The 115343-nt window shown below is 30.2% G+C and carries 96 protein-coding genes and 3 pseudogenes (1 of these 99 running past the window's edge); 51 read left to right on the top strand and 48 right to left on the bottom strand.

Going from position 1 to position 115343, the window contains the following annotated elements:
* On the bottom strand, nt 1-428 hold the start of the coding sequence (nadC, locus tag EC396_RS11810; RefSeq protein ID WP_129366894.1) for a carboxylating nicotinate-nucleotide diphosphorylase. The gene continues 436 nt to the left of window position 1, outside the view; only the first 428 of its 864 coding nucleotides appear in the window; the start codon lies at nt 426-428; its stop codon lies beyond the left edge, outside the window.
* A 78-nt stretch (nt 429-506) separates the two neighbouring features.
* Here nadC and rlmH point away from each other — a divergent pair, with 78 nt between their 5' ends.
* From rlmH to EC396_RS11785, 5 genes are read left to right on the top strand one after another with little or no spacing between them, the layout of a single operon-like run.
* A complete protein-coding gene (rlmH, locus tag EC396_RS11805; protein WP_129366893.1) occupies nt 507-980 on the top strand; it encodes a 23S rRNA (pseudouridine(1915)-N(3))-methyltransferase RlmH in 474 nt (157 codons plus the stop codon).
* A gap of 1 nt (nt 981) precedes the next feature.
* The gene (locus EC396_RS11800) at nt 982-1560 is read left to right on the top strand and encodes a non-canonical purine NTP diphosphatase (protein ID WP_129366897.1); all 579 of its coding nucleotides are present in this window, start codon (nt 982-984) and stop codon (nt 1558-1560) included.
* On the top strand, nt 1554-2588 hold the full coding sequence (locus EC396_RS11795) for an iron ABC transporter permease (RefSeq protein ID WP_129366892.1): 1035 nt from the start codon (nt 1554-1556) through the stop codon (nt 2586-2588). The genes EC396_RS11800 and EC396_RS11795 overlap by 7 nt, the downstream gene beginning before the upstream one ends.
* Nucleotides 2588-3382 carry an ABC transporter ATP-binding protein gene (locus EC396_RS11790; RefSeq protein ID WP_129366891.1) on the top strand — a complete coding sequence of 265 codons (795 nt, stop codon included), beginning with the start codon at nt 2588-2590 and terminating at the stop codon, nt 3380-3382. Before EC396_RS11795 ends, EC396_RS11790 begins: the two co-directional genes overlap by 1 nt.
* A gap of 38 nt (nt 3383-3420) precedes the next feature.
* Nucleotides 3421-4455, top strand: a complete 1035-nt coding sequence (locus tag EC396_RS11785; protein ID WP_129366890.1) for a M28 family metallopeptidase — start codon at nt 3421-3423, stop codon at nt 4453-4455.
* 14 nt (nt 4456-4469) lie between these two features.
* Here EC396_RS11785 and holA read toward each other — a convergent pair whose 3' ends face one another.
* On the bottom strand, nt 4470-5471 hold the full coding sequence (holA, locus tag EC396_RS11780; RefSeq protein ID WP_129366889.1) for a DNA polymerase III subunit delta: 1002 nt from the start codon (nt 5469-5471) through the stop codon (nt 4470-4472).
* Nucleotides 5472-5500: 29 nt separating this feature from the next.
* Between holA and EC396_RS11775 the strand changes: the two genes are divergently transcribed.
* Both EC396_RS11775 and EC396_RS11770 read left to right on the top strand, forming a co-directional pair.
* A complete protein-coding gene (locus EC396_RS11775) occupies nt 5501-5950 on the top strand; it encodes a type I restriction enzyme HsdR N-terminal domain-containing protein (protein ID WP_129366888.1) in 450 nt (149 codons plus the stop codon).
* 46 nt (nt 5951-5996) lie between these two features.
* Nucleotides 5997-6995 carry a glycosyltransferase family 2 protein gene (locus EC396_RS11770; protein ID WP_129366887.1) on the top strand — a complete coding sequence of 333 codons (999 nt, stop codon included), beginning with the start codon at nt 5997-5999 and terminating at the stop codon, nt 6993-6995.
* On the opposite strand, the gene EC396_RS11765 is transcribed toward EC396_RS11770, so the two are convergent.
* From EC396_RS11765 to nusB, 8 genes are all read right to left on the bottom strand, one after another.
* Nucleotides 6990-7610, bottom strand: coding sequence for an L-threonylcarbamoyladenylate synthase (locus EC396_RS11765; protein WP_129366886.1), 621 nt, complete (start codon nt 7608-7610; stop codon nt 6990-6992). The genes EC396_RS11770 and EC396_RS11765 overlap by 6 nt on opposite strands.
* Before the next feature lie 74 nt (nt 7611-7684).
* A complete protein-coding gene (locus EC396_RS11760) occupies nt 7685-8386 on the bottom strand; it encodes a response regulator transcription factor (RefSeq protein WP_129366885.1) in 702 nt (233 codons plus the stop codon).
* Nucleotides 8387-8396: 10 nt separating this feature from the next.
* The gene (locus EC396_RS11755) at nt 8397-9968 is read right to left on the bottom strand and encodes a sensor histidine kinase KdpD (RefSeq protein ID WP_129366884.1); all 1572 of its coding nucleotides are present in this window, start codon (nt 9966-9968) and stop codon (nt 8397-8399) included.
* A 98-nt stretch (nt 9969-10066) separates the two neighbouring features.
* Nucleotides 10067-10651, bottom strand: coding sequence for a dephospho-CoA kinase (gene coaE, locus EC396_RS11750; protein ID WP_129366883.1), 585 nt, complete (start codon nt 10649-10651; stop codon nt 10067-10069).
* A 6-nt stretch (nt 10652-10657) separates the two neighbouring features.
* The gene (locus EC396_RS11745; protein WP_129366882.1) at nt 10658-11626 is read right to left on the bottom strand and encodes a CdaR family protein; all 969 of its coding nucleotides are present in this window, start codon (nt 11624-11626) and stop codon (nt 10658-10660) included.
* A gap of 76 nt (nt 11627-11702) precedes the next feature.
* Nucleotides 11703-12020 carry a preprotein translocase subunit YajC gene (gene yajC / locus EC396_RS11740; protein WP_129366881.1) on the bottom strand — a complete coding sequence of 106 codons (318 nt, stop codon included), beginning with the start codon at nt 12018-12020 and terminating at the stop codon, nt 11703-11705.
* A 25-nt stretch (nt 12021-12045) separates the two neighbouring features.
* Nucleotides 12046-12363, bottom strand: coding sequence for a DUF1573 domain-containing protein (locus EC396_RS11735; protein WP_164975258.1), 318 nt, complete (start codon nt 12361-12363; stop codon nt 12046-12048).
* Between the two features lie 162 nt (nt 12364-12525).
* Nucleotides 12526-13464, bottom strand: a complete 939-nt coding sequence (gene nusB, locus EC396_RS11730) for a transcription antitermination factor NusB (protein WP_129366879.1) — start codon at nt 13462-13464, stop codon at nt 12526-12528.
* A 162-nt stretch (nt 13465-13626) separates the two neighbouring features.
* On the opposite strand from nusB, the gene EC396_RS11725 reads away from it, so the two are divergent.
* The 3 genes from EC396_RS11725 to EC396_RS11715 all read left to right on the top strand — a co-directional run bounded on the left by EC396_RS11725 (nt 13627) and on the right by EC396_RS11715 (nt 16781).
* Nucleotides 13627-15381, top strand: a complete 1755-nt coding sequence (locus EC396_RS11725; RefSeq protein ID WP_129366878.1) for an ABC transporter ATP-binding protein — start codon at nt 13627-13629, stop codon at nt 15379-15381.
* Nucleotides 15382-15461: 80 nt separating this feature from the next.
* Nucleotides 15462-15836: a PUR family DNA/RNA-binding protein gene (locus EC396_RS11720; RefSeq protein WP_129366877.1), complete on the top strand. Its 375-nt coding sequence runs from the start codon at nt 15462-15464 to the stop codon at nt 15834-15836.
* A gap of 114 nt (nt 15837-15950) precedes the next feature.
* Complete coding sequence (locus EC396_RS11715) at nt 15951-16781, top strand: DUF6263 family protein (protein ID WP_129366876.1); 831 nt, start codon at nt 15951-15953, stop codon at nt 16779-16781.
* Between the two features lie 280 nt (nt 16782-17061).
* On the opposite strand, the gene sucC is transcribed toward EC396_RS11715, so the two are convergent.
* Entirely contained in the window at nt 17062-18255 is a 1194-nt protein-coding gene (sucC, locus tag EC396_RS11710; RefSeq protein WP_129366875.1) for an ADP-forming succinate--CoA ligase subunit beta, read from the bottom strand.
* Between the two features lie 417 nt (nt 18256-18672).
* Between sucC and EC396_RS11705 the strand changes: the two are divergent.
* The 11 genes and pseudogenes from EC396_RS11705 (at nt 18673) to EC396_RS11650 (ending at nt 29716) form a co-directional block, all read left to right on the top strand.
* Nucleotides 18673-21086: pseudogene (locus tag EC396_RS11705) on the top strand (DUF5916 domain-containing protein).
* 41 nt (nt 21087-21127) lie between these two features.
* Nucleotides 21128-21790, top strand: coding sequence for an ABC transporter ATP-binding protein (locus EC396_RS11695; protein WP_129366872.1), 663 nt, complete (start codon nt 21128-21130; stop codon nt 21788-21790).
* 9 nt (nt 21791-21799) lie between these two features.
* Nucleotides 21800-22534, top strand: coding sequence for a 5'-methylthioadenosine/adenosylhomocysteine nucleosidase (locus EC396_RS11690; protein ID WP_129366871.1), 735 nt, complete (start codon nt 21800-21802; stop codon nt 22532-22534).
* 41 nt (nt 22535-22575) lie between these two features.
* Nucleotides 22576-24531 (top strand): BatA domain-containing protein, encoded by a 1956-nt coding sequence (locus EC396_RS11685; RefSeq protein WP_129366870.1) that lies wholly within the window; start codon nt 22576-22578, stop codon nt 24529-24531.
* Nucleotides 24528-25781: a dihydroorotase family protein gene (locus EC396_RS11680; protein ID WP_129366869.1), complete on the top strand. Its 1254-nt coding sequence runs from the start codon at nt 24528-24530 to the stop codon at nt 25779-25781. The genes EC396_RS11685 and EC396_RS11680 overlap by 4 nt, the downstream gene beginning before the upstream one ends.
* A gap of 25 nt (nt 25782-25806) precedes the next feature.
* Nucleotides 25807-26133, top strand: a complete 327-nt coding sequence (locus tag EC396_RS11675) for a DUF4870 domain-containing protein (RefSeq protein WP_129366868.1) — start codon at nt 25807-25809, stop codon at nt 26131-26133.
* Between the two features lie 7 nt (nt 26134-26140).
* Nucleotides 26141-26794 (top strand): alpha/beta hydrolase, encoded by a 654-nt coding sequence (locus EC396_RS11670; protein ID WP_129366867.1) that lies wholly within the window; start codon nt 26141-26143, stop codon nt 26792-26794.
* Nucleotides 26795-26824: 30 nt separating this feature from the next.
* A complete protein-coding gene (ppgK, locus tag EC396_RS11665; protein WP_129366866.1) occupies nt 26825-27568 on the top strand; it encodes a polyphosphate--glucose phosphotransferase in 744 nt (247 codons plus the stop codon).
* Between the two features lie 50 nt (nt 27569-27618).
* On the top strand, nt 27619-28242 hold the full coding sequence (locus tag EC396_RS11660; protein ID WP_129366865.1) for a trimeric intracellular cation channel family protein: 624 nt from the start codon (nt 27619-27621) through the stop codon (nt 28240-28242).
* Nucleotides 28229-28864: a CoA pyrophosphatase gene (locus EC396_RS11655; protein WP_370276484.1), complete on the top strand. Its 636-nt coding sequence runs from the start codon at nt 28229-28231 to the stop codon at nt 28862-28864. Before EC396_RS11660 ends, EC396_RS11655 begins: the two co-directional genes overlap by 14 nt.
* A gap of 45 nt (nt 28865-28909) precedes the next feature.
* Complete coding sequence (locus tag EC396_RS11650; protein WP_129366864.1) at nt 28910-29716, top strand: 1-acyl-sn-glycerol-3-phosphate acyltransferase; 807 nt, start codon at nt 28910-28912, stop codon at nt 29714-29716.
* Nucleotides 29717-29815: 99 nt separating this feature from the next.
* Here EC396_RS11650 and carB read toward each other — a convergent pair whose 3' ends face one another.
* Together carB and rpmH are read right to left on the bottom strand one after the other, a co-directional pair.
* Nucleotides 29816-32668, bottom strand: coding sequence for a carbamoyl-phosphate synthase large subunit (gene carB, locus EC396_RS11645; RefSeq protein ID WP_129366863.1), 2853 nt, complete (start codon nt 32666-32668; stop codon nt 29816-29818).
* Nucleotides 32669-32810: 142 nt separating this feature from the next.
* Nucleotides 32811-32972: a 50S ribosomal protein L34 gene (rpmH, locus tag EC396_RS11640; RefSeq protein WP_090221690.1), complete on the bottom strand. Its 162-nt coding sequence runs from the start codon at nt 32970-32972 to the stop codon at nt 32811-32813.
* Between the two features lie 335 nt (nt 32973-33307).
* On the opposite strand from rpmH, the gene EC396_RS11635 reads away from it, so the two are divergent.
* The 3 genes from EC396_RS11635 (at nt 33308) to EC396_RS11625 (ending at nt 37450) form a co-directional block, all read left to right on the top strand.
* Nucleotides 33308-34921: a CTP synthase gene (locus EC396_RS11635; protein WP_129366862.1), complete on the top strand. Its 1614-nt coding sequence runs from the start codon at nt 33308-33310 to the stop codon at nt 34919-34921.
* 109 nt (nt 34922-35030) lie between these two features.
* Nucleotides 35031-36926, top strand: a complete 1896-nt coding sequence (yidC, locus tag EC396_RS11630) for a membrane protein insertase YidC (RefSeq protein ID WP_129366861.1) — start codon at nt 35031-35033, stop codon at nt 36924-36926.
* Nucleotides 36927-37006: 80 nt separating this feature from the next.
* Nucleotides 37007-37450: a hypothetical protein gene (locus EC396_RS11625; RefSeq protein ID WP_129366860.1), complete on the top strand. Its 444-nt coding sequence runs from the start codon at nt 37007-37009 to the stop codon at nt 37448-37450.
* A gap of 65 nt (nt 37451-37515) precedes the next feature.
* Here the strand turns inward: EC396_RS11625 and EC396_RS11620 are convergent, their stop codons facing one another.
* Nucleotides 37516-38466 carry a phosphoribosylaminoimidazolesuccinocarboxamide synthase gene (locus EC396_RS11620; RefSeq protein WP_129366859.1) on the bottom strand — a complete coding sequence of 317 codons (951 nt, stop codon included), beginning with the start codon at nt 38464-38466 and terminating at the stop codon, nt 37516-37518.
* A gap of 154 nt (nt 38467-38620) precedes the next feature.
* Entirely contained in the window at nt 38621-39574 is a 954-nt protein-coding gene (locus EC396_RS11615) for a PhoH family protein (protein WP_129366858.1), read from the bottom strand.
* Between the two features lie 178 nt (nt 39575-39752).
* On the opposite strand from EC396_RS11615, the gene EC396_RS11610 reads away from it, so the two are divergent.
* From EC396_RS11610 to EC396_RS11595, 4 genes are all read left to right on the top strand, one after another.
* Nucleotides 39753-40583: an S-adenosyl-l-methionine hydroxide adenosyltransferase family protein gene (locus EC396_RS11610; RefSeq protein ID WP_129366857.1), complete on the top strand. Its 831-nt coding sequence runs from the start codon at nt 39753-39755 to the stop codon at nt 40581-40583.
* Nucleotides 40584-40699: 116 nt separating this feature from the next.
* Entirely contained in the window at nt 40700-43051 is a 2352-nt protein-coding gene (gldG, locus tag EC396_RS11605; RefSeq protein WP_129366856.1) for a gliding motility-associated ABC transporter substrate-binding protein GldG, read from the top strand.
* A gap of 102 nt (nt 43052-43153) precedes the next feature.
* On the top strand, nt 43154-43996 hold the full coding sequence (locus EC396_RS11600; protein ID WP_129366855.1) for a DUF2911 domain-containing protein: 843 nt from the start codon (nt 43154-43156) through the stop codon (nt 43994-43996).
* Nucleotides 43996-44490 (top strand): DUF2911 domain-containing protein, encoded by a 495-nt coding sequence (locus EC396_RS11595; protein ID WP_164975256.1) that lies wholly within the window; start codon nt 43996-43998, stop codon nt 44488-44490. The genes EC396_RS11600 and EC396_RS11595 overlap by 1 nt, the downstream gene beginning before the upstream one ends.
* 79 nt (nt 44491-44569) lie before the next feature.
* Here EC396_RS11595 and EC396_RS11590 read toward each other — a convergent pair whose 3' ends face one another.
* Nucleotides 44570-46249 carry a sodium:solute symporter gene (locus EC396_RS11590; RefSeq protein WP_129366853.1) on the bottom strand — a complete coding sequence of 560 codons (1680 nt, stop codon included), beginning with the start codon at nt 46247-46249 and terminating at the stop codon, nt 44570-44572.
* A gap of 107 nt (nt 46250-46356) precedes the next feature.
* Nucleotides 46357-48873 carry a PIG-L family deacetylase gene (locus EC396_RS11585; RefSeq protein WP_129366852.1) on the bottom strand — a complete coding sequence of 839 codons (2517 nt, stop codon included), beginning with the start codon at nt 48871-48873 and terminating at the stop codon, nt 46357-46359.
* A 228-nt stretch (nt 48874-49101) separates the two neighbouring features.
* On the opposite strand from EC396_RS11585, the gene dnaN reads away from it, so the two are divergent.
* The 5 genes from dnaN (at nt 49102) to EC396_RS11565 (ending at nt 53262) form a co-directional block, all read left to right on the top strand.
* On the top strand, nt 49102-50220 hold the full coding sequence (gene dnaN, locus EC396_RS11580; protein WP_129366851.1) for a DNA polymerase III subunit beta: 1119 nt from the start codon (nt 49102-49104) through the stop codon (nt 50218-50220).
* A gap of 74 nt (nt 50221-50294) precedes the next feature.
* The gene (locus EC396_RS11575; RefSeq protein WP_129366850.1) at nt 50295-50891 is read left to right on the top strand and encodes an ACP phosphodiesterase; all 597 of its coding nucleotides are present in this window, start codon (nt 50295-50297) and stop codon (nt 50889-50891) included.
* Between the two features lie 18 nt (nt 50892-50909).
* Entirely contained in the window at nt 50910-52085 is a 1176-nt protein-coding gene (locus EC396_RS11570; RefSeq protein ID WP_129366849.1) for a class I SAM-dependent methyltransferase, read from the top strand.
* Nucleotides 52086-52506: 421 nt separating this feature from the next.
* Nucleotides 52507-52641: a hypothetical protein gene (locus EC396_RS18215; RefSeq protein ID WP_255421342.1), complete on the top strand. Its 135-nt coding sequence runs from the start codon at nt 52507-52509 to the stop codon at nt 52639-52641.
* A 138-nt stretch (nt 52642-52779) separates the two neighbouring features.
* Nucleotides 52780-53262: a hypothetical protein gene (locus tag EC396_RS11565; RefSeq protein WP_129366848.1), complete on the top strand. Its 483-nt coding sequence runs from the start codon at nt 52780-52782 to the stop codon at nt 53260-53262.
* 9 nt (nt 53263-53271) lie between these two features.
* Here the strand turns inward: EC396_RS11565 and EC396_RS11560 are convergent, their stop codons facing one another.
* Nucleotides 53272-53919, bottom strand: coding sequence for a rhomboid family intramembrane serine protease (locus EC396_RS11560; RefSeq protein ID WP_129366847.1), 648 nt, complete (start codon nt 53917-53919; stop codon nt 53272-53274).
* A 113-nt stretch (nt 53920-54032) separates the two neighbouring features.
* On the opposite strand from EC396_RS11560, the gene EC396_RS11555 reads away from it, so the two are divergent.
* Nucleotides 54033-54914 carry a lysophospholipid acyltransferase family protein gene (locus tag EC396_RS11555; RefSeq protein ID WP_129366846.1) on the top strand — a complete coding sequence of 294 codons (882 nt, stop codon included), beginning with the start codon at nt 54033-54035 and terminating at the stop codon, nt 54912-54914.
* A 59-nt stretch (nt 54915-54973) separates the two neighbouring features.
* On the opposite strand, the gene EC396_RS11550 is transcribed toward EC396_RS11555, so the two are convergent.
* Both EC396_RS11550 and gyrA read right to left on the bottom strand, forming a co-directional pair.
* Nucleotides 54974-56248, bottom strand: coding sequence for a tetratricopeptide repeat protein (locus tag EC396_RS11550; RefSeq protein WP_129366845.1), 1275 nt, complete (start codon nt 56246-56248; stop codon nt 54974-54976).
* Nucleotides 56249-56262: 14 nt separating this feature from the next.
* The gene (gene gyrA / locus EC396_RS11545; RefSeq protein WP_129366844.1) at nt 56263-58788 is read right to left on the bottom strand and encodes a DNA gyrase subunit A; all 2526 of its coding nucleotides are present in this window, start codon (nt 58786-58788) and stop codon (nt 56263-56265) included.
* A 256-nt stretch (nt 58789-59044) separates the two neighbouring features.
* On the opposite strand from gyrA, the gene EC396_RS11540 reads away from it, so the two are divergent.
* Nucleotides 59045-61585 (top strand): ATP-dependent Clp protease ATP-binding subunit, encoded by a 2541-nt coding sequence (locus EC396_RS11540; RefSeq protein WP_129366843.1) that lies wholly within the window; start codon nt 59045-59047, stop codon nt 61583-61585.
* A gap of 49 nt (nt 61586-61634) precedes the next feature.
* Nucleotides 61635-62186 (top strand): thioredoxin family protein, encoded by a 552-nt coding sequence (locus EC396_RS11535; protein WP_129366842.1) that lies wholly within the window; start codon nt 61635-61637, stop codon nt 62184-62186.
* A gap of 1 nt (nt 62187) precedes the next feature.
* Here EC396_RS11535 and EC396_RS11530 read toward each other — a convergent pair whose 3' ends face one another.
* The 10 genes from EC396_RS11530 to EC396_RS11485 all read right to left on the bottom strand — a co-directional run bounded on the left by EC396_RS11530 (nt 62188) and on the right by EC396_RS11485 (nt 71115).
* The gene (locus EC396_RS11530) at nt 62188-63141 is read right to left on the bottom strand and encodes a glycosyltransferase family 2 protein (RefSeq protein WP_129366841.1); all 954 of its coding nucleotides are present in this window, start codon (nt 63139-63141) and stop codon (nt 62188-62190) included.
* 88 nt (nt 63142-63229) lie between these two features.
* Entirely contained in the window at nt 63230-64045 is an 816-nt protein-coding gene (locus EC396_RS11525) for an enoyl-ACP reductase (RefSeq protein ID WP_129366840.1), read from the bottom strand.
* A 41-nt stretch (nt 64046-64086) separates the two neighbouring features.
* A complete protein-coding gene (gene recN, locus EC396_RS11520) occupies nt 64087-65739 on the bottom strand; it encodes a DNA repair protein RecN (RefSeq protein WP_129366839.1) in 1653 nt (550 codons plus the stop codon).
* A 22-nt stretch (nt 65740-65761) separates the two neighbouring features.
* Complete coding sequence (locus EC396_RS11515) at nt 65762-66649, bottom strand: DUF4835 family protein (RefSeq protein ID WP_129366838.1); 888 nt, start codon at nt 66647-66649, stop codon at nt 65762-65764.
* Nucleotides 66642-67856, bottom strand: coding sequence for a bifunctional phosphopantothenoylcysteine decarboxylase/phosphopantothenate--cysteine ligase CoaBC (coaBC, locus tag EC396_RS11510; protein WP_129366837.1), 1215 nt, complete (start codon nt 67854-67856; stop codon nt 66642-66644). The genes EC396_RS11515 and coaBC overlap by 8 nt, the downstream gene beginning before the upstream one ends.
* Complete coding sequence (locus tag EC396_RS11505) at nt 67857-68183, bottom strand: DNA-directed RNA polymerase subunit omega (protein WP_129366836.1); 327 nt, start codon at nt 68181-68183, stop codon at nt 67857-67859.
* Nucleotides 68173-69000 (bottom strand): outer membrane protein assembly factor BamD, encoded by an 828-nt coding sequence (locus EC396_RS11500; protein WP_129366835.1) that lies wholly within the window; start codon nt 68998-69000, stop codon nt 68173-68175. Before EC396_RS11500 ends, EC396_RS11505 begins: the two co-directional genes overlap by 11 nt.
* Before the next feature lie 116 nt (nt 69001-69116).
* Complete coding sequence (locus EC396_RS11495) at nt 69117-69635, bottom strand: ferritin (RefSeq protein WP_129366834.1); 519 nt, start codon at nt 69633-69635, stop codon at nt 69117-69119.
* 31 nt (nt 69636-69666) lie between these two features.
* Complete coding sequence (gene dapA / locus EC396_RS11490) at nt 69667-70542, bottom strand: 4-hydroxy-tetrahydrodipicolinate synthase (protein WP_129366833.1); 876 nt, start codon at nt 70540-70542, stop codon at nt 69667-69669.
* 51 nt (nt 70543-70593) lie between these two features.
* A complete protein-coding gene (locus EC396_RS11485; protein WP_129366832.1) occupies nt 70594-71115 on the bottom strand; it encodes a hypothetical protein in 522 nt (173 codons plus the stop codon).
* A gap of 54 nt (nt 71116-71169) precedes the next feature.
* Here EC396_RS11485 and EC396_RS11480 point away from each other — a divergent pair, with 54 nt between their 5' ends.
* From EC396_RS11480 to EC396_RS11470, 3 genes are read left to right on the top strand one after another with little or no spacing between them, the layout of a single operon-like run.
* Nucleotides 71170-71922: a 5'-nucleotidase C-terminal domain-containing protein gene (locus tag EC396_RS11480; protein ID WP_129366831.1), complete on the top strand. Its 753-nt coding sequence runs from the start codon at nt 71170-71172 to the stop codon at nt 71920-71922.
* Nucleotides 71923-71926: 4 nt separating this feature from the next.
* Entirely contained in the window at nt 71927-72841 is a 915-nt protein-coding gene (locus EC396_RS11475) for a bifunctional UDP-sugar hydrolase/5'-nucleotidase (protein ID WP_129366830.1), read from the top strand.
* Nucleotides 72842-72853: 12 nt separating this feature from the next.
* Entirely contained in the window at nt 72854-73894 is a 1041-nt protein-coding gene (locus tag EC396_RS11470; RefSeq protein ID WP_129366829.1) for a GMP reductase, read from the top strand.
* A 60-nt stretch (nt 73895-73954) separates the two neighbouring features.
* On the opposite strand, the gene EC396_RS11465 is transcribed toward EC396_RS11470, so the two are convergent.
* On the bottom strand, nt 73955-75844 hold the full coding sequence (locus tag EC396_RS11465) for a cytochrome c3 family protein (protein WP_129366828.1): 1890 nt from the start codon (nt 75842-75844) through the stop codon (nt 73955-73957).
* 243 nt (nt 75845-76087) lie between these two features.
* Between EC396_RS11465 and EC396_RS11460 the strand changes: the two genes are divergently transcribed.
* Nucleotides 76088-77926 (top strand): molybdopterin-dependent oxidoreductase, encoded by a 1839-nt coding sequence (locus tag EC396_RS11460; protein ID WP_205757947.1) that lies wholly within the window; start codon nt 76088-76090, stop codon nt 77924-77926.
* Between the two features lie 225 nt (nt 77927-78151).
* On the opposite strand, the pseudogene EC396_RS18105 reads toward EC396_RS11460, so the two are convergent.
* The 3 genes and pseudogenes from EC396_RS18105 to EC396_RS11435 all read right to left on the bottom strand — a co-directional run.
* Nucleotides 78152-79754: pseudogene (locus EC396_RS18105) on the bottom strand (AMP-binding protein); the annotation flags it as partial.
* Nucleotides 79694-80671, bottom strand: a complete 978-nt coding sequence (locus tag EC396_RS11445; RefSeq protein ID WP_164975255.1) for a hypothetical protein — start codon at nt 80669-80671, stop codon at nt 79694-79696. The gene EC396_RS11445 and the pseudogene EC396_RS18105, both read right to left, overlap by 61 nt.
* A 198-nt stretch (nt 80672-80869) precedes the next feature.
* Nucleotides 80870-81202: pseudogene (locus tag EC396_RS11435) on the bottom strand (cation acetate symporter); the annotation flags it as partial.
* A gap of 152 nt (nt 81203-81354) precedes the next feature.
* On the opposite strand from EC396_RS11435, the gene gltB reads away from it, so the two are divergent.
* From gltB to EC396_RS11395, 8 genes are all read left to right on the top strand, one after another.
* Nucleotides 81355-85860: a glutamate synthase large subunit gene (gene gltB, locus EC396_RS11430; RefSeq protein WP_129366824.1), complete on the top strand. Its 4506-nt coding sequence runs from the start codon at nt 81355-81357 to the stop codon at nt 85858-85860.
* A gap of 2 nt (nt 85861-85862) precedes the next feature.
* Nucleotides 85863-87329, top strand: a complete 1467-nt coding sequence (locus EC396_RS11425; RefSeq protein ID WP_129366823.1) for a glutamate synthase subunit beta — start codon at nt 85863-85865, stop codon at nt 87327-87329.
* A gap of 248 nt (nt 87330-87577) precedes the next feature.
* The gene (locus EC396_RS11420) at nt 87578-88699 is read left to right on the top strand and encodes a glycoside hydrolase family 26 protein (protein ID WP_129366822.1); all 1122 of its coding nucleotides are present in this window, start codon (nt 87578-87580) and stop codon (nt 88697-88699) included.
* A gap of 3 nt (nt 88700-88702) precedes the next feature.
* Nucleotides 88703-90541 (top strand): sodium:solute symporter family protein, encoded by a 1839-nt coding sequence (locus tag EC396_RS11415; protein WP_129366821.1) that lies wholly within the window; start codon nt 88703-88705, stop codon nt 90539-90541.
* A gap of 16 nt (nt 90542-90557) precedes the next feature.
* A complete protein-coding gene (locus tag EC396_RS11410) occupies nt 90558-91727 on the top strand; it encodes a glycosidase (protein ID WP_129366820.1) in 1170 nt (389 codons plus the stop codon).
* Nucleotides 91727-92920: an AGE family epimerase/isomerase gene (locus tag EC396_RS11405; protein ID WP_129366819.1), complete on the top strand. Its 1194-nt coding sequence runs from the start codon at nt 91727-91729 to the stop codon at nt 92918-92920. Before EC396_RS11410 ends, EC396_RS11405 begins: the two co-directional genes overlap by 1 nt.
* A gap of 20 nt (nt 92921-92940) precedes the next feature.
* Nucleotides 92941-94257: a beta-mannanase gene (locus tag EC396_RS11400; protein WP_129366818.1), complete on the top strand. Its 1317-nt coding sequence runs from the start codon at nt 92941-92943 to the stop codon at nt 94255-94257.
* Nucleotides 94258-94289: 32 nt separating this feature from the next.
* Nucleotides 94290-94973 carry an SDR family NAD(P)-dependent oxidoreductase gene (locus EC396_RS11395; RefSeq protein WP_129366817.1) on the top strand — a complete coding sequence of 228 codons (684 nt, stop codon included), beginning with the start codon at nt 94290-94292 and terminating at the stop codon, nt 94971-94973.
* A 36-nt stretch (nt 94974-95009) separates the two neighbouring features.
* Here the strand turns inward: EC396_RS11395 and EC396_RS11390 are convergent, their stop codons facing one another.
* From EC396_RS11390 to EC396_RS11380, 3 genes are all read right to left on the bottom strand, one after another.
* Nucleotides 95010-95738, bottom strand: coding sequence for an esterase family protein (locus EC396_RS11390; protein ID WP_129366816.1), 729 nt, complete (start codon nt 95736-95738; stop codon nt 95010-95012).
* Nucleotides 95739-95743: 5 nt separating this feature from the next.
* The gene (locus tag EC396_RS11385) at nt 95744-96391 is read right to left on the bottom strand and encodes a GDSL-type esterase/lipase family protein (RefSeq protein WP_129366815.1); all 648 of its coding nucleotides are present in this window, start codon (nt 96389-96391) and stop codon (nt 95744-95746) included.
* 145 nt (nt 96392-96536) lie between these two features.
* Nucleotides 96537-96950 carry a hypothetical protein gene (locus tag EC396_RS11380; RefSeq protein ID WP_129366814.1) on the bottom strand — a complete coding sequence of 138 codons (414 nt, stop codon included), beginning with the start codon at nt 96948-96950 and terminating at the stop codon, nt 96537-96539.
* Nucleotides 96951-97311: 361 nt separating this feature from the next.
* Between EC396_RS11380 and EC396_RS11375 the strand changes: the two genes are divergently transcribed.
* On the top strand, nt 97312-97623 hold the full coding sequence (locus EC396_RS11375) for an MTH1187 family thiamine-binding protein (protein ID WP_129366813.1): 312 nt from the start codon (nt 97312-97314) through the stop codon (nt 97621-97623).
* A gap of 162 nt (nt 97624-97785) precedes the next feature.
* The gene (locus EC396_RS11370; protein ID WP_129366812.1) at nt 97786-98178 is read left to right on the top strand and encodes a hypothetical protein; all 393 of its coding nucleotides are present in this window, start codon (nt 97786-97788) and stop codon (nt 98176-98178) included.
* Nucleotides 98179-98428: 250 nt separating this feature from the next.
* Here the strand turns inward: EC396_RS11370 and EC396_RS11365 are convergent, their stop codons facing one another.
* The 11 genes from EC396_RS11365 to EC396_RS11310 form a co-directional block, all read right to left on the bottom strand.
* On the bottom strand, nt 98429-99016 hold the full coding sequence (locus EC396_RS11365; protein WP_129366811.1) for a hypothetical protein: 588 nt from the start codon (nt 99014-99016) through the stop codon (nt 98429-98431).
* Nucleotides 99009-99752 (bottom strand): hypothetical protein, encoded by a 744-nt coding sequence (locus EC396_RS11360; RefSeq protein WP_129366810.1) that lies wholly within the window; start codon nt 99750-99752, stop codon nt 99009-99011. The genes EC396_RS11365 and EC396_RS11360 overlap by 8 nt, the downstream gene beginning before the upstream one ends.
* 146 nt (nt 99753-99898) lie before the next feature.
* Nucleotides 99899-101620, bottom strand: a complete 1722-nt coding sequence (locus tag EC396_RS11355) for a DUF2326 domain-containing protein (protein WP_129366809.1) — start codon at nt 101618-101620, stop codon at nt 99899-99901.
* Nucleotides 101611-101835, bottom strand: coding sequence for an ABC-three component system middle component 6 (locus tag EC396_RS11350; protein WP_129366808.1), 225 nt, complete (start codon nt 101833-101835; stop codon nt 101611-101613). Before EC396_RS11350 ends, EC396_RS11355 begins: the two co-directional genes overlap by 10 nt.
* Nucleotides 101822-102790, bottom strand: coding sequence for an ABC-three component system protein (locus tag EC396_RS11345; RefSeq protein ID WP_129366807.1), 969 nt, complete (start codon nt 102788-102790; stop codon nt 101822-101824). Before EC396_RS11345 ends, EC396_RS11350 begins: the two co-directional genes overlap by 14 nt.
* Before the next feature lie 225 nt (nt 102791-103015).
* On the bottom strand, nt 103016-104068 hold the full coding sequence (locus tag EC396_RS11340; RefSeq protein ID WP_129366806.1) for a type I restriction endonuclease: 1053 nt from the start codon (nt 104066-104068) through the stop codon (nt 103016-103018).
* A 2923-nt stretch (nt 104069-106991) separates the two neighbouring features.
* The gene (locus EC396_RS11335) at nt 106992-109529 is read right to left on the bottom strand and encodes a PAS domain S-box protein (protein WP_129366805.1); all 2538 of its coding nucleotides are present in this window, start codon (nt 109527-109529) and stop codon (nt 106992-106994) included.
* Between the two features lie 648 nt (nt 109530-110177).
* On the bottom strand, nt 110178-110699 hold the full coding sequence (locus EC396_RS11330; RefSeq protein ID WP_240665694.1) for a ubiquitin-like protein: 522 nt from the start codon (nt 110697-110699) through the stop codon (nt 110178-110180).
* Nucleotides 110700-111309: 610 nt separating this feature from the next.
* Nucleotides 111310-111909 carry a tetratricopeptide repeat protein gene (locus tag EC396_RS11320; RefSeq protein WP_129366804.1) on the bottom strand — a complete coding sequence of 200 codons (600 nt, stop codon included), beginning with the start codon at nt 111907-111909 and terminating at the stop codon, nt 111310-111312.
* A gap of 5 nt (nt 111910-111914) precedes the next feature.
* On the bottom strand, nt 111915-112409 hold the full coding sequence (locus tag EC396_RS11315; RefSeq protein WP_129366803.1) for a hypothetical protein: 495 nt from the start codon (nt 112407-112409) through the stop codon (nt 111915-111917).
* A 444-nt stretch (nt 112410-112853) separates the two neighbouring features.
* On the bottom strand, nt 112854-114398 hold the full coding sequence (locus EC396_RS11310) for a hypothetical protein (RefSeq protein WP_129366802.1): 1545 nt from the start codon (nt 114396-114398) through the stop codon (nt 112854-112856).
* Between the two features lie 597 nt (nt 114399-114995).
* Here EC396_RS11310 and EC396_RS11305 point away from each other — a divergent pair.
* The coding region (locus EC396_RS11305) for a transposase family protein (RefSeq protein ID WP_205757945.1) at nt 114996-115343 on the top strand (348 nt) is incomplete at its 3' end.

Below are 115343 nucleotides of genomic sequence, written 5' to 3'. Positions count from 1 at the left end.
CTAATTCCCGGAGTGGTTTTTCGCGTATCCAACACTTTTGTTTTTGTACCTGCTAATAGCGCTACAAATTGGTTTGTTTTGGTTGCAATGGCGCTCATACGTTGCATCATATTTAGCACCAAACGTTCGGCTTTTAAAATAGACTGAGAACTTCCTTCAACATAAAAAACAACATCGCCATATTTTACATTTTCGCCATCATTGATAAGTGTTTCAACCTTTAAATTTTTGTCAACATAATTAAAAATGCGTTTTGCCATTGCTACCCCAGCAATAATTCCATCTTCCTTTACCAGTAATTTTGCTTTTCCTTTTGCTAAAACCGGAATACAAGCCAATGAACTGTGATCTCCATCACCAACATCTTCTCTAATAGCGTTTGAAATTATTATATCTAACTCTTTTTCAAATTGTTCTTTACTAATCATATTTTATGCAAATTGTCACACAAAAATAACTTTTTTATTTTCAAAAGTTTCATCTTTATTTCTTTTTATATTTGCTGAATGAAAATTAAATTATTGGCCATTGGTAAAACCGATGATAAAAATTTACAGACGCTTATTGAAAACTATCAAAATAGATTGAAGCATTATATCAATTTTGAATTGGAGTTAATTCCTGATATAAAAAATGTGAAAAATTTAAGCGAAGTACAACAAAAAGAAAAAGAAGGCGAACTTATTTTATCTAAATTAGCGCCCACTGATCAACTTATTTTGTTGGATGAAAAAGGAAAAGAATTTCGCTCCATTCAATTTTCTGAATTTCTTCAAAAAAAAATGAATGCAGGTATAAAACAACTGGTATTGGTTATTGGCGGACCTTATGGTTTTTCTGAAACTGTTTATCAAAAAGCCCAAGGAAAAATCTCCTTGTCTAAAATGACTTTTTCGCACCAAATGATTCGTTTATTTATGGTTGAACAATTGTACCGCGCCTTTACTATTTTAAAAAACGAACCTTACCATCATGAGTAAAATAAAACTGGTTTTTGCAACCAACAATCAACACAAATTAAAAGAAGTACAAGCCATGTTAACCAATTTTGAAATTGTTAGTTTGGCAGCTATCAATTGCTTTGACGACATTCCTGAAACGGCCAATACTTTAGAAGGCAATGCCATTTTAAAAGCCGATTATATTACTAAAAAATTTGGATTGAATTGCTTTGCAGACGACACCGGACTTGAAGTTGAAGCTTTAAACAACAAACCTGGCGTGTACTCTGCGCGTTATGCTGGCGAAAGTAACAATGCCAACGCCAATATGGATAAGTTGTTAAACGAACTTCAAGATAAAAAAAACAGAAAAGCACAATTTAGAACTGCCATTGCACTTAATATTGATGGCAAACAATTTATTTTTGAAGGCATTTGTAAAGGACAAATACTAACAGCAAAACAAGGCGACAGTGGTTTTGGTTATGATCCTATTTTTATGCCAAACGGATTTAACAATTCTTTTGCTGAAATGTCTATGACACAAAAAGGTGCTATTAGTCACAGAGGAAAAGCCATTGAAAAACTAGTTACATTTTTAAACGAACAATCTTGGTAAATCATCTAAAATCATATAAAAATACATTTATCATTCTGTTGGTTGTTTTACTTATTTTTTGTTTGATAAATATAAGTTTGGGCTCTGTTTACATTCCGTTTAAACAAATATTGCTAACGCTAACAAGTGGTGAAGTAGAAAAAGACTCTTGGAGAACCATTGTTTTAAATTATCGTTTACCAAAAGCCATTACTGCCATACTTGTTGGTTCAGGCTTGTCAATTAGCGGTTTGTTAATGCAAACATTGTTTAGAAATCCGCTTGCAGGACCTTTTGTATTAGGAATCAGTTCTGGAGCAAGTTTGGGTGTTGCTATTTTAATTTTGGGCGCTTCGTTTTTTGGCGCAAGCATTACAAGTTATGCATTTACCAATTTTGGCTTGGCAATTGCTGCAAGTTCTGGTGCATTTTTAGTACTTGCTGCAGTAATGTTGGCAGCTATAAAAGTAAGAAACACCATGTCTATTCTTATTATTGGTTTGATGTTTGGAAGTTTAACTTCAGCAGTTATAAGTGTATTGGCCTATTTTAGTAGTGCTGCAGAATTACAACAATATATGTTTTGGAGTTTTGGAAGCTTAGGAAATTTAAGTTGGCAAGAAATAATTGCTTTATTTACCATTTATATAATTGGAGTTTCTATGGTTGTTTTTATTATCAAACCATTAAACAGTTTGCTTTTAGGTGAAAATTACGCCAAAAGTATGGGTGTAAACGTAAAACAAACCAGAAACATTACACTTATTGCAACTAGTTTATTAACAGGTGTAATTACAGCTTTTTCGGGTCCTATTGCTTTTATTGGATTGGCGGTTCCGCATTTAACAAAATTACTTTTTAACACTTCAAACCATAAAACATTGTTACCTGCAGTTGCCATTAGCGGCGCTATTGTAATGCTTATTTGCGACAGTATTGCACAAATGCCAACCAGCGAATATACGCTGCCTATAAACGCCATAACTTCGCTATTTGGAGCACCTATTATTATTTGGTTATTGGTTAGAAAAAGAAAAATTTATTATTAATGGATGCAACAACTAAATACATTATAAAAACGACTGATTTAAGTATTGGTTACGCTTCAAAAAAGCATATTAGTACCATTGCATCAAATTTAAACATTTGTTTAGAACCTGGTAATTTAGTTTGTTTACTTGGAAAAAATGGTATTGGAAAATCTACTTTATTAAGAACTTTAACTAAAGTTCAGCCTGAACTTGGCGGCACTGTTTTAATTAACAATGCCAAATTAGAGACCTTAACAAATGCCGATTTATCAAAAACATTGAGCCTGGTGCTTACTGAAAGATTACCAGACTCTAGCTTAACTGTTTATGAATTGGTTGCTTTAGGTAGACAGCCTTTTACCAATTGGATTGGTTATTTAACAACCAACGATTTAGAAATAATTCAGTCGGCTTTTGAACAAACAAATACACAACATTTAATGAATCGCAAGTGTTATGAATTAAGTGATGGTCAATTACAAAAAGTATTGGTAGCGCGTGCACTTGCCCAAGATACGCCAATTATTATTTTAGATGAACCTACTGCTCATTTGGATTTACACCATACCATAAACACTTTTTCGTTACTTAAAAATCTGGCTAAAAACTTTGGAAAAACAATTATTGTGTCAACTCACGAAGCTAATTTAGCGATGCAATTGGCTGATGAATTGTGGTTAATGACACCTTCGAAGTTTATTTCAGGAAAAACAGCTACTTTAATTGAAGACAATAGTTTAGACCAACTTTTTGACTCTGAACTCATTAGCTTTAACAAAACTTTAAAGCAGTTTACAGTTAATCACTCTTAATTTTTTTAATATATTTGATTAACTCAAAAAACCTCACAATGAAAAATATCTTGTTTATCATCCTGTTTTTGCCATTTATTTATTGTGGAAAAACTGCTAATTTTTCAGAAATAACATTGCCTTTTATTCAAAATCCTGCGCTAATAACAGGCGATCTTGCTTTTGAATACTCAAAAATAATTACACCTAAAGATTTAAAAACACATTTGTATGTAATGGCTTCAGATGAATTTGAAGGTAGAAACACAGGTGAACCTGGTCAAAAATTGGCTGCTGAATATTTAAAGGATTTTTATAAATCTCACAACATTGCTTCACCTTTAGGAGGCGATGATTATTTTCAGGAAATTCCTACTGAAGAATTAAGACCAAATTTAAAACCTTCTGAAAATGTGCTTGCTTTTATTGAAGGTTCTGAAAAACCTGAGGAAATTATTGTAATCTCTGCCCATTTTGACCACCTTGGAAAAACGGAAGAAGATATTTTTAACGGCGCAGATGACGATGGCTCAGGAACTGTTGCCATTATGAAAATTGCTGAAGCATTTCAAAATGCTGTCTTAGAAGGAAATGGCCCAAAACGATCTATCTTATTTTTACATGTTACTGGTGAAGAAAGAGGTTTGTTAGGTTCAAAATATTATGTAAATCATCCTGTTTTTCCTTTAAAAAATACCGTAGCCGATTTAAATATTGATATGATTGGAAGGGTTGATGAAGCACATACTGATACTCCAGAATTTGTTTATTTGATTGGTTCAGACAAATTAAGTTCCGAATTGCATGAGATTTCTGAAGCTATTAATAACCAATTTACAAAGCTGGTTTTAGATTATACTTATAATGATGATAACGATCCTAATCGTTTTTATTACAGGTCTGATCACTACAATTTTGCAAAAAATAACATTCCTATTATATTTTATTTTAATGGTACTCATGAAGATTATCACAAAGCGTCAGACACTCCAGATAAAATAAATTATGAAGTTTTGGCAAAAAGAACGCAGCTGGTATTTTTTACTGCTTGGGAATTGGCAAACAGAGACAAACGAATTGTAGTTGATAAATAGTTTGAAGTTGGGATTTAATGAATAATTTTAAATAGCAACTCTTTTAAAATATCTTTTGCTGGTAAATTTGCGCCAACTCCTTTACTTTTTACATCGGCATCACGCAACAATCCAATAACTTGCGATACTTTTCGCATGGGATAATTTTTGGCTGCCACAGTATAATCTGAAACAAAAAACGGATTTACACCCAATGCTTTTGCAACACTGGCTTTAGACTTGTCGTTTAAACTATGATAAATAAGCAATTGCGTAAAAAAACTGTTTAGCAAAGAGATCGTCATAATTAACGGATTGGCTTTTTGATTTTGAGCAAAATAATTGATAATTTGATTTACTCTTAACACGTCTCTCTCCCCTACCGCTTTACGCAATTCAAAATTATTGTAATCTTTACTTATTCCAATATTTTCTTCAATATCTTTAGCAGTAATTTTAGTTCCTTTGGGTAAAACAACAATTAATTTATCCAGTTCGTTGCTAATTTTACTTAAATCTGTTCCTAAAAATTCGACCAACATCAACGTTGCTTTGGTATCAATGTCATATTTTTTTCCTGAAAGTACCCTACGAATCCAATCAGCTACCTGATTTTCGTATAATTTATTACTTTCAAACACCAAACCACTTTTTTGAATGGCTTTATACAAGGCTTTACGCTTGTCTATTTTTTTATATTTATAGCACAAAACCAACACTGTAGAAGGTTGTGGGTTTTGCGCATAAGACAATAAATTTTCAATAGTTCCAGATAAATCCTGAGCTTCTTTAACTACAATCACCTGTTTTTCAGCCATCATAGGAAAACGTTTTGCATTGTCTATAATATCGCTTATTTCTATATCTCTTCCATACATTACCATTTGATTAAAACCTCGTTCCTCTTCCGTAAGTATATTGTTTTCAATATATTCTGAAATTTTATCAATATAATAAGGCTCTTCGCCCATCAACAAATAAATAGGTTTTACAATTCCATTTCCAATATCAGAAACTATTTTAGCAACGTCACTCATGTATAAAAAAAAATTAGCACTTTTGCGGTATGCAGCCCTTAAACTTACCTACATATAAATTAAGAATCAAAAGTAACGAAAATAAGCTTGTTATTTTTGATATCATTCGAAAAAAATATGTTGTTCTTACACCTGAAGAATGGGTTAGACAACATTTAATTCATTATTTAATTGAAGAAAAAAAATACCCAATTTCTTTAATTGCTGTTGAAAAAAAAGTGACAATCAACAAGTTAACAAAACGCACAGACATTTTGGTTTTTGACAATACCGGATTGCCAAATATTATTGTTGAATGCAAAGCCCCGTCAGTAAAAATAACACAAGCTACTTTTGATCAAATTGCAAGATATAATTTAAAATTAACTTCAGAATTTTTGATTGTTTCTAACGGATTAGAACATTTTTTCTGTAAAATGGACACTGAAAACGAATGTTATATTTTCTTAGAAAACATTCCGAATTACGGTGATAAATAAAAAATAATTTATCATTTTCTATAATTTTTGAAGTAAGTTTGCACCTGTGAAAATAGCACTTGTTATATTAAATTGGAACGGCAAACAATTATTGGAAAAATTTCTTCCTTCAATTGTTAATTTTAGCACACAGGAAAATGTAACAATTTATGTTGCAGACAATGCTTCAACTGATCATTCGGTTGAATTTATCAAACAAAATTTCCCATCGGTTTTAATCATTCAAAATAAAAAAAACGGAGGCTTTGCCAAAGGTTATAACGATGCTTTAAAACATGTTGAAGCGGATATTTTTGGACTTATAAATTCAGACATTGAAGTGACCGAAAATTGGTTAGATTCAATTATTTCAACATTTAAAAACGAAGCAACTACAACTATTATTCAACCAAAAATTTTAGATTTTAAAAACAAATCATTGTTTGAATATGCTGGTGCAGGTGGCGGTTTTATTGATAAATTTGGTTACCCGTATTGTAGAGGTCGTGTTTTTTCGACCATTGAAACAGACCATTCACAATACAATGATACTACTGAAATATTTTGGGCATCGGGTGCTTGTTTTTTTATTCGTGCTGAAGTGTTTTTTGAATTAGAAGGGTTTGATGAAGATTATTTTGCGCATCAGGAAGAAATTGATTTGTGCTGGAGAGCAAAAAATAGTAATTATATTATTAAATACGTTGGCGCTTCAACAGTTTACCACATTGGTGGCGCAACCATAAAAGAAGCAAGTCCTAGAAAATCGTTTTTAAATTTTAGAAATAGTTTGTTTAGTTTGGTTAAAAATTTACCAACTTCAAAGTTGGTTCCTGTAATATTTATGCGAATGATTTTAGATGGCATTGCAGGTGTTAAATTTTTAGCAGAATTGCGACCAATTCATACTTTAGCCATTTTAAGAGCACACGCTAACTTTTATTATTCATTACCAAAAACACTAAGAAAAAGAAAAAAATCAATCCAAAATAACAATTACTACAGTATAAAAAGTATAGTTTGGAGTTATTATGTACAGGGAAAAAAGAAATTTGAAGACCTATAAATCTTCAACACTTCCTTTACCTACACGCAATACATTTATTTCACCTTCAGATAAATCTACCACTGTTGACGGAATATTATCACCATAACCTCCATCAACCACAACATCAACAATACTACCCCATTTTTCATAAATCAATTCTGGATCTGTAGTATATTCTACTAAATCATCTTCATCATAAATAGACGTTGATACAATTGGATTGCCTAATTTTTTAACCAATTCTCTAATAATATTGTTATTTGGAATCCGAATACCTACCGTATTTTTATTTTTAAATGCTTTTGGTAAATTATTATTTCCTGGTAAAATAAAAGTATAAGGTCCAGGAAGGTTTCGTTTTAATATTTTAAAAGTGGATGAATCAATTTGCTTTACATAATCAGATAGGTTACTTAAATCGTAACACACAAACGAAAAATTGGCTTTGTTTAATTTAATACCTTTAATTTTAGCTATTTTCTCCATAGCTTTAGAATTGGTAATATCACAACCTAAACCATATACGGTATCTGTTGGATAAATTATTAATCCACCTTTTTTTAAAACCTTCACAACTTTGTCAATCTCACGTTCGTTTGGGTTTTCTTCAAAAATTCTGATTAATTCTGCCATTTCAATTATAGTTTTAACAAATGTAGCTATTTTTAAGCATAAAAAAACCTGCCAAAAGCAGGTTTAATTATATATTATACTTTATTTTCTATCAACCTAAATCCTTCACCGTGAATATTTATAATTTCAACATTAGGATCCAATTTTAAATACTTTCTTAGTTTGGCAATGTATACATCCATACTTCTAGATGTAAAATAATTATCGTCTCTCCATATTTTTGTCAAAGCCATTTCTCTTGGCATCAAATCGTTTTTATGCACCGCCAATAATTTTAACAATTTACTTTCTTTTGGAGAAAGTTTTTGAGTTTCTTCACCTGGAAAATTTAAGTGACGTAATTTAGAATTGAATTCGAATTTTCCAATGGTAAATTCAAATGATTCTTCTTCTGTAATTTGCTCAGCTTCTTTGCGTTGTAAAATTGCTTTGATTTTATACAATAACACTTCAGAATCGAACGGTTTATTTAAATAATCATCTGCACCTGCCTGATAACCTTTTAAAACATCTTCTTTCATTGTTTTGGCAGTTAAAAAAATAATAGGCACTTCAGAATTGGTAGCTCTAATATCTTTTGCCAAAGAAAAACCATCTTTACGAGGCATCATTACGTCTAAAATACACATATCAAATTCGTCGTTTTTAAACATAATTAATCCTTCCAAACCATCTTTTGCAAGGGTCACATTATAATCGTTTAACGATAAGTAATCTTTCAAAACGATTCCAAAATTAGGATCGTCTTCAACTAATAAAATCTTGTTGTTTTCCATATTTTTTTATTTAAATCAGTGGTAAATTAATGGTAAATGTACTTCCTATTCCTTTTTCACTTTCAACATTAATTTGACCTTGATGAATTTCTATAATTTTTTTAACATATGAAAGTCCTAAACCGTGACCTTTCACATTGTGAATATTTCCTGTTTCTTCTCTATAAAACTTTTTAAAAATGTTTTTTTGAACATTTTTATTCATACCTATACCATTATCTTTAATTTTTATAATAATATGTTTATGCGTATTTTCAGTTTCAATTTCAATTATTGGTGCGTCTACTGAATATTTTATAGCATTTTCTAACATATTTACAAACACCGTTGTTAAATGAAACTGGTTTGCCATTACATCATTTAAAGTCGCTTTAAAATTTAATTTAATAACCCCACCTCTATCTTTTAACAATAAATCAACGTGTGTCAATGCTTCTTCAATAATATCATGAACATCAACAGGCTCTTTAACTACATCTAATTGATTTTTTTCTAATTTTGAAATACGCAATACATTTTCAACTTGTATATGCATACGCTTATTTTCATCTCTAATCATTTTAACATAGCGCTCAACTTTTTCTTTATCTCCTATAATTTTAGGATTTTTAATAGCGTCTAATGCCAAATTTATGGTTGCAATGGGTGTTTTAAACTCATGCGTCATGTTATTGATAAAATCTGTCTTAATTTCAGAAATTTGTTTTTGTCTTACCAATTGATACAATGCTGTTACAAATGACAGAATAATTATTAAAATAAAAAACACTGATAGCACTAAAATTTTTGAAATAGAAGAAAGAATAAAATTTTTCTTTTTTGGAAAAGTTACAAATAACTGATAATTACTGTTTCCTTCTGTATCAGAAAACATAGGAACCATATAACTTTTTCCTACTTCTTTTTTAAAATAATCAGATTTTACTTGTGTTGCCAAACCATTACTGTAAATACCATATTTAAAATCGGTTGAAATACCTCTTAAATCTAACTGGCTTTTTAAACGCAAGGTAAGCTCTGTATTATTTACCCTTTGATGAATTGGAATACGACTTCGTGTAGCGTCAAATGATTGAACTAACAAAGACTTTTCAGCCTCTTTAATTCTTCCCATTTTAGTAATATGCTCTTCAGGTAATTCTGTTTTATTGCCTCTTGAATTGTCAAGCATTATGTTTTTAGCTACAAAAAAATCTTCTTTACTAAAAATCTCTTTAAAATCAATAGAATCATTTTCAAAGAACTCAACCGGGACTTTATAATTTTGCTCAATTATACTTTGTGTATAGGTATAACGCTCATTACTAACAGTATCTATACGCTCATAAATAAAATTACGTATATCAGAACCGTTAATTAACTGTCCCTCTTTATAACTGGCTGCATATTTTTCATAAAAATCATCAAACTCTCTTTGCCTGATATCATCTGAAACCTTAGCCAAAGCAATTTTTACGTTTGATGTAAATTGCTCCTCTGTTATTAATATTGTGTTTTTAATCCAAAAAACTTGAACAAAAATAATACCTATTAAGGCGATACTCATCAATACAATAATGAGTATAAAAATCCTCTTTCCCATTAATCAAATTTAAACTTTTAACAACACAAATAACGCTATTTCAAAAAAATTAACAGACATTGCTCTTAATTAACAAATAATTAAGATTTTCAGCAAATTTAATGCATTTTTTGCAATAAGTCAAACACAGTTAATACTTGTGTTTTTGTACTTTCCAAATCATTATTTTTTATTACAAAATTTGAATTTTGAATTCTAAATTCATCGCTTATTTGATGATTCATTCTTTCTAAAACTTGCTGTTTTGTAACACCATCTCTTTTTGAAACGCGCTTTAATCTTTCTTCTAAATCTGCCGTAACAGTAATAATATAATCGCACATGGTATGGTTACCACTTTCAAACAGTATGGCAGCTTCATAAATAACGAGATTTGCATTACAATTTTTTATGAAATTTTGAAAATGAGCACGTACTTTTGGATGCACTAAACTGTTCAACTCCTGCAACTTATCACTATTGTTAAAAACTACAGAAGCAATATAAGCCCGATTTAATTCGTTATTCAAATAAGCTTCGTTTCCAAATAAAGCACAAATCTCTTTTTTCAAATCTAAATCGGTTGACATTAATTTTTTGGCTTCAATATCGGCAACATACGTTTCAACACCTAAAGCTTTAAATAAATTTAAAACAGTGCTTTTTCCACTTCCAATGCCGCCTGTTAGTCCAATTATTTTCATGTTTTTTTACTTTTGAATTAAAAATTCTAATTGACTTGGAACAACTTTTATTGAATACAATAAATTACTTTTCTGCAAAATTGAAGGCGTTAAATACTTAATAATAGAATCGTTTTTATATTGGTTAAAATCAAAAACTACCGAAAAACTATCTGGATTGATTTTATTAAAATTTGAAAGACCAACTTGGTAAATTATATTTACCTCTTTTGGAAAAGGATTAACTTTTATGCCCTCAGGAACATTTATAATTTTTACAGGAATTTTAAAACTACCCTCGGTAAACTTATCAACTTTAGCTGTTACCTGAACTTTGTTGGTTGATAATACAACCTGATTATTTTTAACTGGAGATTTTAGCTGTATAGAAGCATCAATAGTTTCGTAAACCTCGTTTAATTTTAGTGAAACCGTACGAATTTGAAAAATAGTGTCTATATATTTCTCTGGCCCTGTTATGGTTATAGAATCTGGAGTGCTTTTTAAGTTTTCAATAAAATTATAACCCAGCTTAAACTTTACATCTACATTTGGATAAACAGGTACTTTTTTAGAAATGTTGTTGCCCAATTCTACAAAAATAGTATCCTTTAAAACATCTAACACATCAATATTAGCAGGAAATTGTTGACTTAAATAAGAAAGTTGTGCGTTTGGCAAAAAATAATATTGCTTTTTTTGCTTTGTAACATTGCTTAAATTTAATTTAATTTTTTTTAGTTTCGATTTATATCTTAATTGAGAAAAACCGGGAGCTTTTAGCACCAAATCAATTTGAGAAACAGATGCATTTTGCAGTAATTTATCGGCAGGTATGTTTTCAAATTGCACTTTAAATGTAGTAATACTGGTATATGTTTTAGACAATTCTATTACCAACCAAACAACAGAAGTTAGTACCAAAAAACCTAAAAAAAGTTTGATTTTTCTATTTTTTTTTAGGGTAAAAATGGATGCTTTGTTAATTGTTTTCATATTTTAATTAAAACATAAATATACAAAAAAAGTGAGCCAAATAGGCTCACTTTTTATAATTGACTATTTTGATAATTTAGTTTTTTTCAACTAAATTTTGTACTTTTTTTGTTAAATCCATTGAAATTGCAGAACGTTCAAATTTAATTTTCCCTGCGCTAGTTTCAATAATAACAGTATTGTCACTATCAACAATATCCACAATTTTACCGTGAATACCACTTGTAGTAATTATTTTATTTCCTCTTGCTATTTCGCTTTGAAATTTCTTTTCGGCTTTTGCTTTTTTCATTTGTGGTCTAATCATAAAGAAATAAATAACCACAAACATTAATAAAAATGGTAACATACTCATTAAACCACCTTCTGCTTGTAAAAAAATTGCTGTATACATTGTTTTATTTTAATTGATATTAATATTATTTTTTTGCAGTTACAGTACCCTTTAATCTAATAACCTGGGTATTTTTTTCTGCATTTGATTTTACTGTAATTGATTTATTTTGAACACCAACTCTACCCGTTGAATTAAATTCGAATTTAATTTCACCCGAAGCCCCTGGAGCAATTGGCTCTTTTGTCCAATTTGGTGTAGTACAACCACAAGATGGTTTTACATTTAGAATAATTAAATCTACTTTACCAGCGTTTGTAACTTTAAAAACACCTTCAACTTTTTCACCTTCAACAACGGTTCCAAAATCATATTCTTCTTGGTCAAACTCAACAATTGGCAAACCTAAACTTAACTTTGCATCACGCTCTTTAGCGCTTTCTAAGTTTGACTCATTTATTTTAGATGATGCTGTTTTTGTTTCGCAAGAACTTAAACTTATTACAGCAAATAATAATAAAACTATTTTTTCATATTTATAAATTTAATTTGTAAAAATATAAAATTAGATCAATCCTCTTCCTATTTTATTCAATCTTTTTGAAGCCGAAAATTCTTTTAAAATTTTATCTAAAACTCCATTTATAAAATAACTGCTCTTGTCTGTAGAATAATCTTTCGAAATTTCGATATACTCGTTTATTGAAACACTTGTAGGAATTGAAGGGAATTTTAAAAACTCAGCAATTGCCATTTTTATTAAAATCAAATCAATTTCTGCAATTCTATCTTTGTCCCAGTTTGGTGTTTTATCTTCAATTTCTTTTTCAAATTCAGACTGATTCAAAACAACTTTTCTAAACAAATCTACAACAAACTTTTTATCGTCATCATCTTTATACAACCTTCCTAATTGTAAAGTACCATTTGCTTTTAAACTGTTTAGAGTTTTAACTATCCAGGTGTTTACAAACGGAATATCATCAACCCAAGTAATATTTTTATCCTCAAAATAATCAGCAATTTTATCATTTGGAGCCACAATAGTTTTAAACATTGCTACCACAAACTCTTTATCTTCCTGAAAATTATTGGTGTTAGACTCCATATAAGAAGCATAAATCTCACTTTCTTTGGTAAGCTTCCAAACTTCTTTTACATATTCATCATCCAATTCCCAATTGGTTAAATGCTGGGTTTCTAAATATTCATTCAACGAAACACTTTCGCTCAAAATATTAAAAACTGTATTGTCAATAAATTTTGTGTTTGGATTTTTTTCTTCAGCAGTAGCTAAAAACTTTTTTTTAGAAATGGCAATATGATTGCTTTCTAAATTTCTTACTTCAACCAATAAACGTAATAACAGTGCGTACATATCATACATTTTATCGATACTATAATATAAGAATTTTTCTTCTCTTATTAGGTTGTCACTTTTAGATTGTTGCAACGCATAAACCGATTGCATTACTTTAACTCTAATATGTCTTCTGTTTATCATTTAAAGAACTTTATTTTGAAGCCGCAAAAATACTATATTTTTTTTGATAAAGAAGCGTGTTTTATTTTTTTTAAACTAAAGTTAAAACTTTTAAAATATAGTAACATAAAATTATATTGCTGTATATTCGTGCTTTTAAAATTGATTGCAGCTACTCCCTTTATGAAAGCTTTACAGTACTTAAACAAATATTTTTTCAAATACAAATACCGACTTTTATTAGGTGTATTTATTACCGTTTTATCAAATCTTTTGATACTTCAAGTACCACATTTTACAAAAGAATCTGTTGATGTTGCTGAAAACTACCGACTTGGCACAATTACCGATATAGAAATTGTAAAAACGGATCTTTTTTACAATATTTTATTAATTATTGGAGCAGCTTTGCTATCTGGTTTTTTTACCTTTTTAATGCGCCAGTTAATTATTGTGACTTCTAGGTTAATTGAGTTTGATTTAAAAAATGAAATTTACCAACAATACCAAAAACTTTCATTAAATTTTTACAAAAAAAACAAAACAGGTGATTTAATGAATCGCATTAGTGAAGATGTTTCTAAAGTTAGAATGTACTTTGGTCCTGCCGTTATGTATACTGTAAACATGCTGGTTTTATTTATTGTTGCCATTATTAAAATGTTTCAAATTGATTCGACCTTAACATTATACACCATATTACCACTGCCCGTTTTATCTATTTCTATTTATGTTTTAAGCAGTATTATTCACAAACGAAGCACCATTGTACAGCAATATTTATCAAAATTAACTGCAAATGCACAGGAAATATTTTCAGGAATAAGCATTATAAAATCGTACAATATTGAAAATAAAGCGATTGCTGAATTTACATTGTTGAGTGATGAAGCCAAAGAAAAAAACATTCACTTATACAAAGCAAATGCACTATTTCATCCACTAATGATGCTCTTGATAGGTTTAAGTAACATTTTGGTTATTTATGTTGGTGGTTTGCGATATATGGATGGCGAAATTTCGTTAGGTGTTATTGCTGAATTTATTATGTATGTAAATATGCTTACCTGGCCAGTTGCTGTTGTGGGTTGGGTAACCTCAATTATACAAGAAGCTGAAGCTTCTCAAAATCGTATCAATGAATTTTTAAAAATTGAACCAGAAATAGTAAACAACAACCCAAATGAGTCTACAATTTATGGCGATATTGAGTTTAAAAATGTAACTTTTACATATGACGATACCAATATTACAGCACTAAAAAATGTATCATTTAAATTACCACAAGGAAAAACTTTGGCAATTTTAGGAAATACAGGTTCAGGAAAATCCACCATCATCAATTTAATTGCTCGTTTATACGATGTAACTTCTGGGGAAATTTTAATTGATGGAGAAAATATCAAATCACTAAATTTAGATAATTTAAGACAAAGTATAGGCTTTGTTCCGCAGGAAGCTTTTCTGTTTTCAGATACCATTAAAAACAACATAAAATTTGGTGATGAATATGCTTCAGACGAAAAAATTGAAAAAGCAGCTAAAGACGCCTACATTTACCATAATATTATAGAATTTAACAATGGTTTTAATACCTATGTTGGGGAAAGAGGTGTAACGCTGTCTGGAGGTCAAAAGCAACGTGTTTCTATAGCCAGGGCAATTATAAAAGATCCTCAAATTTTAATTTTCGACGATTGCCTTTCGGCTGTTGATACAGAAACTGAAGAAATTATTTTAAACAATTTAGACCATATTAGCAAAAACAAAACAACACTGATTATTAGTCATAGAATTTCTTCAATTAAAAATGCAGATAGCATTATAATTTTAGAAAACGGAGCGATTATTCAACAAGGTACACATAATGAGTTGGTTAATAAAAATGGCTATTATAAAGAATTATACGAGCAACAACTTTTAGAAAAAGAAATATAAAAAGTATAAAATAAATCAAATTATTTTATAGATTTGTGAATATATCCAATAAAAAGGTTAATAAAAATAGAAAGTTAATTATGAATGAAAACGAACATTTAGAACAAGAGGAGATTTTTTCTCAAGTTCTTAGAGCAGGAAGACGAACTTACTTTTTTGACGTAAGAGCTACCAAAGCAGAAGATTATTACTTAACAATCACTGAAAGTAAGAAATTTACACACGACGATGGATCTTTCCATTACAAAAAACACAAAATTTATTTATACAAAGAAGATTTCACAGAGTTTAATGAAATGCTTCAAGCTGCAACTGATTATATTTTAGGAGAAAAAGGCGAAGAAGTTATCTCTGAACGTCATCAAAAAGATTTCAAAAAAGCTTCTGATAATGAAGAAAATGTTGAAATCACAAGTGCAGAAAGTTTTACAGACATTAGATTTGAAGATATTTAATCTATGTTTTATCAATTTTAAAAGAGGTTATCATAATTTATTTGATAACCTCTTTTTTTTTATTTATTTCTAATTATTTAAAATATATTTGAATAAACAATTAAAAAAATTATAATGAAAAAAATCAATCTTATCAAAACAACAGTTGCAATGCTTTTTATCTTTAGCACTGCTTTTAGCCAAAAAGCAATTGAATTAAAGTACAATCTAAATACCAACGATAAATACAATTATACAACCGAAACGGATCAAACTATTAAATTTGATGCTAATGGTATCGAAATGAGTATGGGAATGTTAATGAGTATGGAAATGACTTATTTAATAACCAACAAAACTGATAACGATATTGCTTTAGACGGACAAATACAAAGAGTCCAAATGTCACAATCTATTATGGGTATGGAAATAAATTACGATTCTAATACACCCGATAATAACGACCCAACAGTTGCTGCAATAAGTGAAGAATTTCAAAAAATATTGAATAAATCGTTTCAAATTGTAATTGATTCTCAAGGAAAATTAAACAATATGGATTTAAGTAATATTGTTGAAAATAAAGACATTTCAAACAATTTTTATTCGGGAACTAATTTTGTGATTTACCCAAAAAACAAGATCAATGTTGGTGATAGTTGGGATGAAGAAATTTCAACTTTGGAAAAAAGCGAGATGAAATACAATATAAAATACACTTTGCTTAAAACTGAAAACAACAATGCTACAATTGGTGTTGAAGGCATTATTTCTGCAAACAAAGTAAATGATGTTGATATAAACTTAAGCGGAACTGTAAACGGAGAAATGATTATTGATACTAAAACAGGATGGCTTGTAGACTCACTTTTAAACCAAACTTTGGCAATGGAAATTAGCCAAGGTGGTATGGTGTTTCCGGCTACTGCTGTTGGAACAATTAAAAATACTTCGAAAAAGATTTAATAGTTAAATATGAGGCTGTAGCTGTTTTAGTGGCAGTTTGCTGTTATTTATTGTTCAAATAAGTGTTAGGGATTGAGTGGCATGTTTGAGCTCTTTTTTTGTTGCTTTTTACAACAAAAAAAAGCGAGTAACGAAAGCCCGACCCCTTGTGGGTAACACCCAAAAAACCAATTTAAAGTTATACATTTAAAAGCAAATTATAATTTTAAGAACAACTTATAAAAACAAAAAACCGCCTAAAGTAATTTTAGACGGTTTTTTTATTGATTTTATTATCAATTTAAGCCAGCACTTGTTGTACTTTGTCTGCTGCTTCTTGAAATTCTGTTGCAGAGATTACAGCCAAACCACTATCATCAATCAACTGTTTTGCTTCAATGGCATTGGTACCTTGCAAGCGCACAATAATAGGCACTTTAATAGCGTCTCCCATATTTTTGTATGCATCAATAACACCTTGCGCTACACGATCACAACGCACAATACCACCAAAAATATTTACCAAAATGGCTTTTACATTGTCGTCTTTTAAAATAATTCTAAAAGCTGTTTCAACACGTTTTGCATCTGCAGTACCACCAACATCTAAAAAGTTAGCTGGCTCACCACCCGACTGCTTTATTAAATCCATTGTACTCATTGCCAAACCTGCACCGTTCACCATACAGCCAACGTTACCATCTAAATCTACATAATTTAAACCTGCTGCATTGGCTTCAACTTCAATTTCATTTTCTTCGCGTAAATCTCTCAACGCTGCTAAATCTTTATGACGAAACAAAGCATTGTCGTCTAAAGTTACTTTAGAATCTACGGCTAAAATTTTATCATCTGAAGTTTTTAAAACAGGATTGATTTCAAATAAAGAAGCATCTGATTTTACAAAAGCGGTGTATAATGAAGTAACAAACTTTGTCATTTCTTTTAATGCATTACCCGACAAACCTAAGTTAAAAGCAATTTTACGAGCTTGAAAAGCTTGTATGCCTAACAAAGGATCAATTTCTTCGGTAAAAATTAAATGAGGTGTTTCTTCAGCAACCGTTTCAATATCCATACCACCTTCGGTAGAATACATAATCATATTTTTACCAGTAGCTCTGTTTAATAAAACAGACATATAATATTCTTCTGGTTCGCTATCACCAGGATAGTAAACGTCTTCAGCAATTAAAACCTGATGTACTTTTTTACCTTTTTCTGATGTTTGTGGTGTAACCAACATCATTCCTATGATATTTTCAGAAATCGACTCTACTTCAGCCAAACTTTTAGCCAATTTTACGCCGCCACCTTTACCTCTTCCACCTGCGTGAATTTGAGCTTTTACAACCCACCAGCCAGTACCAGTTTCTTCTGCTAATTGTTTTGCAGCTTCAACTGCCTTTTTATGATTATCAGCAACAATTCCACGTTGAATTCTAACGCCAAAACTATTTAACAATTCTTTTCCTTGATATTCGTGTAAATTCATTAGTAGTATAGATTTTTTTAATGTTCTAAAAACAAATATAATAAATCAAATTTGAACAACAGTCATGTAAATTTTAAATCTTATTAATTTTATTTGCTTCATAAAACTCTTCAAATGCCTTAATTCAAACGTTTTCAATTAAAATATACTTAATTTAAAAAACACCTCGTTTTTTTGTGTTTTATCTATTTTATCTCACTCTAAATTTCAAATACTTAACTTTTAAACAGCTGATTTTAAACAATGATTTAACTTTAAATTACAAATGTTTGCAAACTATTATTTTCAACACTTTTACACAACATCTTTTTTAACTATTGAAATCCTTAAATTTAATTTTATTAACATTTTTTTAAGAGTTCACCTATTTTATGTTGAATATTTTTGTTTAGAATTGAAAATACTCTCAAAAAAACGATGAAAAAATATTTATTATTATACTTTCTTTTTATTTTTTCAATCGGGTTCTCTCAACAAGCTAAAAAATCAGTAAAGGCCTTGAGAGTTGAAAAAAAGCCCACTATTGATGGTGTTTTAAATGAAGAATTTTGGAAAAATGCTGATATAGCAAAGGACTTTGTAATGTTTAGACCCGGAGAGGGAACTCCAGAAAATCCAAATAAAAAAACAGTTGTAAAAATTGCTTACGACAATGAAGCTATTTATTTTGGAGCAACTTTATTTGATAATACTCCCGATAAAATACCAATGCAATTTGGTAGTAGAGATACTTTTAAAAATACCGATTTTTTTCTTATTAGTTTGAACCCATTTAACGATGGTCAAAACGATTTTGAATTTTTTGTTATGAGCACCAATTCACAAGCCGACGCTAAAGTTTTTCCTGATGGAGATGAAGATTTTAGTTGGAATGCAGTTTGGAATAGCGAAGTTACTATTAACGATAATGGCTGGGTTGTTGAAGTTAAAATACCTTATTCTCAACTACGATTTGCAAATACACCTGTGCAAACTTGGGGCGTTAACTTCCACAGAAAAATAAACTATTTAAACGAACAATATGTTTGGAGCCCCATCAATAAAAGTGTAGGTGAAATTTCATTTTATTCAGGAGAAATCACTGATTTTGAAAACATTGAACCTCCTACCCGATTGAGCTTTTATCCTTATACGTCTGGAACTCTTTCAGATTATGATGGAGATACCAGATTTGATGCAAATTTTGGCTTAGACATAAAATATGGTTTAAGTGAAAGCTACACTTTAGACGTTACTTTAATTCCAGATTTTGGTCAAACTGCTTTTGATGAAACCGTACTAAATTTAGGTCCTTTTGAACAACGTTTTTCTGAAAAAAGAGAGTTTTTTACCGAAGGTACTGAGCTTTTTACCAAAGGGAATTTATTTTATTCAAGAAGAATAGGAAATACTCCAACGGATTATTATGATATTGAAGATGAACTACTTGAAAATGAAAAAATCATAGAAAACCCTTCAACAGTAAATATGATAAATGCCATTAAATTATCTGGTCGAGATAAAAACGGACTTGGAATTGGAATTTTTAATGCTATTACCGAAAAAACACAGGCAACTATAAAAGACACCATTACTGGCGTGGTTAGAGCACAAACAACTGAACCATTTACCAATTACAATGTTTTTGTAATTGACCAACAATTCAATAAAAACTCATCTGTAAGCTTTGTAAACACCAATGTAATGCGCGATGGTAGTTTTAGAGATGCCAATACCTCTGCATTGCTATATGATATTTCAGATAAAGAAAATAAATACAATGTACGCGGAAATTTAAAAATGAGCAATGTAAAAGAAGATGGCGTAAATAAACCTGGTTATGCTGGTTATATTCAACTTGGTAAAACCTTTGGAAATTACCAATATTATGTAGAATACAGTAGAGCTAATGAAAATTACGACATCAAAGATTTAGGCTTTATCAGAAGAAATAATTACGCTAATTATGAAGGAAAAATCTCTTATCAAATTTTTGAACCCACTAAAACTTTTAACGAATACCGCATTCGTTTTGAAGCTGGATTAGACTATTTAAGCTCAACAAACGCATATACTGGTAATGATTTTGAATTAAACGCATACTTTTCAACCATTAAACGATTTTTTTTGGAGCAAATATCGAAACTAACATAGGTTACCAATACGACTATTACGAACCAAGAGTTGATGGGCGCTATTTTAAACAGCAAGGGGTTTTTGAATCTGGCGCTTGGATATCAACAGATTACAGAAAGAAATTTGCAATAGATTTTAGTTTGTACTTCGCTGTTCGTTACAACAATAGCGACAACAATTATAAAAGTGTTGCAATTGCGCCCCGTTACCGCTTTTCTGATAAATTTGAAATGGTTTACGAAATAAATTACGAACAACTATTGAACGATTATGGTTATGTTGACAATCTTGACAATGGAGATATTATTTTTGGAAATCGAAATTCAAAAGAAATTACAAATTCATTAAGCGGACAATTAAATTTCAGTACTAAATCATCGCTATCACTTTCCTTTAGATATTACTGGTCTCCTGTTGCATATGATGACCAATATTATTTACTAAATGATGATGGCATATTAAACGCATCAACTTATTTAGAAAATAACGATATCAATTACAATGTTTGGAATTTAGATTTAAACTACACTTGGCAATTTGCCCCAGGAAGCTTTTTAGTTGCCCAGTATCGCAATTCTATTTTTAATGAAGATGATTTGTCTTATTTAGATTTTAATGAGAATTTAAGTAACTTATTTGAAGAACCAATCAATAATATTGTCTCTCTGAAGTTAATTTACTTTTTAGACTACAGTCAAATAAAATCGTGGTTGTAGTTTTCATTTAATTGTTTAATTTCACAACATTATTTTAGAAAATGATAGAAGCTACAAATATTCACAAATTTTACGGAGATTTAGAGGTCTTAAAAGGAGTTGATTTACACATTAAAAAAGGCGAAATTGTTGCGATAGTTGGCCCGTCGGGAGCAGGTAAAACTACCTTATTGCAACTTTTAGGAACTTTAGACAAACCTTCAAAAAACAAAAACTCTACACTAACAATTCAACAACAAAACTTGTTGGATTTAAAAGACAAAGATCTTTCAAAATTTAGAAATAAACACATTGGTTTTATTTTTCAGTTTCACCAATTACTGCCCGAATTTACGGCGCTTGAAAATGTATGTATACCTGCTTTTATAGCCAATACACCTAAAAAAGAAGCCGAAGAAAAAGCAAAAGAGCTACTGGATTTTTTAGGATTAGCAGACAGGATTAACCACAAACCAAACGAATTATCGGGCGGTGAGCAACAACGTGTGGCTGTTGCAAGAGCATTGATAAACAATCCTGATGTTGTTTTTGCCGATGAACCAAGTGGAAATTTAGATTCTACATCTGCCAAAAATTTACATGAGTTATTTTTTACCTTGCGCGAAAAATTTAACCAAACCTTTGTAATTGTAACACATAACGAAGAATTGGCTGAAATGGCAGACAGAAAGTTAGAAATGATAGACGGAAAAATCATCAATTAAAATTTTAAAATGATAGGAATTATTAGCGCAATGCAAGAAGAAATTCAGGCATTGTTACACCAACTTGAAAATACAACAATTACTGAAAAAGGAATGCGAAAATATTACCAAGGAACACTTTTTGGCAAAGAAGTAATTTTGGTTTTTTCTCGCTGGGGAAAAGTGGCATCTGCAGTTACAACTACTCAATTAATCAATGATTTTGATGTTTCTGAAATTATTTTTACAGGTGTTGCAGGTGGTATTGTAAACGAATTAAATATTGGTGATGTTGTAATTGGTAAAAACTTATTTCAACACGATTTAAATGCTTCTCCTTTTTACGAAAAGTTAGAAATTCCTATATTAAAGAAAAAGTTTTTAAACACAAGCGATGCTTCAAAACTATTAGCAGCAACCAATACTTTTTTTAAAAATTACAATACTTACATAAAACCAAGTGACGCGGCACTTTTTGATATTGACAACCCTAAAGTTGTTTTTGGAGACATTGCAAGTGGCGATCAATTTATTTCGAGTTTGAAAAAAATTAAAAAATTGAACAAATTAATACCTACTGCAACCTGTGTAGAAATGGAAGGTGCTGCAGTAGCGCAGGTTTGTTTTGAATATCAAATACCTTTTTCAATTATCAGAATTATATCAGACAAAGCAAACGACAATGCACACATAGATTTTTCGACTTTTGCAAATTCAATTGCCAGTAATTATGCCTTGGGAATTTTAAAAAACTATTTTTCATAAGTCGCATTCATTTTCATATCTTTGAGAAACAACTCTAAAAAATGCAGTTTAAATACCCTGAAATTTTATACGCATTACTACTACTTATCATTCCGATAATAGTTCATTTGTTTCAATTACAACGATTTGTAAAAGTACCTTTTACCAACCTTCAGTTTTTAAAAAAAATAGCACTACAAACGCGCAAAAGTTCACAATTAAAAAAATGGTTGATATTGGCTACCCGAATGCTTGCTTTAACCTGTTTAATTTTAGCATTTTCTCAACCTTATTTTTCAAAACACACAACGCAACAAAATTTTAGTACGGCTATTTTTTTAGACAATTCTTTTAGTATGCAAGCCAAAGGAGATCAAGGCGAATTGTTAAAAAGTGTTGCTCAAAAAATAATTGAAAATACCGCCAATCAAAATCACCCAATTTCACTTTTTACAAATTCAACTTCTGCTAAAAATTTAGATGCTGCAACTTTAAAAAACGAGTTGATAAATATTCAATATTCATCTAAACATTTTGATTTAAACCTTGCTTTACTTCAATTAAACAAGCAAAAATCAACAGACAAAAACACCATTCATAAAAACATATTAATCACTGATTTTCAACAAATAAACAACAATACAAAACCTGAATTTCAGTTAAATTCTCAGTTTAAACTTTTACAAACAACACCCATTAATAAAAACAATGTTTATATAGACAGTGTTTACATTGGCAATACTACTTTTGAAGAAATTACGCTGAATGCAATTGTAAAAACTGTTGAAAAATCTGAATTAAACGTTCCTGTTTCGCTTTTTGAAGAAGCCAAATTAATAGGAAAAACAATGGCAAAATTTAATAAAAACAATACAATTACAATCCCTTTTACAATACCAAACACTTTAAAATTTAATGGTCGAATTTCTTTAACAGATGCAAACTTAACATTTGACAACGACTTTTATTTTTCCATTTCAAAACCTTCAAAAATAAATGTTTTAAATATTGGAAATGAAAGTGATTTTTTAGCTAAAATTTATACTGAAAACGAATTTAATTACAGCACTACTCCACTTCAAAATTTAAATTACAATAGCATACAAAATCAGCAATTTATAGTTTTAAATGAACTTGAAATTATTCCAAATGAACTAACTACAATTCTGATTGAATTTTTACAAAACGGAGGCCATTTTGCAATTATTCCTGCAAAAAAAACAGACATCAATTTGTACAACCAATTTTTAAATTTGCTTAAAATTGGAAAAATTAAATCTGCCATTGAAACTGAACGCAAAATAACTTCTATTAATTATGAGCACCAGTTAATTGCAACCGTTTTTGAAAAAAAAGTAGCTAATTTTAATTATCCAACAACAAATTTCTGGTTCGATACACAATTTAATTTTAGCTCAACTATTTTAACTTTAGACAATAAAAAGCCATTTATCTCGGCTATCAATACATTTAACAGTCAGGTTTATTGGATTGCTTCACCTTTAAATATTGAAGTTTCTAATTTTATACAATCTCCATTGATGGTTCCCATATTTTACAACTTTGCCACCAACAGCTTAAAAACCAATCAACTATATTATACCATAAGTCCAAATACAACATTTGATATAAAAGCCACCATTAAAAAAGATGAAGTTTTAAAAATCTCAAATGGTAGTAGCGAGTTTATTCCACTTCAAAAAATAGCACAAAATAAAGTGACTATAAATTTAGAAAACAATATTCTTGAAAGTGGATTTTACACTATTTTAAACAACAATAACATACTTAAAACCATTGCATTTAATTACGATAGAAAAGAAAGTGATTTAAATTATACAGACATTAATTCACTTGTTAATGAAGCTGAAAATGTAACAATTTCATCGTCTATTGATGAAATTTTTAAAGAAATTAACAATGAACAAGAAATCAATTGGCTTTTTAAATGGTTTTTAGCATTTTCTGCCCTATTTTTGTTCATTGAAATGCTGATATTAAAATATTTCAAAATATGAATCTACTCTTAAAAGCTGCAACAATTATTGACAAATCCAGTCCGTTTCATCAACAAAAAAAAGATATTTTAATTGAAAACGGTATCATTACAAAAATTGCCAATTCTATAGAATCCAACAATTCAATAAAAGAAATAAATCTAGAAAACCTTCATATTTCACAAGGTTGGTTTGACACAAGTGTTTGTTTTGGAGAACCCGGTTTTGAAGATTGCGAAACCATTGAAAACGGTTTAAATACAGCCGCAAAAAGTGGTTTTACCGCTGTGGCAGTAAACCCAAATACAAATCCAGTAGCCGACCATAAATCTACCATTGAATTTCTAAAAAATAAGGCCGAAGGTTTTGCAACCAAATTATATCCAATTGGTTGTTTAACTAAAAATGCCGAAAGCAAAGATTTGGCAGAGTTATACGATATGCAAAACTCTGGCGCAATTGCTTTTGGAGATTATAAAATAGCCATAAACAATGGTAATTTATTAAAAATAGCATTGCTTTATGCCCAAAATTTTGATGCTTTGGTAATGAGTTTTCCGCAAGACAACGCTATTGCAACAACTGGTTTGGTAAATGAAGAAGTAAACAGCACAAAATTAGGTTTAAAAGGGATTCCTGCTTTGGCTGAAGAGTTACAAATTTCTAGAGACTTGTTTATTTTAGAATATACAGGTGGTAAATTACACATCCCAACCATTTCAACAAAAAAATCGGTAAAACTAATTAAAGACGCTAAAAATAAAGGCTTAAATGTAACCTGTAGCGTAGCTGCTCACAACTTAGTTTTAACAGATAGTGAACTTTTTAGTTTCAATACCAACACAAAAGTATTACCTCCATTAAGAACCCAAACAGATAACAAAGCTTTGATAAAAGGTTTAAATGAAGGTGTAATAGACATTATTACAAGCGACCACAACCCTATAGACATTGAACATAAAAATTTGGAATATGTTGGTGCTAAATTTGGTACTATTGGTTTAGAAAGTTTGTTTGGAGCTTTAAACAAAAAAGTAGCCATTGATACCCTTATCAACTGCTTAACTATCAATCCGAAAAAAATATTTAATATCGAAAATTCACCCATAAATGAAGGTGAAAAAGCGAATTTAACATTGTTTAACCCTGAATTTGAATATAAATTTACCGAAAAAGATATCATTTCAAGCTCAAAAAATGCTATATTTATAGATAAAAAACTGAATGGAAAAGTTTATGGAATAATTGCAAATAACAAAGTAATACTATAATTAATAACCGCTAAAATCTATTATTATGCAAAATCAAACTGTACAAGAAGGTAAAACAATGGCCGTAATTTCTTATGTTTTTTGGCTTGGATTGATAATTGCCATTTACATGAATAACAAAGATAAAAATCCTTTTACATCTTTTCATATTCGTCAATCATTTGGTATTTTGCTTTTAAATTTAGCTGCTGGATTTGCATTTCAATATATGAATCATACTTTAGGATTTATTATTGCAGTTACAACAGTTATTTTATGGATTTTAGGTAGTTTTGCCGCATTAAAAGGTGAAGAAAAAGAAGTTCCACTTTTGGGCAAACTTTTTCAAGATTTATTTAAAGGACTCTCTTAAAACATATATGGAAGAATTATCATTAAAGTACATTGTAAAAAAACCAGCAATAATTAACGAAAATACCTCACTACTTATATTGCTTCACGGATACGGAAGTAATGAAGAAGACTTGTTTTCATTTGCCAACGAATTACCTTCAGACTTATTAATTGTTAGCGCAAGAGCCGTACAAGAACTTGGTTATGGAAGTTACTCTTGGTACACCATAAATTTTAACAGCACTCAAGGTAAGTTTTCAGACATCCCTGAAGCTATAAAAGCCAGAGATATTATTTATAAATTTATTACTGAAGTGCAGGAAAAATACCACATTTCTCCTGAAAAAACTTTTCTTTTAGGATTTAGTCAAGGAACTATTTTAAGTTATGCCGTAGCTTTAAATTACCCAAAAACAATTCAAAAAGTAATTGCTTTAAGTGGCTATATAAATGCAGAATTGTTACCTGAAAATTTAGAAAAATCTGATTATAAATTATTAGATTTCTTTATTTCACACGGAAGTGTAGACCAAGTTATCCCTGTTGAATGGGCCAATAAAGCACCTGAGTTTTTGAATCAATTAAATATAAAAAACAGTTATCAGGAATATTTGGTTGGACATGGTGTAGCACCAAAAAACTTTTTTGATTTTAAAAAATGGATTGAAGATCGTATGTAATAAAACATGTAAATATAAAATACAATAATTATGGAAATTTTAGGAATTGACGTTGGTGGTAGTGGTATCAAAGCTGCTATAGTAAATACCGAAACCGGAGAATTAATTTCTAACAAACACCGCCTAAAAACACCTCAACCAGCTACACCAGAAGCAGTTGCTACAACCATTCAAAAACAAATCAAACATTTTAAATGGACAGGTATTGTAGGTTGCGGATTTCCAACTCCTTTACAACATGGCAAATGTTTAACAGGTGGTAATTTACACGAAAATTGGAAAGGAGTTCTTGTAAATGAACTTTTTAAAAACAAAACTGGCAATGATTTTTATATTGTAAATGATGCTGATGCTGCTGGATTGGCTGAGATTAATTTTGGCGCCGGAAGAGCTAAAAAAGGTGTTATTATTATGATAACTCTTGGCACAGGCATTGGATCTGCAATATTTGTAGATAGCAAACTGCTTCCTAATACAGAATTTGGCCATGTTTTAAACAAAGACGGAATTGTATTTGAAAAATATTGTGCAGACTCTATTCGGAAAAATGAAAAATTATCATTTAAAAATTGGGGAAAACGACTAAATGAGTATTTTAAACATGTAAATTTACTATTATCTCCAGATTTGTTTATTGTTGGTGGAGGAATCAGTAAAAAAATTGAAAAATTTAAATCACTAATTAAAATAGACACACCTATTGTTGCTGCTGAAGCCGAAAATGAAGCTGGTATTATTGGCGCAGCACTGGCAGCTAAATTTGAAATTAAATAACCATTTAAATTAACTTACCTTTTTTTTAATACTTTTTATTCCAAACAACAATGACATTATTTCATGTTTTAGATATTTTGGGTGTTCTTGCATTTGCAATTTCTGGATCCCTAGTTGCAATGCGCAAAAAACTTGACCCATTTGGCGTATTTATTATTGCTTTTGCCACATCAGTAGGCGGCGGAACTTTAAGAGATGTTTTAATTGGTGCTCAACCTGTTTTTTGGATGAAAAATATAGAGTATATTTTTTTAATAATAGGCGCTTATATATTTTCAATATTTTTTAGAAAAAAATTAAAATACCTCAACAAATCACTACTTTTATTTGATACAATTGGACTTGGTTTGTACACCATTATGGGAACAGAAATTGGTTTAATAGCTAACTTTCATCCAATTATTATTATTTCAATTGCAACAATGTCGGCGGCTTTTGGAGGTGTTATTAGAGATATTTTATGCAATGAAATACCTATTATTTTTAGAAAAGAAATTTATGCTACAGCCAGCGTATTTGGATCTATGGTATTTTTAACATTGCATCATTTTAATTTCAATATCAATGTTATTTACATTTCAACTTCATTAATTGTAATTTCTATTCGCTTAATTGCTGTCATTTTTCATTTATCTTTACCTACATTTTACACAAAAAAAGATGATGGAATTTAACAGTTTTAAATCTTTAATCCCAAAGTTATCTGTAAACCCGTTAGGCGGTATAGAGTCTCAATTTAAATTGGCTCCAAAAATAAGAAAACGACTTACAGCAGAACTTATACAAGCACACAACCCTAAACCAGCGGCTGTGTTGGCTTTATTTTATCCAAATATTAACAATCAAACTCATATATTATTAACAAAAAGGGCAAATTATAAAGGTACACATGCCGCTCAAATAAGTTTTCCTGGCGGCAAGGTTGATACAAATGATATTAACCTACAAGCTACAGCATTGCGTGAGGCGCATGAAGAAGTTGGAATTAACATAACTAATATACAGGTTTTTAAAGAAATGACCCCCGTTTACATCCCTCCTAGTAATTTTTTAGTAAACCCTTACTTAGCTTACACACAAGAAACACCCATTTTTAAAAAAAACCATGAAGTAGCAACTATAATTGAAGTATCTCTAGTCGATTTTTTAAATGAAGCTTCAATTTCTATAGAAAACGTATCAACTTCATATGCAAGTAAAATTGACACACCTTGCTTTAAATTAAATGGTTATGTGGTTTGGGGAGCTACAGCTATGATGCTAAGTGAGATTAAAGATTTATTCCTTAAATTGTAACAAATTTTCTGTAAATTTGCTTAAAATCAAACCCTATACATTACAATGCCTATTTTTAAAAGGAATCCTTTTGGTCACATATTATTTATAAAAAGATGGCTCATTCGCTTTTTTGGAGTTGTTTCGCACGGTCGTTATCGTCGTTTTAATAAACTTCAAATCGAAGGTTCAGAAATTATTAGAAACCTACCCGAAACAAATGTACTTTTTGTTTCTAACCATCAAACTTACTTTGCCGATGTTGCGGCAATGTTACATGTGTTTAATGCCTCATTAAAAGGTAGAGTTGATACCATTAAAAACATTGGATACATTTGGAATCCAAAATTAAACATCTACTATATTGCTGCTTCAGAAACTATGAAAGCGGGACTTTTACCAAAGATTTTTGCTTATGTTGGTTCTATTTCAATTGAGCGAACTTGGAGAAGTAAAGGTCAAGATATTAAAAGACAAGTAAAAATGTCGGACATAAGTAATATCAAAAAAGCTTTAGACGATGGTTGGGTTATTACTTTTCCACAAGGTACTACAACACCTTTCAAACCAATTCGTCGTGGTACAGCACATATTATTAAAACCTACAAACCAATTGTTGTACCTATTGTGATTGATGGTTTTAGAAGATCGTTTGATAAAAAAGGATTGATTATTAAAAAAAGAGACGTTTTACAATCTATGGTAATTAAAGAGCCTATGAAAATTGACTATGAAAACGAATCTTTTGAAGAAATTGTAAAAAGAATTCAGTTTGAAATAGAGCAGGATCCTTCTTTTTTAAAGGTAATTTCACCTGAAGAATACAAATTACAAGAAGATGAATTGAATAAGAAACGAGAATTTTGGAGTTAATAAAACCAGCATTATAATTCGTTTTTCTTCCTAAAGTTGGAATAAAAAAAATCCTAAATATTTAAATATTTAGGATTTTTTTATTTTCAATATGATCAATTATTTATTCAAGTACATTTTTCTACGAGAGTATAACTCATAAAAAGCATCATCTTTTAAAGAATCAATAAACAAAATACTTTCTCCTGTAGATTTCATTTCAGGTCCTAACTTCTTATCTACATTAGGGAATTTATTGAATGAAAATACCGGTTGCTTAATTGCATAACCTTCTAACTGAGGGTTAAATGTAAAATCTTTTACTTTATTAACACCCAACATTACTTTGGTTGCAAAATTAACATAAGGCTCTTGGTATGCTTTTGAAATAAATGGAACCGTACGAGATGCTCTCGGGTTTGCTTCAATAATATAAACCACATCATCTTTAACTGCAAATTGAATATTGATTAATCCAACTGTTTTTAAAGCCAAAGCTATTTTTTTAGTATGATCTTTAATTTGTTGCATTACAAACTCACCTAAGTTAAAAGGAGGTAAAGTAGCATTAGAATCTCCAGAATGCACACCACAAGGTTCAATATGCTCCATAATACCTATAATATAAACATCTTCACCGTCACAAATTGCATCAGCTTCAGCTTCAATAGCACCATCTAAATAATGGTCTAACAATAGCATATTATTAGGAATACTTCTTAATAAATCTACAACGTGCTTTTCTAATTCTTCTTTGTTGATTACAATTTTCATTCCTTGTCCACCCAACACATAAGAAGGACGAACTAAAATTGGAAAATCTAAATTATCAGCAATTTCAGCTGCTTCATCAGCTGTAGTAGCTGTTCCGTATTTAGGGAAAGGTATTTCTAAATCTACCAATAACTCTGAGAAACGTTTTCTGTCTTCAGCTAAATCCAAAGCTTCAAAACTTGTTCCTATAATTTTAACACCCCATTTGTCTAATTTTTCAGCTAACTTTAAAGCAGTTTGACCACCTAACTGAACAATTACACCTTCTGGTTTTTCGTGTTCAATAATGTCATATATATGTTCCCAAAAAACAGGCTCAAAATATAATTTATCAGCAGTATCAAAATCTGTTGAAACAGTTTCTGGATTACAGTTAATCATAATAGTTTCATAACCAGCCTCTCTAGCTGCTAAAACTCCGTGAACACAGCAGTAATCAAATTCAATTCCTTGTCCAATTCTATTTGGCCCAGAACCTAATACGATTATTTTCTTTCTGTCGGTTACTACACTTTCGTTGTCTGATTTACTTACCCCTTCAGGGCTAATCATTTTATTTTCAAAAGTTGAATAGTAATAAGGAGTTTGAGCACTAAATTCTGCAGCACAAGTATCAACCAATTTATAAACACGATTGATATCTAAAGCTGTTCTTTTAGCTTTCACTTCACTTTCATAACAATCTAACATATGTGCAATTTGTCTGTCGGCAAAACCTTTTTGTTTAGCTTCTAACAACAATTCGTATGAAAGAGATTCTAATTTATGAGAAGAAATTTCATTTTCTAAAGCCAATAACTCTTCGTATTGTTTTAGATACCACATATCAATTTTGGTAATTTCGTGGATTCTACTTAATGGAATTCCAATTTGAATAGCATCATAAATTACAAAAACCCTATCCCAGCTTGGGTAAGTTAATTTTTGAATAATGGTATCATAATCTCTTTCACCTTTTCCATCTGCACCTAAACCATTGCGTTTAATTTCTAAAGATTGCGTTGCTTTGTGCAATGCTTCTTGAAACGAACGTCCAATTCCCATTACTTCACCAACAGATTTCATTTGCAAACCAACTGTTCTATCTGCTCCTTCAAATTTATCAAAGTTCCAACGTGGTATTTTTACAATAACATAATCTAATGTTGGCTCAAATAATGCTGAAGTTGTTTTTGTAATTTGGTTATTTAATTCATCTAAATTATAACCAATTGCTAGTTTAGCTGCAATTTTTGCAATAGGATATCCTGTTGCTTTTGAAGCCAATGCTGAAGAACGAGATACACGCGGATTGATTTCAATAGCAATAATATCTTCTTTTTCATCAGGACTTACAGCAAACTGAACGTTACATCCACCTGCAAAATCACCAATAGAACGCATCATATGGATTGCCATATCACGCATTCTTTGAAAAGTTTTATCGCTTAAAGTCATAGCTGGAGCTACCGTAATTGAATCTCCAGTATGAATTCCCATAGGATCCATATTTTCAATAGTACAAATAATAACAACATTGTCGTTACTATCTCTCAACAACTCTAATTCGTATTCTTTCCAGCCAAGTAAAGCTTTATCAATAATTACTTCGTGAATTGGAGAAGCTTCTAAACCTCTACTTAACAATTCATCAAAATCTTTTTTATCATATACTATTGAAGCTCCAAAACCACCCAAAGTAAATGAAGGACGAATTACCAACGGAAAACCGTATTCTTGTGCAATTTCTTTTCCTTTTAAAAACGAAGTAGCAGTTGTTGATGGCGCCTGACCAACACCAATTTTAATCATTAACTGTCTAAATTGTTCGCGATCTTCTGTAATGTTTATGGCATCAATATCAACACCTATTAATTCAACATTAAAATCTTCCCAAATACCTTTATCATCTGCCTCAATACATAAGTTTAATGCAGTTTGTCCACCCATTGTAGGTAAAACAGCATCAATGTTTGGGTGCATTTGTAAAATTTCAATAATAGATTTTGTAGTTAAAGGTTTTAAATAAACGTTATCAGCCAATGACGGGTCTGTCATAATGGTAGCTGGATTAGAGTTTATCAATGTTACTTCAATTCCTTCTTCTTTTAACGATCTAATAGCTTGCGAACCAGAATAATCAAATTCACACGCTTGACCAATAATAATTGGACCTGAACCAATTATCAAAATCGACTTAATGTTTTTGTTTTTAGGCATTCTTTTGTGTTAAATAAAATTTTGTAAATATCTATAAAAATCCGTTTTTTATAAAAATAAGTTTTCAAAACTTATTAAAAAAACATAAAAAAAGGTGTTACTGGTTAAAAGTAACACCTCAATATATAAAACTAATGTTTCATTATTTTTTTGGTCTAGGATCTGAAGAAACACTAATTCTCTTTCTACCTTTTGCTCTTCTTCTAGCCAACACCTTTCTACCAGTAGCAGAAGCCATACGCTCTCTAAATCCGTGTTTATTTCTTCTCTTTCTTTTTGACGGCTGATAAGTTCTTTTACTCATTATAAATATCTTTAAAAAATCGTGTTTCTGTTTAGTGCTTTTTTATAAGAAGTACTCTCCTTAAAAGCGTTGGCAAATATACAATTACTTTTGTTTTTGGCAAATAGAAATAAAAAAAAAATCAAAATATTATTCTTTTATCCCCAAAAGCGACTTTTAAAAGTGCCATTCTCACCTCTACAAACACTTTAAGTAACTGAATTTGATAAAATTAACTTTAAAAACATTTCAAAATATTTTTTCAAAAAAAACTAATATTTTTCTTCTTTCAAACTTTTTAAGTTTCCTTTTGTAAACTAAATTAGCTTTAGTACTTTTGCCCAAACCTACGAATAATGAAAAATACGAAATATGTTTTTGTAACTGGAGGCGTTACTTCTTCACTTGGAAAAGGAATTATAGCAGCATCCTTAGCAAAATTATTACAAGAAAGAGGCTACACTGTAACCATTCAAAAATTAGATCCATACATTAATATAGACCCAGGAACATTAAATCCGTACGAACATGGTGAATGTTATGTTACTGATGATGGTGCTGAAACTGATTTAGACCTTGGTCACTACGAACGTTTTTTAAACATACCAACTTCACAAGCAAATAACGTTACTACTGGTAGAATTTACCAATCTGTAATAGATAAAGAGCGTAAAGGTGAGTTTTTAGGGAAAACAGTTCAGGTAATTCCTCATATTACTGATGAAATTAAAGAGCGTATCCAATTATTAGGTAATACAGGCGAATTTGACATTGTAATTACCGAAATTGGAGGAACTGTTGGAGATATAGAATCACTGCCTTATGTAGAATCTGTTCGTCAATTACTTTGGGAACTAGGTCATGAAAATGCCATTGTAATTCATTTAACATTGGTGCCATATTTGGCTGCTGCTGGTGAGTTAAAAACAAAACCAACACAACACTCTGTTAAAATGTTAATGCAAAGTGGTGTGAGTCCAGATATTTTAGTTTGTAGAACTGAACATGAAATTTCAGATTCTATAAAAAGAAAATTAGCATTGTTTTGCAATGTTAAAGAAGAAGATGTAATTGAATCTATTGACGCTAAAACTATTTACGACGTACCTGTTTTAATGCTTGGAGAAGGTTTGGATAAAGTTGTATTGAAAAAATTTCAACTTCCTATAGACAAACAACCTGAGTTAAAAGTTTGGAATGAGTTTTTAACTAAATTTAAAAACCCTAAACATACTGTTGAAATAGGTTTGATTGGTAAATATGTTGAATTACATGATGCTTACAAATCTATCTCTGAAGCATTTATTCATGCGGGCGCTCAAAATGAAGTAAAAGTTAACATTAACTGGATTCATTCTGAAGATTTAACTGCTACAAACGTACCAAGAAAATTAAAAAACTTAAACGGTATTTTAGTTGCTCCTGGCTTTGGAGAACGTGGTATTGACGGTAAAATTGAAGCTGTAAGATATGCCCGTGAAAACAACATTCCTTTCTTTGGAATTTGTTTAGGAATGCAAATGGCTGTTATCGAATTTTCAAGAAACGTTCTTGGTTTAAAAGATGCCAATTCAAACGAAATGGATTCTGAAACTCAAAACCCTGTAATTGACTTAATGGAAGAGCAAAAAAGTATTACCAATTATGGTGGCACAATGCGTTTAGGTGCTTGGGATTGTCAGTTATTAAAAAATAGTAAAATAGCAAATATTTACAAAAAGGAATTGATTAGCGAAAGACACAGACATAGATATGAATTTAACAGCTCGTATTTAGAAGCTGTTGAAAAAGCAGGAATGATTGCCACTGGTAAAAATCCAAAAACCGATTTGGTTGAAGTTGTTGAAATACCATCACATCCATGGTTTGTTGGTGTACAATACCATCCAGAATATAAAAGTACGGTATTAAATCCACACCCTTTATTTGTAGATTTTGTAAAAGCTGCTTTGGAACACTCTTTGCTTTAATAGTCTATCATTATAAAAAATTAAATATATCGTTACAATTAGTACATTTGTCGTGCTTTTTAGAAGTTTTTAAATAAGCATATGACAAATTGACATTTTAAACAAACACATGGAAGAAAAAAAATTCGATTTTAATTCATTAATAGGTTTTGTATTATTAGGAGCTATTATGATTTGGTGGATGTACACCAACCAACCTACTCCAGAAGAATTAGCTGCAGAGAAAAAAGCAAAAACTGAGCAAGTACAAAAAGAAAATGAAGCCATTACAATTCAAAATGGTGAAAATACTACTGAAATTGCCATCCAAGCAACAGACTCTTTATCAATTGCTAAAGCACAAGCTCAACTTGGAGCATTTGCATATTCTGCTACTTTAGCTGATGCAGAAACAGTTTTAGAAAATGATGTACTTAAATTAACCATATCTAATAAAGGTGGACAAATAAAAGAAGCTTTACTAAAAAAACACGTTACTTACGATTCTTTACCTTTGTATATGATAAAAGACAACAATGCGTCTTTTAACATTCATTTTAATACCTCTGACAACAGAACATTAAATACACAAGATCTCTTTTTTGAACCTAGTTTTTCTAAAGATGGTGAAAACCAGGTACTTTCTATGAAATTAAAAGTATCTAGCTCTCAATATTTAGAGTATCGCTATGTTATAAAACCAGGTGAATACATGGTTGACTTTAACTTACGTTCACAAGGTTTAAATCAATACATTAACGGCAATCAACCTATAACTTTAGATTGGAATTTAGACGCTTACAGTCATGAAAAAAGTATTCGTTATGAAAACCAACAAACTGAAACCTATTTTGAAAAAGGAGATGAAGATATTGATTACCTTTCTGTAGGTAAAGAAGACGATACTGAAGAAAGTGACGTAAATTGGGTTGCTTATAAGCAACACTTTTTCTCAACTATTTTAATTACCGATGAAGCTTTCAAAACAGCAAAATTAACTTCTTCTACATTGTCTATTGATGAAGAAGTTGATACTACATTTACCAAAGCTTTTACGTTAAAAGCCCCTCTTGCTTTAGAAGGCGGTGAACTTAACTACAATATGAATTGGTATATTGGACCAAATGATTACGAAATATTAAAACAATACGACCGCAATATTAAAGCTGTTGTAAATTTAGGCTGGGGTATTTTTGGTTTCTTAAACAGGTATTTATTTATTCCTGTATTTAATTTTTTACAAGGTTTTATAGGTAACTACGGTTTAATCATAATTCTTATGACTATTGTTGTTAGAATTATAATGTCTCCTCTGGTTTATAAATCATATGTGTCAAGTGCAAAAATGAAGGTTTTAAAACCTGAAATGGAAGAAATTAACAACCGTTTACCAGGTAAGGAAAACGCAATGAAACGCCAACAAGAAACAATGGCACTACAAAGTAAAGCCGGTGTAAGCCCTCTTTCGGGTTGTATTCCAGCATTGTTACAAATGCCTGTTTTCTTTGCATTGTTTAAATTTTTCCCTGCAAATATAGATTTACGTCAAAAGCAATTTTTATGGGCCGATGATTTATCTTCATACGATTCTGTTTTTGAACTTCCTTTTCATATACCAATGTATGGATCTCACATTAGTTTGTTCCCTATTTTAGCATCTGTAGCAATTTTCTTTTATATGAAAATGAGTCAAAGTCAGCAAATGAATATGCAGCAACCTACACAAGAAGGTATGCCTGATATGCAGAAAATGATGAAAATGATGATGTATTTATCACCTATAATGATGTTAATTTTCTTCAACATGTATGCGAGTAGTTTAAGTTTGTATTACTTTGTTTCTAACTTATTAACTATCACAATTATGTTAATTATCAAACATTACATTATTGATGAAGAAAAGATCCACGCTAAAATTCAAGAAAACAAAAAGAAACCTAAAAAAGAAGGTAAGTTTAGAAAGCGTTTAAATGAAGCTATGAAACAAGCGCAAGAACAACAAGAAAAGCAAAAAAAGAAAAAATAACTTCTACTTTACATTAAAAAAACGTTCCAAAATTATTTTTTGGAACGTTTTTTTTTAACTTCGTTTTTTAAATTATTCAAATGTCAAAACTGAAGAGTGCCTATAAAATTTTAACAGATTTCAATTTAATTATTGAAATTCATGAAGGTGTTTTAAATGCTGGGGCTTATGTCAAATTTAAAGAATCACTAATTAAAGATCCATTATTTAAGGCAAATATGAATTATTTTTTAAATTTCAAAAAAGTACATTTTGAAATTGAGGCAGCTCATATCTCTCGTTTTGCCAGCTATATTGAAAGCAATGCCAGCTTATTTGGAAAAAGAAATGTAGCTATAATAACCAACACTCCAAGCCAAGTAGTGTCTGCTACTATGTACAAATTAATGCAAAAAGACCCTTCAATAAAACTAGAAATTTTTTCAACAGATGAAAAAGCACTGAGTTGGTTAAAAATACCAAATTCAAATAATACCGAGATTAAAGAAATTATTGAAACTTTATCTGATTCCATTACAAAATAAAAATTCTTGTTACAACTTAAAAAAGTCACAACAAGAATTTAAAATATTTTGAAAAAAATATTATGCTAAGCGTTTAAAAACGAAAGCACATTTTTTTCTATTCTTTCTGAAATATTACTTACATCCGATTTTACAAAATTTTCACCAGTAATTTTCTCATACAATTCAATGTATCTATCTGAAATTTCATTGATTTTAGCTTCATTCATTTCAGGAACAACTTGCCCATCTTTTCCTTGAAAGCCATTTTCAATTAACCACTGACGCACAAATTCTTTAGACAATTGTTTTTGAGCCTCCCCTTTTTGTTGTCTTTCAGCATAACCATCAGCATAAAAATAACGAGAAGAATCTGGTGTATGAATTTCATCAATCAACACAATTTTACCATCTTTTGTTTTTCCAAATTCGTATTTTGTGTCAACTAAAATCAAACCACGCTCGGCTGCAATTTCAGTACCACGCGCAAACAATGCTCTTGTATATTTTTCTAAAACTTCATAATCATCTTTAGAAACAATCCCTTTTGCCAAAATCGCTTCTTTTGAAATATCTTCATCATGTTCACCATTATCTGCTTTTGTTGAAGGTGTAATAATTGGTTCAGGAAATTTGTCATTTTCTTTTAAACCATCAGGCATTGAAACACCACACAATACTCTTTTTCCTAATTTATATTCACGTGCAGCGTGACCTGATAAATAACCTCTAATAACCATTTCAACTTTAAAAGGATCACACATATGCCCTATTGCAACATTTGGATCTGGAATTGAAATAATCCAGTTTGGAACAATATCTTTGGTTGCATCCATCATTTTAGCAGCAATCTGATTTAAAATTTGTCCTTTAAATGGAATCTGTTTTGGCATTACCACATCAAAAGCCGAAAGCCTATCTGATGCGATCATTACCAAAAGTTCATCGTTTAAGTTATAAACTTCCCTAACTTTTCCTTTGTAAACCGATTTTTGATTGGGAAAATTAAAATTTGTATTGTTGATTGTATTGCTCATCTTATTATTTTGTAATCGTTTAATTATATATTTATATGAGAAGTGAGATATTAGAATTTAGAAGTTGTAAAGCTATAACAGACTTTTAATTCACTCCTAATTATTCATTATCCATTATTCATTTTTAATTGTTAATTGTTAACTATTAATTAATTTACTCATCTCCTATTTCCAGGTTTTTATATGCTGAAATAATTTCTTTAACCAATTTATGTCTAATCACATCTTTATCGTCAAAATAAACAAATGCAATTCCTTTTATATCCTTTAAAGTAAGAATAGCCTCTTTTAAACCTGAAATTTGACGCCTTGGTAAATCAATTTGCCCAGGATCACCGTTAATTACAAATCGAGCACTTTTACCCATACGCGTTAAAAACATTTTCATTTGACTATGAGTTGTATTTTGAGCTTCGTCTAAAATTACAAAAGCATTGTCTAGCGTTCTACCACGCATAAAAGCCAAAGGCGCAATCTCTATAATTCCTTTTTCAATATACGAATCCAATCGTTCAAAGGGTATCATATCTCTTAAAGCATCATATAAAGGTTGCATGTAAGGGTCTAGTTTTTCCTTTAAATCTCCTGGTAAAAAACCTAAATTTTCACCTGATTCTACAGCCGGACGTGTTAAAACAATTCTCTTTACCTCTTTTTCTTTCAGTGCTTTTACTGCCAATGCAACAGCTGTATATGTTTTACCTGTACCTGCAGGACCAATAGCAAAAAGCATATCATTTTTTGCCATTTTTTCAACCATATTACGCTGATTGATAGTTTGAGCTTTTATTAATTTTCCACTTACACCATGTACCAAAACATCGTCATTCAATTTTGCATTTTTTTGTTCGTTACCATTTAACATTAAAATGCGCTCAATACTATTTTCGTCCAATTTATTATACTTATTAAAATATCTAATAAGCATATCCAACCTTTTTTCAAATTCATCTAAAATTTCAGGCTCGCCAAAAGCTTTTAAATTGGTTCCTCGGGCTACAATTTTAAGTTTTGGATAAAATTTTTGCAAAATTTCAATATTAACATTTTGCGTTCCAAACAAGTCATTTGGATTAATATCAGTTAGTTCAATCAGGCGTTCGTTCAAATGATAAAAGTGTTAGGTTTATATAAAAATTGTCTTCAAAATAACCGAATAATTGATTAGATTTGTAAACAAATTTAAATATAACATTTAACAATATTTAATGCTTAACCAATAAGTTTTAAACATTTTATTAAGTGCTTAAAAATTGCTTTTTTAAAAGAATTCTTAGCTATTTTATATGTCAATAATTACACTAACTACTGATTTTGGGACAAAAGACCACTTTGTTGGAGCCATAAAAGGCACTATCTACAGTGAATTGTCTACAGCAAGAATTGTTGATATATCGCATCAAATTTCGCCATTTAACATTCCTGAAACTGCCTATATTTTAAAAAATGCTTACAAAAGTTTTCCTGATGGAAGCATACATATTATTGGTGTAGATTCTGAATTAACTTCAGAAAACAAACATATTGCTATATTTTTAGACAACCATTATTTTATTTGTCCAGATAATGGCATTATTTCATTGTTGGCTTCAGATATAAATCCTGAAAAAATTGTTGAAATTAATATACACGACAGAGTTGAGACGAGTTTTCCTGTTATGGATGTTTTTGTAAAAGTAGCCTGCCATATTGCCAGAGGTGGAACTTTAGAAGTTATTGGAAAACCAATTACCAAATACACTAAAATAGTAGAATTACAACCAACTATTTCTAACGACAATTCAACCATTTTGGGTAATGTTATTTATATTGATAATTATGGCAACGTAATTTGTAATGTTACTAAAAAATTATTTCAAGAAATTGGCAAAGGACGTGAATTTGAGATTGCCGCCAATAGCTATAAGTTTAATAAAATTAATAAAAAATACAGTGATATTGTTGATTTTACCCTACCAAAAGAGCAACGACAAAAAGATGGTAGCAAAATGGCTATTTTTAATTCGGCTAACTACCTTGAAATTGCTATTTACCGTAGTAATTTAGATACCGTTGGTGGTGCATCAACGCTTCTAGGCTTAAATTATCGCGATGTAATTTCAATTAAATTCTCATAAAAAGCTTCAATAAATGTTGATACGAATTGTAAAAATAAATTATAAAAAAAGTCTTTTCTAAAGATACCTTCAAAAATTAAAACATAAAATAAGATCACATAATTAAATAAAAATCAATGTTTTCCATATTAAAAAAAGAACTTAATTCGTTTTTCTCCTCTCCAATTGCTTACTTGGTAATTGCAGTTTATTTGATAATTAACGGACTTTTTTTATGGATTTTTAAAGGTGATTTTAATATTTTACATGCTGGATTTGCAGATTTAAACAGTTACTTTTTTTTAGCACCTTGGATTTTTATTTTTTTAATTCCTGCCATAACAATGCGCAGTTTTTCGGATGAAATTAACACAGGTACCATTGAAATTTTAAAAACAAAACCCATCACAATTTGGCAACTTATTACTGGTAAATATTTTGGTGCGCTTATCTTGGCAATTTTAGCCATATCGCCAACTTTAATTTATATTTATAGTATTTACCAATTAGGAAACCCTGTTGGAAACATTAATTTTGGAACCACCATCGGATCATTTTTAGGGCTACTATTTTTAGTTAGTGCTTATACAGCCATTGGCGTTTTTTCATCAACTATTTCAAAAAATCAAATTGTTTCTTTTATTATTGGGGCAATGCTTTCGTTTTTTCTATTTTATGGTTTTGAAGCACTCAATACTATTCAACAATTTCAAAATTTAGATATCGCTCAACTTGGAATGAGTGCACATTTTAACAGTATTAGCAAAGGTGTACTTGATACAAGCGACTTAATTTATTTTGCTTCTATTACCTTTTTCTTTTTGTTTATTACGCAATTCAAAATTAAAAGCGAAACCATAAACTACACTAAAATAGCGATTGTTTTTTTAGGTTTAATTCTTTTAAACTATAGCGCTTCACAATATTACAAACGCTTTGATTTAACCGAAGATCACCGTTATACTTTAGCTGATGCAACTAAAAATACTTTAAATAATATTAACGATATACTTACTGTAAATGTGTATTTGCAAGGTGATTTTCCTGCGGAATTTAAAAGACTTCAAACCGAAACAAAACTACATTTAGAAGAGTTAAAAAATATAAACAATAACATTCATTTTAAATTTATAAATCCTGAAAATATTGCTGAAGAATTAATAAAATCTGGATTAGAACCAAGCAGCCTACAAATTCAAGAAAATGGAAAACTTTCTGAAATTGTAATTTTCCCTTACGCAGTAATCAATTATAAAAATAAGACCGAAAATATTTCGTTGTTAAAAGATATTTTTGCCAATTCCCAAAACGAACAGTTAGAAAGTTCTATTCAGAATTTAGAGTATGCTTTTGCAAATGCAATTCAAAAAATAACGACTCAAAAATCAAAAAAAATTGCCATCATAAAAGGAAATGGCGAATTAGATGACATTTATATAGCCGACTTTTTACGCACTTTAAACCAATACTATTTTTTAGCGCCATTTACCTTAGATTCTGTAAAAACACAGGCTCAAAAAACACTTCAAGAAATTTTAAATTATGATTTAGCAATTATTGCCAAACCTACCGAAAAATTTAGTGAAGAAGAAAAGTTTACCCTTGATCAGTTTACAATGAAAGGCGGAAAAACATTGTGGTTAATAGACAATGTACAAGCCGAATTGGATAGTTTAATGAATACTGGCGAAGCATTGGCTTACCCAAGAGACTTGGCTTTAACCGATTTATTTTTTAATTATGGCGTACGAATTAACTATAATTTAATTACTGATTTAAACAGCTCTGAAATTCCGTTAGCAACCGGAAATATTGGAAATCAAACACAATTCAATCAATTTCCTTGGAAATATTACCCTTTGGTAAATTCGCAAAACAATCATCCTATAAACAACAATATTGAAGCTGTAAATTTAAAATTTGCAAATAGTATAGATACCTTAAAAAACGGCATTCAAAAAACAATTTTATTACAAAGTTCACCTTTTTCTATACCCGAAGGTACACCAACAATTGTAGCGCTAAAGTCTATTGCAGTTCAACCAAACCAAAATGAATACAACGATGGAAATCAACCTATTGGCGTTTTATTAGAAGGCAATTTTAAATCGGCTTATTCAGGGCGAATTAAACCATTTCAAACAAATTTTAAAGACATTAGCAAGCCTACAAAAATGATTGTAATTGCTGATGGAGATATTATTTCAAACGAAATTTCAAAAGGAAAACCTCTTGAATTAGGCGTTAATAAATGGACCAATCAACGTTATGGAAATAAAGAATTTTTATTGAATTCTGTAAATTACCTTTTAGACGATACTGGGCTGATTAATATTCGTTCAAAAACAATAAAAATCAACTTTTTAAACAAACAAAAAGCTTTTGAAGAATCGGGTAAATGGCAACTTATAAACATTGTTTTTCCTTTGGTACTTCTTTTAATTTTCGGACTGACTTTCAACTTCTTAAGAAAGAAAAAATACCAATAATTTTTTCAAAAATACTTCATAAATAATTGTTAAAAATTATTACAAAAGTAAATTCAGCCTAGTTTAAAAACTATATTTGTTATCTAACTAAAATTTACTACAATGATTAAAAAACTATTTATCCTTACATTATTAGTTGGATTGTCTTCAACAATAAACGCACAAATTAAAACACCGCAACCTAGTCCTGCTGCCAAATTAGAGCAAGTTGTAGGTTTAACTGATGTAACTATTGAATATTCTCGCCCATCTATGCGCGGCAGAACAATTTTTGGAGATTTAGTTCCTTATGGTAAAATGTGGAGAACTGGCGCAAATGCAAATACAAAAATTACTTTTGGAGATAATGTTACCATTGACGGACAAGAATTAAAAAAAGGAACTTATGCTATTTACACCATTCCTAATGAAAAAAATTGGGATGTGATTTTTTACAGCGATGCCAATAACTGGGGAATACCTCAACAATGGGATGAAAGTAAAGTTGCTGCAAAAACAACTGTTGATGCTTTAACAATTAGTGAAAACATAGAGACTTTTACAATTGAAATTGATGACTTAAAAACAAATTCAGCGGTACTTGGAATTCTTTGGGCTAACATTTATGTGGGCGTAACTTTTGAAGTTCCTACCGATAAAATTGCATCAAAAAGTATTGAAACTGTGATGGCAGGCCCTACAAAAAACGATTATTTTCAAGCTGCATCTTTTTATCAAGCTGAAGGAAAAGACTTAAAACAAGCATTAACTTGGATTAAAAAGGCTTGTGAAGGTGATGATGCTCCGTTTTGGTATTTAAGAAGAATGAGCTTAATACAAGCTGATATGGGCGACAAAGCAGGAGCAATAGCTACTGCTAAAAAATCGTTGGCAGGTGCTGAAAAAGCAAAAAATGCTGACTATATTAAAATGAATAAAGAATCAATTGCTGAATGGTCAAAATAATGATTTCAAAATTTAAATTAACACTGGTTTTTCTATTTATTACAACCATAACTTTTGCGCAAGTAAGCCCTAGAACTCAAGTTTCTGGCATTGCTGAAGATGTTGTTATTGATATAGATTATGGTGCACCTAGCGTTAAAAACAGAACTATCTGGGGAGAATTGGTGCCTTACGGAAAAGTATGGAGAGCTGGCGCAAATGAAAATACAACCGTGTCTTTTAGCGAAGATGTTTCTATTGCAGACACCATTGTACCTGCTGGGAAATATGGATTTTTTATTATTCCAAATGAAAATGATGACTGGACAGTTATTTTAAGTACAAAAAATGATGCTTGGGGATCTAATAGATACAACCAAGAAAATGATTTGTTAAGACTTAAAGTAACTCCTGTTTTTGAAAACAAAAGTCAGGAAGTACTAGCCTATTCTGTAAAAGAAAATAAAATAAATTTTGCTTGGGAAAAAGCAAGATTTACAATTCCTGTAAATTAATTTTTAACATCTACAAAACCAAAAAAACCTTGTAAGAAGTATTTCTTACAAGGTTTTTTTATGAATAAAAATTTGAATCCTATACAGCAACCAACTTATTTTTAGTAAATATTTGAATTATTACAGCTATAAGCATAACCAAAGCACAACCAAATAAATTCAGCCATAAATAAGGCATCCAATCAAAATACCAACCTATAATTACAATAACCTGCGTAATTAAAGCTGCCAAAAAAACAGCATTGCTTTTTACATATTTAATAAAAAATGCCAATAAGAAAATTCCTAAAACATTTCCATAGAAAATAGACCCAATAATATTTACCAACTGTATTAAATTATCAAATAAACTCGCCACACAAGCTACTGAAATTGCAATAATACCCCAAGTTAAAGTAAACCACTTTGAAGCTTTAACATAGTGCGCATCGGTTTTTTTAGAAGTCACATTTCTTTTATACAAATCGATAGCTGTTGTACTTGCCAACGCATTTAATTCTGATGCTGTACTGGACATTGCTGCTGATAATATTACAGCTAACAATAAGCCAATCAGTCCGCGGGGTAAATTATTCAATATAAAATGAATAAATACATAATCCTTATCGTTAGTTTCTGCTGAAGGAGCTGCTTTTATAATCAACGCTTTGGCTTGCGCTCTATTTTCAATATCTAAAGCATTTAAATTTTTAATTTCAGTAACCAAACCTACATTGTTTAAATTATTTCCATATTTTAAATTTACTTCAGCTTTTTGTAACTCAATTTCTTTGTGTTTATTTTCTAACTGCTCATATTCAGCACCATAAATTGAATTTTGAACCGTTTTTGTTGCTGCCGGATTGAAATTTAAGGGCGAAGCATTGAATTGATAAAACACAAAAACCATTACACCCACCAATAAAATAAAAAACTGCATAGGCACTTTTAACAAACCGTTAAATATGAGTCCTAATTGCATTTCTTTTACAGATTTACCTGATAAATATCGTTGTACCTGACTTTGATCTGTTCCAAAATAAGAAAGTGCTAAAAAACTTCCACCAATAATTCCACTCCAAAATGTATACCTGTTATCTAAATTAAAAGAGAAATCTAAAATATCCATTTTACCACTAGCACCAGCAATTTTTAATGCTTTTGAAAAAGAAATATCAGCAGGTAAATAACTTACAATTAAATAAAATGCAACAAACATCCCTGCAAAAATAACAGCCATTTGCTGTTTTTGAGTTACACTAACTGCTTTTGTACCACCTGTAACTGTATAAATTATTACAAGTGTCCCAATTAAAATATTTAAAGTTGTTAAATCCCAACCTAAAACCGCTGATAGAATAATTGCAGGCGCAAAAATGGTAATTCCGGCAGCCAAACCCCGCTGAATTAAAAACAAAATTGCAGCCAAACTCCTTGTTTTTAAATCAAAACGAGTTTCTAAATATTCATAAGCAGTATATACTTTTAAACGATGGTAAATTGGAATAAAAACCAAACAAATAATTACCATAGCAATTGGCAATCCAAAGTAAAACTGAACAAATCCCATACCGCTATGAAAAGCTTGTCCTGGCGTTGATAAAAAAGTAATGGCACTGGCTTGCGTTGCCATTACAGACAAGCCTATTGTCCACCATTTGGCTTCACTTCCACCTTTTATATAATCATCAACATTTTTACTTCCTTTGGTTTTGTAAACTCCGTAAGCAACAATAAAAAACAAAGTTCCAATAAGTACAATCCAGTCTAATTGTTGCATGTTACACGTATATTTTCATTAATATATAAAACAACACAATATAAACTGCATTTAAAATTAGCACAACCGAATATTCCTTTTTCCATGTATATTTTGGTTTTTCCATACTAGTTTTTCATAGGTTCTTTTGTATTATTTTTACCAACAGAAAGCATATTTGCCATTAATTTATAAGCGCCCGGCACACCTGCTGGCAATTCTCTAAACAAACTTAAACCGGTATATATAAAATTTCCTTTACCATATTTAGCCACTAAAATACTACCATCTTTTGGACTTTCATTTTTATCGTTGATACTAATAATGGTTTCAAAATTCGAATCCCATTCATTTGGAAAATACAAACCACGCTCTTGAACCCAGCCATCAAAATCACTTTCGGTAATTTTATTTGGGTAATTTAACAATTCATGTGTTGGATTGATAAAGCGAACTTCCGAATTTTCATCTGTTACGCGATCTTTTGATAATTTTAATGAATATGGTGCAACTTCATTAACTTTTAACTGATGATTGGTATTGTACTGTACAATTAAAGTTCCGCCGTTTTTAGCATATTGATGCAAAAAATTTTGATAATGACTTGCTTTATCATTGGTATTATACGCACGAATTCCTAAAATTACAGCATCAAAATTTGCTAATTTTTCAGGTGTAATATCATCTTCATTCAATTCTACAACAGTATAACCAATTTGTCTTAAACTTGTAGGAATTACATCTCCTGCTCCCTGAATATAACCAATTAATTGTCCTTTTTTCTCAATATTTAAGCGTACAACTTTTGCTTCTGAAGGTTTTACTACAGATTGAAAAGGAATGTAACCGTAATCTATCTCAATCAATTCATTGGTAAATAATTTTTCCCCCACTGTTACAATGGGAGAAATTAAACCTTCCGATTGATTTTTTGGCGGAAACACTTCAAAATCAAAACTTTGTTCTTCTCCTTTTTGAGTCATTTTAAATTTGTGATTTTCAGGAGAAAAAGTCCATTCTTTTGGAACACACAAAACAAGTTCACCTTCTAAATTATCTTTAGCCGCAGTTACTTTTAGGGTAATTTTTTGAGCATTATTATTGTCGAAAATGTAAACTTTTTCATTAAATGATGAAGATATTTCTGGCAATATTTCAAATGGTTGATATACTTCTCCTTTAACTGGATCATTGTATTTGTAAACAACTTCTTTTGAAAAAGGAATTGAAACTCCGTTAAAGTCTAAATTAAATACAACCGTAATTGTTCTTGGAGTTTCGGGCAATCCAATCAAATTGGTATCAGCAACTTTATACATTCCCAAACTTCCCTTTTCAACCAACCAATAAGGAGATGTTTGGTTGCTATTTGAAGGAATTTCGACTTCAACAGAAAAAAACACAGCTTCATTTTTAGTTAAGCTCCATTTTTTTTCTTCAACAATATTTAACGGATTTACAACTACTGATTTTAAATTAATCGCATAATTACTTCTATTAATTGCTTCAATTTTAAATGTATTTTTAGAACCAATTGTTGTTGAAGCATTGTTTGCAACTGCCTCTAAGTACAAACCACTACAGGCTGCGATAATATTTTTTACCTCCTCTAATTTGATAGTTTTCCAATATTCATTTTCTAACTTTTGAATCAATTGATATGCTTTTATTAACTGCGGGATACTTGCTGATGGATTTTTAAAATCATAATTCCTTTCAATATTTGAAACAATTTCACCAATTTCTTTACCGCCTTTTACCCTATTCCACGAAGTATCTATGCCTTCAAAAACATTTTTATTATTTGGAAAATCACCCTTTAAAAACTCCAAATATTCTATTTGACTACCTCTAACTCCTGTACTTCCAAAACCTTGAGATTGATGCTGACTTCGACTTAATGATGCTATCTCACCATTAGACAAACCTTTATTAACATAATAGGTACCAATATCAAGGGTTAATAAATTGGTTTTATCTGCCTTTTCAAAATTTGCTTCACTACCATAAAACCACCAAGATGTGTTAAAAAACAAACGAGTTGGATTCCAAACTTCATCATTTTTTAAATACGTTTTATAATTTACATCAGCCGCTAAATCAAAAGCTTCAACACTTAAAACTGCTGAAGAAGTATGATGACCATGTGTTGATCCTGGGGTTCTATTATCAAAACGATTGACAATCACATCGGGTTTAAATTTTCTAATAACAGCAACAACATCCTTTAAAACCTCATTTTTATTCCAAATTTCCAAAGTTTCATCAGGATGTTTTGAATACCCAAAATCATTTGCTCTGGTAAAAAATTGTTCTCCACCATCAATATTTCTAGCAGACAACAACTCTTGGGTTCTAATAACACCTAACAATTCACTCATTTCTGGCCCAACCAAATTTTGCCCACCATCACCTCTTGTTACACTTAAATAAGCCGTTCTAGCTTTTAAATCATTGGCAAAATAAGAGATTAAACGTGTATTTTCGTCATCGGGATGTGCTGCTATATACAATACAGTACCTAAAAAATTTAGTTTTTGAATAGATTCAAAAATAGCTGCAGAATTCTGTTTTTCAGGAACTTGAGCAATTAATATTGATGTAAAAAATAATGATAAGTATAGAAATGCAAATAATTTCTTCATATATAAAAGTAGATTGTAAGTTTAAAACAAATATAAAATTTATATAACAGGGTCGCCTTTTAACAAACTATATTAACATAATTATAACTTTTATTTTTAATTATACCTAACTTGCTATTATACTACAAATTAGCGCTGAATTATTGGTTTTTGACTGTTGATAAATATCTTTTTTAAAACAACATATTTAGAATATCTTTGTTAATTATTCATTAAAAATAAGCTTCAATGAAATTTATAGTATCAAGTAGTCAATTATTAAAACAACTTCAAGTTTTAGGAGGTGTTATAAACAGCAGCAACACATTACCAATTTTAGATAATTTTTTATTCGAACTAAATCAAAATGAATTAAAAATATCAGCATCTGATTTAGAAACAACAATGAGTACTACTATTGATGTAGAGTCTGAATCTGAAGGTTCTGCAGCAGTTTCTGCTCGTTTATTACTAGATACTTTAAAAACATTTCCAAACCAACCATTAACTTTTAAAACAGAAGAAAATAATACTATTGAAATTAGCTCTAGTCATGGTAAATATGATATGGCCTATTTTAATGGAAATGAATTTCCTAAAGCTGTTTCAATTGAATCACCTAGCAGTACTGTAATTCCTGGAGAAATATTAGCAACAGCGATCTCTAAAACTATTTTTGCTGCTGGAAACGATGATTTAAGACCAGTAATGAGTGGTGTGTTTTTTCAATTTAATTCAGATAGCTTAACATTTGTAGCTACGGATGCACATAAATTGGTAAAATATTCTAGAACAGATGTTGTTTCAAACGATTCTGCTGAATTTATTATGCCTAAAAAACCTTTGAATTTATTGAAAGGAATTTTAGGAGGTACTGAAAGTGATGTAACTATTGAATATAACAATTCAAATGCTAAATTCACTTTTGACAATGTAGTATTAATTTGTAGATTAATTGACGGGAAATACCCTAATTACGAAGCTGTTATACCTAAAGAAAACCCTAATAAATTGACAGTTGAACGTGGGATTTTCTTGAATTCAGTTAAACGTGTTTCTATTTTCTCAAGTAAAACTACACACCAAATTAGATTAAAAATGGCAGGAACAGAGTTAAACATTTCTGCTGAAGATATAGATTATTCAAATAGTGCAAAAGAAAGATTGGTTTGTGAATATCAAGGAGACGATATGCAAATTGGTTTCAACTCTCGTTTTTTAACAGAAATGTTAAGCAATTTAGACTCAAACGAAGTGCTAATTGAAATGAGTTTACCTAATAGAGCCGGAATTTTAACACCTGTTGATGGTGTTGAAGAAGGCGAATTTATTACTATGTTGGTAATGCCTGTTATGTTAAACAGTTAAGATATAATTCAAAATACAATACTAAAAATCCGCTAAATGCGGATTTTTTTGTATCATTGTTTTAAACAGATTTTATGAATTTCTTGGCTCATTTATACCTTTCTAAAAACAATAAAAATATTTTAATAGGAAATTTTATTGCTGATGCTGTTAAAGGTAAAAAGCACAATAATTATCCCCGAGAAATTCAAATTGGCATTCTATTACATCGAGAAATAGACAATTATACTGATAACCATCCTATTGTAAAAAAAAGTATGCACCGTTTACATCCAAGATATAGACATTACGACGGTGTGATTATTGATATTTTATACGATCACTTTTTAGCTAAAAACTGGAATATGTATTCTCCAATTTCATTAGAATCATACGCTGAAAACACCTATCATTTTTTAACAAAAAACGCAGCTGATTTCCCAGAAAAACTACAAAAATTACTACCCAATATGATACAGTATAATTGGCTAGTCAATTATGCAACTTTAGAAGGAATTGAACGTGTTTTGGGAGGTATGAACAGAAGAACAAAAGGTATTTCACAAATGAATTTAGCTATTGAAGATTTAAATTTACACTATAATGAATTTGAAGAAGATTTTACTAATTTCTTTAAAGATTTAGAATTTTTTGTTGAAGAAAAAACTGCTTATCTTTTGGCTAATAAATAAAAAAAAGCGACCAATAAATTGAATACACAAATTTTAAATACAAACGTTCAAGATTTTATAAATTCGAATCTAAAATCGGATATAACAAAACTAATTTTAAAAGGAAGTCCATTTAAAACTGTTACTATTCAAGAAATTGCAGAACAAATAGTTTCCAAAACTAAATGTGAAAAAAAATTACCCACTTGGTATTCTACCAAAAATATTTATTTTCCTAATAAATTAAATATTGAGCAAACTTCTTCAGAAATTACAGCAAAATATAAATCAGATTTAATTTCAGGTGATTCCATAATTGACATTACAGGTGGTTTTGGTGTTGACGTTTATTATTTTTCACAAAATGTTGAAAATGTAACACATTGTGAAATTGACAAAGATTTATCTGAAATAGTAAATCATAATTTCAAACAATTAAACCTCAAAAATATTCAAACTTATAATAGTGATGGTATAGAATATTTAAAAAATAGTTTACAAAATTACGATTGGATTTATACTGATCCTTCAAGAAGAAGTGATTTAAAAGGTAAAGTTTTTTTATTAGGAGACTGCTTACCCAATATTCCTGAAAATTTAGATGTATTGTTTAAAAAAACCAAAAATATCTTAATTAAGGTATCTCCAATTTTAGATATTTCAAGTGCCATAAACGAATTAAAATTTGTAAAAGAAATACATATTATTGCAATTGAAAATGAAGTAAAAGAATTGCTGTTTATTTTAGAAAAAAACTACAATAAATCGATTTTAATTAAAACCATCAATTTTAACAAAACAAATAGTCAACAATTTAATTTTGATTTCAATAATACTGTAACAGCAAATTATTCGGAACCTAAAAAATATATTTTTGAACCAAATGCTGCTATTTTAAAATCTGGTGCATTTAATCAAATTTCGACACATTATAAAATCGAGAAACTTCATCAACATTCTCATTTGTATACATCAAATAATTTAATTGAATTTCCGGGAAGAAGTTTTAAAATATTGCATTGCATTACATATGACAAAAAACAACTCAAAAAATTAATCCCTTCAAAAAAGGCAAATATTACAACACGTAATTTCCCAGAAACTGTTGAACAAATTAGAAAGAAAACAGGTATAAAAGATGGAGGAAATCAATATTTATTTTTCACCACTGATTTAAACAACAATTATATTGTATTGGTTTGTGAAAAAATATAAATGCATTTTTGAGATTCCAATAAACTTACCAATACAATTAATAGCGATTTAATAATTGCAACAGTCAACTTGCATTTCTAAATAAATAGTCTAAATTTGCAGTAATAAGAGCGTCCCTATAAATATAAACTCTTTACGGAGAGGAGTTTTAATTTGTTGATTTTTATACAAAAGTTCCCCAATTTTTGTTTTTAAAGTCAAATTTGCTTTTAAAAATCTCCAAAAATAAAAATTTTATTAATTAAAATTTAAAGTGTTTTCATATCAAAAAAGGGGTTTTACCCCTTGTAAATATTAAGAAAACAACTTTTTAATCTGTTATTTTTAAAAATATTTAAAAATAATGAGGGATTTTTTTTGCCTATATGTAAGATTTAATGTAAGTTTGAAGTTCTTACTAATCATTTAAATTCTTACTAAAATGAAAAAATTAAAATTAATTTTCGGATTGCTTATGGTAGCTGCATTTGTTGCTGTGAGTGTATTAACTATTCAATCAACTGAAAAACAGGCGATCAAAAAAAGTTTAATTGTAATCCCTTCGCAAGAGAGATAGATTTAACTTTACTTAGTAAACAATACAAAACAAAACGCCACAATATAAATTGTGGCGTTTTGCTGTTTTAATTTATTTTTGATTCTGTTAAATATATTATATATTTGATAAATATATTTTCATATTCATTATAAAAGAATGAAAAACACGAGAAAAATTTCATTATACGTTGGAAGTCTTATAACTTTAATTATTGTATTTACACCATACCTTCTTTATATTCACCAAAACATTCCTGATGACTTAGAGAATTATGAAACAATATTTGGAACAATAACTGCTGGTTATTATGGGCTTGTTATATCCTATGTATATATGTTTTTTTCAAAGTTTGTGCCTTTTTTATTACTATTTGTTTGGTTTATAACCTGTAAACATTGGTGGGCACATGCCATTTTAATACCTCTTTGCGTTTATTTATTTCAATTAATTTCTGTTATAAATGATGCTAATGATTATTTAGATGAAGTTAGTTTTATTTATACCGTGCCAATTACAACTATTGTAATTGTAATACTATACTTTTTAAGAAGCAAAATGTCTATTTATATTCAGGCTGTTGACCTAAAGAAGGAAATGGATGAAAACATGAAATTTCAAAAAAACATTCACAACAATTAGGCTTAAAATTTACGACTTTAATTTATTTCGGAATAACAACAATAAAACTATAGGAATTCCCAACAATACAATAGTTGTTATACTATGGAAAATTATTTGAGGAAAAACAAGCAAGGTTAAGGCATATCCGCCAATAGCACCTCCTAAATGAGCCGAATGACCAATATTACCAATTTGCTTTTTCATTCCATAAATAGAATACAACAAATATCCTATACCAAAAATATATCCAGGAATAGGGATTGGTAACGGAAACATAAATAATCTCATATCTGGATTTAACAATATCGCAGCATAAATAACTCCTGCCACAGCACCTGAAGCCCCTACAGCACTGTAATAATACTCGTTTTTATGAAAAATAAGTGTAAAAATATTTCCCGCTAATAAACTACCAAAATAGATAATTAAAAATTTTACAATACCTAAAATAACAATTAGTTGAGGCGCAAATATGTACAAAACATACATGTTCAAAATTAAATGCAAATAATCCACATGTAAAAATGCCGAAGTTAAAATTCTATATTTTTCACCTCGTTGAATAGCACCCATCTGAAATTTATATTTATCAAAAAAAAACTGATCACTAAAGCCCTTAATCGAAAACAAAACATTCACTATAATTATTAAAAGGAGTACTTTATCAATATTCATAATTTTAGATTTTTCTTAAAAAACGAATGTATAAAAAAATGATGATAATGAGTTGAATGATTTCAACGTATTCAAAAAAATTATAATTATTTTTGAGTCAATTTTACAATATTATGAATTTATTTATTTTTTACCTAGTTTATCCGTTTATTTGGCTTATTTCAATCCTACCTTTTCGGTTGCTTTATATTATTTCTGATTTTATATACACAATACTATACTATGTAATTGGCTATAGAAAAAAAGTAGTTTTAAATAATTTAAAATTAGCTTTTCCTGAAAAATCAGAAAAAGAATTATTTAAAATTAGAAAAGAATTTTACCATCACTTTGTAGATGTTTTTATGGAAATGGTTAAAACTTTTACAATTTCAAAAAGAGAATTAGATAAACATTATAAATATACAAATATTGAATTAGTTCAAGAATTAAAAAAAGACGGTAAAAGTGTAATTTTAATTAGCGCACATTACGCCAACTGGGAGTGGATTATTGGTATGAATGCTTTTATTAATTACAATGCTTATGCCGCTTTTACAAAAGTAAGTAATCCTTACTTTAACAATAAAATATTAAAAACGAGAGAGAAATTTGGCGTTACATTAAAACAGTCTTCAAAAATACTCCCAACAATATACGACAATTATAAAAAAAATATTCAATCAATATATGGATTGCTTAGCGATCAATCTCCACAGCTTAAAAAAGGTGTATATTGGACTGAGTTTTTAGGCGTAAAGGTTCCTGTTCATACTGGTGGTGAATCTTTAGCTAAAAAATACAATATGAATATTGTTTTTTTAGATACCAGAAAAATTAAAAGAGGATATTACGAAACAACACTAAGCTTAATTACAGATAACGCAAATAATCATCCTGATTTTGAATTAACTGATTTATATCTAAGAAAAGTTGAAGCTCAAATTAAAGCCCAACCTGCTTACTATTTTTGGACCCACAGACGCTTCAAACATAAAGACAAATTTGTAAAGTAATTATAAAAAAAACCCACATAAATGTGGGCTTTTTTATAACAAATAATTTATATCCTAAATTATTTCATTCCTTCATAAACAGCTTGTAATGCTTTAGATTTCTCAGACATACCTAAATTTTCATACAAACCTAACAAAGTTTGGATTGTTCCAATACTTGTTTTATCTAGCTCATAAGCTTTTTCGTAATAAGGTAAAGCCTCTTTGTAAATTTCAAATTGTTTCGCTTGTAATTGATCATACTTCTTAAAATCATTCAAGTTTTTATTCATTTCATCAACAATTGGAAGTGCTTTATCAATTATTGCTGTACCAATATTTTGATATGCAGATGCAAATGTTGGATCTAATTCAATTGCCTTTTTAAAATTAGCAATGGCTTCTTCAGTATGTTTTAGATCCATATTCATTACACCAACATTATAATACAAACTTGCATTTGTTGGATTAAGTCTAATTGCTTCTTCCAATAATTCTTTGAATTTTGCATTATTACCTTGCTTATAGTAAAGATTTGCTTGGGTAATTAGCAACTCATAACTAGTTGGAAATTCTTTTCTACCTTCACCTAAAACCTCAATAGCTTTATCAAAATTATTTAATTCTATCTGGTTTTCAGCCAAATACTTATAAATAATATTTCTTCTTGACTCACTCACTTCAACTCTAGGATTTTCAGCTAAACCAAGTTTAACCTGTAAATTCATAGCTTTCTCATCAGCAAAAGTAACATCTTGACCATCACTTTTACTTGTTGCTACATATGAATTAGAAATACCTGTGTAATTAAGTTTTAATAGTTTTTCATATAACTCGCTAGATTTATCATATTGCTTTGCTCTATTATAAATCAAAGCAGCATTGTCTAAATATGATGTGTCTTTTGGACTTAAAGTATATGCTATATAAAATAGTTTTGCAGAACTAGCGTAATCAGCATCTGCTCCACTTTCTAAAGCTTTTTTATATTTTTCAGATGCATTATTTACTGTTGTCGCAAAAAGTTTATTTGAAATTTCTCTTACTTCTGGTGTATATTTTACTTTTGTTTCTTTTTCATATTTAAACAAATCTTTACACGCCTTACTTATTTTTTCAATATTAGCTAAGTTAGTACCATTTTGATATAATGCTAAAACTTTTAAATGATAATATTGTGCTTTTGATTTTTGATCATCAGCAGAAATTAAAGACTCTGCCTTGTCTAACTCAGTTATTGCTGCTGCATAATTTTTTGCATCAATGTTTTTTTGAGCATTTTTAAGTTCATCTTTTTGTCCGAAAACTGTCATACTAATCATAAAAGCAGACAGAATTAATAGTGTTCTTTTCATTGTTATTAAATTAATTATTCTTGATTTGTGTTCTCTTCGTTATTATTTTCATTGTTTTCAATTTCCGTGCCAATTGTATCAATATTCTCATCTAATTCTTCTTCTTCGTGTACAACTTTTGCCACTGCAGCAATAGAATCATTATCTTTAATATTGATTAATTTAACACCTTGTGTTGCTCGTCCCATTATACGTAAATCTGCTACTGCAAGTCTAATTGTAATTCCTGATTTATTAATAATCATCAAATCATCTTCATCAGTCACTTCTTTTATAGCAACCAAACCACCTGTTTTATCAGTTACATTAATGGTTTTCACTCCTTTACCTCCTCTATTGGTTATTCTGTAATCTTCTAAATCTGAACGCTTACCATAACCATTTTCAGAAACAACTAATATATTGCTATCTAAGTTATTAACAGCAATCATACCAACAACTTCATCTTTATCATTGGCCAATGTTATACCTCTAACACCAGATGCACTTCTACCCATTGGACGGGTTTTACTTTCTTCAAATCGAATAGATTTTCCAGATTTCAAGGCTAGCATAACCTGGCTGTCTCCAGTTGTTAGTTTTGCTTCTAACAATTCATCATCTTCTTTAATTGTAATTGCATTGATTCCGTTGGTTCTTGGACGAGAGTATTGCTCTAATGAAGTTTTTTTAACTTGGCCTTGTTTTGTTGCCATAATTACGTAATGATTATTTACATAATCTTCATCTTTCAAATCTTCGGTTACTAAAAATGCTTTTACCTTATCGTCTTGTTCAATGTTTATTAAATTTTGAATTGCTCTTCCTTTTGAAGTTTTGCTTCCTTCTGGAATTTCATAAACGCGCATCCAAAATACTTTTCCTTTTTGAGTAAAGAACAACATATATTGGTGATTTGTTCCAAGGAATAAATGCTCTAAGAAATCTTCACTTCTTGTAGACACACCTTTTTGACCTCTTCCTCCTCTATTTTGAACTTTATATTCGTCTAAATTTGTACGTTTTACATAACCAGCATGTGATATTGTAATAACCACATTAGAATTAGGAATCATATCTTCAACAGATAAATCTCCACCAGCGTATTCAATTACAGATCTTCGCTCGTCACCATATTTATCTCTAATGGCAATTAATTCATCTTTAATAATCTGATAGCGTCTTGATTCATTTGCTAAAATATCTTTCAAATCAGCAATCAATAAAATAATCTCATCATATTCTGCTCTTAATTTATCTTGCTCTAAACCAGTTAATTGTCTCAAACGCATTTCAACAATTGCTTTGGCTTGAATTTCAGACAATTCAAAACGATTCATCAAACTTTCTCTAGCCTCATCAGCATTAGATGACCCTCTTATTATTTTAATTACTTCATCTATATTGTCACTTGCAATAATTAAACCTTCTAAAATATGGGCTCTGGCCTCGGCTTTTTTAAGTTCAAATTCAGTTCTTCTAACAATTACCTCATGTCTATGTTCAACAAAATAATGGATTAATTGCTTTAAATTTAATTGTTCTGGTCTACCATTTACCAAAGCAATATTATTTACACTAAATGAAGTTTGAAGTGCTGTATATTTAAATAATTTATTTAAAACTATATTTGGAATGGCATCACGTTTTAAAATATAAACAATACGCATACCATTTCTATCCGATTCGTCACGAATATTGGCTATACCTTCTAATTTTTTCTCGTTTACAAGGTCGGCTGTTTTTTTAATCATTTCAGCCTTATTAACCTGATAAGGAATTTCAGTAACAATAATACATTCTCTACCTTGAACTTCTTCAATAATAGCTTTTGCACGAATTACAATTCTTCCTCTACCAGTTTCAAAAGCTTCTTTTACACCTTCATAACCATATATAATACCTCCTGTTGGAAAATCAGGGGCTGATATATGCTTCATCAATTCAGAAATTTCAATTTCTCTGTTATCAATATAGGCCAATGTACCATTTATAACTTCTGTTAAGTTATGAGGTGCCATATTTGTAGCCATACCTACCGCAATACCTGAAGCTCCGTTAACCAATAAATTTGGAATTCGGGTTGGTAAAACAGTTGGTTCATTTAAGGTATCATCAAAGTTTAATTTATGATCAACAGTATCTTTATCGATATCTGCAAGCATTTCTTCTGAAATTTTTTGCATACGAACCTCAGTATAACGCATTGCTGCTGGGCTATCCCCATCAACAGACCCAAAGTTACCTTGTCCGTCAACCATCATATATCTAACGCTCCAATCTTGCGCCATACGAACCATTGAGTCGTATACAGATGTATCTCCATGAGGGTGATATTTACCTAGTACTTCCCCAACAATTCTTGCTGACTTTTTATAAGCGCCTGTTGCTTTTACTCCTAATTCATGCATTCCAAACAAAACCCTTCTATGCACTGGCTTTAAACCATCCCTAACATCGGGCAATGCTCTTGAAACTATTACTGACATTGAATAATCAATGTAAGCTGATTTCATTTCATCTTCAATATTAATTGGTATCAGTTTTTCTCCGTCTGCCATATATTTTATATTTATTTTTAGTAGTATTTTTTAACAAAGCAATATACAATTTTTCATATTTTCACAAGTAATTTAAAGGGTTGTTTTTATAAAATTTATCAACAATACTGCAATTACACAATAGCTATAAACTATTGAATATCAGAAGTTTTAAATCTTATTTAACGCGCTTTTTTATAATAACTTAAAAAGTGGTGTTATTTTTGCATAATAAAAAGAAAAAAATCAGTTAAATTTACCATATAAACTTAAAAAAATGGACGATAATTTTTCACCAAAAGTAAAAGATGTAATTGCCTACAGTAAAGAAGAAGCCTTGCGTTTAGGACATGATTTTATAGGTACAGAACATCTTATGTTAGGGTTGTTAAGAAAGGGTAATGGAAAAGCTATTGAAATTTTAAATGCGTTGGATATTAACCTTGATCATTTGCGCAAAAAAATTGAAGGTTTAAGTCCAATTTACCCAGCTAGCAATTTTTTAAATGAAAAGAAAAGTTTGCATTTAACTAAGCAAGCTGAAAAAGCACTAAAAACAACCTTTTTAGAAGCTAAATTATATCAAAATGATTCAGTAAACACTGCACATTTGTTGTTGTGCATTTTAAGAAATGAAAACGACCCAACAACTAAATTGCTAAATAATTTTGATGCAAGTTATGAAGATGTAAAAAATATATATAAAAATTTGTTTATGGATGAAGAAATAGAATTACCAAGAGCAGAAAATTCGTCTGATGATGAATTTGAAACATCAAAATCAAATCCTTTTGAACAGCAAAAAAGCGATAACAATCCTCAAAAAAAATCAAAAACACCTGTTTTAGATAATTTTGGGCGAGATTTAACTCGTTTGGCTGAAGAAGGAAAGTTAGACCCTGTGGTTGGAAGAAAAAAAGAGATTGAACGTGTTTCTCAAATTTTAAGTCGTAGAAAAAAGAACAACCCAATGCTTATTGGAGAACCTGGTGTAGGTAAATCTGCTATTGCTGAAGGATTGGCTCTAAGAATTATTCAACGCAAAGTTTCTCGTATACTTTTCAACAAAAGAATTGTGTCTTTAGATTTGGCTAGCTTGGTTGCTGGAACAAAATATAGAGGACAGTTTGAAGAGCGCATGAAAGCTTTGATGAATGAATTGGAAAAAAATGATGATATCATTTTATTTATTGATGAAATTCACACAATAGTTGGAGCAGGTGGAGCTACTGGTTCTTTAGATGCATCTAACATGTTAAAACCTGCTTTAGCAAGAGGTGAAATTCAATGTATTGGAGCTACAACTTTAGATGAATTCCGTACAAATATTGAAAAAGACGGTGCTTTAGAACGTAGATTTCAAAAAGTTTTAGTTGAACCAACTTCAATAGAAGAAACAATTCAAATTTTACACAATATAAAAGATAAATATGAAGATCATCACAATGTTAATTTTACTGATGGAGCTATTGAAGCTTGTGTAAAATTAACTAGTAGATATATGACTGATCGCTTTTTACCCGATAAAGCTATTGATGCTCTAGATGAATCTGGCTCTAGAATACATATAACCAATATTGTTGTACCTAAAGAAGTACTTAGTTTAGAAGCTCAATTAGAAAAAGTAAAAGAAGATAAAAGTGCTGCTGTAAACGGTCAAAAATATGAAGAAGCAGCTCGCTTACGCGATGATGAAAAACGTATTGAAAGCTTGTTACAATCTGAACAAAAAAAATGGGAAGAAGCTTCTAAATTAAATCGCGAAACTGTTACTGAAGACAATGTTGCTGAAGTAGTTTCTATGATGACAGGAATTCCTGTTAATAGAGTTGCTGAGGCTGAAAGTCATCGCTTGCATGATTTACCAAACTTAATAAAAGGTAAAGTTATTGGTCAAGATGAGGCTGTTTCTAAGGTTGTTAAAGCAATTCAACGCAATCGTGTTGGACTTAAAGATCCAAACAAACCAATTGGCTCATTTATATTTTTAGGTCAAACTGGTGTTGGAAAAACACAATTAGCAAAAGTATTGGCTACTGAATTATTTGACAATGAAGATGCTTTGGTTAGAATTGATATGAGCGAATACATGGAAAAATTTGCCATTTCTCGATTAATTGGTGCGCCTCCTGGATATGTTGGTTATGAGGAAGGTGGACAATTGACTGAAAAAATTCGTCGTAAACCTTATGCAGTTGTTTTATTAGATGAGATTGAAAAAGCACATCCTGATGTTTTCAATATGTTACTTCAAATTTTAGATGATGGACATATTACCGATAGCTTGGGCAGAAGAATTGATTTTAGAAACACAATTATTATTATGACTTCTAACATTGGTTCTCGTCAATTAAAAGATTTTGGAACTGGCGTAGGTTTTGGAACAGCTTCAAAAACTGCACAAGCCGATGCGAATGCAAAAAGTGTAATTGAAAACGCTTTGAAAAAATCATTTGCTCCAGAATTTTTAAATAGAATTGATGACGTAATTGTATTTAATGCTTTAGAACGCGAAGATATTCACTCAATTATTGATATTGAATTGAAAAAATTGGTGAATCGCATTGAAGGTTTAGGATATAAATTAACCTTAACCGATGAGGCTAAAGATTATATTGCCGACAAAGGTTTTGACAAACAATATGGTGCTCGACCATTAAAACGTGCTATTCAAAAATATATTGAAGATGCTTTAGCTGAAGAAATTGTAAATTCTCAACTAAAGGAAGGTGATTCAATTTATATGGAGTTGAATGAAGAAAAAACCGAGCTAACCATAAAAATAAATAAAGGTAAAGGAAAAGACAAAGTAGAATAATTAAAAAAAGTTGAGCAATGCTCAACTTTTTTTTTTGAATACAACAATTATGAAATTAAAAAATAGCCTGTTTGTACTTTTAATTGCATTGAGTTTTCAAATAACATTGGCACAAGAAACTCCAAAATCAGCAGCACAAATTTTAAAAAATGATTTGCAAAAAGCTACAATCGAAAATAAAAATGTTTTTATCATTTTCAAAGCTTCTTGGTGTGGATGGTGTAAAAAAATGGAGGCCAATATTAACAATAAAACCATCAATAAATATTTTACAGACAATTATGTAATTTCATATATAACCGTATTAGAATCAGAAAAAAATAAAAATTTAGAAAACCCAGGAGCAGAAGATTTATTGAATAAATACGGTGGTAAAAATCAAGGAATTCCGTTTTATCTTATTTTTGACAGTAAAGCCAATTTATTAGTAGACTCTAAGATGATTGCTGGTGAAGAAATTTTAAAAGGTGAAGGCATTAATATTGGTTGCCCAAGTACAGATGATGAAATTGATGCCTTTATCTATAAATTACAAAAAACATCAAATTTAACTGCAGAACAGCTAAAAGCAATTGCGATACAGTTTAAACAAAATAATTAGATTAATTGTTTAACAATTGACCTTTTAAAAAACCAAATCCATATCCAAAAAACTGAATTAAAGTAGTGATAACACTTACAAAAGCAACTTTAATATCTTTATTTTTTAATAATGAATCTAAAAACAACAAGGTAAAATAAAACCCAAAAAACAAAGCAAATATTTGAATATCAAAAACCAAACAAGCTAACGAAAACAGCAATAACAAACTAAAAACAGTTGGAAACCAATACGTTATTTTTGCAGTTCCTGGATATTTTTTATTCAAAAAAGGCCTTCCATTACCAAAAGCAAATGTCTGTTTAAAAAATTGCATAAAAGTACTTCTCCTTTTATGATATACAAATGCATTTTCAATAAACTGTGTTTCAAAATTATGCTCCCAAAGCCTAAAAGTTAAATCAATATCTTCACCAATTTTCATTTTAGAAAACCCCTTAGTTATTTCAAATGCTTTTTTTGACATGCCTAAATTAAAACTTCTGGGTTGAAATTTATCAACAGCTTTTTTACTTCCTCTAATTCCACCAGTTGTAAAAAAAGAAGTCATACTATAATTAATTGCTTTTTGAATGGTGGTAAAAGAATCATGTGCAGCATCTGCTCCACCATATGCATCAGTGTAATTATTCATCAAAGCATTTTCAACTTCAACCAAATAATTGGGCGGAATTATACAATCTGAATCAAAAATAATAAAGTAGTTTCCCGTTGCTTGTTGCATTCCAAAATTACGACTTGCACCTGCACCAGTATTGTTTTTTAAAAAATACTGAATATTTAAAACACTTTTATAGCCTTCAACAATTTCTTTAGAAGTATTTTCAGAACCATCTTCAACAATAACAACTTCAAAAAAATTTGAATACGTCTGTTTGGTTAAACTTAGTAACAATTCATCAATTTCTTGAGGACGGTTGTAAACAGGAATTATTATGGAAAATGTTAATTGCAATTGTAAAAAATTTGTACTAATGTAAATGTTTTAAAACAAAAAAAGTACAAATCTTTCAATTTGTACTTTTTATAAATATGTATATCAATTATTCTTTATTTTCCCAAGCTTCCATAATTTGTTGGCTAACTCCTACATTTGAGAATCCACCATCATGGAATAAATTTTGAAGGGTCACTTTTTTAGTCAAATCTGAAAACAATGAAATTGTATAATTCGCACATTCCAAAGCAGTTGCATTTCCAAGTGGCGACATTTCTTCAGCATAATTTAAAAACCCATTGATACCTTTAACGCCTTTTCCAGCAGTAGTTAATGTTGGAGACTGAGAAATTGTATTCACACGTACTTTTTTATCTTTTCCAAAGAAATATCCAAAACTACGAGCAATAGATTCTAAATAAGCTTTATTATCAGCCATATCATTATAATCTGGAAACACTCTTTGCGCAGCCATATACGACAATGCAACTACACTACCCCATTCATTCATAGCATCTGATTTATACAAAACAGACAATACTTTATGAAATGATACAGCAGAAACATCCCATCCAATTTTAGTATATTCGTAATTTTGATCAGTATAATGATTTCCTTTACGAACATTTACAGACATACCTATAGAATGTAAAACAAAATCGATTTTACCACCTAGAATCTCCATAGATTGGTCTACTAAATTTTGAATATCTTTTAATGACGTTGCATCAGCAGCAATAACTTGCGAGCCTGTTTTTTTTGCAAGTTCATCAATTGTTCCAAATCGCATTGCCACAGGGGCATTTGTTAATACAAATTCAGCTCCTTCTTCGTGAGCTCTTTCAGCGACTTTCCAAGCAATAGAATTTGAATCTAATGCTCCAAAAATAATTCCCTTTTTACCTTTTAGTAGGTTGTACATATAAAAATTTTAATATTTCGAATTGCAAATATAGTAAATTCTTAATTTAATAACTGTTTTGAATGCTCAATTGCTGTTGAAGAAATATTTTTACCTCCTAACATTTCAGCTATTTCCATTATACGCTCCTCTTTATCAAGCATCCTCAACTGCGTAACTATATCATTTTCAATATCTTGCTTATACACTTTGTAATGTTGCTGTCCTTTTGCAGCAATTTGAGGTAAATGCGTAATTGTAATAACTTGCATATTTTCACTCATTACTTGCATAATATCTGCCATTTTTTGAGAAACATCACCTGAAACGCCTGTATCTATTTCATCAAAAATAATGGTTGGCAGTTTTAAATAGGTAGAAAGTATGGCTTTTACAGACAACATAATTCGAGACATTTCGCCTCCAGATGCAACCTTTTTTAATTCACCAAAATTCATTCCTTTATTTGCCGAAATCAACAATTGAAGTTCATCTTTACCGTTTGTAAAATATTGTTTTGAATGTGATAATTTAAATTGAAAACGGGTGTTTTCCATTCCCAAATTAGTTAAACTACTTTCTAATTTTTCAATTAAAACAGGAATTGCTTTTTCTCTTTGCTGAAAAATACTTTTTGCCAATTCATCTATTTTTTTAGCAACTTCATTTACTTCATTTTCTTTTTCAGCTATTATTGCTGAAGAATTTGTGACAGCATCAACTTTTACAGAAAGTGCTTCTTGAATTTCAAGTAAATCTGCAATTGTACTTACACCATGTTTTTTTTGCAAATTATAGGTAAGTTGCAATCTATCGTTTAATTTTTCTAAAGCTGAAGCATCAAATTCAACATTTTCATTAAAATCTTCAATTTCAGAAGCAATATCATCAAACTCTATCTTTAAACTTAAAGCCCTATTATACAAACTTTCATATTCTTTTGAAAAAGAAGCTATTTTACTTAAACTTGATGTAAACAAAGTTAACATCGATTGCAAACCAATTTCTTCATTTAAGGCAACCGATTGAGCCTCAGAAAGATTTAATTTAATATCTTCAATATTGTTTAATCTATCTAATTCTTGCTCGTTTTCTTCTTGTTCATCAATTTTAAAAGCAGCTTTATTTAATTCTTCGAACAAATACAAATTGTATTCGTATTGTTCTTTGGCTTTTTCTTGCTTTAATTTAAGATCATTCAATTCACTTTTAAGTTTATTAAAAAGAATCAAACCTCTTTTATACGACTCAATTTTTGCAGCATTGTTTGCAAGTGCATCAATAATTTGAAATTGAAACTGAACATCTGACAATTGTAATGTTTGATGTTGAGAATGAACATCAATTAGTTTTTCACTTAATGCATTTAACACCTGCAAAGTTGTTGGTGTATCATTTATAAATGCTCTGGATTTTCCACTTGGAAGAATTTCTCTTCTTATAATGGTAACATCTTCAAAATCCAATTCATTTTCTTCAAAAAAAGGTTTTAAATTGTAATTTGAAATTGAAAATTGAGCTTCAATTACGCATTTTTTAGAAGCATCTTTTAAAGTAGATGCATCGGCTCTATTTCCTAAGCCTAAACCAAGAGCGCCTAATAATATAGATTTACCCGCACCTGTTTCACCTGTAATAATAGATAATTTATCTTTAAAGTTAACAGATAGACTATCTATTAAGGCATAATTTTTTATAGAAAGATTTATAAGCATTTTTGTAATTTATTTTTCAAAATTACTTAATTACATTCCATTTTTCAGCATTCAATGGAGACATTTTAAGCAAATCTTCTTTTAGTTTAAAAGTATCAAAATTAGGACCATCAGAAAAAATATCTACTATTTCATCAGACTTTGCATCAAAAAACACGCGCAATACAAAAGATGCTGGACGTGCATCGTATAATGTTTTTAAACTGTTAACTGCTTTAGCTATATTTTCTTTTGCAAGTTTAGGGTCACTAATCATTAAATCCATTCCCTGCAAATGATATTTATACAAAGCATTGTGAAATAAACTGTATGCTGGAGACATAATATTGTCTATAAGCATAAAACGAGTTCTTGGTCCATCGCTTTGATTCCAACCAGTATAACCACTTTGTTGTGCTTGTACTGCTACATCCTGAGCTTTTGCAAAAAAAGGCATACCTCCACCAAAAGAAAAAGTATCAGCATCCATACCTAAAATAATATAAGCATAGTAAGTCATTATAGATACTAAATTAGACTGATATTCGCTTTGATTGTATAATAAAGGTTCAAATTCTTGATACTTAAATCCAAAATTAACATCCTTAAAATTAAATACCGGAGATAAATAAGTTGAATTATAAACTGGGCGAGAAGATTGAACTTGAATATTACCAACAAAATTATCACCATTTTGCTCTAAAATTGTAATTGTCATACTACAATTTATACGTTCTTGTGTTTTATAATTGTAAAACGTAAACTTAGTTTGGTTCATAAACTCCTTCAATGCATTTTCTAAAGTAGTGTAAACCTGTTTGTTCGTACCCTGAATATTATCTGAATTTATTGACAATAAACAGTTTAATTCTTGGGCATTACAAAGAGATACTGAAAAAAAAACAATAAGTATTTGAAATAGTTTACGCATAAATTCCTTGAAGTATTTTATTAAAAATATCCTCGGCTACTGCAGCTTTAGATTTTAAACTAAATTCAGTAATATTTTCGAATTTATCAATAATCGTGACTTTATTTGTGTTCCCTTTAAATCCTGCTCCTGAATCTTGCAATGAATTAAGTACAATAAAATCTAGATTTTTCTTATTCAATTTGGCTTTTGCATTTTCAATTTCATTGTTTGTTTCTAGCGCAAAACCAACTAAAATTTGTGATGTTTTTTCTTTTCCTAATGAAGCTAAGATATCATGTGTTTTTACCAACTCAATGGTTATTGAATCTGTAGCTTTTTTAATTTTCTGAACTGCAATTTCTTTTGGTTTGTAATCTGCTACTGCTGCAGAAAGTATTGCAATATCAACTTGTTTATAATATTTATGAACTTCGTTGTACATTTCTTCAGCACTCACTACGTCAATTCTATTTACTTGTGAATTGCTTATGGTTTCATTTGAAGGGCCAGAAATTAAATACACCTCTGCACCTAAACTAGCTGCTTGTTTTGCCAATTCGAAGCCCATTTTACCTGAAGAATGATTGCCTATAAAACGAACTGGATCAATAGCTTCATAAGTAGGGCCAGCTGTAATTAACACTTTTTTGTTATACAATGGCATTCCTCTTAAAATATCATTTTCTACAAATGAAAGAATATTTTCAGGCTCTTCCATACGACCTTCACCCAATAAACCACTTGCTAAAAAACCTGTAGCTGGTGGTATAAAAACATTTCCAAAACTTTGTAGTTTTTCAATACTTAATTGTGTAGTTGGATGCTGATACATATCTAAATCCATTGCAGGAGCAAAATACACCTTACATTTTGCAGATAAGTAAACCGCTAATAACAAATTATCACAAACACCATTTGCCATTTTAGACAAACTATTTGCAGTTGCAGGAGCAATCACCATATAATCGGCCCATAAGCCTAATTCTACGTGACTATTCCATTCTTCATCCTCTTCATCACTTTTGTCAAAAAAGGTTGAATAAACTGGGTTTTGTGAAAGTGTAGATAATGTTAATGGAGTAACAAAATCTTTAGAAGCAGGTGTCATTACAACTTTAACGTTTGCACCTGCTTTTATAAAAAGTCGAACTAAACTGGCAGTTTTATAAGCAGCGATACCAGCAGTAACACCTAATAGTATATTTTTACCGCTTAAAATTGCCATTTATTTTTGAGTTTCGTCTGGATTTCTATGGTAAATTTTACCTTGTAACCACTCTTCTACAGCAATTGCAGTAGGCTTTGGTAATTTTTCGTAAAATTTAGATACTTCAATTTGCTCTTTATTTTCAAATACTTCATCTAAGCTATCTGTATAAGTTGCAAATTCTTCTAACTTTTCAATTAACTCACTTTTTAAATCACCACTAATTTGCTCAGCTCTTTTAGCTATAATTGTAATAGCTTCATAAATATTTTGAGTTGGAGCTTCAATCTTATTTTTATCATAAGTAATTGTAGTAGGAGCTGCCTTTGTGTTTTTATAATCCATTATTTTCCGTTTTTTGTGCTGTAAATAAATTAATTTCCTCGTTTATTTCTTCAACTAACTTTTCAGTTTCTTTTAAATTTTCAGCGTTAGGGAAGCTTTTCTTGTATTTATCATGTGCCTTTATAGCATCACGTAATCTCATTTCTTTTTTTAAATAATAACTATTTATGGCCAATTTATATGAAGACATAAATCTGTAATATAAAGCTTCTTCTTTATAAGAAGTTCCTAAATATTCACCTAAAAAATTATCAAATGAAGTAATTGCAGAAATAAAATCACTCATATTGTAATATTGTTTTGCAATTTCAAAAGCCTTTTTTTCCAATTTAAAAGTTAAATCTTTAATATTGGCATTGGCTTCAGGTACTTTGTCTGACTCAGGATATTTATAAATAAAATTTTGCAGTGCATTTAAAGCTTCGTGCGTATCTTTTTGATCTAAGCTATAGATTGGTGATGATAAATAATAACTGTAAGCTGCTAAATAAGCACTTTCTTCAACTTTAGAACTTGAAGGGTAGTTTTTAACAAACTTATCAAAATAATATGCAGACAATTTATATTGTTTGGTATTGTAATATGATTGTGAAATCATAAATTGAATACGCTCCATTTGTGGTTTTCCTCTATAAAATGGGGTGATTTTTTCAAACAAACCAATTGCCTTTGTATAACTTTGAGCTTCATACAAATCTGTAGCCATTTGATATTGTTCTTGTGCAGTACCTTTGTTTAGTACTTTACTATAATCACCACAGGAAGAAATCCCTAAGGCAACCAATAAAATGAAAATATAAATCTTATTTTTTTGCATTTGGCAAAATTAGTTATTTATTATGAATTATTAAAATGATTTTTTCACGAGAATAATTCACAAAAATAACGTGGTTTTCGAAAAAATATTGATTAAAAAACTTAATTGTTTGTTAATTATGGCGCAGTTGGCGCTACAGAACTAACAACTGTTAATTGTTTAATGTCATTATCAAACAAATACAAGCCTCCTTTATCGTCTCCAATCAGGTTAATTTTATCTAAAATAGTTCTTGCTTGTGCTTCTTCTTCAATTTGTTCTGCAACATACCATTGTAAGAAGTTATGCGTTGCATAATCTTTTTCTTCTAATGATATATGAACCAACTCATTGATACTTTGTGACACAAAAATTTCGTGTTTAAATAAAGTTTCAAACATTTCTTTTATAGAACCAAATTCAAGTGCTGGACCACTTAATTCAGAAACTTTGGCATGTCCACCACGCTCATTAATATATTTGAAAAATTTAAGCATATGCTGACGCTCTTCATCTGATTGTCCATACATAAATTGAGAAACACCTTCTAAACCTTTTAACTCTGCCCAAGAAGCCATTGCTAAATATATTTGAGAAGATTCTGCTTCAATTCTTATTTGATTATTTAAAACGGATTGCATTCTTTCTGATAACATATTATTTTATTTTTTAATTTGAAATTGATATCTAATAATTTTCAACGAAGTTATCGATTTTTTGTTGCAATTCAAAAGAAGCTGCAACTAAAGGTAAACGAACATTGTTTTTACAAACATTTAACTTGTTTAGCAAAGCTTTTATTCCTGATGGATTACATTCTTCAAAAATATAATCTATGCTATCCATAATTTTGTATTGTAATTTATTTGCTTCATCAATATTTTTATCCAATCCATATTGAATCATTGCTGAAAAATCTTTTGGCAAACCTTGTCCAATTACCGAAATAACACCTACTCCACCGGCTAAAACCATTGGAAGTGCAATCATATCATCTCCAGAAATTACCATAAAATCTGCTGGTTTATTTTGAATAATACGCATAGCTTGCAGCATATCACCTGCAGCTTCTTTAACTGCAACAATATTTTCAAAATCGTTTGCCAACCTTAATATGGTTTTTGGCTCAAAATTTCTACCTGTTCTACCTGGTACGTTGTATAAAATAACTGGTAGCGGACTGGCTTCAGAAATAGCTTTAAAATGCTGATAAATACCTTCTTGCGTAGGCTTATTGTAATATGGAGAAACTGAAAGTATGGCGCAAAAAGCTGATAAATCTGATGTTTTAATTTCGTTTACAACATTCATAGTATTATTACCTCCAATACCAATAACCAATGGAAGTCTACCATTGTTTACCTTAATAATTGTTGCCTTAACTTGTTCTTTTTCTTCAGCTGTTAAAGTTGCAGGTTCTCCTGTGGTTCCTAAAACAACTAAATAATTTACACCATTATCTATTTGAAAGTTCACCAAACGCTCTAAACCCTGAAAATCTACTGTATTATCTTCATTAAATGGCGTAACAAGCGCAACTCCTGTTCCAAACAATTCTTTCATTTATCCCTTTTTATTATTTTTAAATATCAAACAGAACCTTTAATAGTTATTTTAAATTTTCTTTAAAATCGCTAAATATTTCTTCAATTCATTATTAAACAAAGCTATATCAGATTTGTCACATCTTATAATCAAGTCGTAAAAACGCTTATCTAAATGTGAAAAACCAACATTAAGTGCCGTTTTACTTTGCAATATTAATAAGTTGCTATATATATTTTCAACTTTACTATAGTTAATTAACAAATCGTACTTATTTGTTAAAATATTTGATAATTTTTCGGATTTAATTTTACCATACCAACCAAAATCTTTTGGAGAAAATAAATTTTCATCTTCTTGATTTTTTTTGATTTTTTTCTGAAAAAGCAATATCTCAATATCATTTTCAGGAATATTTAAAATGGTTTTCAGATCAGTTAAAATAGTTGATTTTAAAGAAATATCATCCATAAAAACAAGTACATTTTTTACTTTTCCATCATTATTTTCACGAGAATTCCCTGGAAATTCAGTTAAATGTTTATTGAAAAATAATTGAACACTTTTTCGTTTAAATCCTGTAAAAATCATCTATATTTACCGTTAATTTGACAAATCTAATTAAAATCCATCAGCATTTCAACAATGAAAAAAATATTTATTTTCATTTTTACAGTTCTATCATTAGCAAACTGTAAAAAGGAACCTCAGCAATTAAAAAATATTGAAGGAAAACAGCTAGCCATAACTGAAGAAATATTAACAGACACTACAATTACAGCTTATATAAAACCCTATAAAACTGCTGTAGATTCTGAAATGAGCAAAGTATTAAGTTACACTCCAACAGATTTGATAAGAACTGATGGCAAACTAGAAAGTTCTCTTGGAAATTTATTTGCAGATATGTGTTACCAAAGAGCCAATCCTGTTTTTAAATCACGTACTGGTAACAACATTGATTTTGCTTTATTTAATTATGGTGGTATTAGAGCCGGAATTACAAAAGGCAACATTACAACTCAAAATGCTTTTAACCTAATGCCTTTTGAAAATGCTTTGGTTGTTGTTGAGCTAACTGCTAAAAAAATAGAAGAAATGGTTGCTTATTTAATTCAGCAAAATTTGGCACACCCGCTTTCAAAACAATTTAACTTAACACTTACAAATACAGAATATAAGTTAATTATTAACAACATTCCTTTTGACAAGTCTAAAACCTATTTTGTATTAACATCCGATTATTTACAAAATGGAGGAGACAGCATGAATTTTTTCAAAAATCCTATAAATTTAACAAAACTCGATTACAAACTTAGAAATGCTATTATTGATTATTTTGCAGAAATAGATACCATTAAAGTTGAATTAGACGGGCGATTTATAGTTAAAAATTAAGAAAATGAAGAGAAGAAAATTTATACAAAAATCCTCAGCCGCTACTGCTTTTTTAACATTGGGCGGACTCTCAATGCAATCTTGTTTATCGGCAAAACCAACACAAATCACTATTTTACACACCAATGACGTACATAGTCATATTGAACCTTTTGAAAGCAACCATTATAAATATCCAAATTTAGGAGGGATTGCACGCAGAGCAACTTTGGTTGAAAACATTAGAAAAGAAAACCCAAATACCTTGTTGCTAGATGCTGGAGATATTTTTCAAGGCACACCGTATTTTAATTTTTATGGTGGAGAACTTGAATTTAAATTAATGAGTATGTTAAAATATGATGCTGCCACTATAGGAAATCATGATTTTGACAATAGTATAGATGGATTATTTGCTCAATTACCACATGCTAAATTCGATTTTATATCATCTAATTACGATTTTAAAAATACCATTTTAGATACCCACGTAAAACCGTACAAAATTTTTAAAAAAGAAGGAATTAAAATAGGCGTTTTTGGTTTAGGAATTAATTTAACAGGCTTGGTAGACCCCAGAATGTATAAAGAAACTGTTTACCTTGACCCTGTTGAAATTTCTCAGGATATGAGTCGGATTTTAAAAGAAGATGAACAATGTGATTTGGTAATTTGTCTTTCTCATTTAGGCTATGAATACAAAGGTGACTCCGAAAAAATATGTGATTTAGTACTTGCTTCAAAAACAAAAAATATTGATTTAATTATAGGTGGTCATACACATACTTTTTTACCAAAACCTACCATTGTAAAAAATAGTATTGGCAAAAATGTATTGGTAAATCAGGTAGGTTGCTATGGATTAAATGTTGGTAGAGTCGATTTTTATTTTGACAGCAACAAAAATAAAGAAAGCGAAGGAATAAGTATAACTGTATAAAATTAACACAATATGCGCATAGAAACAGATATAAAATTGGGATTTAAAGATGTTATGATTCGTCCAAAACGATCTACATTAAGCTCAAGATCACAAGTAACTCTAGATAGAGATTTTACTTTTTTACACAGTAATTACAAATGGAATGGCGTGCCAATTATGGCAGCAAATATGGATACAGTTGGAACTTTTGAAATGGCTGTAGCATTGGCTAAACATAAAATATTTACTGCAATTCACAAGCATTATACTGTTGAAGAATGGAATTTATTTATGCAAACAAACGGCAACAAAATTATAGATTATATTGCTGTAAGCACTGGTACTGGTGAAGCTGATTCAAAAAAAATAGCTGAAATTTTTAAACAAAATCCGCTTTTGAAATTTATTTGTATTGATGTTGCCAACGGTTACTCTGAACATTTTGTGAATTTTGTTAAAAAAACACGTGAACAATATCCAGACAAAGTAATAATGGCAGGAAACGTGGTTACCGGCGAAATGGTTGAAGAATTGTTATTGGCAGGTGCAGATATTGTTAAAGTTGGAATTGGTCCTGGATCTGTTTGTACAACCAGGGTTAAAACTGGTGTTGGCTATCCACAATTATCGGCAATTATAGAATGTGCAGATGCTGCTCATGGTTTGGGCGGACAAATAGTTTCTGATGGTGGTTGTAAAATACCAGGTGATATTGCAAAAGCCTTTGGTGGTGGTGCAGATTTTGTTATGCTGGGCGGTATGCTTGCCGGACACAGCGAAAGTGGCGGTGAAACCATTGAAATTAATGGTCAAAAATTCAAACAATTTTATGGTATGAGTTCTGAAACTGCAATGAACAAACACGTAGGTGGTATTGCTGAATATCGCGCTTCAGAAGGTAAAACTGTTCAAATTCCTTTTCGTGGAAGTGTTGAAAATACGGTTCAGGATTTTTTAGGCGGATTGCGTTCTACCTGTACTTATGTGGGTGCAAACAGACTTAAAGAATTAACTAAAAGAACTACTTTTATTAGAGTTCAGGAACAACACAACGAAATTTTTTCAGAATAAAAAAGTCATTTAAAATTGAATCATTTTTGAAAGAGTTACTTTTACCTTTATAAGAAAAATTTATTTCCAAGTAGGCAAAATACACTTTTCGTTTAATTTTTTCAAAAATGGTTCAATTCCTTCAACCAAAGTTTGTTGCATTACTTTACCATCTTCTTTGTGACATTGTAAACAAGCACCAACTAGCAACAATTGCTGTTGTTCTTTTACTGAAAATGGCCTAAAATCTGTTCTTGTTGAGTTTACAACACCTTTTTTAACTGGCTTTAAAAAGGGAATCCAAGCATCCTCGGGTAAATGATCATTTGTGTTTAATTCATATTCAGGTGTAAATTGCCATTGCCCTACTCCATTTTTTATTTCATATTTTAATTTACCATTTCCATAACCCAGAGCAGTAGAATTTGTATGACAGCTTTTACAATCTCTTGCTTTTAAAACCGTGGTATGTGGAGAATTTGGCGCATACAACCTATGAAAAGAAACATCTGTCCCAATTTCTTTTCCAACATAACTTCCTTTATCAATGGTTAAAATCATTCCCGGAACTGCTGGCTCAATGTGTTTTCTTTCTGCATTTTCACGCACACCCATTGCAGGTAAAGATGAAGAAAACTCAGATACATACTCTTTCCATTGACCTTTTCCATATTTTTTATCTAATAAATCAAAAGCACGCGGTTCATCTTTATCAAATTCATTGTGACAGCCTATACACCGTGATGTCCAAGAACTATGACAAGTTGCGCAACTCACGTTTTTATGCGCGTTGTCTCTAGAACAAATTTCAGATTGTGGTTTTAATTGGTGTAACTGCCCATCTCCTTTTCCAATTAAAAAAGCATTTCCATCTTTGTTTACAAAAGTATTTACCAACGGATGGCCATCATTTTTAACTGAAATTATTTGTTTATCAGAATGTTTATAATCTCTATGCAAAAACACCAACAAACTTTCTGCATCTAAAGAATCGTAAGGTATTGTGTTTGGTTTTTCTTTAAAATGACAATCGGCACATTGTAATTTTACAGCCTGTTCTTCGTGGGTATATTTTTTTCCGTCACCCATTACTTCGTGAGACGAATGGCAATCTACGCACAACAATCCTTTTTTGTGGTGCACATCTTCTTCAATATATTTATACACACGTTTATCTTCAAAAACTTTAAAACCCTTTTTATTTAAAACCTCATTTTCGTCTAACAAAGTTTCTTGCCAACCTTCATAATTGGTTGATATTCTGCTAGATCTACTATGACATCCAAAACAATGTTCGTTTTTTACAAAAATATTGGTAGCTGGATGATTTGTTGGTAACCGCTTTTTATTTGAAGCAATATAGGTTTCCAAATCCTTTTTTGCTTCATCAGAATAATTTAAATGACAAGCGTTACAACCTCCACCTCTACTCAATTGGGTAATTGCTCCAAATTCCTTTTTATCAGCACCTAAATGGCAATTGGCACACAAATCTCTAATATGTTTATCGGCTGGAGAATTTTTAATTAATTGAATATGATATTGGTAATTGGGTGAATCTGCTTCGCCAAAAATAAATTTATCAACGGCCACCAAACCACTATTGGTCGTCATTAATGAATTTTCAATTTTACGCAATTCGTTGGGATGGCATTTTCCGCAGGTTTCTTTTGCATCAATTAAATTACCCGGAATTAAAACCATTCCTTTATGCGAAATTTCTTTTTCTGTTGAATTGATATTTCCTAAATGACAACTAGAACACCCTATTAAATCGGGATTGTGATAGTTAGCATATCCTTTGGTATTTTGATGACATTGTAGACAAGATTCTTTTGAAGCAACTTTTAAAGTTTTATACGCTGAATTTTCTGAAAGTAATGATTTTTCATTCTTCAATAAAAAAAATAAAACAACTGACACCATTAGTATCAACGTAAATATTCCGATTCTAAAAACGCCTCTTTTCATGAAAAAAATGTAATGCAACAAACTTACGCAATTTAAAATTCGTAAAAAACAATTCATTACAATCCAACTTACTGAAACCCAAATCCCAAAGACTTCCTTGTAACAATTGTTACATTTATAATTTTGATTATCAATTCTTTAATGTAACTAATGTTACCATGTTCAGCCACTAACTATGACTTTTATCATAAAGTTTCCACTTACCTATAAATATATTTACATCAGAAATCAACAAAGAAACTTATGACTACTTCAAGAAGAAAATTTATAAAAATTTCTGCTTTAGGTTTAGGAGCTGTAGCAGCAACAACAAGTGCTTTAAATATGTTTGGATCTTCCTCTTATTTAGATAAACTGGTGAAAGAAAATGTTGCTAAAAAATTAAAAAGAACGCCTACTTATTGCGAAGTTTGTTTTTGGAAGTGTGCTGCTTGGACTTATACAGATGAAGAAGGAGCCGTTAAAAAAATTATTGGAAACGATGATGATCCACATTGTTACGGGCGACTTTGCCCTAGAGGAACAGGTGGTGTAGGAATGTATAATGATGAAGATCGTTTAAAAACGCCATTAATTAGAAAAACCATTCATGGGGAACAAACTTTTGTAGAGGCTAGTTGGGATGAAGCATTGGATTTAATTGCTTCAAAAATGAATGGTATTAAAGAAAAATATGGAGCTGAATCTTTAGGCTTATTAAAACACGGTGCGCCAGGAGCACATCTAGAGCATTTATATAAAGCTATTGGATCTGATACTATTGCAGAACCAGCATATGCCCAATGTCGTGGCCCTCGTGAAACAGGATTTAATTTAACATTTGGCTCTTGGGTTGGGTCTCCTGAACCAACAGATATTAGAGATACAAAATGTTTGGTACTTATTGGTTCTCATATTGGTGAAAACATGCACAATTCTCAAGTGCAAGAAATGTCTGAAGCCATAGATAACGGAGCAACTATAATTACTGTAGACCCACGTTTTTCAACCGCAGCAAGTAAATCTAACCACTGGCTACCTATTAAACCTGCTACTGATATTGCTTTAATGTTGGCTTGGATGCATGTTTTAATTGAAGAAAATTTATACGACAAAGCTTATGTTGAAAAATATGCAAATGGTTTTGACGAACTAAAGGCATATGTTAGCCGTTTTACCCCTGAATGGGCATATGGAATAACAACTATTGAACCTGAAGAAATTAGAAAAACAGCCAGAGCAATGGCACACGCTGCTCCGTCTGTAATTATACACCCAGGTCGTCACGTAGTTTGGTATGGAGATGATACACAACGCGCACGCGCCATGTCAATTTTAAATGCTTTATTAGGATCTTGGGGTCGAAGAGGTGGTTTTTATTTAAAAGAAAGTATCAGTATCCCTAAATTCCCACATCCAGAATATCCGCATCCAAAGTGGGGTTGGCACGAGATTGGCGCTAAATATCCTTTAGCTCAAATGGGAATTACAAGCGAACTGATACAAGCTTCTATACCTGATGAAAATAACCCATATCCAGTAAAAGCTTGGATGGTTGCAGGTACCAATTTAACAAAATCAATTCCTCAAAAGAAACTTATTGAAAAAGCCATTGATGCATTAGAATTTATGGTAGTTATTGATACTATGCCAATGGATGTAACAGGTTATGCTGATGTTGTTTTACCAGAATGTACTTATTTAGAACGCTATGATGGTATTCGCTCAGCAACCAACAGAACACCATCAATTGCAGTAAGAGTTCCTGCTGTTCCTCCAAAATACGATTCTAAACCATCGTGGTGGATTGCCAAAGAAATTGGTAAAAGAATGGGTGTTGGAGCTTACTTTAACTACAACGATTATGAAGAAGTTATTGAATGGCAATTAAATGAAATGGGTACTTCATTAGAAGAAATGAAAAAAATAGGGGTTAAAAATTTCCCTCGCACTTCAGGACCTTTATATATTGATGAAGATTCAACCTATATTTTTCCAACACACAGTGGTAAAATTGATTATTTCTACTTTTTCAATAAAAGTAAGAGTTACAGAAAGAGTTCGTTGGGATTCGGTTTATATGGTTCACGGCTTTGGAAATAAAGACAAACAACTATCAAGAGCCTTTGGAAAAGGGATTAACGATACCGAATTAATTTCAAAAATTGCCATTGACCCAATTATGGGTGGAACCGGAATGCGAGGCAATTTTGTAGCTATTTTAACAGAAAACCCACATAAAAATACTGAGATATGAGATATAGATACAGCAACTATGAATAACTGGTTGGTATTTGAAACTTTAGGTTCTCTTGAATAGAATCGAGCTGCCAATGCTCTAATTGCAGTTGGTGCTGTGTAAAATTGATTGACTTTGTATTTTTCGACAATTTGCCAAAAACGACTATAATCTGGGTACGAAGGAACACCTTCAAACATTAAAGTGGTTGCACCTGCGGCCAATGGACCGTAAACAATATACGAATGTCCGGTAATCCAACCAATATCAGCAGTACAAAAATAAACATCTCCGTGTGTATATTGGAATACATTTTTAAAACTATAAGCTGTATGCACCATATAACCAGCACAACTATGCACCATTCCTTTTGGTTTTCCTGTTGATCCTGAAGTGTATAAAATAAATAACATATCCTCTGCATCCATAACTTCAGCTGGGCAAGTAGCGTCTACTTTAGCAATTTCATCGTGCCACCAAACATCTCGACCTGCTTTCATATTAACATCTCCGTTCACTCTATTTAAAACTATTGAAGCCTCTATAGTTGGACAAGTTTCTAGAGCTTCATCTACAATTGTTTTAAAATCAACCGCTTTATTTCCTCTAAAAACACCATCAGAAGTCAGTAACATTTTACACTCTGCATCGTTAATTCTTGTTGAAAGTGCTACTGCTGAAAACCCAGCAAATACTACAGAGTGTACCGCTCCAATTCTGGCACAAGCTAAAACTGCAATTGCCAATTCTGGTACCATAGGCATATATATACAAACGCGATCTCCTTTTTCTATACCTTTGTTTTTTAACACATTGGAAAATTTACAAACCTCAGCATGTAATTCTTTGTAAGTAAAAGTTCTATTGGTTTCGTTTGGATCGTTTGGTTCCCAAATAATAGCCAAATCGTCTCCTCTTTTATTTAAAATTAGTACTTGCATCGGGCGTTTTAATTGGTTTTCCTTCAAAAACAATGGTTGTATTTCTATTAATTAGCGGGCCATAAACAATGTAACTATGCCCAACTACCCAACCTACATCTGATGCCGCCCAAAAAGTATCACCTTCATCAACACCATATACATTTTTCATTGAATATTTTAAAGCCACAGCATAACCACCTGTATCTCTTAAAATACCTTTTGGTTTTCCTGTAGTCCCTGAAGTGTATAAAATATATAACGGATCTGAAGAATTCATTTCAACACAACCAACTGGCTCCGATTTTTTTACCAACTTTTTATAACTAATATAACGTTCAGTTTTTGGATTATTAGCACCTAAATTACGTTGGTAAACAATAACTTTATCTGGTTTGTGAGTGGCCAACTGTACAGCCTCATCAACCAAAGGTTTGTAAGCTATCAATCGGTCAACTTCCATTCCCGAAGTCGCAGTAATAATTACTTTTGGCTTACAATCATCTATTCTAATTGCCAACTCATGTGGCGCAAAACCACCAAAAACAACTGAATGAATAGCACCAATACGCGCACAAGCCAACATACTAAATGTGGCGCGTGGCATCATAGGCATATAAATAATTACGGTATCTCCCTTTTTAACACCTAAATCACGTAACCCACCAGCCAATCTCGCTACTTCACTTTGCACTTCGTTAAAAGTAAAACTTACTTTTTGTTGTGTAACTGGCGAATCGTAGATAATTGCAACTTGGTCTCCATATCCATTATTGCAACGGTATCTAAAAATTCATCTTTTTGCTTATCGCGCTCTTGCAAATGCTTATTAGACTCTTTTGCTTTTTGAGTTTCATCTAAAATTTTTAAAACTTCGGGCAAACTAATTTCTTCTTCTTTTACTACTGAAGAAATTAAAATTCGAGATGAAGCACTTCCAATACTACCCGTTAATAATTTTTCAGAAAAATTTACCAAACGAGCATCAGCTACCTGATCACTTTTATCAATATTGTATTTTATGTAAAACAAATTCAAAGCTCTTTCAGTTCTTTGTTCACCCAAAAAACGAGTCAAAACTTTTCGGATATCTTTTACATAAGCTTCGCCTTTCCAAACATAAGCATCTTCATGCATAGCAGCATATTTTGAGCTATCAACAAACATTTCAGCAAAATTACGCTCACGATAATTACCTATTGCATTTACCGAATACAGAACAAAAACAAGGATGTTAAAAAACAAACTCCAAAAAAATGCGTGAGGTACTGGCTCTAAAAAATGTAAACCAAAAAGCTGGTATGGATGCAACATTGTAACACCTAACAAACCTTCTTTTACAAAAGAACTTGAAATTAATTGGGCATCAATTGTAAACGGAATTACCAAAGTATAAATGGTAATTAAAACACCAACAACAATACCATAAACAGCTCCTTTTGAAACACCTCTTCGCCAAAAAATACCACCAAAAAATGCAGGTGCAAGTTGTGCTATTAACACAAATGAAATTAACCCTATTGAAACTAATGAGTGGTCTAATGTAAAACTTCTATAGAAAAAATAAGCCAAAATAATTAGTGAAAAAATTGAAATTCGACGAATATTTTTAATTGATTCGGTGTTTTCAAAAGATTCAGCTTTGCTAAACTTGGTTAAAAAACCATATGGAATTATTAAGTTTAACAAAAAATATGTAAAAATACAATACCGGAAATCCAAAAATACTACCACTTTTACTAAACAATAACACAATTGGTATGTTAAATAAACAGACCAATATAAATGATATTACAATTAGTTTTTGCTGATGTCTTTTTTTCACAGATTGTTAATTTTACTTTAAATATACTAAAAAATAGCACTACATTTTTATAGTGCTATTTTATAAACGGCAACTGCAGGCACTGTTGTGTATAAAATAGCTATAAAAAACAAAGCCCAACCTGCTGAAACACGTGCATCTTTTACTCTTGGTACTGTAAAAAAACGAACTATTACGTGCGGTAAGCCAGCTGTACCAACCATTAAAGCAGTTGTAATTGCAAAAACATCAATCATTGATTTACTTCCTGATGTATATTCATGAAAACCAAGTTGTTCAGACAATCCATCTAACTTATCTAATAAAAAAACACCATCTTCACCAGAACTTCCAAATCCTAATTGCGGTATTGGATTACCAGTCATTTGAAATGAAATAAAAATTGCAGGCACCATATGGGACTGCAGTTTTGATAATAATTGTTTCAATTAGAATTTTATGGAAATACGCACTTCTTTAAACCAATTTTTCCGTTTTCGTAATTCCCCTTGAAGTCTTACACTATTTTATCTATTTTTGTGAACATTGTTAAATAAATAAATACAGTATGATAAAACAGGGTCTTTACCTTCCAGAATTTGAAAGAGATAATTGCGGCGCAGGATTTATTTGTAACCTAAAAGGTGAAAAATCAAATAAAATTATTCACGATGCTTTAGAAATTTTAATAAAGCTTGAGCACAGAGGTGCTGTAAGTTCTGATGGTAAAACAGGAGACGGAGCTGGTATTTTAATTGATATCCCACATGAGTTTTTTGTAAAAAACACATCATTTAATTTACCTGAACCAAGAGAATACGCTGTTGGTATGACTTTTTTACCTCCTAGCGAAAATCAGCTTAACTTTTGTAAAAAAGTATTAGAAACTGAAATTAACAAACAAGGACTAGCTGTTTTAGGATGGAGAAAAGTACCTGTAAATAAAGCACACCTTGGGTATGTTGCCTCTAAAATTGAGCCAACTATTGAGCAAGTTTTTATTGGTAAAAATGGATTAGATTTAACAGAAAACCAATTCAATGCCAAATTATTTGCTGCTCGTAAAATTTCAGAACATATAGTAGAAAACTCAAAACTATCTGATCGATCAAAATTCTATTTTCCAAGTTTTTCTTCAACAACAATTATTTACAAAGGATTGTTAATGCCTGAAGATATTAGAAATTATTATACAGATTTATCAAATCCAGACGTAGTAACTCGTTTAGCACTTGTACATCAACGTTTTTCAACAAATACATTCCCTTCATGGGATTTGGCACAACCATTTAAATATATGTGTCACAACGGTGAAATTAACACACTTCGTGGAAACGTAAACCGTATGAAAGCGCGTGAAGCAATGATGCAAAGCGATATATTTGGTGAAGATATTAAAAAACTTTTCCCAATAGTTATTGAAGGAAAATCAGATTCAGCTTCTATGGATATGGTTGTTGAATTGTTATTGATGACTGGACGTACGCTGCCTGAAGTTATGATGATGATGGTGCCTGAAGCTTGGGAAAAAGACAAAACAATGAGTGACGACAAAAAGGCTTTCTACCAATACAATGCTTGTATTATGGAGCCTTGGGATGGACCTGCATCTGTACCTTTTACCGATGGTAATTTTATTGGAGCTGTATTAGATAGAAATGGTCTGCGTCCTTCTAGATATACCGTTACAAAAGATGGTAACGTAGTTATGTCTTCTGAAACTGGTGTATTAGATATCAAACCTGAAAACGTTGTTAAACATGGTCGTTTAGAACCAGGTAAAATGTTTTTGGTTGATATGAATGCTGGAAGAATTATCAACGACGAAGAAATTAAGCAAGAAGTTGTTTCAAAAAGACCGTACAGACAATGGTTGGATAAAAATTTACTACCATTAGCAAGTGTACCTTACACTGGTAATATGTGTCCAAATGAAGAAACAAGCTTAAACAATAGAGGTAAAATATTTGGATATACTATTGAAGAAGTTCAAAAAATTATTACCCCAATGGCTTTAACGGGTTACGAAGCTATCGGTTCAATGGGTAATGATACTCCTTTGGCTGTATTATCTGACCAACCTCAATTATTATACAACTATTTTAAACAATTATTTGCTCAGGTAACAAATCCACCATTAGATGGTATTAGAGAAGAAATTGTAACCGATTTTAGTTTACCTGTTGGAGGTGATATCAATGTTTTTGAAATTACTGAAGAACAATGTCAGAAATTAAAAATTCAAAATCCTGTAATTTCAAACGAGGATCTTGATAAATTAAAACACATTGACCACCCTCATTTTAAATCTGTTTCTGTTGATGCCTTATATGATATTACCAAAGGTTTAAACGGTATTGAAGCTGCCTTAAAAAATATGGTTAAGGAGGTTTCTAAAGCCGTTACTGAAGGCTGTAATATTGTAATTCTTTCAGACAGACACGTAAACAAAACTTATGCACCAATACCAATGTTATTGGCTTGTGCTTATATCAATACAGAATTAATTAAACTAGGACAACGTTCAAGTTTTGGAATTATAATTGAATCTGCTGAACCACGTGAACCACACCATTTTGCGTGTTTATTTGGATACGGAGCAAGTGCCATCAACCCTTATATTATCAATGAATTAATTCATAAACAAGTAAAAGATAGGGTTATAACAAATATTTCTGAAGAAAAAGCAATTGAAAATTACAACAAAGCAATTGCAAAAGGAGTATTAAAAATTATGAATAAAATTGGTATCTCAACTTTATTATCATACCGAGCTTCTCAAATATTTGAGATTGTTGGTTTAAAAAGTTCATTTACTGATATCTATTTCCCAAACACACCATCTAGAATTGAAGGTGTTGGATTGTATGAAATTGAAAAAGAAATTTATTTAAGACACAGAACTGCTTTCCCTTTAAAAAAGATAGCTCAAAGTGAAAGTTTAAATATTGGTGGCGATTACCGTTGGAGAAGAAATGGAGAACGTCACATGTTTAACCCTACAACAGTTGCTAAATTACAACAAGCGGTAAGATCTAACAGTTACGAAACTTACGGTCAATATGCTGAAGCTGTAAATAACCAAAGTAAAGAATTAATGACTTTACGTGGTTTATTAGAGTTTAACAACTTTGACCCAATTGATATTGAAGAAGTAGAACCTTGGATTGATATTGTAAAACGTTTCAAAACGGGTGCAATGTCATACGGATCTATCAGTCAAGAGGCGCACGAAAATCTAGCCATTGCAATGAACAGAATTGGCGGTAAAAGTAATTCTGGAGAAGGTGGTGAAGACAAAGCAAGATTTAGAAAAGATGTTAATGGTGATAGCCGTAACAGTGCTATTAAACAAGTTGCATCTGGTAGATTTGGTGTTTCAACCAATTACCTAACAAATGCACAGGAAATTCAAATAAAAATGGCTCAAGGAGCCAAACCAGGAGAAGGTGGTCAATTACCAGGTGATAAAGTATTGCCTTGGATAGCAAAAACAAGAAATTCAACTCCTTACGTAGGTTTAATTTCTCCACCACCTCATCACGATATTTATTCAATTGAAGATTTAGCACAACTTATCTACGATTTAAAAAATGCAAACAGAGAAGCAAGAATCAATGTAAAATTAGTGTCTAAAGTTGGTGTTGGAACAATTGCTGCTGGGGTTGCAAAAGCAAAAGCTGATGTAATTTTAGTTTCAGGTTACGATGGTGGTACAGGAGCTTCTCCTTTAACATCATTAAAACATTGTGGTTTACCTTGGGAACTTGGTATTGCTGAAGCACAACAAACACTGGTATTAAATGGCTTAAGAAACAGAGTAGTTTTAGAGTGTGACGGACAGTTAAAAACTGGTCGTGACGTAGCTATTGCAGCACTTTTAGGTGCTGAAGAATTCGGTTTCGCAACAGCTCCTCTTGTTGCTTCAGGTTGTATTATGATGCGTGCTTGTCACCTAAATACTTGTCCTGTTGGTATTGCAACTCAAGATCCTGAGTTACGTAAAAACTTCAAAGGAACTCCAGAACACGTAATTAACTTTATGTATTTTGTAGCAAAAGAATTGCGTGAGATTATGGCTAAATTAGGTTTCAGAACAGTTGATGAAATGGTAGGTCAATCTCAAAAATTAAACGCAAGACCTGCTGTTGAACATTACAAAGCACAAGGCTTAGATTTATCTGCAATATTACACAAACCAGCTACAGACAAGCCTTTATACAATACAGAAACTCAAGACCATGGTTTAGAAAACGTATTGGATTTTGAAATTATCCGTTGGGCACATCCTGCAATTTACAGGAAAGAAAAAATGGAATACGAATTCCCTATCAAAAATACAGACCGAAGTGTTGGTGCAATTTTAAGTAACGAATTGTCTAAAATTTATGGAGATAATGGTTTACCTGAAGATACATTAACATTGAAATTTAAAGGTTCTGCTGGTCAAAGTTTTGGAGCTTTTGCTACAAAAGGTTTAACAATGATCGTTGATGGTAATACAAATGATTATTTAGGAAAAGGACTTTCTGGTGCTAAATTAATTATAAAAACACCTAAAGAAGCTGATTTTGTTTCTAATGAAAATATTATTGTTGGTAACGTTTCTCTTTATGGAGCAATAAACGGTGAAGCATATATCAATGGTATTGCTGGTGAGCGTTTTTGTGTACGTAATTCTGGTGCTACAGCAGTTGTTGAAGGTGTTGGAGATCACGGTTGTGAATATATGACAGGTGGTGTTGTGGTAGTAATTGGTGATACCGGTAGAAATTTTGCTGCAGGTATGAGCGGTGGTGTTGCTTATGTACTTGATCCTGAACAAAAATTCAGAAATGGACGTTGCAATATGGAAATGATTGAATTTGAAACAATCTCTAGTAAAGATGAAGCCGAGTTAAAACAATTAATTGAAAACCACTTTAAATATACCAACAGTTCACATGCTTTTGGAATATTAGAAAATTGGTCTGATAATTTAAAACATTTTGTTAAAGTTATGCCTACAGATTACAAAAAAGCATTAATACGATTGGAGAATGAAAAATTAATTAACGAAGAAATTACTGCTTAATTATGGGAAAAATAGCTGGATTTAAAGAGTTTGAAAGACAAGACGAAAATAATATTGCTGTAAAAGAGCGTATTCAAGATTATAAAGAATTTACAATACCATTAAAAACTAAGGACATTGAAAAACAAGGTTCTCGTTGTATGGATTGTGGAATTCCTTTTTGCCATAGCGGTTGCCCGTTAGGAAATTTAATTCCTGATTTTAACGACATGGTTCATAAAGGTGAATGGAGAAAAGCATTATCTTTTTTACATACAACAAATAATTTCCCTGAATTTACAGGAAGATTATGTCCTGCTCCTTGTGAACAAGCTTGTGTATTAGGTATCATAAACCCTCCTATTTCAATAGAACAAATAGAAAAATCTATTGTTGAAAGAGGTTTTGCTGAAGGCTGGATTAAACCTGAGCCACCTGCAAAAAGAACTGGTAAAAAAATTGCCATTGTAGGTTCTGGACCTGCAGGATTGGCTGCTGCTCAACAATTAAATAGAGCAGGTCATTTGGTAACTGTTTTTGAACGCGATGATGCTGTTGGAGGATTGTTACGTTACGGTATACCTAATTTCAAATTAGAAAAAGAAATTATTGACAGAAGAGTCAACATTTTAATAGAAGAAGGTATTGAATTTAAAACCAATGTAAATGTTGGTGTTAATTATTCTGTTGAAGAATTAAATAAATTTGATGCTATTGTTTTATGTGGTGGTGCTACTCAAAAAAGAGAATTACCAATAAAAGGTGCCGATAGTAAAGGTGTTGTACAGGCAATGGACTTTTTAACACAACAAACCAAAGTTGTTTTTGGTCAAAATGTTGAAAACCAAGTATTGGCAACAGATAAAAATGTAATTGTTATTGGTGGTGGTGATACAGGTTCAGATTGTATTGGTACTTCTAATCGCCAGGGTGCAAAATCGGTAACTAACTTTGAAATTATGCCAAAACCTCCTGTAAAAAGAGACGAAGTTGCTACTCCTTGGCCGTTTTGGCCTTTGAAGTTAAAAACTTCATCTTCTCATGAAGAAGGTTGTGATAGAAACTGGTTAATTTCAACAAAAGAATTTATTGCTGATAAAGATGGAAACTTAACTGCATTGGTTACTGTTGAAGTTGAATGGGTATATAAAACAGGAGAAAGACCAACTTTAGTTGAAGTTCCTGGATCTGAAAAAACTTGGCCTTGCGAATTGGCTCTTTTAGCTTTAGGTTTTACAGGACCTGAAAAAACATTGAGTGAACAACTAGGTATTGAAACAGATTCTAGAAGTAACTACAAAGCTTCACCAACAGAATATCAAACAAATGTACCTCACATTTTCACTGCTGGTGATATGAGAAGAGGACAATCTTTAATTGTTTGGGCAATTTCTGAAGGTAGAGAAGCTGCACGTAAAGTAGACCAATATTTAAATATGGGTTTAAGTAATTTGCCTACCAAAGGAAAAGGCGATTTACCTCCTATGTAATTCATATATTTAACACTTGTAAAAACCATCTTTATTAAATTAAAGATGGTTTTTTTATTTATTATAAAAATTTAAAGATTACTGATTCATAAATCCGAAATCAAAATTCTAATCTCAAAATTGTCATAATATGTTAGTCTTTTGATGAAATAATATCAAACTAATAATACACTTTATAGTTAATTTTGAACATATAACTAATAACTTTATCCAATCATAATTGCGATAACTGTATAGAATAATATCATATGTTAAAATTTACTTCAAAAATCTTACTTTTTATATTCTCGTTTATTTTATTTTATGCTTGTAGTCCAACACAACCTGCACAAAAAAAAATAAGTTTGGTAGATAAAAAAGCTTCAACACAAGTAATAGAATTATACAAAAAATTAGAGGCTATCTCTAAAAAAGGTTTTGCTGTTGGTCATCAAGATGCTACTTCTTATGGCTTGGGATGGAATTATAAAAATGATACTACAAAAATACAAAGTGATGTAAAAAAAGTAACAGGTGACTTCCCTGCTGTTTTTGGCTTTGATTTGGGTTGGATTGAAATTGGTAAGGAATACAATTTAGATACAGTTCCTTTTAATTTAATGAAAAAATTAATTATTGATGCACATAAAAAAGGAGGAATCATAACTATTAGTTGGCATTTAAACAATCCTATAACTGAAGGAAATTCATGGGACAAAACACCTGCAGTTTCTTCAATAATTAAAGGAGGCAGCGAAAGAGAAAAATACGAACTTTGGATTAGCAGAGTTGCCGATTTTTTACATTCATTAAAAAATAATAATGAAGCTATTCCTGTAATTTTTAGACCATTTCACGAAATGAATGGCTCTTGGTTTTGGTGGGGAGGTGAAAATTGTAACCCAAAAGATTATGTAACACTTTGGCAAGAAACTGTTGAATTATTGCGAGACAAACATAACTTGCACAATATCTTATACGCCTACTCACCCAACAAATTAAATCCAACAGACAACTATTTAACTTATTATCCTGGCGACGATTTTGTAGATATTTTAGGAATTGATATTTACGATTTTAACAACGCCGAAGATTATATAAAATCTGTTAAACAGGATTTAGAAATTGTTAAAAAAACTGCTGTCGAAAAAAATAAATTATATGCTTTTACCGAAACTGGTTTAGAATCGCTTAAAACAGAAAATTGGTTTACAAAAGTATTATATCCTACTATCCAAAATTCAGGAATTTGCTGGGTTTTAACTTGGCGAAATTACGATACCAAACACCATTATATGCCATACCATAAACAATTAAACGAAACTGATTTTATTGAATTCGAAAAATTACCAAACACATTATTTTTAAAAGACATTAACTCCATAAACTAAACCATGAAATTATTACACACCGCAGACATTTTAATTATTGCATTGTATTTATTATCAATTGTAATTATTGGTCTTGTATTAAGAAAAAAAGCTCAACAAAGTAAAGACGATTATTTATTAGGAGGAAAATCAATTCCTTGGTATTTATTAGGACTATCCAATGCATCTGGAATGTTTGATATCTCAGGCACCATTTGGCTGGTTACATTAATGTTTGTATATGGCATAAAAAGTGCCTGGATTCCTTGGTTATGGCCAGTTTTCAACCAAATATTTTTAATGGTTTATTTGTCTAAATGGCTTAGGCGTTCAAATGCCACAACTGGTGCTGAATGGATTGGTACCAGATTCGGTTTTAAAAAAGGTGCTAAACTTTCACATATAATTGTAGTTGTTTTCGCCTTAATTATGTGCTTAGGTTACTTGGCGTATGGTTTTATTGGACTAGGAAAATTTATTGAAATATTTGTTCCTTGGGAAGTTGTAAGCAATTATGTACCATTTACAGTAAGCCCTGAGTTTGTTCCGCATTTTTACGGAATTATATTTACCTGTTTTGCCGTATTTTATTCCTTATTAGGTGGTATGTCGGGTATTGTGTGGGCAGATGTTATTCAGTTTGGAATTATGACTATTGCAGCCTTGGTTATAGGTTACTTAGGTTTTCAGGCTGTTGGAGCTCACGTTTTAGATGTTCCTGAAGGTTGGTTGAGTCCAACTTTTGGTTGGGAATTGAATATGGATTGGAGCGCAATTATTCCAGAAGTAAATCAAAAAATTCAAGAAGATGGATTTGGACTCTTTACCATTTTCTTTATGATGATGGTATTTAAAGGCGTTTTAGTGAGTTTGGCTGGCCCTGCTCCAACTTACGATATGCAAAAGATTTTATCTACCAAATCTGCTGCTGAAGCTTCAAAAATGAGTGGATTTGTTTCGGTTATTTTAATGCCTATTCGTTATTTAATGATTGCTGGTTTTGCAGCTTTGGCTTTAATTTATTATGAAAAACTAGACTTAATAAATTCAACTGGAAATGTAGATTTTGAACTTATTTTACCAACCGCAATTAAAGAGTTTGTGCCTATAGGACTCCTAGGATTACTATTAGCCGGATTAATTGCCGCATTTATGTCAACTTTTGCAGGAACATTAAATGCTGCTCAAGCTTATTTGGTAAATGATATTTATTTAAAATATAAAAACCCAAATGCAAGTAATGCTCAAATAAGCAATATGAATTATGCTACCGGAATTGTTGTTGTAATTATAAGTATTGTATTGGGTATTTATGCCAAAAATGTAAACTCTGTGCTTCAATGGATTGTTTCTGTTTTATACGGAAGTTACGTAGGTGCTAACATATTGAAATGGTACTGGTGGCGATTTAATGGTGAAGGTTTTTTCTGGGGAATGGCTGCTGGTTTAATTTCAGCAGGGATTGTTCCTGAATTATTTCCTGAAGTTTTAGGCTTGTATTTATTCCCTGTAATTTTAGTTATTTCATTAATTGGAAGTATCGCAGGAACTTATAGTGCTCCACCTACTGAAGAAGCTATTTTAAAAGATTTTTATAAAAATGTTAGACCTTGGGGATTTTGGAAACCTGTTTACGAAAAATTACTTGCCGAAGATCCTACTCTTAAAAAGAATAACGACTTTGGTTTAGATATGTTTAATGTGTTTGTTGGAATTGTAGCTCAAACAATATTGGTTATTATTCCAATGTACATGATTTTTAGACAAAGTACTCCAATTTATATTTCATTAGCCGTTTTGGTAGTTTGCCTGTATTTATTGAAAAAATTCTGGTGGAACAATTTAGAAAACAAATTAGATTAATTGAATATTCTGAAAAATGAAAAACAAAAAAATTCAAAAAGAAATCAAACGATTTAATAAATTAATCGCTAAAAAAAACAAACCTGTTTCTGCTTCAAACGGTATATTTAATCGTTTTAAAAATCCTATAATTACAGCAAATCACGCTCCAATTCATTGGCGATACGATTTAAATCAAGAAACAAACCCGTTGGCTTTAGAGCGCATTGGTATCAATGCTACTTTTAACGCAGGTGCCATAAAATTTAACAATAAATATATATTGTGTGTGCGTGTGGAAGGTGTTGACCGTAAATCATTTTTTGCAATCGCTGAAAGTCCTAACGGAATAGATCATTTTCAGTTTTGGGACAAACCCTGCGTAATTCCTCAAATTGAAGGAAATCCAGATACCAACGTATACGATATGCGTTTGATACAACACGAAGATGGTTGGATTTACGGTATTTTTTGTACTGAACAAAAAGATCCTAATGCGCCTGCTGGCGATACCAGTGCTGCAATTGCAAATGCAGGTATTGTTCGCACAAAAGATTTATTAAACTGGGAACGTTTACCCGATTTAATTTCTAAATCTGGCCAACAACGAAATGTAGTTTTACATCCTGAATTTGTGGATGGAAAATATGCACTGTATACCAGACCGCAAGATGGTTTTATTGATATTGGCTCTGGCGGCGGTATTGGTTTTGGATTGGTTGAAGATATGACAAATGCTGTAGTTAAAAACGAAATTATCATCAATAATAAAGTATACCATACTGTTTATGAATTAAAAAACGGCTTAGGCCCAGCTCCTATCAAAACACCAAAAGGCTGGTTACATTTGGCTCATGGTGTAAGAAATACTGCTGCTGGTTTGCGCTATGTTTTGTATTTATTTATGACCGATTTAAACGATTTAACCAAAGTAATTCATCAGCCAGCTGGCTATTTTATGGCTCCAAATTATAAAGAAACTTTGGGAGATGTCTCCAATGTATTATTTTCAAGTGGTTGGATTGATGATGAAGATGGAACTGTTTACATTTATTACGCTTCATCAGATACCCGAATGCACGTAGCTGTTTCGAGTATTGAAAAATTAGTTGATTATGTTATAAATAGTCCTGAAGATACTTTTACATCTGCAGGGTCTGTCCAAACAATCATAAATTTAGTTGAGAAAAATAAAGGTTTGTACTAATGCACTCATTTGCTAAAAAAATATCAGACTCATTAGCCATTGAACTTCAAAATATCTTGAATTACTGGACTCAAAATTCAATAGATGAAGTATATGATGGTTTTGTTGGCGAACGCGATCACTTCAACAAATTAGTCCCAAATGCGACTAAAGGAATTATTTTAAATTCCAGAATTTTATGGAGTTTTTCAGCAGCTTCAAATCACTTTAAAACGAATAAATACAAATCAATTTGTGAACGTTCTTTTGAGTATTTAACTACTTTTTTTAAAGATGAAAAATTTGGGGGAGTTTATTGGGAACTGACTTTTGAAGGCAAACCTATTAACAAGCGAAAACAAATATATGCACAAGCATTTATGATTTATGCCTTGTCTGAATACTATTTGTTTTCAAAAAACAATGATGCTTTAGATTGGGCAATTGATATTTTTAATCTGATTGAAAAACACGCAAAAGATAAAATATACAATGGTTATATTGAGGCTTTTAATGAAGATTGGTCGCCTATTGAAGATATGCGTTTAAGTGATAAAGATGAAAATGAGGCCAAAACCATGAATACGCATTTACATGTGTTAGAAGCTTATACCAATTTATATAAAGTATATCCTAAACCAAAGCTAAAAAAACGTTTAACCAATTTGATTCAACTTTTTTTTGATAAATTTTTAAACACAAATAATCATTTAAATTTATTTTTTGATGAACAATGGAATTTGAAAAGCAATGTTATTTCTTATGGTCACGATATTGAAACTGCTTGGCTGTTAATTGAAGCTGCCAAAGTTTTAGAGAATGCAGATTTACTTCAAAAAACAAATGAAATTGCCATTTTAATTGCTGATACTTTTTTAAAAGAAGGCATTGATGCTGATGGAGGTGTTTATAATGAATACAATCCTGATACTAAAAAAATTGATGGAGATAAACATTGGTGGCCTCAGGCTGAAGCTATGGTTGGATTGCATTATGCCTATGAAATAACAAAAGATGAAAAATATCTTCAAAAATCATTAGAAATTTTAAATTTTATTCAAAATAATATCATCGACAAAAAAAATGGTGAGTGGTTTTGGAGGGTTGATAAAAATCGTAAGGTTTATACTTCCGATTATAAAATGGGTATGTGGAAAGCGCCCTATCACAATTCAAGAGCATGTATGATTATAGCTAATAAGCCATCTATTTAAAATAATTCACCCTAATTTATATGAAAATCTTTCAATCAATACTTTTCTTTTGCTTTTTTACAATACTTTTTTCTTGTAAAAACCCAACTGATAAAAACGCTGAGCGAAATACTGTTGAATTAATTACCGTAAAAAACACACAATTTTATAAAGGCGAGAAACCCTATTATTTTGTTGGCACAAATTATTGGTACGGACCACTTATTGCTGCAAAAAATATTGGAGACAGAGAGCGTTTGCTAAAGGAATTGGATTTAATGAAGGAAATTGGTATTGACAACCTTCGGATTTTAGTGGGTGCCGAAGGTGATGGTGGAGACTCTAGAGTACATCCCGCCTTGCAATATGAGCAAGGGAAATACAATGAAGATTTGTTAGATGGTCTCGATTTTTTATTGGCTGAAATGCGTAAAAGAAACATGTACGCTGTACTTTACTTAAACAACAACTGGATTTGGTCTGGTGGTATGTCGCAATATTTAGAATGGAATGGTTACGGAACAGTTCCTAACCCATTTTTACCCGAATATTCTTGGGATCAATATATGAATTATACCAAACAATTTCATAGTTGCGAACCTTGTAAGGAAGCCTTTTTTAACCATGTAAAGTTTATAATTGGAAGAACAAATACTTATACAGGTATAAAATATACTGAAGACAATGCAATTATGTCTTGGCAAGTAGCAAACGAGCCTCGTGTTTTAATGACACCAGACCATGAAGAAGCTTTTGCTAATTGGTTAAATAAAACCGTTGATTTAATAGAAAGTTTAGACGCTACGCATTTAATCTCAACAGGTGCAGAAGGAAAAGCAAGTTATTTACAAGATATTGCAATGTATGAACGCTTACATAGCAACAAAAATATTGATTATTTAACCATGCACATGTGGCCAAAAAACTGGGGATGGTACAATATTGATAATGAAACTCAATCAACTGCAACATCTATTGAAAAAGCAAACGCTTATATGAATGAACATATAGTTGTAGCTCAAAAACTACAAAAACCAATTGTAATGTCTGAATTTGGTTTTCCAAGAGAAAAAGAAAGTTTATCTCCAACAGCTTCTATAGAAAATAGAAACAATTTTTACAAAGCAATTTTTGAAAGAATTACAGAAAGTAAAAAAGAACAGGGTGTTTTAGCTGGTTTAAATTTTTGGGGATTTGCAGGATTTGCAAAAACCAATCCAGAAAGTGGAAAATGGCAACACGGAAATGATTTTAGTGCTGATCCACCGCAAGAACCACAAGGTTTAAATTCTGTTTTTGCTACAGATACTTTAACTTTAGCATTGATAAAAAAAGCGAATAAAACATTGACAAAATAGTTGAACTAATATTATTTCACTAAATTAATAATATGATATCATTAAAGGATAAAAACGCATTAATTACAGGATCTAGCCGAGGAATTGGTCAACAAATAGCAATAGGTTTGGCTAAACAAGGATGCAATATAATTGTACATGGAAGAACTTCTGAAAGTTGTTCAGAAACACTTTCACTTCTTAAGAAATATGATGTTAAAATTTATTGTGTACCAGGAGAACCTTCAGAAGAATCAAAAGTAAACCAATTGATAAAAGATGTAAAACAGCTTGAAATTAGTGTTGATATTTTATATAACAATGCAGCTATTATGACACCATTTCACGAAAATATTTGGAAACATAGTTGGGATGAATGGATGGATACATTTAAAGTAAATGTGTTTGCTATGTATCGTCTTTGTGGTGCATTTATTCCAAATATGATTGAAAATGATTTTGGAAGGATTATCAATACAACTTCTGGCATTAAAGATCAACCCGAACTTGCTCCTTATGGCGCTTCTAAATGGGCTGTTAGAAAACTTACAGAAGACATCGCTGTTAAACTTGAAAATACAGGTGTTAGAATAAATATGTTAGATCCTGGTTGGTTAATGACAGATATGGGTGGGCAAAATGCAGAACACCCTGTTGAAGCTGTTTTACCAGGTGCATTATCTCCTGCTCTTATTGACAATAATGGTCCTAATGGCGCTTTTTTCTCAGCTATTTAACCTTCATATTTTAAGTTAGCCCTCTTAAAACACATATTACAAATAAATTGTAACCATTTTTTGCCAATATCGTGGTTTATGAGCTTCTTCATCCCATAAAATTAATTGATGTCTTATTTTTTTTTCATCTAAGATACCAGAAAGTTTGCGATTACTTTCTAAAAATTGATCCTCCCTACCTACAGTGAGTATGATATCCATTTTTTTAATTTGTTCAATTAAATTAGTATCCTCTAAATTTTTCAAAAACTGATTAGGCATGTTAAAATAAACAAAGTCATTATGAAAACCACTTAACAAGTCTTTAAAATACCCATTAGATTTGGTAAGGTCATAGCGCCCACTCATTCCAACAACTTTACAAAACAATTCTGGATGACGCATAGCGACATTTACAGCATGATAAGCCCCTAAACTACAACCTGCAGAAATAACATTGGGATTTGAATTGATAGAATTTGCAAATGAAAGTACTTCATCAAGAACATATCTTTCGTATTGAATATGCCTATAAATACGATAATCTGGCTGCTTAAAACTATTGTAAAACGATTCTAAATCTACACTATCAACACAAAAAAACTGTAATTCTCCATTTTTAATTTTTTGATCAATGGACGCTATTATTTTCCAATTTTCATAATCGTAAAAACGCCCCATCCTAGGAGGAAAAAATAAAACTTTTGCACCGGCATGACCAAATACAAGCAATTCCATATCTCGTTCAAGATTAGGACTAAACCATTTGTGGTATTCTCTTTTCACAAAACTTATTTATCGCTGTTAACAGTAATCTTTTTATAATACTTTATCGCTTTTTTATTGGGTAAAATTTCAGGATATTTATTCAGCGTATCCAATAATAATTTGTATCCTAAATCATTTAAATGCAATCCATCTTCACCAAAATATTTATCATTGGGTTTTCCTTCATTATCCAACATCAAATCATAGATATTAACATAATGACAATTTTTATCTTTTGACATTAATTTTTGAATATGACTATTGGTAAAATGGATACTATTTAACAAATGATTACGGGCAACACTGGGCTTTATAGAAATAAGAGTACAAGGTATATTACCATATTTTACCCTAATTTTTGCCAATAAATTTTCTAAAAATAAAATAACTTCCTCAGGATGTCTACCATCAGCCAAATCATTTTCTCCAGCATAAATAACTATAGCTTCAATGTTTTTTATATTGTTAAAAACACGATCAAAAAACCAAGTACATGCAGCCAATGTAGACCCTCCAAAAGCCAAGTTTAAAGGTTTGTATTTTTCAAAAATTATAGGCAAATCATTCCACAACGTAAATGTAGAACTTCCGTAAAAAATTAATTTTGGTTTGTATGGTAATGTGCTTATATCTTCCTCTAATCGCTCTAAATCTTCATGATACCAAAACATGCATTGTCTCTTTAATTATTAAAGACTAAATATAAAGTTTTTAAATAAATAATGGTTGATAAACAGAAGGAAATAATAAACAAACTTGAAGGCATCAAGTTTGTTTATTTAAAATGGTTTGAAGTAATAAAATTTTACGTTTTTTTTAAATTACAGGAACTTCAATAGTTAAAAACTTATCTTGTCCATCTGCATCCTCGCCTTGATAAAACTTAAAAACATAAGGTGCATATTGTAACGCTTGTACAGGTATTGAAAACGTAATTTCTCTAATATTTTGGGCACAAGGAACACCATCATCTACATGCACAATTGGGTAAATAAGCCTTGCGTTTCCTTCATAAAAATAATCATATTGATTATAGTAATAATAACAACTACTTGGTAATTCTATGGTAACATTAATTCGATAAGTACGTCCATATATAAACTCACTTGGAACATCAGCACTTATAACACTTGTATATTCTAAGTGGTAGTCGTGGTCGTTGTAGTCATCATCATTGTTACATCCTACTATTAAAAAAGAGATTAAAAAAAGTGCAATAAAATGTTTCATAATAACTAATTTTTAAGTTTAATACTTGTTTTAACTAGGGCAAATCAATTTTGAATGCACGTAAATTTATATCTTTTTTAGAAAAATATAAAGAAAAATAAACTATTTAACATCAAATTTAAGTTTGGTTAAGCAAATGGTTTTTTAAAGAATTAGCCGTATCTAATTATTTAAAAACAGTAGGTTTTGCATCTGTTTATTGTAAAATTATGATAAGAATGCAACTATTTTATAACTATACATATTTTTACAAATAGTTTAAATATAAGTTTATCCATTTACCTTAGATAATTGATTTATTTTACCTCATAAGTTTAACACTTTAGTATATTTGCAACTTTAACTAATATCTCCTATATCAATGTCAGTACTATTAGAATTTGCCATGTTTCCTACCGATAAAGGTGAGAGCATAAGTCCTTATGTAAGTAAAATCATAAAAATGATACACGAAAGTGGTGTTTCTTATCAACTTACACCTATGGGTACTATCATAGAAACCGAGACCATGGCTGAAGCTTTAGCAATTGTACAACAATCTTATGATGTACTAGAACCTAATTGCAATCGAGTTTATTCATCGCTTAAGTTTGATATCCGTAAGGGTAAAAGTCAATGTTTAACACAAAAGATAAAATCTGTAGAAGATATCATTGGAAAGGTGAATAAATAACATACTGCTTTTTAGTGTGTAGAATTAATCCTCTCCACTTACTTTATCATTTTTTAGTATATTCTATTGTTATTTACTGACAATTAAACAATTAAAATTTATTAATTGAATTATTAATATTACTTTTAAAATACTACAATATTTTATCATAATTTTTATTTTATGCAATACCAAGATGTTTTTGTTCTTTATTGGGAAGAAGTAAAAAAAAGTAGCCAAGAAGGCCGATTTGCCAAATTAACCATGGCAAAAACCATTGGTAAACCTAACTTAAAAAATATATTTGTTAGACCTGTCTATTCTGATAACGACTTTAAAGTTTTAGTGAAATTTCACTACCAATCCAAAGAAACTGAGGATGAAGAAAATGAGCTAACCTTAGATGAAGCATTCGTGGTTTTGAAATCGTATCTCAAAACGTCTTTTTCGTCTGTGCTTTTATTTACAACAACAAAGGATGTTACTTTCAAAATTAATAAAAAGGGAGCAGGCCGAATTACCGAAAATTCACCAACTTTTCACAATGTTATACAAGCTAAAAATAATTTAGAATAAGTTGGAGTTGTTGCATAAGTGTTTATGTATGCAAATTACACCTTCAATTCTAAATGACTTTTAATCTAATGGCACAATATTTTTAATACTTTTTAAATTAGCAGTGTAATATTTCCCTTTTTAAGCGATTCGAAATTGAGAAGAGTCTGTTATTGTTTAAAAAAATAAGCCCCTTAAAAAGGAGCTTATGAAATATGGTGTTTGTGTTTTAAGGTTTTGTGTAATGGTTATTGGTGTTAGGTAACGTAATTTATAATTCATCAAACACCTTAAATATTTTTTCACTAAAATTTTTTGATGTAATTTCTGTAAGTAATACTTCCTTATATTCTACACTTTTTAGTTTTTTGAATTTTTTTATGATTGTTTCGTTTTTGGGTGTTGATTTTTGTAAATCGTTATCATTTGAAAATTCAAATTCATTATAATTTAACTTTTTTAAAGGCCAATAAAACACCCAATGTTCAGAAACTGTAGGTGATGTTGTCCAACTATTTGAACTAAATGAAAATTTAGCAATTCTAATAACTGGAGAGCTTTCTAAATTAAATTCTAATGCGTAAATATTATTATCTTTTCTTATTTCGTTTGATAGTGAATCCTCATCTTTTCTTGGAGAATCTTTTTTTTGATACAGTTTTACAAATGAATTAATTAGCCAACCGAAAGGTTCGTTATCTGACTTCCATCTTAAAAAGGGTTTTTGGTCCTTAATTATATTAATAAATCCATTCTCAATACATTCATTATCAAGTGCAGAGAATAATTTGTTCAGGTTAGAATAAGTTTCTCTGACTACTAAAAATGCATTGTCTATATTTTGTGCTGTATCATTCATATTTATAGGATAATTTAAATATTTTTCTTTTTAATTGAAAGGAGAATTTTTCATTAAAGTTGAATTTGAAGAAGCTATTTCTAGAAATATTTTCTTTTATAAAAAATGATTTAAAAGTGTCAAATCCTTTTTGATTAAGATATTTGATTAAGTCATTTATTATTATTAATTCGTTTGAAGATGAGTTGTATTTTTGTAAAGAAATGAGAATTTCTTGCCAAGATAGAAAACCAAAAGAAACATTATTACTAATTATATTTCGATTTAATACAGCGTAATATGTATGAGAAGCACTATTTTCTTTAGCTAAAAATAATAAAATCTTTTTTTTTAAGGGATATTTATTTTCTAACATTCGGGAATATCTGGATAGCTGATTACAACTATTTTGTATTTCATTGTTCTCGAGATTAGAAACTTCATCATCAGATGATAAACCAGAATTGTATTTTATTTCTATACCTATTACATATTCACTTAATTCAATAATTAAATCGATTTCATTACCCTCAAATTTAGGCCAAAAAATAAATGGGTCTTGCGTTTTACAAATGGATTTAAGTGCTTTGTCAAAAATATTATTGTCTTCTGTTTTATTAAAAGTACTTGATTCAAAGATACAAGGAATTGTATTTTCAATATTAGTATATCTGATAATTCCGAAAAAGTTACCAGTTAACAAATCTTCGCTATTCGAAAGTTTAGATGGAATTTTATTATTGATTTCTGCTATCATGCTGCATTCAAGGTTCTAACGCAACAAACGTTGCATTTTTGGAAACATAATTTTCCGATGTATAAATTTAAGTTATTTATATTTTAGAAACATTCTATTTTTATGTATTTAGCATTTTTTTATACCAGTTGTTGTAGCCAGTGCTTTTAACTATTTTCAATTCGGAAGAGTTTATTATCTTCTGAAAGTTCCAATATAAAATTGTCAGAGTTATTTAATTCAACAGGCAACTTGTCCTTTAAGATTGATGCAACAAATTGAATATTATTATCATTCACGAATTGAGCTATTTTAACTAATTGATTGTCGTGCATTAGTTCTTTTTTATCATTTAGCAGAAAATCCATACTCGACATTTCTTCGTTACGTGCAAAAAGAATGTATGCAATATCGAAACAAGAAATCTCTCCTTGTTTTTTTCCTGAACTAAAATTTGTGTTAAAAGCAGAAAATTTATATAATCGTTGTCCTTTTCGATTTGTTATTTTCTCATATTTTAATGCATATTTCTCGTCATATAGGTATTCAGAAACTGAAGAGAAATATTTATTGAATTTGTTTAATTGAGTTTTTACTTTTTCTTCGAATTCATCAGAAAATAATGCTTCATCAATTTCTTTTAGTTCGTTGTTGTAAGAATTCAGATTATCTTCAACTTCTTGCAGTTGTTGGATTATATTTTCATATTCTCCTTTTATTCTGTATTTCTCAGTTAATTCACTAATTAAAAGTTCTAATTCTTCAAATGAATCACTTTTAGCTATTATTTTAGATAATTTAGATTCTTGAATTAATAACGTTTGTAGTTGTTTGTTTCTTTGTTCAAGTTTTTGTTCCAAATTAGGTAATTCATTATTAATAAACTTTGCTTTCTCTACAATCATTTGATTATGGTAATTTACCATATTTTCAAATGATTTTTGCAATTCTCCTAATATGTCTGTTGCTTGATTATAAATTTGTTCTAGTTGAGGAAGGTCAATTTCTGATTTATGTGCTTCTAAATCGTTTTTTGCCTCAATTATTAATTCCTTTCTAATATTTATTTTACTGATCTCAGAACTTAATTTGTTAATTTCATATTTGATTTCATTTAATTTCTTCAAATCTGAATCAAAATTTTCGTTTAAATTTAGCTTGGATTTTTTTGAATTTAATTCCTCAATATCATTTTCAATGAGAGAAAGTGTAGTTTCATATGCTGATTTTGTTTGAAATTTCTCTAACCTCTTTTTGAAATTATCCTCTTGACGTATGTTTTGAAGTATCCCTTGCTTTTGATTCCCTTCATTGAACTCACAACCTAATAGATATAGATATAATGTTTCATATTCAGCATCAGATGTAAATTTATCCAATGTTTTTAGAGTGTTATTAATACTTAAATCTTTATATCTAATGTTATGAGAAATGATTTGGCGAAAACTTGGTTTTTCTACTACTAGATTTGGGAAAAACAATTCTTTTAGTACATCTTCAAATTCTTCATCTGTATATGGCTGTCCATTTATCCGTCTAATAACCGTTTTTATTGAACTCAAGAAGTTGCGTTCAATTACAATTTCGTCTTCATCAGTGGAATTTAAGGAATTTGATAAGGTTAATACAACTAAAACTTCATTGTCTATAAGGAAGTTTTTTACAAGAGAATAAACTTCTTTTGGATTTTCAGGGTCTTGCCATACATTATTTTTGTTTGCTCCAAAACAAAAATCAATCAGTTTTAAAACCGTTGTTTTTCCTATGTTATTACCTGTTATGCTTTCATCACTTTCGTCCACAATTAAATTAATTCCATTGCGGAATTGAATTTCTCGAATTACTGAGGAATTTTTACTATTTATTATTTCAAGTGATTTTAAGAACATAAGTTTACTTCTCCTTTTTTTAATTCAGCTACATTAATTATATAAAGCCAATCTAGGCATAAAATATATACTGGAAATGATATTTTTTTATTTTTAGTTACTATATGATATAAATCAAGCATATCTAGTTTACCAAACTCTTGAAGAGTTTGTAAAACTAACGATGCATTAAAATAAATGCTATTTTCAGGATGAATATTATCAGGCAGTAGCATATTTATAATCTTTTGGGTTTTCAAAAATTTTACATCTAATAAATGCATCAACTACTAAAATATCAATACATAATTCAATTTCGTCAATAGGTATATTCTCTAAATTATTACTTATTAGAACTTTGTTTTTAATATTTTCTATAGTATTAAAAAAGATATCATCTTTATTAACTGTTTTTTTTAGTTTTCTGTATTCCTTTTTTATTGAATTTAAAACTGAGTTGCTTTTATTTGCGCCTAATAAATCGAATTCTGTGTATTTTTCATCTACTTTTTTATAATAGACACAAAATTCTTCAATTACTTCTCTAGCTTCATCAAGTTCATTAAATTGTATTTTTCTTTCTATTTCAAAACTATTGGAATTATCGTCAATATGCGAATCATCCCATTTTTCAAGTGATAAAATATTTATTATAGTAGCTAAATTACTATCTAATTTTATTATATCAATTTCCCCTCCTAATTCATCTTTTATGAATTCATAGAGTTCTTTTTGACTTTTTATGTTTTTTGTGAGAATAAAATTTAAAATCGTCTTTATATCAAATATATCATTCTTAGGGTCAAAACTTACTGAATGAGGATTTGAGAATGTTTTAGTTCTTAAGTCTGTGGCATCTATTGAAATAGAAATGAATTTAAAATTATAACCGCTATATTTTTTAAAAATATTTTTTGATAAAGTCGACTCTATTTTTTGTTTAGTACAAGTAGCTGATACTTGAAAAATTATTTTGTTTTTATGGTCTATTAAATCAATAGCTTCAACATTTTGAGTATTACTATTTAAATTAACTAGCTCATAGCTATATAATAAATTAAAAAAATGAAGATAAAAGTTTTCTGAATGCAAGTGAAGATTAAGGATGTTTAGTTTTCCCTTTGTCTGAATTCGATGAGCAAGTACGTGGATTTTCTCATCTATGTATTCAAAATATTTACTTCTATTCATTCTGGTTTAAGATTTGCTCAAAGATAATTATTAATTTATGTTATTATTCGATTTTTCGTACTGTTTTTCTGCATTGGCTACAACGTACTTTTATAAGATTTGTGCAACTGGAAAATCGGAGATTTTTCGGTTGTAGTAAATCGGTTTGTTAGAATGTTTGTTGTTTTTGTTTTAGTTTAAACAAAATTTAAGCATCTATTTTATAAGTTGTTGACTACAGTTATTTTATTCCTTTTCGTAATTTTCAATTGTTTCTAATAACTCTTTTTCAAATCTGTAAATTTCATCGATTGACTCAATCGACTCTTTAATTTCTTTTTTATTCTTATCAAATAGACTGATATATTTTTTTCCTCCATTTAAGTGAAGTCGGCAAATTGGTTTTCTATTATTGTCATCTAATAATATTCCAAAATATGATTGAGTGTCTCTGTGAACAATTCTGTTTTTGGGAAGATTACGTCTTAAAATAGCAACAACAATTTGAAAACCTTCTAATTCCTCCTCTGTTGTAATAATATTGTTTTTTGTATCTTCCTCGATAACTTCCTCTTGTTGTTTCTCAGTTTCTTTGTTTAGCGCAGAAGTTAATCTGTCATTTACTTTTTCACTGATATACTGATTTGTCGCTTTTAGAACTAATTCTTTAAATTGCTCCATAACTTTTTCTGTTAATCTGCCAGAATAAACAGGATTAGCAAAATGTCTTACAAACTCAGCTGATGGTTCTTGAAATTCTTTATCTAGAATTTTCTTAATTTCTTTCGTGTATTTTAATGAACTTGCGTTATCAACAATTTTATTTACATCAAAATTTGATTTATGAAATTTTGCAATTTCGTTAATTGTTGATTCTTTAACACTACAAACATTAAATTCAAGAAATGGTTTTTCATCCATTTTATTTGACTCTTCTAAATCTGAATAAAATTTATATTCAATTCCGTTTGTTAAAAGAGCAAATCTTGTTTTGGTTACGTGGAAGTATCTAAATAATTGTGAATTGTGGATGTTTAAATCTTCTTTCCAATTTTTGCACTCAATTATTAAAATTGGTTCTCCATTTTGAAATATTGCATAATCAACTTTTTCTCCTTTTTTAAGACCTAAATCTGCTGTAAACTCAGGTATTACCTCCGTTGGGTCGAAAAGGTCGTAACCTAGAATATTAATAAAAGGCATAATGAAAGCATTTTTTGTAGCTTCTTCAGTTTCAATTTTTTCTCTCATTTGCACGATTTTATCGGCTAATGTTTTCAGCTTGTTTTGTAATTCCATAGTGTCTTTTTTTTATAATTTTATTTTTTTTCGTAATTGTGGGCAACTTTCTAATATACTTTTTTTAAGTATGTTTATCCAATTAAATCTTTTAGATAAAAGATTTTACACCTATTTTATTATTTTTGATTATGCAATTTTTTGAACATACTTATTTAATGGAACAGTATTTAAAAAAATGTTTATTGTTCATTTATAATGATTTTAAATATGCTTTGTGATCATTTGACACATTCAAATGTATGATACAAAAATGAATTGAGATTACGGGAAACCGTATTGTTAACTCATTTTTTATTTTTAGGCAATTATTAAACATCAATAATTGTTACTTTCAAGTTATTTTGTTTGCTAGTAATATTCCCCTCTTGAGAGGGGTTAGGGGTGTGTAATTATAAATTAGTTTAATTATTAACAAAATCAACGCTACCGAAAAATTGCTTTTCATCAACCCTAAAGGGAGTCAATTTTTCAATAGAAAAGTATTTAGTATCTAGTAATAATCATTCATTTGAACTACACAAACAACAGATTTCCAGTCAAGCTGAAAATGACGTATTGCCACGTCGCTTAGCCCCAGCGCCATCTGGCTCTATCACTAAAAATGTTCACAGAACATTTTTTTAACGCTCAGCCCTCTCCTTGAGGAGGGCAGGGAGGTGTATTATCAATACAAAAGCCAACAGCTAATAGTCAAAAGCTAAAAAGCCAGTATACAGTAACAGTTCTAAGTTTTAAGTCGGTATTAATAATTAATTCAACCATTTTCATTATTAACTTTTCATTATTAATTAGTAACAGTATTCTTTGAATCGTCATCCTCGCGTATGCGGGGATCTGTTAATATAAATACTAAAAAGCATGTTTTGTCATTTCGATTGCAATGAGAAATCACATAAAACTGAGCATTGGATGTGGTTCCTCCTTCGTCGGAATGACAAGTTATAAATGGTATTAAGTTTAAATTATTGATTTTTAAGCCAAAAGCAAAAAAAAAGTAAAAAAGCGAGTGCAATAAATCCGCTTGTAAGCGACTGCAAATATAATGTTTAATTCATTTAAAAATTTTATCTATACTTTTATTCACAAAAAAAATTGAATAACTTTTAAACAACAAATTGTTAATTATTAATTGGTTGAAATTACGATTTAGTTTTATACTATGAGCTTATTTAAGCCCGCTTGAAAAAGAAATGACCACTTATGTATGTATTTCGTTTTATTTAGCAGAAAGTATATTTAGAAGCGCTGGAAAAGGGTGAAATATAACTTTTCCCAAATAACACAAAAAAATACTTTTTGTGTTATAAAACAAAAGCCTTAAAGTTGGCGCTTTAAGACTTTTTTTAAACTGGTAACGCTAAAAGAAGCGTTAGATTTTATGCTCAAACAAATCTACCATTCTTCTTTTAGCTTACCAAAATTTTTATCATAAAATTTAGTACATCCTAAATGATGTGCACTGGTAGCTATTATTATCTCTTGAAGATATTGAATTATCTCTTGATGTTATCAAATTATCTCTTGATGTTATTAAAATAAGCACAAATCTTACTAAAATAACCTACTTTGTCCTATTCACACTTTAAAAACATTTAATTTTAACTATAAAAACAGGACTTAAAGGATGTTCATTTTTTAAAAGTTATTCACAATTGTTAGAAACTTTTATGTATCGGTTTTAAGTCAAAAGCCAGTTTTCAGTAGCAGTTTTCAGTAGCAGTTTTAAGTTTTAAGTTCTAAGTTCTAAGTTCTAAGTTCTAAGTTTTAAGTTTTAAGTTGGTATTCATTATTAACTTTTCATTATTAATTTTTAATTAGTAGCAACCAACTAACAACAAGTATTCTTTGAACCGTCATCCTCGCGTATGCGGGGATCTGTTACTGCAAATACTAAAAAGTTGTGCTTCGCAGTTCATCGATAAAAAAAGAAATCGACTTTAGGAGATTCACGAACACTTAATAAAATAACAAATGGGTGAGCTAACCAAAAAAATCTAGTCTGATGTTATTTTTCTATAAAATTATCAAATCCTTTTATCCATCACGCCCAGACCGCTGCGCTCTTTGGACGCTGCTCCGGCCAACGCTAAAGAATTTGATATTTTATAATGGTATTCATTATTAACTTTTCATTATTAATTATTCATTATTTAGCCAATAGCCGTTATAGAAATGTGCTTTATTTTCTGTGTTTAGTTGTCTGTTAATCTATAATTATTACAAATTTATCCATCACGCCCAGACCGCTGCGCTCTTTGGACGCTGCTCCGGCCAACGCTAAAGAATTTGATATTTTATAACGAAAAATTCCATAGGACGAGTTTATTATCAATACAAAAGCCAAACCGCTGCGCTCTTTGGACGCTGCTCCGGCCAACGCTAAAGAATTTGATATTTTATAACGAAAAATTCCATAGGACGAGTTTATTATCAATACAAAAGCCAACAGCCTGTTTTAATTAACTCTATTATTCTTTTTTTACTCACTTTTTTTATTGTTTTTTATGTGTTCGTGATGTGCTTCGCAGTTCATCGATAAAAAAAGAAATCGACTTTAGGAGATTCACGAACACTTAATAAAATAACAAATGGGTGAGCTAACCAAAAAAATCTAGTCTGATGTTATTTTTCTATAAAATTATCAAATCCTTTTATCCATCACGCCCAGACCGCTGCGCTCTTTGGACGCTGCTCCGGCCAACGCTAAAGAATTTGATATTTTATAACGAAAAATTCCATAGGACGAGTTTATTATCAATACAAAAGCCAACAGCCTGTTTTCAGTAACAGTTTTAAGTTCTAAGTTTTAAGTTGGTATTCATTATTAACTTTTCATTATTAATTATTCATTATTTAGCCAATAGCCGTTATAGAAATGTGCTTTATTTTCTGTGTTTAGTTGTCTGTTAATCTATAATTATTACCCAAAATACTTTTGTATTAATGAAAGTAATTCATCTTTCTTAATTGGTTTTGAAATATAATCGTTACATCCCGCTTCGATTGCCTTCTCTCTGTCCCCGGAAAGTCCAAAAGCTGTTTGTGCAATAATGACAACATCTGTGTTGAATTGTCTTATTTGACGTGTAGCTTCATAGCCGTTTATATCTGGCATTTGAATATCCATAAGGATTAAATCAATATTAGCGTTATTTTGGCAAGCTTCAATTGTTTCGACTCCAGTAGTTGTTGTTAAAATTTCACTGCTAAACGGTTTTACATTAATGGAAACCAACATTTTGGATGCTTCATCATCTTCCGCAATCAATATTTTCAGTCCTGAGACTTCAGAATTAATATAATTCTCTGCGCTTTTGTCCGAAACAACTTTTGAAGCAACATTTTTTTCTTCAAGTTCAACATTGAAAGGTAGGGAGAAATAAAAGCATGAACCTTTTCCTTGTTCACTTTCAACCCAAATTTTTCCGCCTAACAACTCCACATATGCCTTTGCAATACTTAGACCCAATCCAGCACCTTGCCTTGCTTGAATATTAGCAATATCTGCCTGAATAAATCGTTCAAAAATGGCTTTTTGACGGTCTTTTGGTATACCTATGCCGGTATCTTTTACATAAAATTGTAGTTCATTTATTTTGGTTGGTAAGCTTGTAGAACTATACCCGAATTCAATTGAACCGTTATCTGTATATTTGATAGCATTTTTCACCAGGTTTGAAAGAATGGCAAACAATTTTTCTTCGTCTGTTTTAAAAATAGCCTCATCCATCGGCAAACTATCTTTAATGACTAAATTTATTGCTTTAGCATCAGCATCAGGTTTTAAGAGTTCATAAACGTATTCTAACTTCTCAGTTATATTTACTTTTTTAATATTAATTTCTGTTAACCCTGATTCTATTTTCGAAATATCCATAATTTCGGAAATAATGTTAAGCATGCGGGCACCACTTTTTTGAATTACTTTTATATATTTCTGCTGTTCTTTACTTTCAAGGTCGGGCTCACTCAATAACGCTGAAAAACCAAGAATTCCATTCATAGGAGTACGGATTTCGTGGCTCATATTGGAAAGAAAAGCGGATTTGAGACGGTCGCTTTCTTCTGCTTTTTCTTTGGCCGTAATTAGATCGAATTCAAGTTGCTTTCTTTTTGTAATATCAAGCTCAATTCCATCAAAACACATTACCCCGTCAATTAAACGAGGTTTTGAGATAAAATACGACCAACGAATACTTCCATCAATATTTACCATTCGTGCTTCTGTCTCAAAAATTGACATTTCTAGCAAAGCCTTTTTTTCCTTTGCAATTAGATCGTCAATATCATCTGGGTGTACTTTACTATATATCAAATCAGGATTTTGCATTATTTCATCAGGTGATACTCCATATAAATTCCCGACAGCTTTACTTACATAATTAAACCGTCTCTTATTTTCATCCAATAAAGCAATCTGATAAAGCATTCCGTTTACAAAATTATCAGCAATTAAATTTAATTGAAGTTCGCTTTCTTCTGCTTTTTCTTTGGCTATTAATAGTTCAGATTCGTATTTCTTCCTTTCAGTAATATTCCTTGTAACTGCTAAAATAAAGGGTTCATTTTTAAGCATAATTATTCGGGCAGAAACCAATGCGGGAATAATTGTTCCATTTTTTGCCCGGAATAAACTTTCAAAATTTTCCATATAATCATTTTTTCTGAGTGTCTCTATAAAAGTATTTCTATCTTCCGGCACAGCCCAAATATTTATTTCAGAAGCTGTTTTTCCTAATACTTCTGTTTCAGTATAACCTGATATCCTTGTAAAACCTTCATTTATTTCTATATATTCACCATTTAATGTACTAATACTAACCGCGTCGGGACTGGTATAAAATGTAGCTTTAAATTTTTTTTCGTTTTCTTCTGTTTTCTCTTTGGCTTTTAATAATTCTTCGTTTTTTGCTTTTAATTCCTGAGTGCTTTCTTCGGCTTTTTTGTTTTTATCTATAAGCTCATGTTCGTAATTATTTCTTTCGATTTCATGAGCAACCCTAACGGCTACAATTTGAAGAATTGTTTTTATTTCTTCTGGATTTTTTATTGGTTTAGTGTCGAGTATGGATATTAGTCCAAGTGGAGCGCCTTTAATATCCCAAAGTGGAATGCCAATGTAGCCTTCTGCGTGCATATCTACCAACATTGAATCTTTGGGAAATAAATTTTGAATATTATTTTCATAGCAGCAAAGATTCTTACCCATAACATTCTCGCAAGGTGTATTTGTTAGGAGATAACTAATATTGGGTTTCACATTTCCACCCGAAATAAAAGAAAGTGCTTCGGCAGTTTGTCCGTCGGGATTAAGTTTGTTAATTATAACGTAAGCAACTTGTAGCCTATCAGCAAGGAACAATGCCAATGAATCAAAAAAATCACGTTCATCATTGGTCCAGCCCTTTTGGGCTATAAATTTTAGAGTTTCATTAACTAATTTTTCCTTGGTGTTCATACTCAAACTATTATTGTTTTGAATAAAATTGAAATTTACAAATATTTTGATTAGTAAACAATGTAATTAAATCTGTTACTTTCCTCAAGCATTGGCTGCGAGTTTTTATATGATTTGTGCGTCTGGAAAATCGGAGATTTTTCTGCCGTAGCAAATAGTTAGTTTAATGTTTGTCGGTTCGTTATTTAGTTTAAATGTAAGCATAGATTTTATGAGAGTCTTAAGTTTGTAAATCATTATATTTAATAATTAATCAGAAAGAATAAAAGAGAGGAATAAGGTTAGTTTATAATGAATTTAAATATGCTTTGTGTTATTTTTGTGTTATTGAAAAGATCTCCAATCAAGTTGGAGATGACGTCATAAAATTTATAATCTTGACTTTAAAATTATTTTGTTCCGCTAGGTTTATCGAATTTTTAGTTTCTTTACTTTTTCCATCCCAAAAGCCACTAACACATTTGCATAATTTGCTATTTGTTCGTTGCGTTTTGTTCCTGCAGCTTTTCTGTATCGTTTCCAGTCTGCAGGAAATTTTGTGACAATAATTTCTCACCACAATTTTAAACTTTGATTGTAAAACCATTGTTTCATAAAAAACAAAATGCCTAGCTATTTTTAACCAGGCATTTTGTTTGTTGTTGAGTTTTATTTTTTTATAAATTTTAAACTATTTCCATTTTCAAACTTCAGGAAGTAAACTCCATTAGTCAAATTTTGAATGGTTATTTTTTCTTGGTTAGAAATGTTTCCATTTTTTACTTCAGTTCCAATAGTGTTCCAAATAGTGTAATTTTCATTCTTCTTTAATCCAGAAATATTAACATATTCACTTGAAGGATTTGGGTATAAATTTAATTGTGTATTTGTTTCAATATTATTTGTAATCCCAAGAGTTGAATTTATTAAATGAAGGGTGCTTTCTTTTTGTATGTTATAATCTGATAAAGTTCTACCATCTTCAAGGATAATATCATTGTATTTTAGTATTTGATTTTCTGGAGGAATTCCTTCTTTATCTTGAATTTTTGCTTTAACATTCTCAATAGTATCATTGGCTTCAACTTCAAGTGCAATGTTTTTTCCTGTGACTGTCCTGACAAATATTTGCATTGATGATACGTTGAAGGATAAAAAAGTAAATAAAATTAAAGAGTAAATTTGTTTCATTTGTTAATTATTATTTAGTTAATGTTTAATTTTTGTTAACGGTTCGGCTTTGGGTAGTGTGGATTTATAAAAGTTATTTTGACTCAAACGTTCTGTTGAATTTATCAACATCATTTTGGGTTAGCCTCCATTGCTTCTCATTTTGATCAAAAGTAATTTTATTTTTTTAAATCATTAAATTTTAAGAAATAATCTTTAGCACTATCAATTTCAATTTGATAGCATAAAAATACTTTTTTGGTTTCTTATATTTTGAAAAGCTTGTTTCATAAAAAACAAAATGTCTAGCTATATTTAGCCAGGCATTTTGATTGTTTTTGAGTATTTATACATCTGTCAGCAATGGCTTATAATCTGAAAAAGTACTTAAAATTCATTTCAAAAACTGTAAAAAGTGATGCAAAACAGGTGCATCATTTTATTTTAACATTAGAGGGTTTTGTAGGCCTTCAAATAAACCTTTTTAAGCAATTCGAAATTGAGAAGAGTTTGCTGTTGCTTTAAAAAATAAGCCCCTTAAAAAGGAAGCTTCTGAAATAGGATATTTGTGTTTTAAGGTCTTGTGCAACGGCTACGCGTGTTAACCTTTCGTCTTTAATTTTTGTCTTTACTATTTTTCAGGATACATGCTTTTTGAAATCCCATATTTTTCAACATGTTTTTTAGCCATTTTTTGACCTTTGCTAATTTCTAAATGTGATATGTTAAAATGATTGATTAAATTCCAGGCTATTTGATAATGCTCGTAATCGTTTTGTGCTGATAATAACATCCATTTATAGGCAAGAGATAAATCTTTCGGGGTATTAAATTTATCCGTTAAGTATGTAGAACCAAAAAGGTATTGTGCTTCAGCAATACCTTCATAAGCTACTTTTTCTAAACAATCTGAAAGACACTCATAATTGTTTATTTTTTGAAACTGGTAATGTAAATAAAATTTTGCTGCAGTATGACCTTGATTAGCTGATTTTACAAACCATTGTTCAGCTTCATCCCAATTTCTAGTTACCGTTCCGCTTTTAGTGATAGTGGGTTGTTTCCAAGCTGACTCAAAATATATTTTACCCATTTCAAATTGAGCTTCGGCATCGTCATTTTGAGCTTTTCTTAGTATTTCTGAATTGAGTTGAGGAACATAAGTTTTACAACCAAAAGATGTCAACAACAATAAAAGAAAGATAGAGGTTTTTAAATATAGACGGCTCATGGTTTTTAATTATTTATTGATTGTAATACAATATGATCTTCAAAACCCGAATAATAATTTGACAAATGTCCATCTGAAGCTGGCCATTTAATTGAACTGGGTTCTACTTTTATAAAGAGATTAGCGTCTTCAATTTTTTCCAATGTCCAAATTGAAAAAAAATAGCCAGACATCATATAAAGGTCTTTGATATATGAATAAGTTTTTTTCTTTTTATTTTCAATGCTTTCTATTTCTTCAGAGGTAATAGCAATTAAGATGACTTTTAATGTTTTATCATCATTCATAATACAATTATATTTGTAAATATATTGCACTTTAAATGCATCATTTATATTTAATCTAACAGTTAGTTTTCTTTTGTTAAACTCATAAGAATGCACAATGCTATCTTGCTTCACAAAATAAGTACCTTCTAAATTTTCTAAGGATTGAGCATATAAAGAAAAGCTAAAGAAAAAGACTAAAACAAGAAGAAATTGGGAAGATATATATTTCATATGCTATAGAATTTAAATGGTCGGTCATAGTTCTGACTAACTGTAAATTTAGTTATTTTTTGTTCTTATCCTTTTATTCATATTCGATTAACCTACTTTTTTATAGGATTTTTTTCGGCAGGGTACTTTTTGTTCTTTCATGTTTGTTTGTAATAAGTTGTCTAATTTTTAGTCAACCTATTTCAGGAAAGTACAATGGCTTATAATCTGAAAAAGTACTTAAAATTCATTTCAAAAACTGTAAAAGTGAAGCAAAACGGGTGCATCATTTTATTTTAACATTAAAGAGTTTTGTAGGCCTTCAAATAAAACTTTTTAAGCGATTCGAAATTGAGAAGAATTTACTGTTGCTCTAAAAAATAAGGCCCTTAAAAAGGAGCTTATGAAATATGATATTTGTGTTTTAAGGTCTTGTGTAATGGCTACCAGTGTTACCAAACGTACTTATTTATTGTCTTCAATTATTTTCATTAATTTATCACATAATTGGCAACCATCATCTCCTTTTATTTTTCTAGCAATTTCAATATTGTTTACACTATTATTAAAATCACCATCATATATCTGTTGAATTGTATACTGCATAATTAAGTTATAATAGTCCAAATTATTTCGTATGTATCTTTTAGCGTCCTTACCATAAAATTTAACAAAAGGCATATGTCCTTTAAGGAAGTTAATGTGAGATAATAGTCTTGAAGCGTCAAAGTTATCAGGACTAATATTTTTAATTTTTTTACAATATTCTTCTGCTTTAACAATATCTCCACTTCGATAATAATAAAAAGCAAGTACGGTTAATTCGTCAATGGTGTTTTCATTTTTGGTCTTAATAGCCATTTTAGAATTTATAGATTTCCTAAAATTTATTGTGTCTGATTTTTGATAATAAATAGATGTAATTGCATCGTAGCACTCGATTGAATTGAATTCCAAATCTTGTTTTTCTATTGGGAAATTTTGAATAGCATTTTTATAATAGTCAACTGATTTATCCCATTCATCTAGCATAAAATAAGCATGACCTAAACAGCGATTTGCTGTGTATTCATTTAGTTTTTGTTGCTCTTTTAATGTATTTAAATTTAAAATGATTTCCCGAAGTTTATTTTTTTCATAATCTGTATAATTAAATATAATCTTGTGATTACCTTCCGTTTCAAAAAGAGTAACTTTAAAAAAAAGCCCCAACAAATCAGCCATTAGTCTGCAATTCTCTATTTCTAAATTGCCTTTGTTTATTATTAAATATTCATCAAGCAATGCATAATTAATAATCTCATTGTAATTTTTATTAGCCCATTTTTTCATATCGCCCCCATTCTTAGTTATTGAAATAGTAGCACTTTGGAAACTTTCAAGGATTTCTGACATTGCCAAGTATAAATATGGAAAAGAAACATTCTCAACCTGGCTGTTAAATAACATTTTTATCAATTCCTTAGCTTTTTGATATTTACCACTAGAAATTAGTATTAAAGGATAAAAGTACATGGAGATTGAGTCATTTGGATTAATCTTAACAGATTTACTAAAATCACTTATTGCTGTCGTATCATTAAGATTAGCCTTTAATAAACCTCTAAAAGAAAAATAATTGGCGCTGTCCTTATCAAAGTGTTTTATGTCTATGTTTTTTAATGCTTTTACATAAAACGTATTCGCTAATTCAACATTTTTATTTTTTGAATAATAATCCGCAAGATTGTTTAGATGGATTGGATTAAGGCTGTCATTGCCCATTTTTTCTAATAAATCATTCAAATATGCTTTACCATAGTTTTTACCATCGGACATATCTTCACGTTTGCTTTTTAAGTCATTTGAAGTGATATTATAAGAAATGTTGACCTCAATGTCATATAAGTCTTTAACCATCTCCATAAGTTCTTTTTTTGACTTATCCGCTAAAGAATTACTGCTTATTCCATTTTGTCCAGATACTAAAAATGAAGCAAAAAATATAAATCCTAAAAGTAATTGTTTCATTATATGTAGTTGTTTTTTAATATGTTTGGCAACTTTCTAATACACTTATATTAAGTATGTTTATTCGGTTAAATTTTTCTGATAAAATTATTTTGTATTTATTTATTATTTCTGATTGTGCAATTTCCCTAATGTACTAATTTAACTAAAAAGAGTTTATAAAATATGTTTATTGTTAATTTATAATGAATTTAGATATGATTTGGGTTATTTTGGGATTATTTAAAAGATCTCCAAACAGGTTGGAGATGACGTTTTTGCAGGTTTGAGGTGACGAATGGTTAAAAAAATACTGCTGGAGATGGGGGAATTTATATCGAGATATTATTTACTTTTTATGGGCACGGAATACAATTCCGAGCTAACGTGTGTGTTATATACGCGCCATCGGGTTATCTATAATCCGAGTTACAAACACTATAAGTTGCCTAATCATTTATTAAAATTTAACGAAACCCTTATTACTTTTCAAGAAAAATTTCCAAGAGATAACTAGACTACAGTTTTTAAGGATTCATTGATCAATGATTATGGATCATTCTCAAAAGTTGTGTGTGAATTGAATTAAAATTATGATTTTTGTTTAAAAAATAAATTTTGGACAATTATCTAGACTTACTAAAACTCATACTCCCTGAGTTTTTAATCAACCACTTCTATCTGGTAAAGAACACCAAAAACGGTGAAGTAATGCATCTTTATTTTGAAGAGCGAAATATACCTCCAAAAGAGCAGGTTTCCAAAGTTCTAATAGCGCACGGTTTTCACAAAGAAGTAACAATCCAAGATTTTCCATTACGTGGAAACACGGTTTATCTACACATAAAACGACGTAGATGGCTGGACAAAACAACCAAGGAAGTTATTCAAAGAGATTGGAACTTAGTAGCACAGGGAACACGGATGACCACCGAGTTTGCTGCTTTTTTAAAAGAAATTAGTCAA

It is taken from the genome of Lutibacter sp. HS1-25, assembly GCF_004121075.1.
GTDB lineage: Bacteria > Bacteroidota > Bacteroidia > Flavobacteriales > Flavobacteriaceae > Lutibacter.
Note: the sequence above shows the minus strand (reverse complement) of the source record. Positions and strands in the feature narration are given on the sequence as shown.

Coding starts and splice junctions, on each gene's coding strand:
- rlmH (WP_129366893.1), top strand. CDS start 507: ATGAAAATTAAATTATTGGCCATTGGTAAAACCGATGATAAAAATTTA.
- EC396_RS11790 (WP_129366891.1), top strand. CDS start 2,588: ATGGATGCAACAACTAAATACATTATAAAAACGACTGATTTAAGTATT.
- EC396_RS11785 (WP_129366890.1), top strand. CDS start 3,421: ATGAAAAATATCTTGTTTATCATCCTGTTTTTGCCATTTATTTATTGT.
- holA (WP_129366889.1), bottom strand. CDS start 5,471: ATGAGTGACGTTGCTAAAATAGTTTCTGATATTGGAAATGGAATTGTA.
- EC396_RS11775 (WP_129366888.1), top strand. CDS start 5,501: ATGCAGCCCTTAAACTTACCTACATATAAATTAAGAATCAAAAGTAAC.
- EC396_RS11765 (WP_129366886.1), bottom strand. CDS start 7,610: ATGGCAGAATTAATCAGAATTTTTGAAGAAAACCCAAACGAACGTGAG.
- EC396_RS11760 (WP_129366885.1), bottom strand. CDS start 8,386: ATGGAAAACAACAAGATTTTATTAGTTGAAGACGATCCTAATTTTGGA.
- EC396_RS11755 (WP_129366884.1), bottom strand. CDS start 9,968: ATGGGAAAGAGGATTTTTATACTCATTATTGTATTGATGAGTATCGCC.
- coaE (WP_129366883.1), bottom strand. CDS start 10,651: ATGAAAATAATTGGACTAACAGGCGGCATTGGAAGTGGAAAAAGCACT.
- EC396_RS11745 (WP_129366882.1), bottom strand. CDS start 11,626: ATGAAAACAATTAACAAAGCATCCATTTTTACCCTAAAAAAAAATAGA.
- yajC (WP_129366881.1), bottom strand. CDS start 12,020: ATGTATACAGCAATTTTTTTACAAGCAGAAGGTGGTTTAATGAGTATG.
- nusB (WP_129366879.1), bottom strand. CDS start 13,464: ATGATAAACAGAAGACATATTAGAGTTAAAGTAATGCAATCGGTTTAT.
- EC396_RS11725 (WP_129366878.1), top strand. CDS start 13,627: ATGAAAGCTTTACAGTACTTAAACAAATATTTTTTCAAATACAAATAC.
- EC396_RS11720 (WP_129366877.1), top strand. CDS start 15,462: ATGAATGAAAACGAACATTTAGAACAAGAGGAGATTTTTTCTCAAGTT.
- EC396_RS11715 (WP_129366876.1), top strand. CDS start 15,951: ATGAAAAAAATCAATCTTATCAAAACAACAGTTGCAATGCTTTTTATC.
- sucC (WP_129366875.1), bottom strand. CDS start 18,255: ATGAATTTACACGAATATCAAGGAAAAGAATTGTTAAATAGTTTTGGC.
- EC396_RS11695 (WP_129366872.1), top strand. CDS start 21,128: ATGATAGAAGCTACAAATATTCACAAATTTTACGGAGATTTAGAGGTC.
- EC396_RS11690 (WP_129366871.1), top strand. CDS start 21,800: ATGATAGGAATTATTAGCGCAATGCAAGAAGAAATTCAGGCATTGTTA.
- EC396_RS11685 (WP_129366870.1), top strand. CDS start 22,576: ATGCAGTTTAAATACCCTGAAATTTTATACGCATTACTACTACTTATC.
- EC396_RS11680 (WP_129366869.1), top strand. CDS start 24,528: ATGAATCTACTCTTAAAAGCTGCAACAATTATTGACAAATCCAGTCCG.
- EC396_RS11675 (WP_129366868.1), top strand. CDS start 25,807: ATGCAAAATCAAACTGTACAAGAAGGTAAAACAATGGCCGTAATTTCT.
- EC396_RS11670 (WP_129366867.1), top strand. CDS start 26,141: ATGGAAGAATTATCATTAAAGTACATTGTAAAAAAACCAGCAATAATT.
- ppgK (WP_129366866.1), top strand. CDS start 26,825: ATGGAAATTTTAGGAATTGACGTTGGTGGTAGTGGTATCAAAGCTGCT.
- EC396_RS11660 (WP_129366865.1), top strand. CDS start 27,619: ATGACATTATTTCATGTTTTAGATATTTTGGGTGTTCTTGCATTTGCA.
- EC396_RS11655 (WP_370276484.1), top strand. CDS start 28,229: ATGATGGAATTTAACAGTTTTAAATCTTTAATCCCAAAGTTATCTGTA.
- EC396_RS11650 (WP_129366864.1), top strand. CDS start 28,910: ATGCCTATTTTTAAAAGGAATCCTTTTGGTCACATATTATTTATAAAA.
- carB (WP_129366863.1), bottom strand. CDS start 32,668: ATGCCTAAAAACAAAAACATTAAGTCGATTTTGATAATTGGTTCAGGT.
- rpmH (WP_090221690.1), bottom strand. CDS start 32,972: ATGAGTAAAAGAACTTATCAGCCGTCAAAAAGAAAGAGAAGAAATAAA.
- EC396_RS11635 (WP_129366862.1), top strand. CDS start 33,308: ATGAAAAATACGAAATATGTTTTTGTAACTGGAGGCGTTACTTCTTCA.
- yidC (WP_129366861.1), top strand. CDS start 35,031: ATGGAAGAAAAAAAATTCGATTTTAATTCATTAATAGGTTTTGTATTA.
- EC396_RS11625 (WP_129366860.1), top strand. CDS start 37,007: ATGTCAAAACTGAAGAGTGCCTATAAAATTTTAACAGATTTCAATTTA.
- EC396_RS11620 (WP_129366859.1), bottom strand. CDS start 38,466: ATGAGCAATACAATCAACAATACAAATTTTAATTTTCCCAATCAAAAA.
- EC396_RS11610 (WP_129366857.1), top strand. CDS start 39,753: ATGTCAATAATTACACTAACTACTGATTTTGGGACAAAAGACCACTTT.
- gldG (WP_129366856.1), top strand. CDS start 40,700: ATGTTTTCCATATTAAAAAAAGAACTTAATTCGTTTTTCTCCTCTCCA.
- EC396_RS11600 (WP_129366855.1), top strand. CDS start 43,154: ATGATTAAAAAACTATTTATCCTTACATTATTAGTTGGATTGTCTTCA.
- EC396_RS11595 (WP_164975256.1), top strand. CDS start 43,996: ATGATTTCAAAATTTAAATTAACACTGGTTTTTCTATTTATTACAACC.
- EC396_RS11590 (WP_129366853.1), bottom strand. CDS start 46,249: ATGCAACAATTAGACTGGATTGTACTTATTGGAACTTTGTTTTTTATT.
- EC396_RS11585 (WP_129366852.1), bottom strand. CDS start 48,873: ATGAAGAAATTATTTGCATTTCTATACTTATCATTATTTTTTACATCA.
- dnaN (WP_129366851.1), top strand. CDS start 49,102: ATGAAATTTATAGTATCAAGTAGTCAATTATTAAAACAACTTCAAGTT.
- EC396_RS11575 (WP_129366850.1), top strand. CDS start 50,295: ATGAATTTCTTGGCTCATTTATACCTTTCTAAAAACAATAAAAATATT.
- EC396_RS18215 (WP_255421342.1), top strand. CDS start 52,507: ATGAAAAAATTAAAATTAATTTTCGGATTGCTTATGGTAGCTGCATTT.
- EC396_RS11565 (WP_129366848.1), top strand. CDS start 52,780: ATGAAAAACACGAGAAAAATTTCATTATACGTTGGAAGTCTTATAACT.
- EC396_RS11560 (WP_129366847.1), bottom strand. CDS start 53,919: ATGAATATTGATAAAGTACTCCTTTTAATAATTATAGTGAATGTTTTG.
- EC396_RS11555 (WP_129366846.1), top strand. CDS start 54,033: ATGAATTTATTTATTTTTTACCTAGTTTATCCGTTTATTTGGCTTATT.
- EC396_RS11550 (WP_129366845.1), bottom strand. CDS start 56,248: ATGAAAAGAACACTATTAATTCTGTCTGCTTTTATGATTAGTATGACA.
- gyrA (WP_129366844.1), bottom strand. CDS start 58,788: ATGGCAGACGGAGAAAAACTGATACCAATTAATATTGAAGATGAAATG.
- EC396_RS11540 (WP_129366843.1), top strand. CDS start 59,045: ATGGACGATAATTTTTCACCAAAAGTAAAAGATGTAATTGCCTACAGT.
- EC396_RS11535 (WP_129366842.1), top strand. CDS start 61,635: ATGAAATTAAAAAATAGCCTGTTTGTACTTTTAATTGCATTGAGTTTT.
- EC396_RS11525 (WP_129366840.1), bottom strand. CDS start 64,045: ATGTACAACCTACTAAAAGGTAAAAAGGGAATTATTTTTGGAGCATTA.
- recN (WP_129366839.1), bottom strand. CDS start 65,739: ATGCTTATAAATCTTTCTATAAAAAATTATGCCTTAATAGATAGTCTA.
- EC396_RS11515 (WP_129366838.1), bottom strand. CDS start 66,649: ATGCGTAAACTATTTCAAATACTTATTGTTTTTTTTTCAGTATCTCTT.
- coaBC (WP_129366837.1), bottom strand. CDS start 67,856: ATGGCAATTTTAAGCGGTAAAAATATACTATTAGGTGTTACTGCTGGT.
- EC396_RS11505 (WP_129366836.1), bottom strand. CDS start 68,183: ATGGATTATAAAAACACAAAGGCAGCTCCTACTACAATTACTTATGAT.
- EC396_RS11500 (WP_129366835.1), bottom strand. CDS start 69,000: ATGCAAAAAAATAAGATTTATATTTTCATTTTATTGGTTGCCTTAGGG.
- EC396_RS11495 (WP_129366834.1), bottom strand. CDS start 69,635: ATGTTATCAGAAAGAATGCAATCCGTTTTAAATAATCAAATAAGAATT.
- dapA (WP_129366833.1), bottom strand. CDS start 70,542: ATGAAAGAATTGTTTGGAACAGGAGTTGCGCTTGTTACGCCATTTAAT.
- EC396_RS11485 (WP_129366832.1), bottom strand. CDS start 71,115: ATGATTTTTACAGGATTTAAACGAAAAAGTGTTCAATTATTTTTCAAT.
- EC396_RS11480 (WP_129366831.1), top strand. CDS start 71,170: ATGAAAAAAATATTTATTTTCATTTTTACAGTTCTATCATTAGCAAAC.
- EC396_RS11475 (WP_129366830.1), top strand. CDS start 71,927: ATGAAGAGAAGAAAATTTATACAAAAATCCTCAGCCGCTACTGCTTTT.
- EC396_RS11470 (WP_129366829.1), top strand. CDS start 72,854: ATGCGCATAGAAACAGATATAAAATTGGGATTTAAAGATGTTATGATT.
- EC396_RS11465 (WP_129366828.1), bottom strand. CDS start 75,844: ATGAAAAGAGGCGTTTTTAGAATCGGAATATTTACGTTGATACTAATG.
- EC396_RS11460 (WP_205757947.1), top strand. CDS start 76,088: ATGACTACTTCAAGAAGAAAATTTATAAAAATTTCTGCTTTAGGTTTA.
- gltB (WP_129366824.1), top strand. CDS start 81,355: ATGATAAAACAGGGTCTTTACCTTCCAGAATTTGAAAGAGATAATTGC.
- EC396_RS11425 (WP_129366823.1), top strand. CDS start 85,863: ATGGGAAAAATAGCTGGATTTAAAGAGTTTGAAAGACAAGACGAAAAT.
- EC396_RS11420 (WP_129366822.1), top strand. CDS start 87,578: ATGTTAAAATTTACTTCAAAAATCTTACTTTTTATATTCTCGTTTATT.
- EC396_RS11415 (WP_129366821.1), top strand. CDS start 88,703: ATGAAATTATTACACACCGCAGACATTTTAATTATTGCATTGTATTTA.
- EC396_RS11410 (WP_129366820.1), top strand. CDS start 90,558: ATGAAAAACAAAAAAATTCAAAAAGAAATCAAACGATTTAATAAATTA.
- EC396_RS11405 (WP_129366819.1), top strand. CDS start 91,727: ATGCACTCATTTGCTAAAAAAATATCAGACTCATTAGCCATTGAACTT.
- EC396_RS11400 (WP_129366818.1), top strand. CDS start 92,941: ATGAAAATCTTTCAATCAATACTTTTCTTTTGCTTTTTTACAATACTT.
- EC396_RS11395 (WP_129366817.1), top strand. CDS start 94,290: ATGATATCATTAAAGGATAAAAACGCATTAATTACAGGATCTAGCCGA.
- EC396_RS11385 (WP_129366815.1), bottom strand. CDS start 96,391: ATGTTTTGGTATCATGAAGATTTAGAGCGATTAGAGGAAGATATAAGC.
- EC396_RS11380 (WP_129366814.1), bottom strand. CDS start 96,950: ATGAAACATTTTATTGCACTTTTTTTAATCTCTTTTTTAATAGTAGGA.
- EC396_RS11375 (WP_129366813.1), top strand. CDS start 97,312: ATGTCAGTACTATTAGAATTTGCCATGTTTCCTACCGATAAAGGTGAG.
- EC396_RS11370 (WP_129366812.1), top strand. CDS start 97,786: ATGCAATACCAAGATGTTTTTGTTCTTTATTGGGAAGAAGTAAAAAAA.
- EC396_RS11365 (WP_129366811.1), bottom strand. CDS start 99,016: ATGAATGATACAGCACAAAATATAGACAATGCATTTTTAGTAGTCAGA.
- EC396_RS11360 (WP_129366810.1), bottom strand. CDS start 99,752: ATGATAGCAGAAATCAATAATAAAATTCCATCTAAACTTTCGAATAGC.
- EC396_RS11355 (WP_129366809.1), bottom strand. CDS start 101,620: ATGTTCTTAAAATCACTTGAAATAATAAATAGTAAAAATTCCTCAGTA.
- EC396_RS11350 (WP_129366808.1), bottom strand. CDS start 101,835: ATGCTACTGCCTGATAATATTCATCCTGAAAATAGCATTTATTTTAAT.
- EC396_RS11345 (WP_129366807.1), bottom strand. CDS start 102,790: ATGAATAGAAGTAAATATTTTGAATACATAGATGAGAAAATCCACGTA.
- EC396_RS11340 (WP_129366806.1), bottom strand. CDS start 104,068: ATGGAATTACAAAACAAGCTGAAAACATTAGCCGATAAAATCGTGCAA.
- EC396_RS11335 (WP_129366805.1), bottom strand. CDS start 109,529: ATGAACACCAAGGAAAAATTAGTTAATGAAACTCTAAAATTTATAGCC.
- EC396_RS11330 (WP_240665694.1), bottom strand. CDS start 110,699: ATGAAACAAATTTACTCTTTAATTTTATTTACTTTTTTATCCTTCAAC.
- EC396_RS11320 (WP_129366804.1), bottom strand. CDS start 111,909: ATGAGCCGTCTATATTTAAAAACCTCTATCTTTCTTTTATTGTTGTTG.
- EC396_RS11315 (WP_129366803.1), bottom strand. CDS start 112,409: ATGAAATATATATCTTCCCAATTTCTTCTTGTTTTAGTCTTTTTCTTT.
- EC396_RS11310 (WP_129366802.1), bottom strand. CDS start 114,398: ATGAAACAATTACTTTTAGGATTTATATTTTTTGCTTCATTTTTAGTA.